We start from the raw sequence: 115343 nt of genomic DNA, 5'->3' as shown, positions 1-115343 counted from the left end.
GATGTGCGCGGTACCGTTGTGAAAGACTATAGTGGTAAAAATAACAACGGCGAACTGGTAGGTAGCGCAAGTGAGCGTCATCCTTATTATCCCATTGGTCTGACCGATGTTGCGGCCAATATTTTGAGCCACATGGGACTGCGCGTAGATGGTTCATGGGGCCTGGAGGGGACTGTATTGAAGTCTAACGTACCCTACCGTTTATTTAAATTTTCCAATTAATGCAACCGTTATGAAGAGAATAATTAACCTGAAAAATTTATTTGTGTTGGCCGCAGCATTGGTTTTGCTGAATTCATGTAAAAAAGATGAATTGCCTGCCAACAGCAACCTGAGCGGAGACAGGCTTACGGCAGGACGTTTAAATGGTACCTGGGCATCGCCGAGAGACATTGTCACCCCTGAAACCGTTCCTGCCGAGGTATTTGGCGGTATGCGTTTGGTATTCACTACTGACGACACCGGCAATCCCTCAAAATTTATCGCGAAAAACTGCCCTATAATTTTCACTGAGGCCACACCTGCTGACTGGAGTGTTACCGGCGCTGCAGATAGTGCAAAAGTCAAGCTTACAGGTATAAGCCCGGTGGATGACTTTGATGTAAAAGTATCGTCCAATACGCTCACCTTGTCTTTTTTTATGGGCTGGGAAAATACGGATACCAAAGAAACAGGTAAAGGCAGCTTTAAGGTAACGCTGGTACGACAATAAATTACACCGAACCTCAAGTAAAGAATTTATAAAAATGAAGAAAATGTACGATAAACCATTTGCGCAATTGTGTGGAATGGTCATGCTTGGCCTGACTTTGCTTGGGTCCTGCAAAAAGGAATCTGATTACGCTGTGGATACGGGTAACCCTATAGTGGTGAGTTATAACCCTGCACAATCCGTTGAAGGCGTAGCCGTCACCAGTAATCTGATGATCACTTTTGATGAAATTATTAAAAAAGGTGCTGGTTTTATCACCATTTCAAGTAAGGACGACACCCAGCGCATTAACGTTGTCTCTGACGCGGTTACGCTCAGTACGGATCGTCGTATCCTGATTATCAACCCGCCTGACGATCTAAAGGCGGATATGCAATATACCGTGACCATGGATCAGGGCATCGTTGTTGATCTTCTGGATAATAAGTATATGGGTTTCCCTGACAAAGCCAGCTGGACGTTTAAAACGGTTGGTGCAAGCGGCCTGGCCTTGACCGGCTTAAATCCGTTGCCCGGTAGCAAAAGTGCATCTACCATCAAACTGGAGCTTAATTTTGCTGCTGACATTAAGAAAGGCACCGGAAACTTTTCAGTTTATGAAACAGCAGGTAATGTAAAGGTCGCCGACATCGGCGTTGGCAGTCAGTCGGTTACCGTAACAGATAAAAAGGTAACGATAAAATTGGGCACACCGTTAAAATTCGGAACTGCTTATTACGTGCTGGCCGATGCAGGTACGATCGTTGATAAGGAAGGTAAAGCTTTTGAAGGGTTTTTGCAGCCAGCATCCTGGGCATTTACAACCACTACAGGCAGTAACACGGCCCTGCTGGCCTGGTTGCCTATGGACAATGACCTGAGCGACGCGAGCGGCAATGCGCTTGATGCCTCCCTGGGCGATCTGGCAACGGCCAATGTGACCTTTGTTACTGATCCTCAACGCGGGAAGGTAGCATCATTCCCTGCAGGCGCTTATGCGGTGTTCCCTAAACATGCATTGTTAAGACCATCCCTTTCACAAAGCTTTAGCTTCAGTTTCTGGATCAAGACCAAAGGCATAGGCTCGGATCCGGCTATTTTCTCCAATTCTGATTGGGACAGCGGCGGCAACCCAGGCTTCGTTTTAGCTACTGATGGCGGCGATACCTACACAGGTCCGGGTTCGCCGGGCAGGGGCTGGTTGGTCAAGATTACCGGCGATGCGAATGGTGTCAGCAACCGCATGGACTGGAGAGCTAATGAAACCACACCGCAGGCAGCCGCTCTGGCGGATGACAAGTGGCACATGGTTACTGTGGTTCTGGATCAGACCGCCAAGTTGCTGCACGTATACATAGATGCGAAAGAAACCGTGCAAGCCACCAAGCCGGCCAGTTTCGATCTGAATACGCTTAAAGGCGCTCCGTGGGACAGTAAAAATGATTATCCGTTTACCCTGTTTGAAGATGGTACCGGTAAATATAATTCAGGTGACGATACGCGCAAGAATCTTAGTGGTTTGATGGACAACGTAAGGATTTACAACAAGGCACTAAGTGCTGCTGAGGTTGCCGCGCTGTACGCTATTGATTAATATGTTCACCGATCAAAAACTATCCGGATGACCGAAAAAACGGGATATTTACACACCGAAGGCGACCTTAATCTGAGTGAGAACCGCCGGGAATGGAATGAGCGCATTCATCATGCAGCTACAAAGGAGGCGCTTAAGGCGGATGCAGACTTCTTTTTGCATCAGGCCTTATCTACGCCCTGCTTAGATGTTCTGGCATCAACGCAGGGGGTCAGGCTAAACAACTTATCCGGCGAAACCTACATTGACTTCCATGGGAACAATGTGCATCAGCTGGGCTATCATAATCAATTCATCATTGATCAGGTAAAGGCCCAGCTGGATGAAATGGCCTTTTGTCCCAGACGGTATACCAACTTGCCTGCAATTTATCTGGCGGAAAAATTAGCTGCCTTAACCGGTTACACTTTGACACGCTGCCTGTTTTCGCCGGGAGGTACATCTGCCATCGCAATAGCGCTGAAGCTCGCACGCATCTATACCGGTAAGTACAAGACCATAGCCATGTTCGATTCCTTTCATGGAGCATCTTTGGACAGCATTTCGCTTGGCGGTGAGTTTGTTTTTCAGCAAGGGCTCGGGCCGCTGATGGCTGGCAGCATACATGTACCGCCGGTGGATACCTACCGCGGCATGTGGTTTAATCCCAAAAATAAAAACGGCGACCTGGCTTATGCCGACTATCTGGAGTATGTCATTGAGAAAGAGGGAGACGTTGGCGTACTGGTGGCTGAAACCATCCGGAGCACAACTGTTCATGTGCCTACAAAGGCCTACTGGCAGCGTGTGCGCGAGATTTGCGATAAACATGGTGTGTTGCTGGTATTTGATGAAATACCGATTGGCATGGGGCGTACCGGGACGATGTTCGCCTATCAGCATTATGGCGTTGTACCGGACATACTGGTGCTGGGCAAAGGTCTTGGTGCCGGCATTATTCCGATGGCTGCTGTCATTTGTAAAGAGGAATTAAACGTAGCTGCAAAAGTATCGTTGGGGCATTTTACCCACGAGAAGAGTCCGGTCGGATCTGCTGCGGCACTGGCAGCTATTGAATTTATGGAAGCCAATAGCATTCTTGATCACGTCAGGGAACTGGCTGTCCACATGCAGAATCGATTAAACGATTTAAAAGTACGCCACCAATGCATTGGTGATGTGCGTGGCGAAGGTTTGCTGTGGGGTATTGAGCTGGTAACAGACCGCGCGACCAGGGAAAAGCATAGCCTGCTTGCCGATAAGACCTTGTACAAGTGCCTTGAAATGGGGCTGAGCTTAAAGGTGTCAGACGGCAATGTGTTGTGCCTGTATCCGCCACTGGTCATTACCATGGCTGAACTTGATGAAGCATTGGACATTCTTGAAAGTGCCCTGATCGCCGCCAGCCAACAAGTAGAAGTTAAATGAAAAACACAATAAAACTCAAAAATTATGAAGCATTTTTTAGGCGCATTAGCGATCCTGGTCGCAGGTACTATGCAATCACAGGCACAAAAGAAAACTAAGGACATTGCGGAACACGTAATCATCATAGGTATAGATGGCTTGAGCAGTGAGGGCTTATTAAAGGCCGATGCGCCGGTATTGCATAAAATGATCACAGAAGGCGCATTTAAAGAGAAGGCAAGAACGGTGCTGCCGTCATCAAGTTCTTCCAACTGGTCGGCTCAGATATTGGGCGGCGGGCCGGAGCTCACAGGCGTAACCTCGAATGACTGGAAACCCAACGACAAGCACATGACGCCCGTTGCGGTAAACAGTGTCGGACGTTCGCCGAGTATTTATGACATCATCCGTCAGCAACGCCCGCAGGCCGAGCAGGGCGTTGTGTTTCATTGGGATGACTACGGCAGGCTGCTGCAAAAGGAAATGGTTAATCACTATGAACATGCCGCTACAGAATCATTGGCTGCCCAGAAGTTTTCGGAATATATTTTGGCAAAAAAGCCAATGTTTGCATTATTGCACCTTGACCATGTTGATCATGCCGGTCATGAACAGGGGCACATGACGCAGGATTACTTAAATTCAATCGCCAAAGCGGATAGCCTGATCGGTAATGTATTGGCTGCCATTGAGAAGGCTGGCATTAAAGAAAGTACCATGGTCATGATCGTTTCTGATCATGGGGGTATCAATAAGGGCCATGGCGGTACTACAGATAACGAGATTAACATTCCGGTGATTTACTATGGAAAAGGCGTAAAAAAGGGTTACAAAATACAGCAGCCGGTTTATCAGTATGATGTGGCAGCTACTATAGCATTCATATTCAATCTGGAGGTTCCATATTCATGGACGTCCCGCCCGGTAAAGGCCGCTTTTCAGGGCTTTTCTGAACCTTCCAACCTCAATGTGGGTTTGAAGTAGAACGCTGACTGGTTTCATCTTATCAGTACACAACCTTAAATAATATAAAGCTTTTAAACCAACAGGTTGAAAGCTTTTTGTATTTTCGACCCTACACCTGCTAACATAGTCTATGCAAGACGATATTTTAATACAAATAGGTAACCGCATCAAAGAACGCCGCCGCGAAAGAAACATCACTGTGCAGGAGTTGGCTACCAATGCCAATGTGAGCAAAGGTTTGATCTCGCAAATTGAGAACAGCCGCACCATACCATCACTGATTGTACTCATAGACATTATCAAAGCACTGGATATCGACCTGAATGTTTTTTTTAAAGATATTCGCCACAAGGACCAGGATATCGAGCCGATCATCAAACGCAAAGCAGATTATCACCACTTTGAAAAGGAAGACGCGGAAGGGTTTCATTACCAGCGGATCTTTACCAAATCTATAAAGGACTCAACCGTGGATGTAGTGATTCTGGAACTCGCGCCGGATGCCCGTCGCGAATTAGTGCAGACAGAGGCCTGGGAGTACAAGTATATTTTAACAGGAGAAGTGGAGTACATTTTTAATGATAAAAGTTATCATGTCAGTGCAGGCGACTCGATGTTATTTGACGGGCGAATACCCCATACGCCAAAAAATAATACTACCCAACCCGCAGTTATGCTTGTAGTTTATTTTTTCGAAGAACGTCCGGTTTAATTTGTTAACAATTTGATAGTTTAACCTTAATAAACATAGTTTATAATTGCTAAACATTAGACGTTTAGCAATGGTTCAAGCTGTAAATTCCGATCGGGGCTCTCATTGGGTCAAATCTTTAAAAAAGCATGTCGCTAAACTACCATATAGTGTGCTGACTATTCTAGCTGCTATATCGGCATTTGGTGCGTACACGTCGATGTATGCTTTCCGGAAGGCCTTCGCAGCAGCGAGTTTTTCGGGTTTGGAATTCTTGAATATTGATTATAAAGCCTGGCTGGTCATTGCGCAGGTTTTAGGGTATACTTTAAGCAAGTTTTACGGTATTAAATTTATTGCGGAAGTAAAGGCACTGAGCCGGGGTAAAAGCATTTTGTTGTTGATTGGTATATCCTGGATAGCCCTGCTTGCCTTCGCATTAGTTCCTGCTCCCTATAATATTCCATTTCTTTTTATTAATGGTTTCCCATTGGGAATGATATGGGGTCTGGTTTTCAGCTACCTCGAAGGTCGGCGGTCTACTGAATTTATGGCTGCAGTCTTATCAACAAGTCTCATTTTTGCTTCTGGTTTTGTGAAGACCATTGGCAGAGTCCTCATTACCAGTTTCCATGTCAGCGAATACAATATGCCCTTCTTGACAGGTGCAATCTTTGTCATTCCGCTACTGTTGTTTGTGTTGGTACTGGAGATTATTCCTCCGCCTTCTGTGGAGGATAAAAAACTACGCACAGAACGGGTAGCGATGAGCGGGCGGGAACGCAGGGCTTTTTTAGCCAGTTTTTTACCGGGTATTATTTTAACTGTAGTTGTTTATGTGATGCTTACGGTTATGCGGGACGTCCGGGACAATTTTGAGGTGGAAATATGGGCTGGTCTGGGCGTGAACAGCAACAGCATTTATGCCAACATAGATAGTATCATATCCATTGCCGTACTGACCGCTATGAGTTTGCTGATCATGGTGAAAAGCAATCTGCAGGCTTTCAGCATCATTCATCTTTTTATTATTTTCGGATGTCTGCTAGCCGGTGGATCTACGCTCTTGTTTGAAAAAGGAGCCATTAACGCAGTAACCTGGATGACATTGGCAGGACTTGGCCTGTATGCAGGCTACGTTCCCTACAACACCATTTTTTTTGAACGAATGATCGCGTCATTTAACTATAAAAGTAACGTCGGCTTTATCATGTACATCGCAGACGCAATTGGGTATCTGGGTAGTATCAGTGTTTTGCTGATTAAGGAATTTGGAAACACTGAGATCAGTTGGGCGCATTTTTTTAAGAACGGGCTGCTGCTGATGTCGGTTGTCGGGGCCATCGCAGCCTCCATATCATTGGTTTACTTTTTACAAACCGGACGCAAGGCACAAACCGAAAATAAAGCAATCAAATTATCAGCGATATGAGTAATAAAACAGCCATTGTTATAGGCGCAGGAATTGTTGGGCTGGCAACAGCCAGGGCTTTGTCATTACGTGGCATTAAGGTTACGGTATTTGAACGTAACGAACGTGCGGTAGGCGCATCTATACGTAATTTCGGGATGGTCTGGCCGATCGGTCAACCTAATGGTGAGTTATTTGACCGCGCCATGTTGTCGCGGAAGATATGGAAGGAAATTGCTGGTGAAGCCGGTATATGGCATGATGAGGTGGGTTCGTTGCACATGGCTTATCATGACGATGAACTGCGTGTCATGGAGGAATACGTAGACATTAATAAAGATATCAGGGGCGTTGCCTTACTAACGCCTGAAGAAACACTGGCCAAATCGCCTGCGGTAAATCCTGATGGCCTGAAAGGTGCTGTTTGGAGCGGAACAGAAATGATCGTTGAATCGCGTGTGGCGGTTGGGCAGATTGCAGGTTATCTCGCCGAAAAATACGGTGTCGTCTTTCACTGGAACACCGCAATAGCAGAAATAAAAGACAACACGGTGCGCAGTGGCAGCCGTACCTGGACAGCCGATGAAATTTATGTATGCAGTGGGGTAGAGTTTGAAACACTTTATCCGGAGTTGTTTGCTGAAGCACCGATCACGAAATGCAAGCTGCAAATGATGCGGATTGCCGCGCAGCCTGGCGGCTGGCGAATCGGCCCTTCCTTATGCGGTAGTTTATCGATGGTACACTATCCTGGTTTTCAGGTGGCGCCATCCCTGCCGTTGCTGCGCGAAAGGTACAACGATGAATACGCCGAATATTTGAAGTGGGGGATACACGTTATGGCTTCGCAAAACCACACAGGCGAATTAACCGTTGGTGACTCGCATGAATACGGGCTCGTTCATGATCCGTTTGACAAAGATTTCATCAACAAAATGATCCTGGATTACCTGTGCACCTTTACCCGTTTAAAAGATATGCATGTGGTGCAGAGCTGGCACGGCATATTGCCCAAGTTAACCAATGGAAAAACCGAACTGGTACTTCAGCCAACTGAAAATGTGACGATCATTAACGGTTTAGGTGGTAACGGGATGACCTTGTCCTTCGGCCTTTGCGAACAACTAATCGCCGTACGACACGATGATCGGCAGTAGTTCCATCAGGTTGCCGATAATGTAATCTGGCCTGGCGGACTGTAATTGTTCGGCGGTATGCGCTCCTGTGGTAATGCCTATGCTTAATGCGCAATTGGCATTTTTGCCTTCTTCAATATCAATAATGGAATCGCCTACTTTGATTGCTTCTGTAGTGCTGATGCCAAAATGATCGGCTGCATGCTGAATCATATCAGGTGCAGGGCGACTGCCTGCAACATCAGTAGCGGTGATCAGCAGATCGTAGTCCACGCCTTCAACCCATCCCAGTTTGTTAATGATGGTTTGAGCAACAGGGCGACTGTAGCCGGTATTCAAAACCGTGTAGATATCGCGTTGCTTCAACAGCGTAAACAGTTCTTTTGTATTGGGTTGTTGCGACAGGGTGGAAGTTGAATAAGCCTTGTCAAGTTTTCTGGAAAAATTGCGATAGATACGATCAGCTAATTCCGCGTTTGTGATATTTGCATAAGCCTTTAAGATATCTGTGATGGCTTGCAGCTTCTCTTTGCCCGCGCCTTCGGCTAAAACCTGTTCAAGGGTTAAATTGAACCCTGCATCATTAATGGTTTTCTGTACGGTCTTGTAAACAATATTGTTTTCGTTAACGGTAGTACCCGCCATGTCAAAAACAACCATCTTAATTTTCATGCTCATAAATTCGGTATGTTTAGCAAAACTAAACATATTTTATTGCAGATAAACAAATGCGTTGTTAAATTTCAGTTAAGATTGATCAAATGCATGGGATTTCTGACTGCAAAAAAACAAAGCCTGTCCAGGTTTTGAACAGGCCTCTGGCACTTTATCGATGTCGTTTCGAGTCTTATTTCGAGATGTCTCTCAGGGCCTTGATCTTGTCGTGGGCCGACCTGATCTCCTGGGCCTGACGGGTCACCAATGACAAAGCTTCTCCGTTAAGGTTGCCATCGGTAACCGCGGTCTCATAAGCTTTTTTGATGGCATCTTCACCGCGTTCTGCTTCGTTCAGGATGCTTTCCCTGTCCGAACCGCCAAACAGCGCCTTTACATCGATCCATGCACGGTGCAAGGTTCCGGCAACGCTGTTTCCGGTTTCAGCCTCACCTCCGCGTACTGCGGTAACTGCGGTCAGCTCCTGGCTGAACTTGCGGCTTTGGGTGGCATATTCCTGGAACAGTGTCTTCAGGTCTATGTTTTCATCATTAATGTCGGCCAGTACTTTTTCAAATCCGGCAACCCTGTCGTTGTTGATCTCGATCAGGTCTTGCAATACGTCGATTGTTTTTTCTGTAGTTTCCATAGGTAATTGTATTTGAGCATGAAGAACAGGCGAACTGCCGGTAATGTTTGGATAACTTCGACAATACCCCGGTCAAACAATTTAAACAGGATTTCGGTTTCTACCGGAAAGTATCAAAGTGGAAAAACAAATCGAAAAACTCGATGTCGCCATTCTTGGTGGTGGTCCGAGCGGGCTTTTTATGTTCAAACGGCTGATTGAGGCTGGCGCAACGCACGCGGTCATCACGATATTCGAAAAGGAAGCTTGTCTCGGTTGCGGGATGCCTTATAGTCATATTGGGGCTGCGGATGAACACATCACCAATGTATCCGGCAATGAAATACCTGAGCTGGTTACGCCCATATCTGAATGGATCCAGACGGTATCGGCCGATACCCTGAATAAATATCATATCGATCCCTCCAGGTTCAACGAATACAAAGTCCTTCCGCGCCTGCTTTTCGGGCAATACCTTACCGCTCAGTTCAAGCTGCTGCAGAAAATGGCGCGGGAAAAGGGAATACAGACAGAAATTCTTTACAACAGCCCGGTCGAAGATGTGGTTGACCAGCCCCGGGAGGGAAAGGTGCAGGTCATTTCCTGCGGAAAGGCGCATACCTTTGACCGTGTGGTTATTTGTACCGGCCACTTATGGCCGAAAAACCAAGAAGGCCTGGTGCCCGGATGGTTTGATTCGCCTTATCCGCCGGCGAAGATCGCTTTCAAAGCGAACCACGCCATCGCAGTACGCGGTTCATCGCTGACTGCGATCGATGCGATCCGTACCCTGGCACGACACAACGGAAGTTTCGGACGCAACGCAAAAGGTGAATTGGAATTTATCGCCAATACAGACAGTCCTGACTTCCGTGTCGTGATGCATTCGAGAAACGGATTGCTCCCTGCCGTACGCTTTCATCTGGAAGATACTCACCTTGGAAAAGATACCTTGCTCAGCGCAGAACAAATCAGGGTCAACCGCGAACAGAATGACGGTTTTCTGGAGCTTGACTATGTATTTGAACAGAACTTCAAAGAAGCCATCCGGAAGCAGGACCCAGATTTTTATGAAAGGATCAGAGACCTCAGCATGGAAGCGTTTGTTGCCCTGGTCATGGAATTGCGGGAAAAGATTGACCCGTTCGAGCTGCTGAAAGCGGAATACCGTGAAGCGGAAAAGTCCATGAAAAGGCGAGAGTCTGTGTACTGGAAGGAAATGCTGGCCGTACTGAGTTTTACGATGAACTATCCCGCTAAGTATTTTTCTGCAGAGGACATGATCAGACTCCGTCAAGTGCTGATGCCGCTCATTTCGGTAGTCATTGCTTTCGTTCCTCAAAGCTCGGCCGAAACCCTCATGGCCCTATACACTGCCGGTCGGTTAAGCATGGTCGCTGTAGGTGACGAAAGTGAAGTGATACCTGGCGAGAACGGCGGCGCTGTCTACCGGTATACCGACGAATCGGGCACTTTACAGGAAAAACATTACCAGACATTTATCGACTGCATCGGCCAGCCTCATCTGGCTTATGAAGACATTCCCTATAAAAGCCTTATTGAGAATCGTACCTTCAGTAAGGCAAGGTTACGGTTCCGCGACCAGCAGCAGGCAAAGGCAATGATGGATGCAGGCCAGGCACAGGTTGCCTTACAGCCAGACAGGAAATACTATCTGGAGGTGCCAGGAATCGCGATAAATGATTTTTTCCAGGCGCTGGATGCGTACAATGCCGTTAACGAACGGATCTATGTAATGGCAGTTCCTTTTATCGGCGGTTTTAATCCGGACTACTCCGGCCTGGATTTTTGCGAGGCGGCTTCCGCAAGGATCGTCGGGCGCCTGCTAAATACGGATGCAGGGGTAGAAGCCCCTGAAGTTCAGGGTGCGGAAACAAAGGGCCTTAAACTATATATGGTCCTGCTCGGCTCCAAGGCGCCCGGTCGCGTCATTGAGCAACATGATTTCTTTTTTGGGATTGCAACCAGCCTGGAAGCACTTGTGCCCGAGATGAAGGCTTTTTGGCCGGAAGCAGGGAATTCACTGCATATTGATGGCTGGCGGGAAGTGACGAACGTAGAGGGGTTCGGCGTTGAAATTGATGCCAGGGAAAGCGGGGCACCCGAACAGTCGGCTCCGCGGCTGTTTTTCATTAACCTTGGCGGTTACCAGTCAGGTAAACTGGAAGAGCAGCATTACACGCTGCTTACCGTTCAGACAGACCGCAGAAATGCACTCAATGCGTCCAAGTCTACGACATTTTTTAAGCAGCAGACCATTGCGAAGGTAAAAGGTGCCAATGCCCATATTGATGAGAAATACGGTATCGATGTCGATGATGTCTACCGTATCGAAGAGGTACTGTCTGCAAGGCAGAAACAACTTTACCAAATTAGGTTAACCGGTGATTACAAGGGCCCGGAAGATGAAATTCATCTAGGATATCGAAAATTATGATTTTGCCGGGTATTCTAGCATATTTGTTCATGTTTCACACGAAGTACTAGATGCCCAAAAGTCTTTTTTACTTATCGATTCTGCTCATTTCCTTAGGCATTTCGTGTCGAAATCAGGAAACCTGGGAAAAAGACCTGAAAGGCGAACAGTCATTTTACCATGGAATTGGGTTACTCAGTAAAAATCCCGACAGTGCAAGATCAGTTTTTCTGGCGGGGTTCAGCAAGCTCAATCAGCAGAATCTTTACAACAGGTATCTTGGATATGAGTTTAACCGTCAGTATTTCTATGTAAAAAAAGAGGTGCTGAAGACGTTGTTCTATGCGGACAGCACAATTTTAATGCTCCGATTTGCCAGAGGTTCAGGGTGGCGGCCAAAGCTGGCGCAGGCCTATCTCAACAAGGGTGAGGCCTTATTATCGCTGAAAAGGTATGACGAAGCTTATCAGTCTTACTACGAAGCAAAATCAATTGCCAAATCGCTGTCTGCTGAACGCGACCAGATGGCTGTAGAATATGATGTTTATGCTCAGATCGCCAACATCAATTATGGGCAGGCAAGGTTCAGGGAGGCCATATCCTGGTATAACAGGGCAATAGAAGTGGTTCCCGCCGAGGCTGCTTCATTTCAGCTCAGTTATAAGGTTCAGGGCGCTTTAGACAATATCGGACTATGTTACCAGTTCATGGGTATTCCGGATACTGCTTTGTTTTACTATAATCGGGCAGAAGAGGCCGTGAACCGGATCCCCGGCACCGATGCGCAGCAGAAGAAGGACCTGATGATTGCCCGTGCAGTGATTATGGGCAATAAAGGCTATGCGCTTCAGCAATTGGGCCGCCTGGAAGCGGCCGTTGAAGCTTATCAGTACAATATCCGGATCAATGGTCAGCCAGGTTACGCGCCTCAGGACGCATTGTTAACCCGTATAAAACTGGCAGACCTTTTCCTTAAAATGCAAAGGACGGCGGATGCGGAGCACCTGGTTCGGGAAATCAGCAGTTCTATGGATGCTTTGCCGGATGAGCTTGGAAAACTGGAGTTTATCTTGCTGAAAGCAAGGATAGCTAAAGTAAGAGGACAATTTGCAACTTCCGGTGAGCTTTTTGAAAGATTCGTTGACGGATATCTGGCCATGCGCAGGAAAAATACAGCGATAAAGAATTCTGATCTGAAAAGTGAATTTGAGCTGTTGGACAAGAACCTGGATCTTGCGCTGCTCACTGAGGCCAATCGTAATAAGAAGTATTACGTTGCTGCATTGTTATTGATCTGTGTGCTGATTACCGGCATCGCCATCACAATTTACAAGAGTAAGGCAAGGTTAAGACGGCTGAACAGACAGGTAAAAATGCATAACCAGCAGCTTGAGGTGGTTGTCGGTGCTTATGAAAAAAGCAGCCTGGAAAATGACCGGTTGAAGCGGATGATGGCACATGACCTTAGAAGTCCCGTGGGTGCCATGCGGGTGTTTACCTCCATGATGCTGGATAAGCCGGATAGAGATGACGAAGACGTGGAGTTGCTGAAAATGATGGGCAGATCTGCGGAGCAAATGGAGTCGCTTATCAAAGAACTGCTCTTCAGCAAGATTGAACCAGGATCAGACCAGGAATCATGTAAAGCCGTCAGCATCTACTCGCTGCTGAAAGAAAACATCAGATTAATGCAATATAAGGCAGATGCAAAAAAGTTGTCCCTTAAACTGAGTTGTGCCGGTGATGCAAAAGTAATGGTGAATGAGGAACGAATCTGGAGGGTCGTCAACAACCTGCTGACGAATGCGATTAAATACAGCTACAGGGGGTCGGAAATTCTTGTTTCATGTTCAAATACAGATCATGAGGTGGTCGTAGCTATCCGGGACAGCGGTATCGGTATAGCGCAAGAACGCCTAGATTCTATATTCGATCTGAACCCTGATAAAGGACGCATAGGAACAGAAGGCGAGGGGAGCCTCGGTCTCGGATTGTATATTACCAGGGAGATCGTCGAAAGCCATGGCGGGCGGATCTGGGTAGAGAGCCAGGAAAACAGGGGAACCTCTTTTTTCTTCTCGCTGCCTGCCTTTAACCCGCCTTCTGCAGGTTTTTCGGATGAATTGAAATAAGCAAAAGGCCATGGAGATGATTATCCCCACAGCCACTGCCCCCCTAAATATTACTTAAATTTCAGATTCAGGCTCACGATGTTCGATGCCAGGCCATTTGATCTCAGGTAATGTCCGTACCTGAGCTCCAGTGCATTCAGCCGCTGCCAGCCCAATACGCCCTTTGGCGGTACGATCCTGATGCCTGCGCCGAAAAAACTGCTGTTCAGGCCAGACAGATCATAGTCGCTGGTGAAATACCTTTCGCCATTCTGGTGCTGACCATAAGGAGCGAAATAACGGGCGCCGGACTGCTGGCTGTACCGGTAGAACGGGCTTACCGAAAAAAACGGGCTGAGTTTGACAGGGGTTTCCAGTTCGGCAGTGTGTGCCCTGATGCCCCAGCTGTCCATATAATACCGGTAAAAAGTTCTCAGGATAAAGCGGTCTGCCAGGAAATAGTTTAGTCGTAACGCGACAGGGAGCTTATACCTGTCGGAAGGGAGGGTTTCCGCCTGCACAGAACCGTCCGTGAAATAATTGCGCTGATACCTGGTGGCAAGAAGGCCATGCTGGTAAGCAGGTTCCAGGACCAGTTCTCCCTGCAAACGCTGGCTGATCACCTGCGAAAGCGAAATTGAACTGCTGAACGAGTTTCTTGGACTGGAACCTTCATGTTCCCGGTTGCCCGCCCGGAGTTCAACAGGAAGAATTACCGTCCACGTATCTAAGAATGCCTGTACACGCCAGTCAAACTGCGTGTTCTTGTCTTTCGATAGTCTGCTGAGGTGAAATGCACCGCCGATCGACTGATAGTCGTATTCCCCGGAATAGGACGCAGTAAAGCCAAAGGAATTTCCGGTTTTTTCATTGGTGCGGGTCCAGTCCAGTGAGGGATAAATGCGGGTATCGGCACTGGAGGCGGAAGACAGGGTAGCGGGATCAATTTTATCCGAAGAGGCAGAGCTGTAGTGGTCTATCCCCAGTTCGAAAGTATAGTTGTTTTTCCTGCCGTTGCGGGAATACCTTGATAGCTGGAGGTCGAAGGTGTTGGCAAAGTCCGTCAGCTTCTCGGTCCCTATGCCACCGGTAACGGCAGAATGGTTACCGTCCTGACTGTAATAGGCAGACACAAAATTTACTTCTTCCAGCTTCAGTTTCCTTGATCTGTATGATGAGGTGTCCTGCATGGTGTTTTGGCCATGTGCGGCGGCGATACTCAGGAGCATCGCGGCAACGTGGAGATAGATTTTCTTCATGGTCGCAATTAATTACAGCCGCAGCCCCCGCCGCTTTTACCGCCGTTTGCACCTGAAGCGCCTTCTCTGTACAGCTGGAAGTTCTGTTCAAACTTCATTGTCTTTCTTGCAGAAAGTGACATTTCCGAATCATTGATCCGGGATTTCTGATAGGGTCTGACGGTAGTGCAGGACGCGCCCAGGCCGGCGAGACCGGTAAGAGAAAGTATCAGGGTTTTATAGACGATCGTTTTCATGTTAGTTTGCTGCTGCTTTTGCCACTTGTTTTACAAAGTCCTCAGGTGTTACTTTCGGATACCCGTCCCAGGTTTTTAATACCTTGCCGTTCTCATCAATCAGCAGGGTATAAGGGAACTTGCCGTCAGGATTGAACTTTTCTGCCAGGGCTTCGTTCATTTTTACCTGGTCAGGCGAAAGTTTATTCTTTTTTTGTCTTGGGAAATCGGCCCGCAACAGGATCAGGCTTTCTGATGCATATCGCTCGAATACTTCAGATTCCAGGATTTCCTTTCTCAGGTTTATGCAGGGTACACACCAGTCAGAACCGGAAAAACTGACCAATACAGGCTTATGCGCTGCCTTCGCCTTTTGCATGGCCTCGTCATAACTTCCCAGCCAGCTCAATGCAGAGGTCAGTAAAGCAGATACGATGATCAGTAATGTCTTCATGACGACAAGTATTAGGTGATGCCAAACTAGGGTAAAATTCTGTAGACAATCTGGAGTTAAAGTGGCCTGATATTACGTGATGTAAAAATACGGTCATGTTCGTCTATGATCACACAACCGATACCTTTCATCTGGTCAATCAGGTCTAGCCCTACGCGCGTACCCATCACCATTACCGGTGTGGCCATGGCATCCGCCAGTTCGGCGCTTGGACAAATGATGGTGACACTTTTAATACCGCTTACGGGCAGTCCGGTGCGGGGGTCTATGGTATGTGCATACCGCTTTCCATCGATGATCACGAATTTCTCATAGTCTCCCGATGTGGCCACTGCCTGGTTGCTGATGACGAGCGAAGAGAATATGCCCTTTTCCCTCTCCGGATCGGCCAGGCCGATGGTCCAGGGCTGGCCATCAGCCTGGCTGCCCCAGGTCAGCAGATCGCCCGCGGCATTGACCACTCCTGAAACAATTCCAACTTCAGACAAAACCATTTTTGCCCTGTCCGCAGCATATCCCTTACCAATACCGCCAAAGCCTATCCTCATCCCTGTTTCCTTCAGGAAAACGGTGCTGTTTGCCAGATCGACAGCTACATTCCGGAAATTGACCAGGTGTACCATTTTTTTTGCAGTTGCGGGATCCGGTAATGCCTTCATGTCTCTGTCAAAATTCCAGAGCCTTTTATCCACAGATCCGTAAGTGATGTCAAAGGCGCCCTGAGTGAGCGCAGATATCTTAAGGCTGCGGTAAACCAGCTGACAGACTTCCATATCTACCCTTACCGGCGCCAGCCCGGCGGACCTGTTGATGGCGGCAGTCTGACTATTGTCATCGAAAGTGGTCAGTAGTCTTTCTATGCGCTGGATCTCCCGGATTGCTGCGTCGATTGCCGCCTCTCCCTGATCATGCGAGTCAGCGATAACCGTGAACTCAAACCGATTACCCATTAGTCTGTCCCCTCTTCTGCAGGTTATCTTTTTCATACTTATGACTGACCCGTGTGCGTCGGCGTACTTTCCTCGGAAAATTCCAGCTCAAAACAGTGTAAGTGGTCCCTCCAGAAATAACTGATCTTATAACCCAGCTTTTCACAGATTTCCTTCAGGATAGCCAGGCCAAGACCGGTTCCTTCAGAGGTGCTGTCTTTATAAAACCGGTCGAATATTTTACTGCTGTCGAGTGGCCCGCTATGGCTGGTATTGTATACCTGGAGTTGTTTGCCGGAAAGGCTGATGCGCAATGCTCCGCCTTCTGTGTTGTGCCTGATCGCATTGCTGATCAGGTTATTCAGCAATATCTCGACCAGTGAATAACTGCCGTAGATGCTTGCCGGGGCTGTTTGCAGAGATACATTCAGCTTTCTCCGCTGAATCAGTTCCTGGAAATAATTGAGCTTTTCAGTCAGTAATTGTTCCAGGTCAATCATTTCCAGGTCAGTCAGCGGCTGGCTTCCGATTTTGACCAGTAGCAACAGGGACTGATTGAGCCGGGTCAGCCTTGAGGTTGCCTTATACAGATCGGTGATCAGTATACTCCCCTCTATGCCCAGATTTTCAGACTGTAACATGGTGTCCAGCTTGGAATTGATCACTGCGAGGGGAGTCATCATTTCGTGTGAGGCATTTTCGGTAAACAGCTTGACTTCGCGGTAGTCAGACCGGATCTTCTTTTCCACTTCTGCAAGTGCATCATTGAGCACGCGGAATTCTTCAATCCTGGTTTCAACTGGCGTGTAAGCTTGTTCCTGCCCAAGACTGAATTGCCTGATGTTTTCTACAAGCCGCATAAAGGGAGCCCACATTTTTTTCATTAAAAACCGGTTGACCAGCCAGAGCAGAAAAAATAAAATGCCAAGCGGGATCAAGATGATCAGGACGATGGATTTTACCTGTTCTTCACTTTCTACTTTAGAAGCGATGATGGTAACCTGGTAAGGAATATCAGCCAGTTTCACATCCGTCTGCAGATACCTGCCGGATTCTGTGCGCTTTTTCCTGGGATTGTAAAATACCGTGTCATGAAAGCGATACTTTGCGTTACGCAGCCTGGCGACTCGTTTGTATTCCACAACTACATCTGTAAAGCCTTCCGGTGCAGGAACAATATTCCGGACATGTGCAAAGTCCCGTACTTCAAGGAGTTCCTCATAAAGGTAATCGTCAATTTGCCGGTTGAGGTAACGGGATAAGGTCTGGTAAAAAAGAATACCGATGACGACCATTCCCGAGCAGGCGACGATGGCCAGCATCCGGTTGTAACTACTGAGCAGCTTCATCCGTCTGTAAACTTATAGCCTACACCATAAACGGAGTGAAAATAATCCCTGCTCCCCGCATCTGACAGTTTTTTCCGCAGGTTCTTGATGTGGGTGTAAATAAAGTCAAAGCTGTCGGCCATATCTGCCTCATCTCCCCAGATGTGGGTAATCGCAGCGGATTTCGGGACGACTTTGTTTTTATTGACTATGAAGTAAAGCAAGAGATCAAACTCCTTGCGCGTAAGGTAGAGCTCCCGCCCGCTGACGTGTACGGTTTTTGCCACGGTATCAACCTCGATTTCCCCGAACCGGACGGTATCATTGCCCTGAAAGCTCTTTCTCCTGATGATGGCCTGCGCCCTGGCATAAAGCTCGGAAAGATGAAAAGGCTTGGTCAGGTAGTCATCGGCGCCAAGCCTTAAGCCTTCGAGCTTCTGGTCCAGCGCATTCCGTGCCGACACGATGAGCACACCATCGGTTTTGTTCGATTTGCGCAACTGCTGCAGCAATTTCAGCCCCTCGCCGTCCGGTAAGCCCAGATCGAGAATGATGCAGTCATAGTCATAAAGCATCATCTTCTCATCCGCTTCCCGGAACGAAGACGACCAGTCGCAGACATTGCCTTCGTCCGTGAGGTATTTGATCACGCTGCGCCGTAAGCTTTCTTCGTCTTCTATCACCAGGAACTTCATAACGCAATATCATCAATAAATTTGAAGAGAATTTGAAGACCCCTTACAATTGCCAGAATAATTACAGTATTCCCCGAAAGGTATTAATTGTTACATTCGCCGGATATTTTGTGCCCAACTGATGAGCTTGTCCTTCTCGTCCGGTGAAAGTCTGGCCGACCTGTGGATGATCGTATAAGATCCTAAAGGCATTTCTCCGTTATCAACCACTTCGATCAGTTCCTGCAATTTGTGTTTCTGCTTTTTCTGGTCGTAATTACCGAATTCATCGAAATTTAATTCCTGCTTTCCTTCTATGATATGGTTTTGCAGCCACCAGCCAAGGGGCTGAATATTGCTGTACCAGGGGTAAGTGGTGTTGTTCGAATGACAATCGTAACAGCTTTGTTTTAGTATCCCCTGAACTTCTTCTGATACCGGATAGACTTTTTCAATTGCAGCAGAAGATGAGGTCGTGGTCCTGTTTGCGTCAGGCCTGAAGAATTGAATGACCAGCAGCAATATGGCAAGGGCCAGGATTAGACGGAGTACCGTTTGTTTTTTCATGTGAGCTTTTCTTACGTCAAATTAACAAATTTCATGTTGAAACGGAAACATCAATGCGGTAACCGTTCCCTGAGCAGTCCGTAAACCCAGGTGCCGGCAATGGCACTGAGCAGCGTAACCACAATTACTGTTGCTCCGGTGCCGATCTGGGCAAAGAGTGGTCCGGGACAAGCACCTGTAATGGCCCATCCAAAGCCAAAGATCAGACTGCCGTAGATCTGGCCCTTGTTGAAGGTCTTTGGGTGCAGTTCAATTTTTTCACCGTAGATGGTTTTAATATTGAACTTTTTGATGAGCCAGACAGAAATCATCCCGACTATAACTGCACTCCCGATAATGCCGTACATATGAAAGGATTGCAAACGGAACATCTCCTGAATACGGAACCAGCTGATGACTTCAGACTTGACGAAGACAACGCCGAACAATACTCCGACTACGAGGTATTTAAAGTTATTCATGATCGTTTTCATCATTTACAAGGATAGAATTTGAGGTAAGATCAGGTTGGCCATCAGGAAGCCACCGATCATGAAACAAATCGTTGCTACCAAAGACGGCCATTGCAGGTTGGAAAGGCCCATGATCGCATGACCACTGGTACAGCCCCCGGCATAGCGCGTTCCGAAACCGACTAAAAAGCCACCTAGGACCATCACCAGTAAGCCTTTTACTGTCAGCAGTGCGGACCAGTTCATAATGTCTTCCGGTACCAGGTTGTTGAAATTGGTTATGCCATATCCTGCAAGTTCTGACACCAGTTTTGGGTTTACGACTACGGGTTCAGGATTTGATAAAAAGTGCATTGTTATCGTGCCGCCCAGCAAGATGCCCAGGACGAAAAACAGGTTCCATGCTTCTTTTTTCCAGTCGTATTTAAAGAATGGAATGTTTGCGGGCAGGCATGCTGCACAGATATGTCTCAACGATGAACTGATCCCGAAAGATTTGTTGCCCAGGATCAGCAGGGCTGGTACGGTAAGCCCGATCAGCGGGCCTGCTATGTACCAGGGCCAGGGTTGCTTTAAGATTTCCAGCATAATGTATGTTAATTATTTGGTGGAGCTGGCCAGCCATTCTTTCATGCCGCCCGCATAGTTTTTTATATTGTTAAATCCGTTTCTTCTTAATATGGAGTAAGCAATGGTTGCCCTGTCTCCGGCCTGGCAATGGATGACCACTTGTTTGTTTCGGCTGATTTTATCCAGGTTGTCTTGCAGCGTGCCGACAAAGACATGGTCAGCCCCCTCAATGTGGCCTGCATCATATTCTGTTTTACCGCGAACGTCTACGATTTGAACCCCATCCCTGCCCAGGTAAGTTTTAAAGGTTTCCAGATCAATGACATCAGCAGTTTGGAGTTCGATGCCTAACTGGTCCACACCACCAACAAAGCCGTAGATATTATCTAAGCCGATACGCATCAGTTTTCTCGTGATTTCTTCCATTTCAGCTGCATTCGCAACCAAAATGAATTGTTCCTGGTAATTTAAAGTCCATCCGGCCCAGGTAGCCAGACTGTTGTTGTGCTGTATGTTGATGCTTCCGGGCAGGAACCCTTTTGCAAAATCAGCTTTGTTACGCGTATCTATAACTTTAATACCGTCGTTATAAGCTTTTGTAAAAACTTCAGGGCTCAGGCTGACGTGTTGCGGAACTTCAACCAGCAATGGTCTGTCTACCTTGTTCAGGTGCTTCATCATCGCGAAATATTTAGGGGGCTCTGGTTGATCGGCCAGCAGATAGTCTACAAAACCTTGTTCATCATTATCATAGCGGAAGGCCCAGTTCCTGATTTTTTCATAACCCACGGTTGAGCTGGGCACGGCGCCCAGAGCCTTGCCGCAAGCCGAGCCCGCACCATGTCCGGGCCAGACCTGGATAAAGGGCGCAAGTTCCGCGAAGCGTTTGACTGACTCAAATTGTTGCTTTGCCCCTTTTTCCTGTGTGCCGATCAGTCCTGCTGCTTTTTCCAGCAGGTCAGGTCGCCCGATGTCACCGACAAAGACAAAATCACCGGTAAAGATCATCACCGGCTCATCTGTTGCCGGGTGGTCGGTCAATACAAAGCTGATGCTTTCCGGTGTATGACCCGGGGTGTGCAATACCTCCAGACTCAGATTGCCAACTTTAATTACATGTCCGTGCTTCAATCCGACATGGTCAAACTGGTATTGCCAGTCGGCGCCACCTTCGTCTGAAAGGTAAAGCTGAGCACCGGTCAGGGCTGCCAGCTCCCTGGATCCTGCCAGGAAGTCCGCATGGATGTGCGTTTCTGCGATGTGTGTAATCGTTAAATTGTTTTCAGCGGCGATCTTGAGATACACATCAACGTCGCGGCGGGCATCAATAACTATGGCCACACCTTTAGCCTGGCAACCGATCAGGTAGCTTGCCTGAGCTAAACTCTTGTCGTATACATGTTGAAAAAACATAGTAGTATAATTTAGTGAATTGTTTCTTTAATTAAAATATAGATACCCATCGCCAGCACAAACCAGCCAAATGCGGGCTTCAGTTTTTTTCCATTGATTTTTGTCGAAAGGTAGGTGCCGAAAAAGACGCCAATGATCGCGATTGCCGTCACCGTTAAGAGGAAATTCCATTCAATCTTACCCTCACCCAATGAAAAGCCAAAGCCAGCAAGGGAATTGACTGCGATAATGAGGAGTGAGGTTCCGATCGCAGCTTTCACCGGAAGTTTTAAAAAATTGACCAGGGCTGGAATGATCAGGAAGCCTCCTCCCGCACCGATCAGTCCGGTGACCAGCCCGACAGCTGTTCCCTGCAGGACGACCAGCGTAAGGTTACCTGACCTTTCGCTGGGTTCTGTCTTGCTTTCTCCTTTGATCATGCTGTAAGCGGCAGTTAACATCAGAACAGCGAAAAGTACCATGAGCAGCGCCGGTTTAGATACCGGTGATCCACCAAAGGCAGAAACTCGTTCAGGTATAGCGGGAAGGAGATAGTGCCGGGTTAAAAATACCGCTGCGATGGACGGCAGTCCAAAAAAAACGGCAACTTGGACGTCGATAAGACCTTTTCTGAAGTAGGAAACAGCGCCTGCAAGGCTGGTCGCGCCCACGATAAAGAGCGAATAAGTGGTGGCCAGTACGGTGTCGACCGTAAAGAGATAAACCAAAACCGGCAGTGTGAGTATGCTGCCCCCACCCCCGATTAGTCCCAGGGAGACCCCGATGAGTATTGAAGCTGAATATCCTGTAATTTCCATTGCCTTTACTTGATGGGTCAAAGCTAGTGCAAGGAAAAGAATGGTACAGCTACTTTAGTTACATAAGGATAATTTTGTTCCTGCCCAGCTTGACATTGCCCTGTTCTTCCAGTTGTTTCAAAAGTCTGGAAACCACTACCCGGGCAGTTCCGAGTTCGCCCGCCAATTGCTCGTGAGTAGTTGTGATCACCTTATTACCCATCAGTTCAGATTTCTTATAGAGCAGATTCAGCAGACGCTCATCTACCTTCTTAAAGGCAATGGCATTTACCACCTCAAGAAGTTCTTCAAAGCGTTTGTGATAGAGACGGAATATATAATCCAGCCACTGCGGATATTCCCTGATAAAAAGGGAGACCTTATCTACCGGCAGGAACATAATGACGGCATCTTCCTCCACTTCGGCCTTGAGCTTGCTCATTTCATTGTGCATGCCGCCCAAAAAGGACATGATGCAGCTTTCCCCGGCTTTGATGTAATACAGCAGGATCTCCCGGCCATCCTCTTCAGTTCGGATTACCCGCATACTTCCGCTGGTGACGATGGGAATAGACCTGATATGCGCATTTTCATCCAGGATCACGCTCCCCGCCGGGTATTTTTTGGTGATGCTGTTCTGTTGAAGTTTTGCGATCAGTTCGGGCGATGACCTGAATTCCTCGATCTGGCTAAGATTTTCCATGACATAAATATAACGATAATGTCATTCAACCTTGATTTTCCGCAACGTAAGCGATCCGATAATCCCTGCTAAAAGTGAAGCGATCAGGATACCGTATTTCGCCTGTTCGATGAACACCGGGTTTTCAAAGGCCAGGCCGCTGATAAACAGCGACATGGTAAATCCAATGCCTGCCAGCATCGAAACACCGGCCAGGTGTTTCCAGTTCGCTCCTTCAGGCAGTTGCGCCAGCCGGAACTTAATCATTACCCAGCAGAAAATCATGATGCCGGCAAATTTCCCGAAGATGAGTCCTGCGGCAACTCCGATGGAGACCGGGTTCATTGCGGACGTCAGAAAATCCGGACCGATAATGATGCCCGCGTTCGCCAGGGCAAACAGGGGCATAATTCCGAAGGCAACCCATGGGTGCAGTGTATGTTCGATGGTCTGAAGCGGAGTTTCTGCAGCCATACTCAACTGTTTGACGTTCTGGATGGTCTTGTTCTGCTTAGGGGTTATGAGTTTACCGCGCTCAGGAATATCGGTCTCAAAGTCATAGGAAAGTTTTCTTAGCTTATCGGAATAGACCCGCTCATCAATCCGCGTCACTGCCGGAATGGTAAAAGCGACCAACACCCCTGCGATCGTGGCATGTACACCGGATAGCAGAAATCCGATCCAGACACAAATCCCAAAAATCAGATAAAACAGCGTGGAACGTATTCCCATGATGTTTCCTGCAAGAAGCACTACCAGCCCGGCTCCGCCTATGGCAAGCGCAGTAAAATTGATTTCTGCAGTATAAAAGAAGGCGATCACAAGCACGGCGCCCAGGTCATCTGCCACGGCGAGCGCTGATAAGAAAACTTTTAATGACGGCGGAACATTTTTGCCCGCCATGGAAAGTAACGCCAGTGCGAAAGCGATATCTGTCGCCATCGGGATGCCCCAGCCATGTGAAGCATCGGTTCCCTTGTTCAGAACAAAATAGATCAGCGCAGGAACAAGCATGCCACCAAGCGCCGCTGTCATCGGAAGTGTAGCTTTGCTCAGGGTAGAGAGCTCTCCTTCCATAAACTCCCGTTTGAGCTCAAGCCCGATGACAAAAAAGAATATTGCCATCAGGCCATCGTTGATCCAGACGTGAAGCGGCTTTTTCAGGATGAAATCATCAAAGCCCACTGAGAAATTGATGTGCCACAGGTGCTCATAAAAGTCGTGGTATACGGAATTGGCCCAGAAGATCGCCGCAACAACGCTGGCCAGCAGTACGAGGCCGCTGGTGTATTCCAGGTGAATGAAGCGGCTAACAGGTGCCATAATCTTTTCTATAACTGTTTTTTCCATGTACCTGATGATTTTGATTTATGCAAATATATTTTTTTTCCCGGGTAAGGGGCCGCTGGTCCGGCTTATTATCTATCTTAACGCAATGAACGAGATATCGCAAGCCATCAGGCGGTTTATTAACTACCGCTTCAGCCTACATGAGGACAGCGCGACGGAGTCCGACACGATTGAATCGATCAGGAAGACCGTAGAGTTCAGGGGAGCAAATCTCTGGACCCTGATCTTTGCTATTTTCATTGCTTCCATCGGGCTCAATGTGAATTCGACCGCGGTTATCATTGGCGCCATGCTTATTTCTCCACTTATGGGCCCGATTATGGGTGTTGGACTGGGCATTGGAATTAATGATTTTGAGCTGGTAAAAAAAGGTGCACGTAACCTGGGTATCGCCACGCTTTTCAGCGTAGCTACTTCGACGCTGTATTTTTGGGTTACGCCTCTGCATGATGCATCTTCGGAAATTCTCGCGAGAACCTCGCCGTCGATATGGGATGTGTTTATCGCGGGGTTCGGCGGACTCGCCGGGGTTATCGCGGCGACGAGAAAGGAAAAGGGCAATGTGGTCCCAGGCGTTGCTATCGCTACGGCGTTAATGCCACCATTGTGCACTGCGGGATTCGGCCTTGCATCAGGCAATATTTATTTTTTTCTGGGTGCGATGTACCTTTACTTTATCAACAGTGTATTTATCTGTGTTGCCACTTACCTGATCGTTCGATACCTGCATTTCCATAAGACAGAGTTTGCTAACCGGGCTGACGAAAGACGCGTGAGCAGGTATATTCTGATTGGCGTACTGATCACGGCTGCGCCCAGTGTTTATCTTGCTTACCGGATTGTGGACAAGAGCATATTCGAAAACAATGCGCGCATGTTTGTCCTAAAAGAGTTCAACTACAAGGATACGCAAGTGATCACCCATAATTACAAATACAGTCGTAAAGGTAATGAGATTGACCTGTTACTGCTAGGGGCTGAGCTCAGTAAAAATCAGCTGGATTCAGCAAAGAGGAAGATGCCTGATTACAAACTGGCGAATACGAGGCTAATTGTCAGGCAAGGGCTTAATGCCAAAAACGAGCTGGACCTCTCGCAGATCAAGGCAAGTATCCTTGAAGCGGTTTACCAGAACGATTCGACAGCAAACATAGGAACAGATAATAAGCTGAATAAACCAGTGCCTGACCTCCGCTCGGAACTGGCTTCACTTTATCCTGTACTGGAAAGTTACAGCCTTGACAACATTAAGGTGAAAAGGCTCGATACAAACAGGACGGATACGATTACTGTGGGAGCATTCAAACTGAAAACGGCATTCCCGCAAGCTGAACGTTTGCGACTGCAACGCTGGTTAAAGTCCAGGCTCAAGGCTGATTCTTTGCAACTTTTGTTTTACTGACCGAGTTGTTAACAGAATCACCGGCAGTTCAACTGGACGGTGCGAATAATAAAACCGGTTATGCAGGCCCGAATGAAAGATAAAATGTTGTTCCTATGCCGGGCTTACTCTCTGCACGTATGGATCCACCCGACTTTTGGAGCTGACGTCTGACCAGGTAAAGACCAATGCCTTTACCTTCGGTGTGCTCATGGAAGCGCTGACCGAATTCAAATATCTTTTCGCCCAGCGCTTGCTGGTCAAAGCCCAGTCCATTATCCCTTATCGTCAGCTCTATTTTGTCGCCATTGATTTTGCTGGCCAGCTCTATCAGAGGAGGAACATCCGGGCGACGGTATTTGACGCTGTTGGAGATCAGGTTGAGCAAAATGCTTTCCAGATCTTCAGGATGGAAAGAAATAGTTTCGGCCCCTGAAAAATCTGTTTTGATGACCGCACCCGTTTCATTTATGATCGCATAAAGCATAGTCCTCACGCGTGTCAGGACTTCTGCAAATTCTATAGTTGGGACCCCCGGGGTCTTCTGATCATTGTGGATCAGCCGCTCCAGGTAAGCATCCATTTTTATTTTTAGGTCATGAATGCTTGATTTCAGCATGCTGACAGGTTCCAGGTCATCTGGAAACGCCAGAGTACCGGGCCTGATGCATAAATCAAGCAGGGAAATCATATTGGCGACGGGCGACCTCAGGTCGTGCATGGCCGTGTAGACAGTTTCCTTCAATTGCTGCTCGCTGTCATTTCTGGCCAGTTCCTCAAGCTTTTTCGATGTGATGTTTTTTGCTACTGCAAAGACCAGTTGCAGGTCGGGGTTTGGCACCGAAGTCCAGGACAGCCATACCACTTCACCGGTTTTCGTCAGATAACGGTTTTCAAAATTGTTCAGGATGCTTCCTTCCCGTAACCGCTGTCTCCAGTCTTCGGTGACGGCCTGGTCCTCAGGATATATAAAGGAGTTGACGGGTCTGGACATCAGTTCCTCTGTTGTAAAACCTAAAGTTTCAGAAACTATGGGATTTACTTTTTTAAAGTATCCGTCGAATCCGGCAATGCAGAAAAGGACCTTCGCAGAATTAAAAAAAAGATCGAGATCAGGATGCGCGTCTGACTTGGGTACAGAGGATTCTATATTCGTCATAAGTACAGTAACTCGTCCGGCAATATATGAATTATAACTGTATTAGCCTCGGCTGCTACCAGTCCGATGTTGATTCTTTGGACTCATTTTTTTGCTGATTTAGGTCCGATGGTAATGAACATCCGCTTCCCTTCGAGTTTTGGCAGCAGTTCTACCTTCCCAAGTTCTTCCAGTGCCTGGGCAAAGTTAAGCAGCAGCAATTCGCCACGTTCTTTGTACATGATAGACCTGCCTCGGAAGTGGACAAAAGCACGGACCTTTTCTCCCGCCTCCAGGAAGGCTGTGGCATGTCTGAGTTTGAACTGGAAATCATGATCATCGGTATTAGGACCAAAACGGATGTCCTTAATGACCGTCTGTTTTGTCTTTGCTTTGATTTCCTTTTCCTTTTTCCGCTTTTCAAAAAGGAATTTGTTATAATCGGTAATCCTGCATACCGGCGGTATGGCATTCGGTGAGATCTCTACCAGGTCAAGCTCTTTTTCCGTCGCCATTTCAAGTGCGGTGGAGAGGGGGTAGATCGCAGATTCAATGTCTTCACCTACAACCCGCACCTGTGGTGCAGTAATAAACTGGTTGATCTTATGTTCTGCTTCTCTTTTCTTAAATGGGACGCGTAGTCCTCTGTTCGATGTTCTTTTTTTAAAAGCCAAATTATAAATGATTTAGTGATCGGATGAATATTTAAAAACTTCTGTATGCGTGCCGGACAGCATTTCCAGTAATGAAGAGACCAGGAATGGTGTATAAAGATTGTACTGTGCAAATGATGCCTGATGCCCAACCTTGATCGTGTAAGCTCCTGGTACACCGGCCAGGACTTTGAACATGTCTTCGTCAGTCTTATCGTCGCCGATACAAAGGATAAAATCATAAGATGCTGCATCGAGAACTTTCCGGGCGGCAAAGCCTTTGTTCACACCCTCGCTTCTCACCTCGATCACCTTATGCCCATTGAGCACGTCTAAAGGCATTTGTAACGTATATTCCACAAGCTCTTCATAAAGGTCTTGCGCACGTCTGTTCGCCAGGAAAGGGTCTGCATTCCGGTAATGCCAGGCCAGTGAGAAATCCTTTTTCTCTATGAAGGAATTTGGGCTTCTGAAAACGTAGTGGTCCATGATCTTTTCAATTTTATCCTTCCAGCCTGTGGAAACTGCAAGTGCTTCATGTGACCATTTCTCTCCAGGTTTCCTGTGCTTTGCGCCATGCTCGGCAATCAGGCCTATATTTAAGTGTCCGAGCCAGCGATCGAGGGTCTGGCTGTCTCTTCCGCTAATGATGTATACATCATTTCGGGAATCTTCACACAGCCCGGAAAGCAGGGCGAGTAATTCCTCTTCCGGGGCCGCTCCGGACGGGATACTGGAAAAGTTTACGAGAGTACCGTCGTAATCAAGCAGGAGCAACCGGTTTTTTCCGGCTTCGTATCTATTCCGTAACTCAGCTTTCGAAAAATTGTCCAGAAACTTTACCTCAAATTTAAGCTGTTGTGATTTGATATGCTCTAGTTCATTGAAAAAGTCTGCTGCCCAGGTATTGACATCATACTTCATAAGCACTTGCTGCATCGATTCCAAGCGCTCTTTCTGTTCTTCTGGTGACATCTGCAGGGCAGTTGCGATGGTATCTGCAATTTCCTCGGTATCATTCGGGTTGATGAGCAATGCATCTGAAAGTTCGGCGGCTGCCCCGGCCATTTCACTCAGGATGAGCACTCCCTGCCCGTCTTTTCTACTGGCCACAAATTCCTTTGCGACCAGGTTCATTCCATCGCGCAGGGGAGTGATCAGGGCGACATCACAGGTGCCGTATAATGCCGTAAGATCAGCAAATTCCAGGTGATCATACTGGTAGATCACAGGCTGCCAGGCTATAGTTCCCATGGAACTGTTAAAATTGCCGATGTACTCATCGATCATTTTTTTTCTTTCATTGTATTTGGCTATCGAATCTCGCGATGGAACAATAACCAGTACAAAGACCACTTTCCCTACAAACTCGGGATAACGATGCAGGAATCTTTCATAGGCTATAAGCCGGTTTTGTATACCCTTGGTATAATCCAGCCTGTCTACGGAGAACAGCATTTTCATCCCTTCCTTTATCGAGGAGTACTTGTTGCGCAGGTCGCGGATATCCTGCCGGTCATATGCATCGTGAAACAAATTATAGTCGATGCTGACCGGAAAGGCATCTACCTGTACCTGCCGGTTGCGCCATTGAATATATTGATTGTCATGCGAAATCTTAAGCGACATATCTATTGTCTTCAGAAAATGCGCAACGTACTCAGCGGTATGAAAGCCGATCAGGTCGGCGCCCAGCATACCTTCAAGAAGTGCCTTCTGCCACTTCCTTGGAATGACACGGAACAATTCATACGACGGAAAGGGTATGTGAAGGAAGAGGCCGATAGTGAGTCCGGGATGTTTTTCCCTGAGCATTCCCGCGAGTGGCAACAGGTGATAATCGTGTATCCAGACGACATCTGTTTCCCGCAGCTGCGCCAATATTGCATCGCAGAATGCTTGGTTTACAGCGATATAAGCCTGAAAAGTGGCGGGATCATATTCCGCATAGGATGGAAAATAGTGGAACAGTGGCCAGAGCAGAGAATTTGAAAATCCATTGTAATATTGTTCATATTGTTCTTCATCGGTAAACACCGGCAGATAGGCATAATGCGAATCGCCGGATTCGGCCTTTTCCCAGGTCTCCCTGTCGATTCCGGGCATGCCCGCCCACAGTTGTTCAGTGAACACTTCTTTTCCGGCGCCACCGATATATGCCTCGACTGCCGAAATGAGTCCGCCAGATGACTGGCGCTGGACATATATGTTGTCTTTCTTTTCAATAGTGAGCGGTAAACGGTTGGAAACTATGAGTAATCTCTTCTGCATAATTTATTGGTGTTAAGAAATGAAAATCCCGGGGAAACACTGCAAGTGTAGGTGACAAGATGACCGGGAGTGCCCTTGAATTTCCGAAGGAACGGGCGGGATATTCTGCTGAATTGGCGCAGAATGATGCAAATATACGATTATTTCACGTAAATCCTAATAGACCACCTCGGTTTTAAGACCTTTTATGATTCCGGGATGGATCTACTCTAAACCCAGGCGGCTGGTAATCTCCTGGCAGATAATTTGCAGGCAAAGTGACCGTGTTGCCGTCACGTACTGCCCTGTAATGTGGAGACATAATTTCAACTCCGGCCTTATTGAACCTGTCCTGGATATTAGCATGAAGACTGGAATAGATGAATGCCTGTTTATCTGGCCTCCTTGTATACGCATTGATGTTGTAGCTGACGTAATAATCGTCAAGGCTGGTCTGCAAAACAAATGGAGGCGACTCCCTTTCTATGAAATCTGTATCTGTCGCAGCTGCAATCAACAGTTCGTGGACCTGGCGCCAGGGAACATCATAGCCGATGGTAACCGTGGTGTTAATGATCAGGCCGCTGCTGAGTGCCTCGCTGCTGTAATTTGTGGTATGGCTGCTCATAACCGTGGAGTTCGGAATGGAAATGAGTTCATTTTTAATAGTTCGGATACGCGTCACCAAAACCGTCTTCTCAATCACATCCCCGTTTACCTCACCGATCTTTACCCGGTCACCCACTTTGAAAGCACGCATGTAAGTAAGTACAAGGCCAGCCACGACATTACTCAGTGCACCCGCTGAGCCGAAGGTGAACAGGACACCCATAAACACCGAAACGCCTTTAAAGATCGGAGATTCAGATCCCGGCAGGTATGGGAAGACCACAATCAGCATAAAAGCAAGCATCAGCACTCTGATAATCTGATATGTTGGATTTGCCCAATCAGAATAAAAACCTGGAATTGTCAGCCTGCCGCGTTCAACCTCTGTTTTCAGGTAGCGGAAAAATTTGATCACGTAGCGGAAGACGATAATCAGTACGGTGATGGTGATCAGGTTGGGTATATAGTTCCAGATTGCAAAAAATATCCGTTTTAAAGGGCTTACAATATAGTCCAGAAGTGTAACAGAGAGGTCACGGGTATAGGGAAATATCCCGAAAAGGACGGGCAATGCAAGGTAAAGGACAAATAAGATTACCAACCAGCGCAGCACAATAAATATAAAGTTCAGCACAGTTAACTGCTGGTCTATAGTGAGCAGTTCCAGTCCTTTAAGTTTAAAGCCTTGAATCCGGCCTCCTTTCTGGTTCAGCACTTTCTGACGCAGCCAGTTGAAAAACCGGTTGACGCCGTAAATAATCAGACAGACAACGACGATAACCAGCAGCGCCAGCAGGCTTTCTTTAAACAGTACCTGCCAGCTGGTTTCCAGATTATAGTCAGAAAGTGCCTTAACAATGATACTCCTCCATTGGGTAGCGAGGAGTTCGCGGGAGGTATTCTGCCAAAGGGCGTCCTGATCGGAAACTGAAACCAGCAGCAGATTGCCATAGATGATGTCTGCACTCAGATCGGTCGCGTTCACAACTACGGAGTCCTTTCTGAAGTTGTAACGGCCAGCGACCTCCTTTAGCCGTCCGGCTATAGCCAGCGCACGGTCCTGTGCGGTAAAGCTGCCTTGTCTCACAAAGACCTGAAAGAGCGTGTCATTTAGCAAGATAACCGGGAAACCCTGCACTACTTTCCGAAGGGAATCTATTTGCTTTTTCTGTACAGTCAGTCTCAAAGCGTCCCGTTGCCGCAACCGGGCAAGCTCATCCATCAGTTCAGCTTTCTGAAGATTATCTGTACTACTCAGACGCGCTACCTGTGTTTCCAGATCCGTACGTTTCAGCGAATCAGCTTCACGGTCCTGGGCAAGCTTCCTCACTTTGAGCAATTGCTTGTCAAGCTGAGCATTTTGAAATGAATCCAATTGCTGACGAATCGTATCCTGTTGTGCTATGGCTGTTGATTGCCAGCAAATCATTACTAAAAGAGTGTAAATGGCATATTTCATAGATAAATCCAATATAGCCTTTTTTGAATTAATGTTTGCCTGACTTGCAATTGGCAATGCCGTCAGGTAACTTTACGTATCCCATATTATAAAATTCCCTGATGGATGTTAACAAAACTCCAGTCCACAAATTAAATGAATTGCAGTCAACGGCTATCTGCGGCAACGACATCAGCTCTTCCTGTCTTTACGTATCTGCACTTACCATTGGATATGCAGGTCAATATGCATGGATATCACTCCTGCTGGTCGCTCTTGTCCTGTTTCTGTTCAGGAAGATTTACGGCGAGGTGGTAGGTGCGCTGCCGCTGAACGGTGGTGCCTATAATGTGCTGCTTAACACGTCTTCAAAGCGTACTGCTTCCTTTGCGGCATGCCTTACAATCCTTTCCTATATGGCCACTGCAGTGATATCAGCCTATGAAGCTATGCATTATCTGCATGACATCTATCCTGGATTGCCATTATTTCCGGCTACAGTTGTGCTTCTTGGCATATTTATGCTCCTGAGCATTATTGGGATCGGTGAATCAGCAGGCGTGGCAGTTCTGATCTTTGTCACGCATGTTGCCTCGCTCACTTTGCTGGTATTGCTATCAGTCTGGTCAATTAGTCATATCGGAACGGCTACGTTTATGCTGAACTGGCAGATGCCGGTAAGTACCGGGGGAGTTGCCACTGCATTGTTTCTTGGATTTTCTGCAGCGATGCTAGGTATATCAGGCTTTGAGAGTTCGGCGAACTTTGTCGAGGAACAGCAACGTGGTGTGTTCCCTAAGACCTTGAGAAACATGTGGCGGTTGGTCAGCGTTTTTAATCCTTTGATCGGGCTGCTTGCACTCACGATGCTGCCGATCGCATCTATTAATGAACACCGGGAGTCCCTTTTATCTTTCATGGGGCTGAAGGCCGGCGGCGCTTGGCTCAGTATACTGATCTCTGTCGATGCTGTGCTGGTGCTCAGCGGGGCTGTGCTGACCTCCTATGTGGGCGTTACGGGGCTTGCGGAAAGGATCGCTCTTGACAGAATCCTGCCTAATTTCTTCCTGGCGAAGAACCGCAAGGGGGTCAACTACCGGATCGTGATTGTCTTTTTCCTGCTTTGCGTTTCGATCCTGCTGATTACGGAAGGCGATCTGGCCAGTCTGGCCGGGGTATATACATTTTCATTTCTGGCTGTTATGGCCCTTTTCGGTGTAGGTAACCTGCTATTAAAGGCAAAGCGAGAAAAATTACCAAGAACTGAGCGTGCGCCGGTTCTTTCTGTAATCGTTGCAGTAGGATTCATCGTGGCAGCTTTCTTTGGAAATATGCGGCTCAATCTCACTTCTTTTTACGTATTTCTTCAGTACATGGGGCCCTCAATGCTCTTTATCCTGATCATGCTGAGCAGGGCAAAGATCGTAAAATGGCTTATTTATGGAATGGGGCATTCGAGCCGGCCGGTCCGGAGATTTTTCAAAAACACATTCCGTCCTTACCGGGCGCTGGTAAAGATCAATTCTCAGGAGTTTGTTTTTTTTACCCGCGGCGATAATGTCGCCGTGCTGAACAGGGTGATGATGTATGTAGAGGAGAATGAGGCGACCAAACGATTGAAAATCGTGCATGTAGCGAACGAAGACAGCAATAATGAGCATTTAAAGAAGGATATTGAGGTATTGGACAGGGCGTATCCAGATATTGATATTGACTTTGTTGAAATTGAAGGCCGCTTCGGTCCGGAACTGATTGACCGCCTTTCAATGGAGTGGAATATTCCTAAGAATTTTATGTTCATCGGCGCTCCGGGAGATCGATTTCCATATCACGTGTCCGAATTGGGCGGGGTCCGACTGATCATCTGAATCCCGGATAGGATTTTTTCTTACCTTTGTACCTCCGGACGCCATCCTGGCGTCATTTTGTTAACTTCAATCAGCCGGCTTCAGGAACCGGTTTCACTGCGCCTTCTGAAGGGATGCCCGTAGTGTTAAATTTACATCATGGAGAATATTTTGGATCAGCTCATCTGGGGAAACCGCCTTTCCAATTGGCTCACCGCATTTGCTATAATCGCCTTTATATGTCTTTTAATCAGACTGCTGAAGGTTGTGGTCATCAGACGTATTGAAAGGTGGGCAGCACGTACCACGAATGTTTGGGATGATTTCGGAATTGCGGTCGCTGACGGGGCGGTCATTCCACTGCTTTACCTCAGTGCGTTCTACTACGGATTGAAAACTCTGGTATTCACAGAAAAGACTTTTCAGGTCATTAATGTCGCCTATCTTATTGCCGCGACCTTTTTCGTTCTGAAAATGGTGAGTATGGTGTTTCGTAAGTTCATTGTTTCCTATATCCACAGGAACGACGATGGGGACGAAAAGGAAAAGCAGGCTTCAGGCCTGATCGCAATTGCCAATATCGTGATCTGGGTGGTCGGTTTCATCTTTCTGCTTGACAATCTTGGCTATAATGTTACCACACTTATTGCGGGCCTGGGTGTCGGCGGTATTGCCATTGCACTCGCTGCACAGACGGTGCTTGGAGACTTGTTCAGCTATTTCGTAATCTTCTTTGACCGCCCTTTCCAGATTGGCGACTTTATTGTCATTGGTGACAAGAATGGAACTGTAGAATATATTGGTATCAAAACCACACGCATACGGACACTGAGTGGTGAGCAGCTGATCTGTTCAAATACCGACCTTACCAACTCCAGGTTGCATAACTTCAAGCGGATGCAACGTAGAAGGATCGTTTTTTCTTTGGGTGTAACCTACGATACTGCCAGCGGCCAGCTTGCAGAGATTCCCGCAATCATTAAGAATATCATCAGTCAGGATCCGTTGCTTCAGTTTGACAGGGGACATTTTTCTGGGTATGGCGACTTCAGTTTAAATTTTGAATTTGTATATTTCGTGCTGAGTCCGGATTATAACGTCTACATGGATTGCCAGCAGCAGTTGTATCTGAAAATCTTTTGTGAGTTTGAAGCCAGGGGAATACAGTTCGCCTATCCTACGCAGACCGTCCTGATCAACCACGCGGCGGCTGATTGAATTGTTTGAAACCTTATTTCTTGTTATGTTGTTAATTAATGGCCAATTGCATTGCGTATGTTGTTTAATATTTCAAAATTAATGGGGTGGAGATTAAGTGCAAAGGACGGAGAGATCGGTAAGATCACAGATATTTATTTCGATGACAGGTCCTGGCAGATCCGGTATTTTATCGTTGAAACCGGAAACTGGCTGTTCGGAAGAAAGGTCCTGATTGCTCCTTATGCAGTTACCGGTGTCGTCGCAGCAGATAAGTTGCTTGCTGTCGGAATGAATAAGGAACAGATCAGGAACAGCCCGGACATTGATACAGACAGGCCTGTATCAAGGCAAATGGAAGCAGCTTTATTTGATCATTATTCCTGGCCGTATTACGGAGGCGCAGGTATGGGATATCCGACTACGGGTATGGTTGAGGGCGCATCAAAATTTGCCAATTCCCAATCGTCGGACGGTGACGCTGATATTCATTTGAGAAGTTACAGCCACGTGTCTGATTATATGGTCCATAATGAGGACGGGTTTATAGGTAATGTATTCGATTTCGTTACTTCGGATGAGGATTGGCGTATCCCCTTTCTTATTATAGATACACATAACTGGGCGTCAGGAGACATGACCTATGCACCAACTTACAGGATATCGTCTATCGACTGGCACACTCATGAGGTTAGGGTCGGCCTTTCAACGCAGGTCCTCAGGAATAGCCCGAAATATGGTCATCAGGATGCGCTTTCAGAAGCATTTTCTCATGATCTTTATAAATACTATCCCATGCTTTGATCTCCGTGTAGCGATGCCATTTTTGCCCCTTTAATAGTGAGGAGTTAACTTTACCATAAATCTTGTGCCCTTACCGGGCGCGCTATCGGCGGTTATATTTCCGCCTGCTCTTTCAATCTGATGACGGATCAGAAACAGGCCTATACCCCGGCTGTCGAAGCCACGGTGAAAGGTTTTCCGGAATTGAAACAGCTGACTGCCGTAGCGGTCCATATCGATACCTATACCATTATCGGAAACCGTAAGCAGGATGTCGGCGCCCAGGGATTCCGTTTTCAATTTGATTTCAGGGGCTGTTTCAGGCGCGGAGTACTTTATCGCATTACTCAACAGGTTATAGATAATGCTTTCCAGATATATTCTTGGGTAATGAACGGCTTCCGCGCTAAAATTCTGTTTGATCACAATGCTTTTGGCTGCAATATCTGCGGTAAACTGTTTCAGTACTTTAGCCGTCACCTCCTGGAAATTACATCGCTCATAAGTCAGCGGCATGTTGCTGCTGGCTTCAAGGACATCTGCCAGTTCCCTGAAGGTTTCTGTGAGGCCATCGCTGCTTCGCCTCAGCATGTCCAGGTATTCCGTCCTTTCGCTGTCGCTTTCTGCATTGGTGATCAGGCTGATCAGGGACCGGATATTACTGGCCGGACCGCGCAGGTTATGGGCAACGATGTAGTTGAATTCTTCCAGTTTTTCCAGCTTCATACTTAGCTCCGAAGTGGTGGCCTCCAGTGCTTCCTTTTGCCTTGCCAGTTGCTCCAGCTGACTTTTCTGTACCGAAGTATCCTGAATCTGGGAAATATAGAACGCTGGACTTTCATCTGTGCTATAGACCACCGTTACCGTCAGCAGGCACCAAACAAAATTACCGTTCTTATGCAGGTATCGTTTTTCCATGGAATAACTATCAATCTCTCGTCTGTTAAGCTGTTCCAGTTTCATCAGGTCACTGGAAAGATCTTCAGGATGTGTGCAATCGTGGAACCGCATGCGTTTAAACTCCCGGGCCGTATATCCCAATATCTGGCTCAGCGTTTTGTTGACATCAAGAAACTGCCCCTGAAGATCTACCAGGGCCATTCCAATGCCTGAATAGCGAAACGCCTGATTGAATTTCTGTTCATCGATCTTAATCTTCTCCTGAGCAAATTTCCACTGCATGTCCAATTCTTCCATTTGCTCGCGAATTTTATGCTGCTGGGTCACTTCCGAAATAATAGCAATTACCCTTTCCTTCATTCCGGTAACCGGCTTCACCTGTAGTTGATACCAATTGCCTTTATGAGATTCAAACGGCGATTCGTACTCCATCCTGCAGGTCGTCTTGTCCACATATGATTTCCAGATGATGTCTGTAAAACGTGCTGAAAGTTCCCGGTTAAAAAGCGCGCTCAAATGCTTGCCTCTCATTTCCTCAGGCGGAAAAAACAAGCGTTCAGGGCTGCTTGTCCAGAGATTGATGATCACCCCATCAGGTGTCAGTTCAAAAACGAAATCGCTGACTGAGGAAAGCAGCAGTTCGAGATTGTGTGCGGGAATCTCCATCTTAAAGTATTTGCGTTAGAGAATTGAAACGTTCGTCAAATATAATCATTCCTGAAACCTCTATCAGAGATGGTTATGTATAAAATAATTGATGTGCAGAACTTTTTGGTAGTAAATCCGGTTTATGCCATACAAATACTAACCATCTGATCGTGAACGTAAGCACGCCGGCCGGACCAAGGCTGTTACTGATTTTAGGCCTTTGCATCCTTTTAGGAATAGCATCTTATTCTGCTTATCAGCTGTATTCGTTCTCACGGGAGCAGCACCAGATCAAGACAGACTATTCCAATATCAATAACATAACGTTCGGGCTGTTTTCTGTAACCCAGTGGCGAGATGAAGTCAGCAGTATCGTAAGGCGCCAGGTACAGCATCTTGAACTGACCCCACAGCAGAAAAAACAGCTCCGCAGAGAGGTGGAGGAGGTGATGTATACACTGATCGATAAGGCAGAATCCCTGCTTAATAAAAAAAAGAAAACGATCGGGGGTAAAATTAAAAAGTTCGTCATTAAGACTTTTGTCAACACGGACAATATCCGCAGTAAAGTTCCGGGTTTCACAGAGCGGATCTTAAGAAAGATTGACGGTCCGTCGGGCAAGAGAAAGCTGAGTAACCTGGCGATGTCCAAATTCGACGACCTCAGACAAAGTGATTATATAGACAGCACTGCAGCCGCAAACCAGGCAGAAACCCGAAAGGTCTTCAACAGATATCATGCGGGTTCCGTAGCGCAGCTGAATCAGTTACTGGCCAAAAGGTTGTCCGTGATCAAGTCTGCAATGTACATGTATTCTTTTGTGATGATCGGAACCGTTGTCGCCGTGCTGCTGCTCTGGTGGATGCTCAGAAAGCACAAGGAACTGCATAGGACACTTTTTATCATGTCATTGCTATTCGCTTTTGTCTTCCTGGTCGTAGGGCTCACTGCCTCCATGATTGAGGTCGATGCGAGGATTAAGTCCTTTGATTTTGTTTTGCTTGGAGAACATGTCGTGTTTGAAAACCAGGTCCTTTTTTTTCAGAGCAAGAGCATCTTAGATGTGGTCAGGGTATTGCTTAAGCAGCCTGCGGCCGATTCTATAGCAGTAGGTGCCCTCATCTTTTTATTCAGTGTGCTGTTCCCGGTTATGAAGCTGGCGTCTGCAGGCATCCATCTTCTTGGGCGTAAAAGCGTAGCCGAAAACAGGTTCATCCAATTTTTCGCCTTTCAATCGGGCAAATGGAGCATGGCAGACGTCATCGTCATCGCCATCCTGATGGTGTACATCGGGCTGAACGGGCTTCTGGAAAGGCAACTGGCGGGATTGAACATCAAGAGTGATCTCCTGACCGTGATCACCACGCACAATACAGACCTGCAGCCGGGGTATATTATCTTTATCTGTTTCGTTCTTTTCGGACTCATCCTTTCCACCATCTTAAAATACATTACTCCTCACGATGCACACTGAACCGTCTAAATACCACTACCGGCTTTCTGGTGTGATCGCCATCGCAGTGATGGTGCTGGCGCTGGCCGGCGGCGCCTGGTCTGCCCTTAAAATTTACAAACTGTCGGGGGCGCGTGAACAGATCAAAACCGATTACAGCGTAGCGAACAACATTACCTTTGGTGTATTCTCTATCGATGCCTGGTCGGAAATGATCGGCGGTATTGTGGAACGCAAGATTGACGGCTTCCAGGTATCTTCACAGCAAAAAAAAGAACTGCGGGCTGAAGTAGAGGAGCAATTGAACGGCCTGATCAGCAAAACGGTCAGGGAATTTAACAAGCCGCAGAAGACCCTCGGCGGAAAATTGAAGAAGCTTGCCTTTAACATCCTGGTCGATGAGGATGAGCTGCGGGAATTCGTTCCGACCTTTGCCAGTACGATCGTCAGCAAGTTAACGGGCAGGTCCAGTATGAAAAGGCTGAAGTATATCGCCTCCACCAAGCTGGATTCTTTACAGGATGATACTTATGACAACAGTGAGCCTGCGCGTGTAACCGTCAACCGGAGCATTTATAAGAAATACCAGGTCAGTAATGCTGCACAGTTCGACCACGTGATCAATAGTCAGCTCCGGCAACTGATTGCTCTGGGCGACCGGTATTTGCTGTTCATGGCTGCGGCCTTTGTTACTTTGCTGGCGATGTGGTGGCCGGTCAGAAAACAGCCCCAGCTATTTACACCAGCGTTCATTTTGTCGGCGCTTTTCGGGCTGGTCCTTTTGCTGGCGGGTATCGGCTGTACCGTTATCGAGGTAGATGCACGTATTGACAGTCTTAAGTTTACGCTTCTGGAAGAGCAGCTTGCCTTCAACAATCAGGTCTTATTTTTTCAGAGTAAAAGTATCTTTGCGATTGTCAGGGATCTGTTCACCGATCCTAAGCCTGATGCGGTCCTGGTGGGTATCCTCCTGTTGCTTTTTGTAATCCTGCTGCCGCTCGTCCGCCTGGTGGGAAAAGGATTATATGTCTGTTACCGGGATTGCAAGCCTGAGCATAAACTGTCCAGGTTCCTGGCTTTCGACCTCGCCAAATGGGATATGGCAGACGTAATGGTCGTAGGGGTCGGGATGACATACATCGGGCTGAACGGCATTTTGAAGAGCCAGCTGTCAAACATTGACATACGGGACGAACTGCTGGTGGTGACAACGTCCAATGCGACTTCTCTCCAGACCGGATATTTTCTTTACATCGCCTTCGTTATTTTCACAGCGATATTATCTGCGATTTGCAGGCGTATCAAATCTTCAGTGGTGCCTGCTGACAGATAATTGTAAATCATTGGCTAACTTTGTGGCAATTTGAAAAAAATGATGAGCAATAAGAATATTGACGCGATGATGAGGCGCCTTGAACCGTTCAGAGACCGGTTGATCATGCATCCCCTCTATGAAAGTATTGTTACGCTTGAAAATCTGCAGCGCTTTATGGAGCATCATGTGTTTGCCGTATGGGATTTTATGTCACTGCTCAAGGCGCTCCAGCAGCAGCTGACCTGTACTACAATACCCTGGCTACCGGTTGGTAACGCAGAAGTACGTTACCTCATCAACGAAATTGTAACAGGAGAGGAAAGTGATGTTGACGAGGCTGGAAGGCGTACCAGCCATTTTGAATTGTACCTCCGGGCAATGCAGCAGTCTGGAGCAGTTACAACCCCGGTCGGGCAGTTTATCGAAACACTTTCGACAGGCGGCATGCTTCAGCAGGCATTAACAGTCACAGGTATTCCCGAAGCGGCGCGAAGATTTGTGCAACATACTTTCAATGTGATCGGTTCCGGGAAACCTCATTTGATCGCTGCTGTCTTTACCTTTGGCAGGGAAGATCTGATCCCTTCTATTTTCATAGAAATGGTTCGACGTGTTGCGGGTCAGTTTCCCGGGAAGGTAGATGTCTTGCTATATTATCTTGAACGCCATATTGAAGTAGACGGAGATCATCATGCGCATCTTGCACATCAGATGACTGCAGAACTTTGCGGCGATGATCAGGCAAAGTGGGAGGAAGCAATACAGGCTGCTGAGGAAGCATTACAGGCCCGGCTCGAATTGTGGGATGGTATTCTGGGCAGACCAGGCGAAGCTACCAGAACCTCCAGCCGTTGTCATTACTGATCTGCTGCCAGGCTTCTCTTTCGGTTAACTTTAACTGGCTTTTGCCGCAACTGCTGCAGTCCCGTTTCTTGGAATGGCCGTAAATCCAGCGATGTATCCCTAAAGCACACAATATTTGGTTCAGGATCTTCATATTTTGTTGGTCAATCAAATTTAGCCAGTAAAGACAACGTGTGTATATGAAGGAAGTCAATGAAAAAGATGATAAATATCAGTTATATTTGATGATATGAGTTTAGCCGGCATCTTTCCAATCGAGCAATGGAGCTTCAACACAGACTCCGTGCTCAGCGCGCTCAGCGAAGAAGAATACGAACTGCTCATCACCAGCCAGGGTATGCAGCATTACCGCAAGGGCGAAATCATATTCAAAGAAGGGATTGTCCCTTCCGGCATTTATTTTATCCACAAAGGCAAGGTGAAGAAGTACAAAACCGGAAATACGGGTAAGGAGCAGATCATCTATATTGCCAATAAAAACGAATTGATCGGCTATCATGCCCTGCTCTCGGAAGACCGCTATCCGGATTCTGCCGCTGCAATTGAAGACTGCCAGATCACCTTTATACCAAAAGATGATTTTATGCTGGTCTTAGGTAAGTCACCTGTTTTCGCGGCCCGGCTGCTTAAATCGCTTAGCCATGAATACAGCGTGCTGGCCAATAATATTGCTGTTTTTGCCCAAGGGACTGCAGCGGAAAAGCTGGCCATTGCCCTGATCCTGATCCGGGAAAAGTTCAAAACAGATACACCTGCAGGCCAGCAGACTTATATCGATATATCCAGGGCAGACCTGGCCAACATGGCGGGAATCGCCAAGGAGAATGTGATCCGTTTGCTTAAGGAACTAAAATCTGAAGAGATCATCGGAACTGAAGGCCGTAAGATCTGGGTTAAAGATATCGCCAGGTTAGTCCGCAGGTCAAATTTCAGATAATTATTCTCAGTTCATTTTCCGGCTTTCGTTAATTACGGCCTGGTTTACTTCCCTGACCCGCTCAGGATCCATTTTTTCAAAGGCCCTGTCGTAGGTAAGCAATCCATTGATCTCGTGTTCTACATCGGTGGTCTGCGTATAAACGGCGACGCTGAGGCCCTTGTACTTCATCAATTGTTCCACCTGGTCCATCAGCAGCACATATTTATCGGTCAGAGCCGACTTCGAGGGCTCATAACCATAAGCATTGTTTTCAACAGGCCACATGTGGCCCCTTACGTAAAGACCTACACCGCCATATTCCCCAAGCGAAGCCGCCCTTTTGGTGTCGGGTTGAGACGCGTCATAGGGACCGATATAGATATGGGTATCGACAAAGTCGCCGTTGCCCGGGTCGCCGGCTGCTTTCTGATAACCGGGATTGTTGTTGAAACCGGAGTTCCCGTTGACCAGCCTGGAGGGATCGTATTTTTTTACCCAGTCGGTAATTTCACGCACGTCAAACGCGCCCCAGTTTTCATTGAAAGGTACCCAGGTAATGATAGACGGAGAATTGTAGAGGTCATCCATGACCGCTTTCAGCTCTTTGCGGAAAGTACTCCTGGTCCTGGCTGTGTCCTCATGCTGGTACCACATGGCCGGCATGTCCTGCCAGACCAGCAGCCCCAGTTTGTCGGCCCAGTAATAAAAGCGTTTGGGCTCTGTTTTCATATGCTTCCTGATCAGGTTAAAGCCGGCCTTTTTGGTAAATTCGACGTCAAACTTCAGGGCCTCATCCGTTGGTGCGGTCAGGATGCCGTCTGGCCAGTAACCCTGGTCTAGCAGACCTACCTGCATCACAAACTGATCATTCAGCAGTGGCCTGACTACGCCGTTGACCTTACCCAGTCGGATGTCGCGCATGCCAAAGTAACTGGTGACCTCGTCAGCGGGCTTTCCGTTTTTGTCGAGCAGGGTCAGCTTCAGGTCGTACAGAAACGGGTTTTCCGGCGACCAGGTTTTTGGATTGCTGAGCGGAATGTCAAATTCCTTTCCGGCCTGGCCTTTCGTTTCGGCAACGATCTTTTTGCCTTCCATCGCTACCGCCATTATGGTGCCGGCTCCAGCCTCAACAGATACCCTTAATTTCTTGTTAGGTAGGTCTGGCGTCAGGCGGATATTTTTGATGTAATTGACGGAAACAGGTTCCAGCCATACACTTTGCCATATGCCTGATGTATAGGTATAATCTCCTCTCGGCCCGTTTTTCCCTGAGGGCGTTCTGCCGTCGTTTGGATCGTGTGCAGCTACGATGAGCTCATTGCTGCCGTTTTTTAGAAACGGCGTGATGTCAAAGCTGAAGGAGTCATAACCTCCTGCATGGGTACCTGCCTTCTTACCGTTGACAAAAACAGTGGCGTTATGGTCAACCGCGTCGAAATGAAGGATCACTTGTTTACCTTTCCATGCCGCTGGGACTTCGAAGCTTTTTTTGTACCACATATTGGTTTCCTGGCTGCGTTCGATACCTGAAAGCACAGATTCAGGGCAGTAAGGCACCAGGATTTTTTCTTTCACCGTTGCAAAACTGGCAGGCTTTGCCGGATTCAGTGCGTCCGGAGCCTGTTTGCCACCGGTATAGTCCCATTTTCCATTCATGGACAGCCAGTCTTTACGCTGCAGTTGCGGGCGTGGATATTCCGGAAAAGGACTGGCAGAGGTCATGGCTTCCTGTGTCCACCTGGTGGGAAGTTTTGGCTTTTGTGCAGATGTGTGCTGAAATGCAATGACCGCAGTCATGAAGAGCGTGGCGAGCAGGCGCTTTTTAGCTGTAAACATAAATTCAGTTTCTTGAATAATGGATTTTGTCTTCGCCTAATATATAAAAAATTAAAACTGCTACCTATTACTTCGTCATCACATACCTGTTCGTCACGCATTTCGGGCAGAAATAGATACGTAAAGGAAGAAAGCCTAACACATATTTGAGTACAAAGCCCCTTGGTACCTGGTAATGGAACTGGGTGCCGCATTTCCTGCAGTTGTAATCCTTATAGGCCATCGCGTAATTTTAGTTTTCAGATAAACTGCAAATTTTCGTGGTTTTTTTTATTCAGGAAATACCTATAACTAGGGATTTTTTCACCGCTGGCTAAAGGAGACTCTTGCTTTCCAGGAAATGGATAACGTCCTGCCGGTAATTCTTACCAATAACGATACTTGGTTTGTGTCCGCGGATCCTGAGGGCGCCATTATCCGTTCCTTCAATGTGAAGCTTACTGACAATATATGACCGGTGGGCCCTCATGAATTTGTCTTTCGGTGCCAGCTGCTTCTCTATGTTCCTCAACAGTACCTTGGTCCTTATACAGGTTCCGCCGATAGTATATACCTTTGAGTAATTCCCCGCAGCCTCTACAACGCATATCTCTAAAAAGTGGACCTTTACCAGGTTGTTCCCTTTATCGGTGTCTTTGAGAAAAATGAAGTCTTCAAGCTGGGCAATCTCTTTTTGTATCCTGGAAATGGACTTCATACATTTATTTACGGACTGATCAAACCTTTCCTGGTAAAGTGGCTTTAACAGGAAATCATCAGCCTCCATGTCAAAAGCCTTTACGGCAGCGTTTTCGGTCTTTCCGGTGAAGACGATAAACCTTGAATTCAGTTTCAGCACCTTATAATAATCTGAATATTTGATTAGTACATTTTCAATATTGATGATTACGAGATCTACATAAAAATCTTCAACTGAATCGTGCGGAGGGTAATTGACTTTAATCAGCTTTAATATCGGATTATTTTTGATAAGCCCTGATATCGGCTCGGCATCCTCTTTACTATTCTCAAAAATTACACATGTTATTTCCATTCGCTCGTCAGTTTTTTTTTATGGCAGGTCTCAATGTTGATAAATGCTTTCACGTACAAAGAACATAATTCTGCGTACAGATTTTGCCTTTTCATCAATACTACTTGCTGCCTGGTTAAATTATGCTAAAATTCGCATTGCCGTCAAGGGAAAGTGCGGACGGCGATTTAAAGTTATTTAATCTATTAACGGACTCTTATCGTGAACAAAAGTCTTTACAATCAAATTAGCCGCATTTTCCGGTGCGAAGCCAGGGTCAGGGCCTATACCCTTACCGAAATCCTTGTTGTCCTGGTTATTATTGGCATTTTGGTACTGCTTGCATTGCCCAACTTGATGCCTTTGATCACTAAGGCCAAATCGACCGAAGCGAAGATGCAGCTGGAGCATGCGCATCAATTAGAGAAGGCTTATTTCTATGAGCATTCCAAGTATTCGTCAAGCTTGCCCGAGATCGGTTTTACGCAGGAAAAGTTAAGTACCGACGGAGCAGACGGCAAGGCGAATTACCGGCTGGAAGTGGCGAGTGCCACGACTACCAATTTCATTGTCAGGGCTACCGCCGTAGTGGATTTTGACGGGGACGGGACGTTCAATGTGTGGGAGATCGACCAGGATAAGAACCTGCGGGAAGTGACCGCAGATTAGTAATACAGGGACAGAAACGCTATCTAATGCTTAATCATCTCACTTATCTTGGCATTCTGCTGGTATTGGCTTTTATGGTATTCCAGGATTTTCGTTACCGCGGAATTACCTGGTACCTGTTTCCATTGCTGGCTATCCTGCTGGTGTTTTCGGCCAGAGGCGACTTCAGTTTATTTGATGCCGGCCTCAACCTGGGTTTTGTAATACTGCTCGTATTGCTGCTGACATGCTATTTCAGCCTGAGAAACGGCCGGCTGTTGAATATATTAGCAGGCTTCCTGGGTTTGGGCGATATACTGCTGCTGGTATGTATTGGCGTTTATCTCCCTGTTCTGGTTTTCGTTCTTTTTTATGCGGGCAGCCTGCTCCTGATCCTGGTGGGAACGGGAACCTATCTGAAATTCAGGTCTGCCGCAGGGTATACGGTACCATTGGCCGGCCTGCAGGCCTTATTGCTGATACCGGTTATCGGCATAATCTGGGCCGGACATATCCAGCTGGCCCGGCTTAATGATCAACTTTTATTATTACTGATATGATACAGCCGGAGCTATTGCATGAGCTGAGCGGGGAGATGGCCTGGCATTATCAGGTGTTTCCATTTGAGCTGGAAAGCGAAGTGCTTCATTTGTATTGCGGCCAGGGAACAGATGTTGCGGAGTTGAAGGATGAGCTGGAAATTGTGCTGGGGAGAGAGGTGTGTTTTGAAGTACTGGAAGGCCCGGAGATCTCCAGGCTGCTTAACCAGTACTACCTCCGACCGGAGCAGCCCCAGTCGATTGGGGATATGCCCCGTTTACATCAAAACCCCGGATCAGATGATTTCCTTCAGGGCCTGATCTCCGAGACCAGAAAGCTGAAGAGCAGCGACATCCACATTGAGGCTTACGAGGACAAATGTCGGGTCCGTATCCGTATAGACGGTATGCTGATCGAGCGGTACCGGCTGGAGGCCGCGGAATATCCCTCGATCATTAACCGGATCAAGATCCTGGCGAACCTGGATATTGCCGAAAAGCGGCTGCCTCAGGACGGACGGATCAGCTTCCGTTCACCTACAGAAGCTTTTGACATCCGGGTATCGGTATTGCCTACGCTGCATGGAGAAAAGATCGTGATGCGCCTTTTGAGCAACGATGCCACCAATATTGACCTGTATAAGCTGGGACTTTCAGAGACCGATCTGCAAAACTACCTGCAGGGCGTGCAGCGTCCGAACGGGATCGTTCTGATCAGCGGCCCGACCGGCTCCGGCAAAACAACTACACTGTACGCGACACTGAAGCTGCTCAATAAGACTACGCGAAATATCGTGACCATCGAAGACCCGATCGAGTATACACTCGAGGGGATCAACCAGGTACAACTGAAAGAAAATATCGGTCTGGGCTTCGCCTCGGCACTGCGGACCTTCTTAAGGCAGGACCCTGATGTGATTATGGTAGGGGAGATCCGTGATCCGGAAACTGCCGGAATGGCGATCCGCGCTGCCCTGACCGGACACCTGGTCTTGTCCACGATCCATACCAATTCGGCATGGGGCACCGTATCCAGGTTACTGGATATGGGCATTCCGGCCTTTCTTGCGGCAAACACGCTCAATACATCGGTAGCGCAGCGGCTGGTGCGGCTGCTGTGCCCCGCATGTAAACGCAAGGCGACTTTTAACGCAGACGCTTATCCCAAAAGCTTCCGGCCCTTCTATGAAGTGGATGAGCATTACCTACCCGGCGGCTGCCCCAAATGCTACAATACGGGTTTCAGCGGCCGTAAAGCCGTGTACGAAGTCGTGCCGATGGACCGGGAGCTGGCCGCGCTGGTGAAAGCCGGGGAGCTCAATGCAGAGGAAGTTTTGAAGAATAAAGGCATCCGTTCGCTGGCCGAGAATGCCTTTGCACTTTTTGCCGCGGGAGAGACTTCGCTGGAAGAGATCTACCCGCTTTTAATCAATTAAGAAACGAGTTTTTTTATTAGTGATATGTTTAAAAAAGGAAATAAAGTTGTTATGCTTTCGCACTTTACGTCATTCCGACGCAGGGGGAATTTCTTGAATGGCATGAACAAGAGATCTCTCGGTGCCCTCGAGATGATGGGTTGGTGCACGGTTGATGTTATGCTTTCGCACCTTACGTCATTCCGACGCAGGAGGAATCTCTTGAATGGCATCTTCCGGGCCCTACTTCTGGCCCTATTCCTGCTGCCGCAACTGCTTTTTGCGCAGCAGGACAAACAGGAGCGGATGGCGGAACTGGAAAAGAAGCTGGTGGGGCTTTCGGCCTTTGTGCCCGGGCTGAAGCAAAAAGTGCAGGTGGGCATATCCGGTGTATCGCTGCAGGAATTTCTGCGCGCGGTGGCCCAGAGCAACCAGCTGAACATCAACGTCGACCCAATGCTGAACGTCAAGGTGAGCAGCAGCTTCAATAACGAGAATGCGCTGAACATCCTGCTGTTCCTGGCCAGGCAGTATGACCTGGATATCAATGTGATCGGCTCGATCATTACCGTGGCCCCGTATAACCCACCGGTAGTCAAACCCCGGTACGTCCCTAAGGAAATCCCGATAAATTATGATGCGAGTGCAAATACACTTTCTCTGGAGCTCAGTAACGATACCCTGGATATTGTGGCCCGCAAGATCAGCCGGTTGTCCGGAAAGAATATCGTAGTGCCGGCAAGCCTGCAGGGCAAGACGGTGACCGGCTTTTACAACCAGGCGCCTTTGGAAACCGCTTTGGAAAAGCTGGCCTTTGCCAATGGCATTAAGCTGGTCAAGACCAGCGACCAGGTCTTTCTGTTCCAGCCATTGGCAGAAGGAGAGGAACTGTATGTAAACGGGGAAGGCAATACCGATGTGCGCAAAGGTTTCCGTCCATCCGCCCAGGCGGGGGGAATGAATGGGAGTCCGGGCGGAGCGCCGGGTGGCTTCAGCATCGATAAAAAAGGAAAGCTGCTCAGTATCAGTTCTGTGAATACACCGATTATGGACCTGGTGAAATCTACTGCGGCGGAGACCGGAGCCAGTTATTTCCTTTATTCCGAACTGAAGGGCAGTATCAGCACTAAAGTAAGCGATATCGGGTTTGATGACTTCCTGACCGCGCTGTTTAACGGGACAGAATATACCTATAAGATCGACAATGGGGTATACCTGATCGGCGAGCGAAGACTGGAAGGGCTGAGAAAGAACAAGGTATTGCAGTTGCAGTACCGCTCGGTAGATACGGTGATGATGATGATCCCGATGGAGCTTAAAAAGGGACTCGAGATCAAGGAATTCAGAGAACAGAATACCCTGCTGCTTTCCGGGGCTTCACCGCAGATCGCAGAAGTAGAAGCCTATGTGAAAGAGCTGGACAAGCTGGTGCCGATGGTACTCATGGAGATCACGCTGCTGGACGTCAGGAAGGGACATACCGTCAAGACGGGCATCACCGCCGGCATTGCCGATTCGACGGTAGCGACAAGGGGGCTGGTCCTTTCCGGCCTGGACATGACGCTGGGTTCGGGTTCCATCAATGACTTCCTGGGCAGGATCGGGACCAACCAGACCTTCAATATCGGCAAGGTAACGCCGAACTTTTATATGAAACTGAGTGCGCTGGAAGCCAATAACAATGCCGAGATCAGGCAGGTGCCTAAACTGAGCACCCTGAACGGGCACCCGGCCACCCTGAGTATCGGTACCACACGGTATTATGTGACCAAGACACAGAATGTATTTTCCTCGGTGAATACGCAGACGGTGTTTACCGAACAGTTCAACAAGGTAGACGCCAACCTGGCCGTTACGGTAAACCCTGTCGTTTCGGGTGATGACCAGGTGACCATGAAGATCAAGGTGGAGATATCTGACTTTATCGGCACACCGCCAGCGAACGCGCCGCCGCCGACTTCAACCAGTAAGTTCGAAAGCATCATCCGGGCACATAATGAAGACATGATCGTACTGGGTGGTATGGAGCGGACAGAGAAAAGCGAGGCCGGAAGTGGCGTGCCGCTGCTGTCACGCATCCCGGTACTGAAATGGCTGTTCAGCTCACGGGAACGTACACGCAGCAAAGTGGTGACGCTGGTATTCATCAAACCGACCATTATTTATCAATAGGGAGCCTTATGCATTTGAGGTAAGCACAGATGAAAGCAGGAGCAAAAATAAGCGTATGGTTTAAAGGGCTGTTCCGGGTGAAGCAACTGGCGGTGCTCAGGGTCACGCTGGACAGGGAGGGGCAGCATCAGTATTCGGCGTATTTGCTGGAATTAGAGGCGGAGCAGGTAAAGGTAGCTGCTGAACAGGGCGCGCTGAAAAATGTCGCCCATTTTAGTAAAAACTTTCCGAAAATGCCGGTGCTGTTGTGCCTGAATGGTAAGGGCGTATTGGGTAAAACCATCCTGGCTGCGGACTTAACGGGAGAAGCGGCGTTAGCGCAAGCCCTGCCGGGAGCAGATCCGGGCGACTTCTATGTCCAGGTCTTAAAGGTGTACAACGGAGCACAGCCCGAAACGCGACTGGAAGTGGTCAGAAAACCGCTGGCAGATGAACTGTCTGCCGAGCTTGAAGCAGCGGGACACCCTGTGGTCGGATTGTGCCTGGGGGAAGCGGCTGGTTTACAGGACAACGCGGTGAAGGTATTGCTCGGTGCAGGCGGGGTGACCGCTGCTGCTCCGGCAATGCAGGAACGGTTGGTACAGTTGCGGGCAAAGGCCCGTTTGTCGGGCGTGTTTGCTCTGACCGGCGTAGGCCTGTTGTTGCTGCTGCTGCTGAATTTCATGCTGCTCAGCCATTATACGGCTGAAGTGGAACAGCTGGCCCTGCAGCAGAACTTAAAAGGAAGCGAGGTAAAGAAGTATGCGCTTTTGGAAACTGAGCTGGGCAGCCGCGCCGCGTTTCTCCGGACTTCGGGCTTTAGCGGTTATCCCTTTGCCTGGCTGACGGGAGCGGTGATGGCCTCCAGGCCGACCGGCGTCGTCGTGACGGAGTTCAGTATCAATCCTTTAAGACAGCAGGCCTTCGCTTCCGGCGGCCGGAAGGTCTATGAGGCGGGAAAGATGATCATCCGCGGACAAAGCGATGGGGCGGCAGAGGTGAATGGCTGGCTTTACGGGCTCCGCGCCATGGATTGGGTGAAACACTGCGAATTATCGGGATATGTAGTGAGCAGGGACACCGGTAAGGGAGAGTTTACGGTCTCGATAGATATGGCGCCATATCGCAGTAAGGAAATAAAAGAATAGCAGGAAATGAAAGTAAAGACAATCAATTACAGGCTGATCCTGAAAATGGCCCCGGTGCTGATCCTGCTGATGGGGCTCGTCTGCTGGCAGCTTGCATTTAAAAAGACCTGGGCCGCTTACGGACTTTACAGGCAGTTGACGGCGGCGGCTGCGCCATCGGCAGAACTGGGGATCAGTCCTGGCTATACAGCGCGCAGGACGCAGGCGATGGAACAGTTGTACAACCGTTTTGAGATCGATTCGGCATTCTGGAAAGGACAGCTCTGGAATGCCTGTGCTACGCTGGGGCCCGTGCAGGGATTGCAGGTAAAGGCTTTTCCCGGGTGGGAAAGGGACAGCCTGGCCGGGCGGCCGGTACTGCGGCAGCACATCGAACTGAGCGGCGCCTATTTTAAGCTGCTGGCCATGCAAAGGCAGCTGGATACGGCGGCTCGTATCGGGCGGATCACCACCTTAATTTACCGCAGGGCCCCAAGAGACCTGCAAACTACCATGGAACTCATTTTTACGGGTATCCCCGTGATCAAATCAAATAAAGAATCGCGATATGAAGAACAATAGAAAAGGAATGTACAGCAGCAAGATCGCCCTGGCGGTTGTGGCCCTGCTACTGGTTTCGTGTAAGGATTTTATTGAGCCTTCGCTGGAAAAGCGGGAGGTCCGGTTGCTGGCACCTATGGACGGATCGGAAAGCAACCGTTACCAGGTCGGGTTCAACTGGGAGTCGGTAGCAGACGCGCTGCGGTACCGGCTGCAGATTGCTGCGCCGGATTTTGAGCACACGGTATCCATGGTGCAGGATACCATTATCGAGGGCAGAACACGATTTGAAATGACCATGGAGCCTGGAAAATACCAGTGGCGGCTGAGGGCGGAAAATGGCAGCAGCCAAAGCGGCTATGCTACGGCTGGTTTTACGATCCACGAATCTTCGCTGACCGAGCAAAAGGTAACCCTGAACACCCCAGGTACAAATTACCTCAGCAGTGAGGCGAATGTAGGCCTGGGCTGGAACAAATTGTTTGGTGCCACCGGCTACCAGCTGCAGATCGATAAAGACAATTTCGCTGACGAGGATGACCTCGTGTACGATGCGGTACTCAGTGGTAACGTGTACCAGTTCACTTTCCCGGAAGATGGCAGCTATCAGTGGCGCGTACGGGCCCAGAATGAGAAGGAAAACAGCAAATGGTCTGAGGTACGGACGCTGGGCTATGACAAGACCGCGCCGGCTGTTCCCGCACCGGTAAGCCCGGTGAAGGGGGCACAGGTTAGTTTGCCGGTCAGTATTTCCTGGACGGCGGTGAACACGGCAAAGAAATACCGGCTTTACCTCTATAAAAGTGATGGGGTAAGTAATTACAGTACAGGTTTTCCTTTGCTGGTCAACACGAACAGCTATTCGTTCAGCACCGGCCAGCAGGGAGAACTGGTGTACTGGAAGGTGACCGCACTGGACCAGGCCGGGAACGAAAGCCCGGCCAGTGAACTGATGAACTTCAGCATACAATAAGATGGCTACGCAAAAATCCAAGGGAATGCTGTACGGGCTGGGTTTCCTGGTACTGGGTATCTGGGGGCTGATCGTTTACAGGTTATTTTCGGCGGTACAGGGAACGGATGATGTAGCGGTCAAAGTGGCCCCGGTACCATTTACGGCCAGGCAGGACTTGCCTGCGGCAATGCCGGATACGTTCCGGCTGCTGACGGACTATCCTGATCCTTTTACGGGTGAGGCGGCTATTAAGCCAGATACGTTAAAGCGCAGACCGGTGGCCGCAGGTAGTGCGATCAGCGCTGCCCCGCCTGCTGTGGTGATGCCGAATCCGCTGGAGCAGATGAAGTACCTGGGCTTTGTATCGGGTGGTAAGGATGTCCGGCAAAGGGTAGCGATCATCAGCTATAACGGGCAGGAGAAAATGATGCGGATAGGGGATACGCTAGCGGGCGTAAGGCTGCTGGATATCGGGCTGAATGCCGTGAGACTGAAATACAGGAAAGAGACCAGAACATTAAAGACAGAATGAAAGCGATGAAAAATAATTATTCGTCAATGGCGGTGCTGGCATCGGGCCTGGCGCTCGCCGGGATCATGGCTTCCTGCAAGCCGCAGGAGCTCCAGTATATGGACCGGCTGGGCCGGGATGTGGTGCTGCACCAGGGTGACATTACCGTACAGCTGCAGCTGCAAAAAAAAGGGATGCTGGTGCTGCCTGAGATGGCGCACACGTATTACTGGTATGACAAAGGAAAGGTGAACAGCTCGCAGGCGGCTTATTCCGGGAAGGTGCTGCACGGCTTGTACCGCGAGTATGACCGCGCGCACAAAATGTTGCTGGTGTCGGGGAGGTTTCACAAGGGGCTGAAACAGGGGCGCTGGCTGAGCTGGAATGCGGCTGGCAGGTTGCGGCAGGCGGAAATTTACAGGGACGGCGAGCTGAACGGTGCGCTGGTGAAATACGACAGCCTGGGCAGGCCTGCTGATACTTTGAACTACAGGAATGGTGTACTGAGGGAGCGGCGCCCGGTGGATTCGCATCCTGCCGACACGACGGCCCGCAAGGGATTGTTCAACAGGCTGAAAGCCATCTTTAAAGGAAAGGGAAAACATAAATAAACTGTCTGATGGTACGCGCCTCCGCTCTTTATATCTCTCTGATCATCTCGCTGCTCATTGTGCTGGTTTGCGGTGCGATGCTGATGACGACTTACATCTACCGCATGCAGGACCGCAAAGCAGTACGCATGCAGTTACTGAAACGTAACCTGTCCTCCGCAAGGGAACTGTTGCTGCTGGACAGCTTTCCTTCAGATACCCTGGAAAAGCTGAGCCTGTTTGGGGAACAGCAGGACAGCGTATTGCTGGAAAAGCGTACCTGGGGAGTTTACCAGACCGGCATCATCAGGGCCTGGGTGGGCGCAGACTCCGTAGCACAGGCCATCATGATGGGAACCGTGCCTGCAGATACACTGCAGGTGTTTTACCTGGCCGATGAAGACCGGCCGGTGTCGATCTCGGGTAAAAGCAAGATTACCGGTACGGCTTACTTGCCCAAATCGGGGATCAAGGCCGCTTATGTGGAAGGCAGGGGATACGAAGACCGGACGCTGGTCTATGGCAGCATTAAAGATAGTGGCAGGGAACTGGAATTGCCGGCAGGCAGGGATTTTTCTGACCTGGCGGACTGGATGCAGGAGATGCTGCGCAGGGCCAGGCAGGAAGGCAAGCCGGGTATCAATCCGGATGTCTCTTGTAGTTTTCTGGAACCTGTAAAATGGGTATACCAGGGAGCTGTAGCGCGGGTCGGAGAGGGACAGCAGCTCAGCGGACAGGTCATTCTGGCCGCTGATAGCGCGATCACGGTCCAGGCGGGGGCCAGGCTGGAGCACGCTATCCTGATCGCACCGTATATCCGCATAGAAGAAGGCTTTACCGGGCGTTTGCAGGCCCTTGCCACCGATAGTATTGTCACCGGAGCTCAGGTGCAGCTGAAATATCCCTCGGCTCTTGTCGTGCTGAAGCCGGATACAGCCGGTTTCCAGGCCAGGCTGAGTATGGGTAAAGACTGTCTGGTAGAGGGGCCGCTGATCGCCTGGGAGAAGCAGCGCAGTGAGCTGATGCCATTGCTCCAGATAGGCGAGGGTACTTTGGTAAAAGGAGAGCTGTGGAGCAAGGGTTATGTGACCTTGGCTAAAAATGCGGCTGTAAATGGTTCCGTAACAGCCATCCGGCTGATGGCCAGGGTTTCGGGTGCCATTTATGAAAACTACCTGATCGATGTGAAACTGGACCGTACCCGGCTGAGCAGGTATTACCTGAGCACGGGCTTTCTGAATGGTGGGGCTTTAAAACAAAAAATATTATGCAGGTTGAACTAAGTAAACGGCTGAAGGCGGCTACGGTGACCGAGACCGTAATTGCCATGCTGATCCTGATGATCAGCGTAACTGCGGGCCTGGTGATCTATGGCAGGCTGGCCGGTACGGGAGTGAACGACCAGGCGCTCAGGGCCGGATTGTATACCGACCTGGTGACCGATAGCCTGGCTGCGGCAGATTCATTTCAGGACCAGGTGATACAGCAGAACGGATTTACGGTGGCGGTAAAGTTCAGTGAAGTGGTCAGGTTTAAGGGCGCCTGGGTGCTGGCTGCAGTGTGCCGGGACAGCGAGGGCAAAATACTGGCAGAGGTCAGCAAAATCGTTACGGGAGATGGGAAACAAGATTAAGGCATTTACGCTGATGGAGGTAGTGCTGGCCATGATGCTCGCAGCAATCGTTGTGGGTATGGCCTATACTGCCTTCAGCCTGTTCGGAAAGCTGCAGGGCAGTTACCGGCAGAAGAACCTGAGGCATGCAGACCTGCAAATGGTGCGGGAGGTGCTGCAAAGGGATGTGGAAAGGGCCGGATCGGTGCGGCTTGAGGGAGACCGGCTGCTGATGGATAGCCTGATCTACCAGGCAGGGGGAGATTTTCTGCTGAGGCAGGTTGCCGGGGGTACAGATACGCTGAAACTCCGGACGCTCCGCATCCAGGGATCCTTTGAAGAACATCCTGTAGCTGACGGCCTGGCCGACCGGTTGGTCCTGAGCTTTATGCAGGATAGTGTGGCGGTTCAGCTGCGCATTGATAAGCAATATACCTCAGAGGAACTATTCAGATTAAAAGAGGAATTATGGAAAAGATAGACATCGCCGGACTGCTTTCCAAGGACATCAGCTTTGGCGGAACCGGGCTGAACGATCAAAAGAAGACCAGTTTCTTCTTTGAACTGGGTACCCTGCTAAGATCGGGAATCGACCTGAAGAACAGTCTGGACCTGGTGACCTTGGAAAGCCTGAAGGACAAGCAGGTTGCGGTTTACCGGGACATCAAAGCGAAGGTGATTTCCGGGGCATCACTGTCCCGGGCGGTAAAAGAGACCGGAAAGTTTTCGGACTATGACGAATTCAGCATACAGATCGGGGAGGAGACCGGCAACCTGGCCGAGGTACTGGATGACCTGGCCCTGTTCTATAAACGCAAGGTAGAGCAGCGGCGCAAGATCATGGCTGCATTGACCTATCCTGCCATTGTGCTGTGTACCTCTGCCGGGGCGGTGTTCTTTATGCTGAGGTTTGTGGTGCCGATGTTCAGCGATGTGTTCAAGCGCTTTGGGGGTAAGCTGCCCTGGATGACCGAAATGGTGATCTCAGCCTCGGCGCTGATGGGCAAATTGTTTTTTCCGGGTTTGCTGGTTTCCGGGCTCTGCGGGTATTTGGTGTATGCGTACCGTAAAGAGGAGCGTTTCCGTGAGTTTTCCAGCCAACTGGTTCTGAAGGTGCCGGTTTTAAATGAACTGGTCAGGAAGATCTACCTGGCCAGGTTCTGCAATACGATGCGGCTCTTGATCAGCACCAGGATTCCCCTGCTCAGGGCCATCCATATGGCCCGGCAAACGATCGGGTTTTACCCGATGGAGGTCTCGCTGAAACAGGTGGAACAGGACATTATGAAGGGAGTGTCGCTGCATGCCAGCCTTGCCAAGTTTGAAGTTTACCCGGCCAGGATGGTCCAGCTGGTAAAGGTAGGTGAAGAGATCAACAGGCTGGACCATTTCTTCGGCAATATTGCCGAGCAGTATGTGCAGGAGGTGGAATACCAGACCGGGACGATCAGCAAGCTGATTGAGCCGCTGATCATTATTTTTTTAGGCCTGGTGGTCGGGTTTATCCTGGTGAGCATGTACCTGCCGATGTTCCAGATGAGTAATAGTTTTTAAATTTTTTTATAGCGATATGGAAGAGAAATTTTACAAGGAAGTCAGTGATATGATTCGTAAAGCACGAAAACACAAAGAGTACACCCAGCTTTACATGGCGGTCAAATTAGGTATTACGCAAACAGGGTATTCCAAGATTGAATCCGGTAAAAGTAAATGCTCGGGACCAAGGCTGCTGGAGATTTTTGAACTGCTCGGATTTGACCCGCCGAAGGGAATGGATTTTAAAGGAAAGTGAGCGCTGAATACGGCTTTTACATGCCTTCCTAAAGAATATGACTGTCAGTCATATTTTATGACTCGTAGTCATACTTTATGACTGACAGTCATGCTTTTTTGCTGGCAAGCTGAAAGTCTGGTGGTTAAGTTTGACTAAAAATCTAAATGCATGAAAAGGCTCTTACTACGTTCACAACTTTTGTCTCTCAAAGGAATCTTTATTTTTATTCTGCTAGGATTTTGCAAGATAACCTCTGCCCAGATTACGGGCTCTTTTACGGTTGGTGGAGATGCTAGCCGGTATTATCCAGTTACTTTTTCAGATGGTGGTTGGGCCAACAATGTTGCTTCCGAGCTGGAGATCGGCAGATCCAGTGTATACGTAAGTAGCACCTGGGTTGGATCAGTAATTGCCCGATTTGATTATCACACAACAAGATGGGGAAATGCAAATGCGTTTATAGATGCCAAAGTCTTTCAGCGCGTTAATGGGTCTGCTGGTCAGGATGTACCATTTATCGGGGGATGGCGTGATGCAACTGCGGCAAACGCTGATGATAAGATTGTTATCTGGTTAAAAGGTGGTAATATCAATTATTATTACCGGTCCAAGTTTGCGATTACTGTGACAGTATATGACGGTACGGCAAATGCGCTTCCTTACCAGGAATCGGGAGGCCCTTCACATACATACAAAACGGTGGTTGACGGTTATGTAAACTCAAATGGTATTAGTCAGACTGGTTCAGCTTATTTCCAGGGTACAACCAATAACTACTTTAATGGAAACGTTGGTATAGGCGCGTTGGACACGAAAGGTTACAAACTTGCGGTGGCGGGTAGTATGATTGCGGAGTCGGTTAAGGTGAAGTTACAGGGGGCATGGCCGGACTATGTTTTTACAAAAGGCTATAAGCTTCCAACGCTCACAGAAACCGAAACTCATATCAAAGAGAATGGCCATTTGCCAGGCATTCCTTCTGCTTCGGAGGTGAAAGAAAATGGTGTGGAACTGGGTGAAATGAATAAGAAGCTGTTGCAAAAGATTGAGGAGCTGACGCTGCATTTGATTGAGATGGAGAAGGAAGTCAAGAGCCAGCGAAAGGAAATAAATAGTTTAAAACAAAAATAGTTAATGACTCAATAACTGCTGATATGAAAAAATATTTAATGCTGATTTTATTCACAGGATTTTTCAAAACAGGCTTTTCCCAGACATTGCAGACTGTAACAGATAATGGGAATATCACTACAAACGGTATTACTATAGGAACAGGTCATACGGGTGCCAAGTTTAATGTGAATGCCTACGGTATGGATGCCAACGGTTCGAATGATGTTTCCATGATTGTGGCAAATCAAAGGTATAACTCTACAAATTCAGCAGGCGAAAACAGAATTGTATTGGGATGGGCAAATCACTGGGCAGCAGCAATAGGCGCATATAAAGAGTCGACAAATATCTCAGGCCTACGATTTTATACAGAATATGGATTCAATACTCCGCAGGAAAAGATGCGGATAACGGGGGCAGGAAATGTAGGGATTGGGACTACCAATCCTACTGAAAGACTTTCAGTAAAAGGTAAAATCAGGGCACAGGAGGTTAAAGTTGAACTTGCCAACTGGCCGGATTATGTTTTTGCAAAGGACTATGCTTTGCCGACGCTGGCTGAAACGGAACGGCATATTAAAGAGAAGGGCCATTTACCAGGCATTCCTTCTGCTGCGGAGGTGAAAGAGAATGGAGTAGAACTCGGCGACATGAATAAGAAGCTGTTGCAGAAGATCGAGGAGCTGACGCTGCATTTGATTGAGATGAAGAAGGAGAATGCAAAGCTTGGTAGTCTTCTGACTGAACAGCAGACGGCAATAAAAGAACTACAACTTAAAATAAAGTAAATGCGTAATTACATCTTTAGCCTATTACTGGTCGTATTCTCTGCGACTGGTTTTGCCCAGGTCACAACATTAGCTCCCGGTCAATATAAGAGTATTGTTGTCCCGTTTTACTCAGCTAACTTGGATTATACCAGGGTGTTGATCTTATTACATGAGTCGTATGGCACGACATTACTTAGCGCTAATTATGCGATTGGAACAATTACGGCCCTGAGAGGATCGGCGGGAGCTTATAATCGCGTAAATATCGCTGAAGTCAATACCGCCTCTGCTTACAACATCAATTCAGGGAGTGTATCCTCAGTTTATAACAGTGGACCGCATTGGAAATTAAAGACTTGTACGTTTAATGGCAAAAAATATTTAGCTCTGGAGGTTCCATATGCGGATGCCTATCATGACCAAGGTTACAAGTTTACAGGGTGGACAACATCGACTGCAGAAAATATGTTGGCAGTACCATACCAGATAAATGGTAATCCTCTTAACCAAAGTGTATTGAGTAATATTCAGGATTTTGTTCCTACGCACACAGAAACACATGATGTTCCAAATTTTAATGTAACGGGTAGTGTTGCAATAGGTACGACAGATCCGAAAGGCTATAAACTAGCTGTGGCGGGTAATATGATTGCAGAGTCTGTGAAAGTAAAACTGCAAGGTACCTGGCCGGATTTTGTCTTTGCAAAGGACTATGCTTTGCCGTCACTATCGGAAACAGAAACTCATATCAAAGAGAAAGGCCATTTGCCGGGTATTCCTTCTGCCGCGGAAGTAAAGGAAAATGGCATCGAACTGGGCGAGATGAATAAGAAGCTGCTCGAGAAGATCGAGGAGCTAACATTGCATTTGATCAGAATTGATAAGGAGAATGCGAAGCTTGGAGCCCTTGTGGAAAAACAACAGAAGGACATAAATGAACTAAAAACGAAAAATCAATGATTCAGTATACAAGGAAAATATTGCTAGCATTGGCAATGGTGCTACAAGTTTACTATGTAGCCGCACAGACAAACACGTTTCCTGCAAGTGGGGATGTTGGAATCGCTACGACCAGTCCAAGAGGTGCACTTGATGTTGCGAAGTATATACCATCGGGCGCTCTAGGGACAATTTTTGGCAGGCTTCTCGAAGGCGATAATGAGGGAAACGGGACATTTTTAGGTGTTCGGGGCTACGCGACAAATGTTCTGAATAGCAGAAGTTTTGCAATCATTCATAACTTTTATGGTCAGACGAATAGTTCAATTAATTTCCTGAGGGGTTCGGCGATGACTGGAGGCGCGATTAGTTTTAGCACGAATTCTGATATAGAGCGTATGCGGATAGACCATCTGGGCAATGTAGGGATCGGAACGACTAACCCGCTATCTAAATTCCAAATTGCAACGAGCGATAAAACTGGAGAAATAAGAATTGGAGGAGCAAATGGCGTAAATAGTGGTCGAGTCTTTATTGCGGCTGATATGGTTAATGATCGAAGTTATATTGATGTATATGGAGATAATACATTTAAAAAGCTTTTTATTGACGCCTCAGTTTTAGCGCTTAATAATGTAAGTAGTGGTAATGTTGGTATAGGTACGGCCAACACGCAAGGCTATAAACTGGCTGTGAATGGTAGCATTAGGGCTAAAGAAATTAAAGTAGAATCAGCTAACTGGCCGGACTATGTTTTTACAGAAGATTATAAGCTTCCAACGCTGGCTGAGACTGAAACTCATATCAAAGAGAAAGGTCATTTGCCGGGCATTCCTTCTGCTACGGAAGTAAAGAAAAATGGCGTTGAATTAGGTGAAATGAACAAGAAGCTGCTGGAAAAGATTGAAGAGCTGACCCTGCATCTGATTGAGACGAAAAAGCGGGATGATACCCAGCAGGCCGAGATAGAGGCATTGAAAAAGACATTAGTGGCACTGGTAACGGACAAAAAGTAAACGGATCATAAGACTTTATCTGAATTAATTATGCATATCAAATTCAAACTCTTACTGGTGATTGCCGTACTTGGCAATAGTCAATTGATGGCGCAGGTTACTTATAATAAAAGGGCCGGAGGTCCGATAGGCGAAGCGCCAAAAGTGGGTAAAATAAGTGGGGCCTATAGTCTGGACAATGTGGACAGGAGTACGGGCACTGTAGATATCAATATTCCGCTATATGAGATTAAAGCACATGATATCAGCGTGCCCATTTCGATCAGTTATAAGACGCTGGGGATTAAAGTTGGGCAAGAGGCCGGCTGTGTCGGCATGGGCTGGGAGTTGAATGCCGGAGGAAAAATGATCAAACAGGTAAACGGCCTGGACGACGATGGGGGTGCAGCATCTATTAAGTCGACTTCAAATTTCTCTCTGGATCCGGACAATAATCAAAATCACCGTACTACATTGATGAGCGTAATGAGCGGAAGTACAGATTATGCTTATGATGTCTTTAGCTACACTGTACCCAGCGGGGGCGGGAGATTTACGAAGGGTGGGCTGACTTTCCCGTATGATCCGACATTTAAATATTCAGATAATAACAAAAGCATCACTACCGGAAATGGGCTTGTCCACTATTTTACAACCGGTGACCGGATCATTGTCAAGAAAAAAAGATTTTATCAGCCAAATGGCGATAACCTGGTTGCTATTCCTGGCGGAGACTGGTATGGGTCTCCACAGGAGTATGACTCGGATTATAACCTGTATAGGATCACTTCACCAAAGTCAAGAGATACGGTCAGTTTTCTATATGAGGATACTGCCTCTGTCAATCCGGGCACAGGCCTGCTTTCCAGGATACGTACCACCACGACCGAGATACTTCCCTTAAGCAGGGATATGATGTACAAGTCTTCGTCTAGCTCTTGGGATGATGCCAATGGACAATTTTTGTTTCATGGCGAACCGATTATCGGTCAGAGTAAAATAGAGACAAAGGTACACCGCAGACTGAAGGAAATTGTGTTCCCTAATGGGAAGGTCACTTTTGAGTACAGCCCTAATGAGGTGCTGGGAAGGGAAGTATTGCTAAAGGTTACCATTAAGCATAAAATTAATGGCGAATACAAATGGTATAAGCATTATCAATTCAATTACGATCCTGATGTGCAATACGGGCATTACCTGGAATCGGTTGATGTCTACGATGCAGTTGGAACGAAAGCCGGTAAGTGGAAATTTAGTTATTACGGGAGTCAGACTGCTGGTGTGCTTGGAAAACTGCCTGTACCTCCGAACATTGAAAGCAAAGCTAAAGATAGATGGGGTTTTTATAACGGCCAGACCGGGAATAAGACCCTGATCGAAGATCCGGACAGTACGATCAGTCTGAGAGATATTCCACACCTGATGGCATGCTTCAAGGGGCATCCTGGTACCGCGCCCAGTTCATTTGATTATCACAGGCAGGAGGCAAAGGAGGTTTATAATGCGCCTGGCGATACTCAGAGCCAGAATGTAAGCTTCGGTAAGAGAAATACCAACTTCAATGAGATGATCAAGGGTACGCTTCAAAGTGTTTCTACGCCTACAGGTGAAAAATTCCTTTATGAATACGAACCTCATAAATACCGGATTGACGGAGCTACTTCCAATTATACCCCATATACTAAAATTTATCAGGGTGGGGGGATCAGGATCAAGACGATTACCCAGGCGGATGGGATCATGTTTTCCGGAGCGACGCATTCCAAGCGTGGGTTTACTTATGGTGTTGGTGCAGTTAATAGCACGAGTTCGACGGAATCAGGTTATGGTATCGTTCAGATACCTGGTCTAATTACCAGTGTGACTTGCAACTACGTTTTTAATACAAATACGACTTATATTGAAAATTTACAAATCTTTTCCCACCCGTTAAATGATCTGGTATTACATAACGGTAGTTACGCTTATTACCCTTCAGTTGTAGAAAGCATCTACGACGGGCCTGTAATTTCCCACCAAACGGCTTATTATTTTAATCAAAGTGTTCCGACGGCTGCCTGGAATTATCCCAGCCCATCTAACCGTGCACAGCAAAATTTCCCTGAATTTTATACGAACCAAGGCATCCAGAGAAATGTGCCTGTGGGGTTGCCTATAAAGATTATTGAATACAATGGTTTACGCACAGATGGTACCAGGGCCCGGGTCACTGTCAACGATTATAAAAACTATGATGCGCCATCTACATCGCCAAAGCAATATTCTTATTTCGGGGGTGTGAAGGGGATGAAGATAGGCGAGTATAATACCTCGTTTACAGTATGCGGTATGGCGAACAATAACGGTAACTATACTTATCAATGTAGTCAGATAGCGACCATTCCAAATATGGACCCCTTGGGTTATAAAGATGTAGGCCCGGAAACCAGTACGAACTATTATCCTGGTAAATATTATGGAAGTACAGTAGACTTATCGACGCTGTCCAATGTCTACAAGCTTTCTGAAACTCGGGTTTCGACCTGGGACAGGGTATATATAGATTCTACGACAAACTTGACAAAGTATCAATACAATAATATTGCACACCTTCAGCCTACCCGCATTGTCAGCTATAATTCAAACGGAGATTCTACGGCAACCAGGCTCAAATACGCTAAGGATTTTTTACAGAATACCGTTCCGGGGGTCAATCTGCTGCGCGATGCAAATATGGTCGCTGAGCCTGTCGAAAACCTGGCCCTGGTCATGAAAGGCGGCGCTTACCAGGTACTTGCAGGAACCAAAAGTACCTTTTCGGATTTCTCTGGCAAGACTTTGCCAAGTAGTGTGTACCGTCTGAATACCGGAGGCATCCCATTCTCTGAATTGACTTATAGCGAATCGGATAACAGCTATTCGCTGGAAAGCAATTACGATGCTTACGATGACAAAGGCAATCCTATCCTGTATTCGAATTTGTCCGGTCCAAAAACCGCACTCATCTGGGGCTATAGTAAAGAGTTTCCGATTGCCGAGGTGGTCAATGTGCAGGGTTCGAGCGAGGTCGCGTTTACAAATTTTGAGGAAGGAGATAAGAGTAACTGGCAGTATGCGGGAACCCCGGTGCTGGATACCCTGTCGCCGTCAAGGGATTACGTTTACAACCTGGCAAGCGGGAATATCACAAAAAGCACCAACGTATCGGGGAGAAAATATATCGTGGGCTACTGGTATAAAAGTGGTTCTACAGTAAACGTAACAGGGGGAACCATCGGACCTGAAGTGGTAAAGAATACCAAGGGCAACTGGGTATTTGCAGAACGGGAGCTGACCGCTGGGGCATTAACTGACGTAACAATTTCAGGTACAGGTTTCATCGATGAACTGCGCTTTCACCCAAGTGATGCCGCGATGCGGAGCTTTACCTATAAACGTGGGGTCGGAGTAACCAGTTCAATGGATGTGAGAGGCTTAACCTCCACTTACGAATATGACAATGAGCATAGGCTCAGGAATATCAAAGACCATGACGGTAATATTGTCAAGGCTTACGACTACAATATTGGCAAAAGATATAAGCAATAACCGCTACTAAATTGACGTATATGAAAAAGTTCATCATCACCATAACTTGCCTGGTACTTTTCTGGATCCCTGACTTAGCTCTTGCGCAGCAACAGGTTTCCGTGATTGCTTACGGCAATCAAAAGGAAATTACCGCTTCTGAAAGCATTATTTTAAAGCCAGGATTTACGGTTCCTGCTGGGGCGAACTTTAAGGCTTATATCAGTCCGGCTAACGGGGGCGTACAGAACCAGCAATGGTTTAACAAGGACTATAATTTTATCGTTACTTACGATGTAAGGCAAGCCGGAATCTTGAAGCCATCTGATTCTACAAATCTGAATACACATGTAAATACTTCTGTGGAATACCTGGACGGGATAGGCAGGTCTGCGGGAACGATCGGTATCAAAGCCAGCCCTTCGCTGAAAGCCGTACTTCAAAACCGTTCGTACAACTATATGGGTGTTGAATCTGCCAAGTATCCGCCTTACACGAAGGCTGGAGAAAATGGCTATACGCCGCCATATGCATGGGATCAATCTAATTTCTATGCCAGCCCTCCTGCTGGTATTGGAGCATCATTATATCCTTATTCCGAAGCAAGGTATGAAACCAGTGCGCTAAACCGGGTAGTGGAGCAGGGGGCACCTGGAGACGACTGGCAGTTGACCACGGGAAGCAGCCCTAATAGGGGGCATACGGTTAAGTACTATAATTCCTTTCATAGAAAAGAGGCCTTGTATAAGGTTTCCATCAATGCTACGACGGGAGCCCGGACACTGGTAAGACAAAACAACAATGAACTGTATGCAAACAATTCGGTATCCAGGGAGTCTTCCTGGGATGAAAACAGCAATTCATTTAACAACTTGCCATTATCGAACTCGGTACTGGAAGTAAAGGACAGGGACGGGCGGGTGATCTTAAAGCGCGCATATACTCAAACCATAGATGCATTAGATACGCTATCTACCTATTATGTGTATGATGATTTTGGTAATTTATCCTTTGTGTTGCCGCCTGCCGCTAATCCTGATGCCAATGCGGCAATCACCCAGACGACGCTCGATGCTTATTGCTATCAGTATAAATATGATGGCAGGCAGCGTATGACTGCTAAAAAGCTGCCAGGAAAGGGCTGGGAGTATATGGTATACAATAAACTGGACCAGTTGATCATGACCCAGGACAGTGTGCAGCGGGGCCGCAGTCCGCAGGAATGGACGGTTACGAAATACGATGCCCAGGGTAGAGTTGTCTTAACGGGAATACATACACGTGCAGGTACAGCCAACGTGAACTACCTCAGTACTGTACAAACAGAAGCGAATGGTATAGCTACGCAATGGGAAAGCAGAACGACAACAGGCACAGGGTACACCAGCGCCACTTACCCGACGACGGTGAATACCGTATTGACCGTAAATTATTACGATGACTACGCCATTCCGGGAATACCTTCCGAGGCGGCTTACAATCAATCCGCAAGTTTTACAACGATGACGCGCGGACTAACTACAGCCAGTAAGTCGAATGTACTGGGTACATCAAATTACTTGTGGACGGTTAATTATTATGATGACAAGGCGCGTGTAGTTAAGGTCATCCGGCAACATTACAAGGGTAAGGCGACAGTAGCGACCAATTATGATGAGATCACCAACGAATATGATTTCTCGGGTGCAGTAATGGCGAGTACGAGGAAGCATTATGTTGCAGGAACTGAAAGCCTGTATATCAAAAATGAATATACCTATGACGCGCAGGGACGGAAGGTAGATACTTACCAGTTAACCGCCAACACTTCTGGAACTTCAGCCAACCAAAAGATCTTGCTTTCTCGTAATGAGTACAATGAACTGGGCAATATATACCGTAAACGGTTGCACAGTACAGACGGCGGTGCGACGTTTAAACAGGATGTAACCTACAATTACAATATAAGAGGCTGGCTGACTTCGATATCTTCAGCCCTGTTTGGAGAGGCGTTGTACTATCAGGATGCACCAAATGGAGTAACGCCGCAATACAATGGCAACATCAGCACGCAGACCTGGGGTACGAATAAGTATTACAACTACAGCTATGATAACCTGAACCGGCTTAAGTCTGCAGTAGCCGGTAACGGCAATAATGAATCGATCGGCTATGACCTGATGGGTAACATTACCCGCCTTCAGCGAAAGCTGGGCGGTTCACTGATAGATCAACTAAGATATACCTATGGCGGTAACCGCCTGACCAGCGTACTGGACAGCAATGCAAACGTCGCAGATACGAGGTTTCAACTGGCGGGTACCACCAGTTATACTTATGACGGGAACGGCAACCTGACCGGAAGGACGAACTCAACGAATACCGGCAATAACCTGGGCAGCATTACCTATAACCTGCTGAACCTGCCCAAGGCCATGACCTATTCAGGCAATACGATCAATTACATTTATGATGCGGGGGGCGTAAAGCTGAGAAAAGAAGTAGGGACTACAGTTGCAAATGATTACATTAGTGGTATCCATTACGAAGGCGGAGCTTTCGCATTTGCCCAGACAGAGGCAGGAAGGGTCGTCAAGAACGGTACAGGAACGGACCCTGTTTACGCCTATGAATATACGTTGAGCGACCACCTTGGTAATGGAAGGGTGTACTTTGATATTTATAATGGCACAGCAAGGTCAATTCAGGAGACCGACTACTATGCATTTGGATTGGGCTTACAGACCGGCTCAGTAATTGGTAACGAGAACAAATACCAGTACAACGGTAAGGAGAAGCAGGACCAGGAGAAGATGTTCGATTATGGGGCGAGGTTTTATGATCCGGTGATTGGTAGGTGGAATGTGATTGATCCGTTGGCGGAATTGGCAAGGAAATGGTCTCCATATAACTATGCGATGAATAATCCGATTAGGTTTATTGATCCCGATGGGATGGCTGTTGAAGAAACTAATTTAGGAACTAAATACACAGGTGAAGACGCCCAAATTATATTCAACCAGTTAAAGAGTCAATATTCACCTAAGAATAAACGTAGTGGTAATGACGATTGGTTTACAAGGCTTCTTGCAGCATTAGGTATTGGTCCTATGAATTCCCCTAAAGATTTAGATCAGGCTAAACAAATCGCAGAAAATTGGGAATCATTCAATCAACTTAGTGCAACTGCAGAAGAAGCTGACGAGAAAATAACAGACATACCTGTGTTAGGGGGGGTGTATCAGGTCATGAAATATGGAACTGGTACTTTTTCAACTGGACCAAATTATTTTGCTGCAGGTATGGGATTGCTTTCAGCGGGATCTGATGCGATTGGAGGTTTTGAGATTGCAGGAGCATATAAATCATTGGCTAAACTTGGATTAAGAGATGGAGCCAAGAGATCTGCTAGTGAAGTTTTAGAACTGGCACAGAAATTCCTAGGTAAAGGATATAAAGAGGCTATTCCTGGGAGCGGCAGATTCATATCTTCAGATGGAAAAAGAGTCTTTAGAATGGGGACAAGTGATATAACAGGAGCACATGGAGGAGGGCCCCACGTTAATTTTGAGACATTTGTTCCTAACCCTGCTAAACCTGGAAAAATGATGCGAAAGGATAATTATCATATATTTTTAACTGATTAAAATGGAAATAAAACTGACAATACCAGAATATGTGGATCAAGGTTTAACATCTGAATGGCAGTATGGCTTTGAGATTAAGGTTGGGGTTAATGATGGAGAGGTTATAATTTCTGCTAACAAAGCAGGGTTAATTTCTCTAGCAAAGCAGATGCTCTCCTTAGCACAGGATGCCGTTCCAGTAGGTTATCACATGCACTACGACGAATATAACTCATTAGAAGAGGGTTCTGTAGAACTTATAATTGAGAAAAAATGAAAATTTCAAGGTACAATTGAATATGAAAATAGATTCAGGAACATTTGAATAGAGTTAGTGGCCCCGTCAAGCCAGCATAAAAAATTGGAGAAAACGGCAATACAATTATACTTTAACAAAACCGGCAACTGACCGAAAAACAGGGCAGTTGCCGTAAATCGTTTCCTATAATAAGAACTCATGTACGTTATCCAGGTTTATCACCTGTGTAACGGCTTCCTGGTAAGCTTCTAAGAAAGTTTTCGAAAATTTTGCATGGATTACATTCCAATGCGCTATGCCTTATCGATCACTGGCGAACGTGTTTTCCTATCGCAAATTAATAATGAAAATTGCGAATTCATTCGCAGTTTTTTGTTTTCGGCAGGGCAATTAACTTTTGATCTTTTAGAATCGTATTTGGAAAGGCTATATAACCATTTGGAGAATGAGCCCTAGAGAAAATTGAATACAGTAATAGAGTTTTTAACGTGTTTTTAGCAGAATATGACTGTCAGTCATATTTTATAACTGGTAGTCATACTTTATGACTGTCAGTCATGCTTTTTCGCTGGATTAATCGACATATGGTGATTAGGTTTGAAAAGGAAAAATCCGGTGATCTAAATTATGAAAAGGCTCTTGTTACTTTTTTTGTTATTTGTATTCAGTGAGGCTAAAACTCAGACGAATACTTTTCCCGCATCTGGGAATGTTGGAATCGGGACTACTTCCCCGGGTGAAAAGCTGGTGGTAAATGGTAATGTTTCCCTTATCGATGGAGGTAGTTTTCAGATAGGCTCGTCAAACAGTGTGGTATGGGCCAATAGTAAAATCCTAACAAGAGGATATTCCAATCAGGATTTCACAGAACTACTAGTTCCGGGGCACATTGCGAATACTGCTAGCATCAGGTTGCTTGCAAATGGGAACGTTGGGATTGGTGCTGCTACTCCTCAATATAAACTGGATGTGAGCGGTGAAGCCAGATTACTCACTACAATAGTATCAAGCTCAAATTCGCCGTTTCAAACCTCGTCGATCTTATACTCCCAGCCTGGGTATAACAACATATTTGGTGTCGACGGCACCTGGACTTCGAAGTACTTTGGCATGAAGACAAACGGATCTTTTGTGGTTATGGGAGGTAATGTTGGAATTGGAGTGACTGATCCGCTGGATAAGCTTTCGGTTAAAGGAAGAATCCGCGCTCAGGAAGTTAAAGTAGAAGCTACCAATTGGCCGGACTATGTTTTTACAAAAGACTATAAGCTTCCAACACTTGCAGAGACCGAGGCTCATATCAAAGAGAAAGGCCATTTGCAAGGCATTCCTACTGCTGCTGAGGCAGAGAAAAATGGTGTGGAGCTGGGGGATATGAACAAGAAACTGCTTCAAAAGATAGAAGAACTGACGCTCCATTTGATAGCACAGAGTAAGCTTATTCAGCGCCAAAACGAAAGGCTGAATGTCCAGGAGGAAGAAATAAATAAGCTTAATAAACTTTTAAAAACAGATGAAAAATGAGAATCGTACTAATCTTCAGTGCTTTGATAATGTCTGGTCTGGTACTGTCTGCTCAAACACTTCAGACTGTGGTCAATAACGGCAATACAGTGACCACTGCAGTTAGGTTGCATGGTAGGGTTGATCTTGGTGAGAAATATGATGCCGGTGCTTACGGAAGTGTACAAATAGCCCGGGCGGCAAACCAGGGTAACAAATTTCATTTGTCTTTTATCAGTGAGGGGCAAATGGTCTACGGGATGGGATATCTGAATAACTCAACCGTATTTGGTATACAACCGGGGAGTGATAACAGCACTGCAAATGGGATTTTCATAGCCCCAGCCGGAAATGTTGGATTGGGAAATCAATCTCCTCAATACAAACTGGATGTGTCAGGTGATTTTAGAGTACAATCGGGGAGTAACCTTTTTGCTTACAACGGACTTGCAGATGTTCTGTTAAAATTTGCGGGGCGGGGTTCGGGTGGCCGGGCAATGGTGCATGACACGAATAACCGGCTTACATTGAATTGTGAGGGGGATTTCACAGGTGGCACCTCTATAGGTACAAATGTTTATTTTTCTGAAGTGCCTTCCGGCACGTCTTATATTCAATTTGGAAATGTTGGTATCGGTACCACAAATACTCAAGGTTATAAGCTTGCAGTGGCGGGTAATATGATTGCGGAATCGGTTAAGGTGAAGCTGAAGGGGGCGTGGCCGGACTATGTTTTCACAAAAGATTATAAACTTCCAACACTGGCAGAGACCGAAACCCATATCAAAGAGAAAGGTTATTTGCCAGGTATTCCTTCTGCCGCAGAAGTAACGGAAAATGGGGTTGAACTGGGTGAAATGAATAAGAAGCTGTTGCAAAAAATAGAAGAACTGACGCTGCATTTGATTAGTAAGGAAAAGGAAATTAATGAGCTAAAAAAGAGTGTACGGCGCCAGGAATCGGCGATCAACATGATCATGTCTAAATACAAATTTAAGCAGTAATGAAAAAGATACTGGTATTAATGGGTTGCTTTCTTTGGCTGAACGGAAAGTCCCAAACAAATTATGTGGTTGTACAGGATACACGAGCGGTTAACAATCCGCCAACTTACTTTAAAACGAAGTTAAGTGTTGATTTCAAAGAAACGACCACGATAGGAGCACCAGGCTCTGCTTTTTTTACAACATTACTAACGGTGGCCCCATGGCACGACGATAGTGGCGGGAAAAACCATCAACTCGGATTTAATAACGACGGACTTTTTTACCGGATTGGAAGTCATTCCTCCACGACATGGGAACCGTGGCGACGGATGGTAATTGAAGATCCGAACGGTAATGTTGGCATTGGCACAAATACAACTATTGCAAAGCTAGATGTCCGCGGCGGTTTCGCTGAATCAAGTTATGGAATTCAGACACCGACTGTAAATATATTCGGTACCGAGCCAGCTGGAGTAAATAAAGGATCTTGTATTGCACTTGGGGGGAAAACGGGTAATGGAACTCCCGACTATCCATTTGCTTATGTTTTCGCGGGAAAGGAGTCTAATGCATTTGATAGCTATGCAGGATATTTTGCTATTCGAACGGTATCCGGTAATTCATCTGGTGAAGTGAATAGCGCTAATTATGAAAGACTCAGAATCACATCACTTGGAAATGTTGGCATTGGAACAACCAACCCTACCGAAAAGCTCTCTGTAAAAGGTAAAATCAGGGCACAGGAAATTAAAGTAGAGCTGACGGGGTGGGCAGACTTTGTATTTGCAAAAGACTATAAGTTGCCAACGCTTGCAGAAACCGAAACTCATATCAAAGAGAAAGGCCACTTGCCAGGTATTCCTTCTGCTGCAGAGGTAAAGGAGAATGGGGTTGAGCTGGGCGAGATGAATAAGAAGCTGTTGCAGAAGATCGAGGAGCTAACGCTGCATTTGATTGAGATGGACAAAGAACTCAAAGCTCAGCGAAAGCTAATGAAGGATCGGAACAACAATGAAGAGTAACTCATCGAATCGAAAATGAAAAAGCAAATTTTTACGTTGCTGTTAGCCTTGGTTGGATCATTGCATACACTATCAGCGCAGTGGGTTACAAGTGGAAATAATGTCTACAACACAAATACCGGATATGTGGGCATAGGGACAAGTTCTCCAACATCATTTTTAAATGTGGCTGGAAACTCTTCAACAAATCCCGAAATACAGGCAGATCATTACTTTAGCAATTTCGGAGGGGCCACTGTACAAGTCCGCAAAGCGAGGGGAACGCGGACTGTACCCTTAGTAGTTGCCAACGGCGATTATCTGGGAAGCTTCGAATCCTGGGGATATGCGGGATCCTCATTCGTGCGTGGAAGTTATGTTGGTACCGTGGTTAATGGTACCCCTAACGCTACCGCTATTCCCACAGATCTCGTCTTTGCTACGAACAATGGTTCCTGGCCCGATGCCATAGAATGGATGCGGCTTGATAAGAATGGAAACCTCGGTATTGGTACTACCGTTCCTACCGAGAAGCTTTCAGTAAAAGGCAAAATCAGGGCACAGGAGGTTAAGGTTGAACTTGCAAACTGGCCGGACTATGTTTTTACAAAAGCATATAAGCTCCCATCGCTGGCCGAGACAGAAACTCATATCAAAGAGAAAGGCCATTTACCAGGTATTCCTTCTGCTGCAGAGGTAAAGGAAAATGGCGTTGAACTGGGTGAAATGAACAAGAAACTGCTGCAGAAAATTGAGGAACTCACACTGCATTTGATTGAGCAAAAAAAAAGAGTAGACCTTTTAGTCAGGGAAAATGAACAGCAAAAGGAAGATATCGAAAAATTGAAATCTAAATAATAACGTTATGCGCAAATTAATTAAACTGTCATTAATGATCATAGCCTGTGTGTCTTTCTCTGTTAAAAAGGTGTCGGCAGCAAATCTTGTGGCAAGCGAATATATTACTTCAGTGACCTTTCCCGCCAACTTCCAGGTGGGGAGGTATACAGAGTTCTTAGCGGTTGGCCTATATGATGCGGGCTCGTCCGGTAATTACGAAATATCGATTTCCTACACGCGCAGCAATGTTGCAGCGGCAGCAACTTACCTGGCTAGTATAAGTCATGCAAACCCCGCGCTTTGGCGGGAAGTAGGTCGTGTAAACAGTAATGGATATGGCACCAATGGATCATCTGGGCACAATTTTACGATAGATTGTAATACGGAATATGCCGCTCCTAGATTTCGCATCAGGGCAATTAATACACTTGGCATAACAAGCGAAGCCATTACTGTAAATATTAAGGTAAGAGCAATTAATAACAATGGGGCCTGGACGCCATTAAATGTTTCAGGAACGGATCTGACAGTAACTAAGTTTCTGCCAATGACGAATGATTGGAGTTTATATGTAGGGAATGATATCTCAAACGATGGAGCTCAGCTGGCGATAAAGGCAATCGAAAATGGAAATGTGGGAATTGGCACTGCAACGCCTGCAGAAAAGCTCTCTGTCAATGGCAAAATTCGGTCAAAAGAGGTTAAGATAGAGATTACAAACTGGCCGGATTATGTCTTTGCAAAAGACTATAAGCTCCCAACGCTCACGGAGACCGAAACTCATATCAAAGAGAAAGGCCATTTGCCGGGTATTCCTTCTGCTGCGGAAGTGAAGGAAAATGGCGTTGAACTGGGTGAAATGAACAAGAAACTGTTGGAGAAGATCGAAGAGCTGACGCTGCACCTGATCGAGATGAAGAAGGAAAACGAAGACCAGAAAACATCGATCAATGGTCTTATCAACAGAATACAATCGCTGGAAAACAAACAAAAAAATAATCTGAATTAGCATATGAATCTTAAGTGTTTTTTAATTGCACTACTCCTTTTCGCAGGGGTAGTGAAGCGGAGCTCTTGCCAGATTTCTTATAACAAGAAGGCAATCGGAGCCATCGGAACGGCACCAAAGACAGGGACTTTTGAAATAAATGCAAGCCTGGACAACGTTGATGTCACCTCGGGTACGCTGAAGATCAGTATCCCGCTTTATGAGATCAAGGTGAACGACATCTCAGTGCCGATTGCCCTGAGTTACTCGGCCTTGGGGATAAAGGTCGGGCAGGATGCCGGGCCTTGCGGAATGGGCTGGGAACTTTCCGCTGGTGGCAAAATTGTATCGAATATTCAAGGCAGGAAAGACGATGCATCTGGCGTCGGCATAGAAAATACCCCTTTACCTGAGGGCATTGAAAATTCGGGCGGGTATGATCCCTTTAATAATGGGGTACATAAAACTTTCACCCAGCATGTTGTCGATGGGAAGCGTGATGCTGCCTGGGATACTTATTCTTATTTTTTGCCTAACGGTAGTGGAGGGACTTATACCAAAAGCGGACTTACATTTCCCTATGATCCGTTGATTAAGATTGAGCATCCCACGACGATTAAGACCACAGACGGTCTGGTCTATAATTTTCTTCCAGGTGATCGTAAGCAATGGAGAAAGCGAACCTACTTTGACCCGAATTCTCCTAGTACACCTCAATATATAGGAGACTCAGATTTTACGAAGGATCCGCAGACTTTCGAATGGAAAGATTATGTATTGTCCAGTATAGAGTCTGTAAAGTTTAAGAGCATGGTGTCTTTTAATTATGAGTCAATCTCTGACACTTCGAGGTTAAACAAAATGGCCAGAGTTTCCACCTCTGAGTCTATTCCATTTTATCGAAACGTGAAAGCCCCCGGAGCCAGTGGAGGTGCTCTTGAAGACCCCAACAGACTTTACAAGATTGGTGAGCCAGTAATTTCACAATCAAAAACCGAATATTTAACACACTCGCGTATAAAATCCATCGATTATCCAAATGGACGTGTATCCTTTGAGTATGGCAGCGATATATTAGGGCGGGACGTGTTAATTACCATACGTATTTACCAGAAGGAAGGAGCGGTGTACACCACATTGAAGCGGTATGAATTCTATTACGATGAAAACGAGGTATCTTACGGACATTACCTGACAAAGATTGATGTTCATGATGCGAACGATGTAAAAGGCAGCCCCTGGGAGTTTGATTATTTCCAGAAAATGCCGGTAGCGCCCAACAAGCACTCTCTGGCGATGAACTCCCAGGATAGGTGGGGCTTTTACAACGGAGTGGTCAACAGAACCTTACTTGAACATCCTGATAGTGTACTGGCACTAAGTCTGATGAATCGTTATCGTATTGCTGAATCAGAGTATGCGATCAATAACAAATTTATTTACTATACACGTCCGGAGGCTACAGATAGGTATGGTTTTTTAAACATGGCTTATTATTTGGGTATACCCAGGTACAAGATCGATTTCGCCAACCGGGGCTTTAACTTCAGCAATGCCCTAAAAGGAACATTAGCTAGTGTAAAAACTCCTGCAGGTGCGAAGTTTGTTTATGAGTACGAACCTCATAAATTCCGTAAGAACGTATATTTGGATGGAGTTCTTACTTCGAAGACTTTTTTCGGTGGTGGCTTTCGCGTAAAGTCCGTCACGAGGAAACTAGAGCATGACAGCTTATACGTTTATACATTATCGGGTAAAGATGTCAAGACCAGATATGAATATGGTGAGGCGAGTCTGGCCCAGGCAGAAACGCCAAGTGTTAAAAACGGATATGGTCAGGTTACTATTCCAGGCAATGTTGTAGGCCATATCTCCAGATATTTCAATGATGCGAACAGTATTTTGTCCAGCTACAGTAATATCATGCTGCTCTCACACCCTGTAAACAATATGTCCCAGTCGGGCGGAAGCTATGCGATGTATGGTTCAGTTACGAAGTATATAACGAACTCGGCAAGCCAGGGAAGATACGGCAAAACTGCATATTTTAATTATTTGCCTGTTTACGATGCTCCTGATTATATATGGACGGCTGCTGCTTTGAGTTCTGCGATAGACAATATAAACCTGCCTTTGATTGTGCCCAATCCTGGCGTGCAAAAGGAGATCCAGAATAAAACCTATGCCGAGCTGGAATATGCCTTCAAGAATAACGTGTATAATGTGGTGAGGCAAAAGGAAAGCAGTTTCAAATTTTTCAATGCTCCTTTGACACCGCAAAATAAAACCCTGTCTTTCTTTGTGACGATGTCTTCACAGCTATCCGGCCCGCTTCCGGCCAATACACCGGGAGGTGCGATCACTGACAATCCAATTTCTGAAGAATCTTTATTTCTTTATAACCAATGGTCAAGTTGTGGTTTAGGGATGGCAGATTATTATTCTAAGTGCCAGCTGGCAGACGAATCGCGAACACCTCATTTTCAAGGTAAATACACGCATGAATTTGTAAACCTGGCCGGATTGTCAAACTGCATCCGAAAAGACAGTGAAAAGATAACCGTGTTTGACGACAATTACCTGACCCAGAGCATCACTGAGGTGAAATATAATTACGACAATCCGGCACATTTGCTGCCTACCAGGGTAGGGGTTAAAAATTCACTTGGGGATTCAGTGATCACGACCACCAAGTATGCTCAGGACTATACGGGCGGTAGCTCAATAATTGAAACCATTAAGAGCAAAAATCAACGTCTGGCCGATCCGATCGAAGAATATACCACCTTTAAAAAAGCTGGGGCAGGTACAGCGTACATAAAAAACTGGATCATCAACACCTATAAATTGGAGGAAGATGCTATTTATAACGACAAGGTTTTCCAGCGTAAGCTAAGCAGCGCACAAGTACCATTTGCAACATCCGGTTTTAGTGGAGATGAGGGCAGTATCAATCTCGCCGATTTCAGACAACAGGTCAGTTATGATCTGTATAAGAAGGGAAATGTCCATAAATATACAGAGCTGAATGGAAGTTCCAATGTAATCCTCTGGGGTTATGATAACCAATTACCGGTGGCCAAAGTGAGCAATGCGAACAACACCTCCAGTGTGAATGATCCGAATGGCAGGTATACAAGCGCAGATGTGGCCTATACCAGTTTTGAAACCAGTGACGCAGGCAACTGGACTTTTACAGGTACACCGGTATCCGATGTCTCCGGACCATCGGGTAAAAAGGTATACTCACTGGCTACAGGAAATATCACCAAGACGAACGGAACTCCTTCTACTACCAAATACATTCTTTCCTACTGGTACAAATACGCAGCTTCGGTTACTGTAACCGGCGGCACAGTCAGTGCAGCGGTTGTAAAGAACACTTATGGAGAATGGAGCTATGCAGAACGTGAAGTAAGTGCGGTCAGTGGTACGGTTACCGTATCCGGCACAGGCTATATCGACGAGCTAAGGTTCCATCCTTATGAGAGCCAGATGACCACCTATACCTATGAACCCCAGATCGGGATTTCCGCAGTAATCGACCCCAAGGGAAAGCTGCAGTTTTATGAATATGATCCGAAGCAGCGGCTGAAGAATATTAAGGACCAGGACGGAAACATTGTAAATAGCTACAAGTATCAGGAGGCCAGCGGGCTATAGTACCAGTAACCATCAAAAACAGCGATTATGAAAACGATATTAAAAGTGATGACCTCACTTGGCCTGCTCTGTATGATACCGGGACTAGTGCCTGCCCAGCAAAACAAGGTGATTTCCAAATACGAGAAGCAAAAGGAAATTACTGCAAATACGAGCATTACCTTGAGTGAAGGTTTTGAGGTAAAGGCAGGGGCAGAATTCAGGGCTTATATCAGCTCAAACCCCGGCGGAGAGCTCAATTATGCCCTGAACCCCTCAATGAATACTATTGTCAGCTATACGACCAGAGTGCCGGGGATCATTGAACCTTCGGATCCAAAGAATGGCATCAACCAGGTGATAGTGGATGTACAGACTCTAAACCATTATGGGCAACTGGTAGAAACCCAGAACGTGAAGAGTACCCCTGATTTTAAAGATGTGATCACGATTACTGAATACGACGATGCAGACCGGCAGGCAAATAAGTACTTGTCCTTCGCCTATACCTCGGGAAAGAAAAACTTCTTTACAAAGGGCTTTAGCTTCAATGTCGAGAGCTACTATTCATCTGCCAACATTCCGCTGTCTATGGAGGCCAATGCTGAGCCAGTGCACCGGACGGTATTTGATGGTTCACGACTGAACCGGATTCGGGAACAGAGCTATGGTGCCGGTTATGAGATCGGCTCTGATAAGACAACAAAGTATGCTACGTTGATGGGGACTAATGATGTGGCCAGATATGATGTGCTGGTCAATTCCTCCACCGGGGCCCGAAAACTGACCAGGACCGGCAATGCCAAATACAGTGGCAGTGAAATTTTGATCAACAGCTTCAAAAATGAGAACGTTGCCCTGGCGTACTTGGCGGGAACGGTGCACGAGTACAAGGACAAAGACGACCGGGTGATCCTGCGGCGGCATTTCAATATAGTAGGATCGATCCAGGAGACGCTTTCAACCTATTACGTATATGACGACCTGGGCAACCTGAGCTTCGTGCTTCCACCAAAGGTTGAGGCGGACGCAGATGGTATTCCCAGCCAGAGCACGCTGGACAACCTGTGCTACCAGTACCGTTACGATGACCAGAACCGGATGATCGCCAAAAAAGTACCCGGCAAGGGCTGGGAGTTTATGGTGTACAACAAGCTGAACCAGGTGATCATGACGCAGGACTCAGTGCAGCGGATGAAGGCGCCGCAGGAATGGAGTATCAGCAAATATGACGGGCAGGGACGTTCAGTCGTAACCGGCATCTATACCCACACGGGCAGTACAGCAGGCACCAGTTACTTAGGTGCTATTCAGAGCAGTGCCGATGCAGTAGCCAGCCAGTATGAGACCCGTACCGCCACTGGTACCGGCTATACCAGCGTTACTTACCCGACTACCCTGGCGGTAACCCTTTCCATTAATTATTACGACGACTACAATTTTCCAGGGGGCAATCCATACCCTTACAGCGGCAGCGATGCCTCTGCGATGACCAGGGGCCTGCTTACCGGCAGCAAGGTGAACGTACTGGGTACTACCAATATGCTGTGGACGGTGAACTACTATGACCGGGACGGCAAGGTCAGCCATGCCTTTAAGCAGCACTACAAGGGAAGCACAGTAGTAGCGGGCAATTACGACGAGATCAGCACTACGTACGACTTTACCGGGGCGGTACTTTCTGCCACAAGAAGCCACAAGGTAGCCGGAACCGAACAGTTAAAGACACTGGACGAATACACCTACGACCATCGGGGCAGGAAGGTAGACAGCTGGCAGACGATCGGCAGTGGTACCCGGACATTGTTGTCCAGGCTGGAATACGATGACCTGGGGCATGTGTACAAGAAGAACCTGCACAGCTCTAACAGTGGCAGCTCGTTCCTCCAGACGATTACCTATGCGTATAACACCCGTGACTGGGCGAAGAGCATGACTGCCCCGCTATTGGCTATAAATACCACCTTTCAGCCGAATGGCAATATCTCTACGTTCAGCTATACTGGGCAATACGGCGGCAGCCGCAGTTTTACTTACGGCTACGATAAGCTGGACCGGCTGATCAGTTCAACCTATGCTACCTCAGGCTCAGGGGGGACGGTAACGGCAAACAAGCTGAATGAGGAGATTAGTTACGACAAGATGGGCAACATCCTGAGCTTAAAGCGGGGACTGTCTACCAACACCCCGATCAGCTATACTTACGCGAACGGTGGGATGAGCAACCTTTTGAGCAGTACCTCCGGCGCGGTTGCAGGCAGCTATACGTATGACGGCAATGGCAATGCGCTTACGGATGGTAAGCGTGGGGTCACCTCGATCAGCTACAACCGGCTGAACCTTCCTCAAAGCGTGACCAGGAGTAGTGGTGGCAATGCTGCTTACACTTACGATGCGACGGGTACGAAGCTGAAATCGGTACAGGGTACGGTGACCAGGGAGTATATCGATGGCATCCAGTACACCGGAGGCAACCTGGAGTTCTTTGCTACCGAAGAAGGGCGTGCGCTGAAGAACGGAAGCACGTACAGTTACGAGTACAATCTGACAGACCATCTTGGCAACGTAAGGGTATCGTTTGATAAGCACCCGACGACGGGGGCAGCCCGGGTGATCCAGGAGAATGAGTATTATGCTTTTGGATTAGATACGATCAATTACATATCGGGAACGAAAAATAATTATCTTTATAACGGTAAAGAGGAGCAGGACGTTCTTTCAAATATGTATGACTACGGGGCGAGGTTCTACGACCCGGTGATTGGGAGGTGGCAGAGTGTGGATCCGTTGGCTGAGCAAGGTAGAAGATGGTCTCCTTATGCTTATGCGTTTGATAATCCAATCTACTTCATTGATCCCGATGGTATGTGGCCAGGTCCAAATTTCCTGAGTGATACCTGGGCTTCTGCTAAAAATTCTTTTAAAGGCTATTTCAAATCTATAGCTCATGCAGTTCAGAATCCGGGAGCTACTGCTAGAGCTGTTGTAAATAATGTTAAAAGTATGTCCGTAGGAGAACTGTTGGTGTCACCAGTTACAAAATCTCCCGGAGCACATGTGTTAAAGACTGAGTTTGCGGCAGCCAAAGCAATTATTCAAGGTGATGGTAAAGCTTTTGGGAATATCATTGGTCGCGAAACAGCTAATACTGCCACTGTTCTTGCTACGGCAGCAGCAGGCGAGGCTATTGGAGGTACGAAAGCGTTAATTCCGAAAGCTAACAATCCGGTGCCAAACGAGTTAGCGAGAGTTGTTCCTACTGCGGATGGTATTACTACATTGGGAAAGCCTGGTACTCCTGATGTATTTGTAACTGCTGCTAGCGATATCAAGGGTTTAAATTCTAGTCAGATAGCGACTAAGCTTGCAATTCCTGAAAGTCAAACTGGATTTACTATTTTTACCTTTCCTACTCCAACTGGAGGGATTGCGACTCCAATATATAGATCTGATCCCGGATTTGTAGGTTTTGGTAGAACGATGGGAGGTGCGAGAGAGTTTACGATCCCGAATCAACCAATACCTGCTAATGCAACAAAAAATGTAATACCATGATGATAAATTCAAGCGAAAAAAAAATTACAGGTAATTGGACTTTTAATGGTCAAAAAATGGTAGAGGATGAACAATGTAAGAGAATATATTGGCTACGTGATAACCACTTAACGCGTATAACCTCGGATCAAAGTGGCTGGGACGTTTTATACCAAGACCCAGAAGATATGAGATATTGGGAGCTAATTTATGAACATAGTGAATTGCAAGGGGGCGGCCCTCCTTCATTAATACAATTATCAAAAGAAGATGCTGGATCAAAATACGCTATATAGGCAATTCTAACCTTATGATGATAGTTGAATGAAATAAAAATTGCTTGATCTTAGACGGTGCAAAAGTTGTTTTAAGGAGGCCCTAAGCGAATAATGGATAGCAAAAATGAATATTCAGGAATGACAGTTAATGAACGCTTATATGTTAGCGGATTATCTGACGGGTATTACGAAGCCGTGAAGGAAAAGGATATTGAGTCAGCTATTTCAATACTTAAAGCAGTTGATTTGGGCGAAGAGAATATTAAGGCCATTTTGAAGTTTAGTGGATTAATTGGCGATGACTATAAATAACCTCCAGGCTGATGCGAGCTTGTCGCTTGTGACCATAGTCTGTTTATTGAAGCAAGCTTTGATGTTTATCTGATAGTCAAGTTTGCTAATTAGCTAACAGGCTGCATAAACACTTATGCAGCCTGTTGTTGTTTTTATACCTGCTTGCCTTCGCTCGGGGCGAAGGAAGAAAACCCTGCGAAATTTAGGTTTAACGAAGCGACCGGCATGACCTCTGTGATTAAGCCTTTATCAATAATTATATGATCGGGATGCCCGATAAGGTAATCAGTAATGCTGAAGGCATTTACGATCTTGGTGTAAGTCACCAAAAACTCCAGCAGTTTAAAATTATGAATCTAACTGTCACCGGGAAAGGCCAGTATTTTATGGCATACACCAAGATAAACGTACTGGACACGGCTAACATGCTGTGGGTGGTGAACTACTATGACCGGGACGGCAAGGTCAGCCATGCCTTTAAGCAGCACTACAAGGGAAGCACAGTAGTAGCAGGCAATTACGACGAGATCAGCACTACCTACGATTTTACCGGGGCAGTGCCTACCGCCACAAGAAGCCATAAGGTAGGCGGAACCGAGCAGTTAAAGACACTGGACGAGTACACCTACGACCATCGGGGCAGGAAGGTAGACAGCTGGCAGACGATTGGCAGCGGTACCCGCACATTGTTGTCCAGGTTGGAATACGATGATCTGGGGCATGTGTATAAGAAGAACCTGCACAGTACTAACAGTGGCAGTTCGTTCCTTCAGACCATTAGCTATGTCTACACAAACCGTGACTGGCTGAAGTCGTCTACTGCCCCTCTTTTCACACAGAAGCTCACCTATGAGCCCAACGGCAACATCCTTCGTTACAACTACATCGGTCAATACAGCGGCGACAAGTATTTCAATTATACGTACGATGCACTGAACCGGCTGACCAAAACCTCTTATAACTTCGGCCCCATCGATGACAGCGGCGCAGTATCGCGCGTAGCTGGCGGAAGTGCCAAATCATCGGGGGTGATGTCCCTGTCCCTGCCTTACTCTACCCTGAACGAGGAACTGGTGTACGACAAGATGGGCAACATCCTGAGCTTAAAGCGCGGGGTTTCAACCAATACCCCGACCAGCTATACCTATGCGAACGGCGGGATGAGCAACCTGTTGAGCAGTACCTCGGGGGCGATAACCGGCAGCTATACCTATGACGGTAACGGCAATGCGCTTACAGATACCAAACGTGGCGTGACGATCAGCTACAACCGGCTGAACCTTCCTCAAAGCGTGACCAGGAGCAGCGGCAACGCTGCCTATACCTACGATGCGACGGGCACGAAGTTGAAATCGGTACAGGGTACGGTTACCCGGGAATACATCAGCGGTATCCAGTACACCGGGGGCAACCTGGACTTCTTTGCGACCGAGGAAGGGCGCGCCTTGAAGAACGGCAGTACCTACAGCTATGAATACAACCTTAAGGATCATCTGGGCAACGCGAGGGTATCGTTTGACAACAATGGCGGCACCGCCAGGGTGATCCAGGAGAATGAGTATTATGCCTTCGGCCTGGATACGATCACTTACATATCGGGAACAAAAAATAATTATCTTTATAACGGCAAAGAGGAGCAGGACGTTCTTTCAAATATGTATGACTATGGGGCCAGGTTCTATGACCCGGTGATTGCCAGGTGGCAGAGTGTAGATCCGTTGGCGGAGAAGATGCGCAGGCACAGCACTTACAACTATGCCTTTGACAACCCGATCAAGTTTATTGATCCGGATGGGATGAGGCCAACGGGGCCTGGAGATCCATCAAGTTGGGCGACAAAAGCTCGGGATGCTGTATTTAGACTATTGGGTTATAACAGCAATTCAAATCAAGTTGATCAGGAAGAAAGGAGTGATAGATACGCAAAACTTAAAAAGGTTACGGAGACAAAAGAGGATATGAAAACTGTAGCAAAAGCTACAAAGCCGGCATCTAAACTTATGGCACGGAAAACTGCACCAATATTAGAGCAAACTGGTGCTGCTGTAACTGGCGTAGCATATGCAGCAGCACCAGTTACAGGTGGCAGTAGCTTAGTTGTCGTCCCTTATGCACAAGCTGTTGAAAAAGCAGGAACTGCAATTCAATTTGCTCTTGATGTAAATGATGGGAAGTACAAGGATGCTGGTTTTACAATAATTTCTGAAGGAGTTACAGGAGCTTTAGGGAAAACTATTGATAAAGCAGCGGATGCGGAAGATTACAAAAGGAGATAAGGGCGTTTTAAGTTTTATTTCAGAAGCATGGGGTAAAGTAGCAGACTTCGTTTATGATAAATCAAAGGATGAAAAATAAAAATGAATTTTAATGAATTAAAGATTTTTGTAGGCGGAATTGGATTTTTAACTATTGGTATTTGGCTATTCTTTAATATGCTAAAGGATACTAGGTCGGGTTTCAGAAGTAGTTTTGGGCATGATATTCAAATCTACGTTGCATCTGTGATGAGTATAGTATTAGGATGTATATTAATTTTTAAGTGGTTATTTTGAGGAAATGTCAGGTAAATATGAATAGATTTACGCATTAAGATGATGATCGTAGTTATGTTAACCATTAAATTTTCGACATTATGAAAGCCAAACTCAAGAGTAAGTGTAGATACCCCACTTTCCCAACAGCACTAAAATAAACAATTATGCACTTCTTCTTTCTTTGAATTCAATTGGTGTGCAGTCTCCCAAACTGGAATGTGGATGGTTGTTGTTGTAATCCTGTTTCCATGCATCAGCAAGCACCTGAACTTGAGCTAAATCCTCGAAAATATAGGCATCAAGGATGTCTTCCCGAAATGCCTTATTAAAACGCTCGCAATAGCCATTCTGCATCGGCTTACCTTTCTGAATCCGTTGGTGCTGAATCGAGAAGTCCGAACAAAAGCCTGCAAAAGCCTTTGCTACGAACTCAGTCCCATTATCGGTTCTGATAGCACCTGGTTTCCCATACCACTCAATTGTTCGCTTGAACAGCTCGACAACTTTCTGGGAAGGAAAGCTAAAGGATGCATGGCATAGCAGGGCTTCACGGTTATAATCATCAATGATGTTCAATATCCGCACCTTACGACCATTCTCCAAACGATCTTCCATGAAGTCAGCGCTCCAGGTAATGTTTGGAGCCAGCGGTTGCAGCAAAGGAAGTTTTTCCGGGTTGGGCAATCTACGCCTGATTTTCCGTCTTCGTTTGTTCATGCCCAGTTTAACATAGATCCGTTCAATTCGTTTGTGGTTCCACTCAAAACCCTCCCTGCGAATCCGCTTGGTATATTCCGGGCAGCCACGCGTGGGAAGTTTGGTTGCATATTCACGTAATTTATCTTCTACGGCACTGTCGTCACGCACCGATTTATAGTAATAACCCGATCTCTCCAGTTCGACAAGTTTACATGCCCTGGCAATGCTGATTTGCGCTTCACACCTAATCTCATCCACTAAATCACGCTTTTGACAAGGCCTTAAAGCTTTTTTTCAATCACGTCCTTTAGGATCCGGTGGTCAAGGCTTAGTTCCGCATACATCTGCTTTAACTTAGCATTTTCACGCTCCATCTCCTTGTACTTGCGCAACATCTCCGCGTCCATGCCATCATATTTGCGTTTCCAAAGGTAAAACGTATTCTGACTGATGCCCAACTCACGACAGATATCTGCCGCCTTCTTGCCCCCTGCGTGTTCTTTCAGAACCCCGCTGATCTGGCTCTCGGTAAAATTTGATTTCTTGATTTCTCAGTTTAAATTTAATAACTTTCAAACTGTTGGAGTTTTGGGGGGACTTACAGAGGTCATAACCTTTTTGAAGGGCAAAGGCTTGGACTACTATAAAGAGCCGATCCCTGATTACATATTAAAAGAAATCAAAAAGAAATACCCAAAGAACTGGGAGGAATACGCCCAGAAGTATTAATAAAGTACCAACAAGCCCCGGTTGATTCAACTGGGGCTTGTTGTTTAATGCGAATATGCTTTATCTGTTTTATGAAAGCAATTAGATTTTTGGATGGAGAAAAGGCATGAATAAAATTAAATTTACTCATCTTTTAAATGAACAGACAGATTACAGACAAAGATTCTTTGCCAAATTACAGGGTTTTTGGAAACTTGGTAAAAAATAAAATATGAAAAGTATTATTGCAATGATTGTCCTCTCAATAATTAGTTCATGCATCTCTAAAGAGCGAGGCAATCAAGAGGCAGAAGCGTATCCCACTTTGGATACAATTAAATTTATCGATGTTAAAACTAAAAATATTAGTTCTCAATGTTCATCTGTTATTGGGGGATATTATTCTAAACTTGGAATTTTAATCTCAGATTATTATATTTTAATGGACAGCTTGTCTGTTGACTTAAATGGGGATAGATATGCTGATGCCGTTGCCATATTGTCTCCTAGATCATTGGAGCCTGTCGAAAGCAAATGTGATTTTTCTTTTGATCCAAAACCAAAAAGATTATTAGTGGAGATTATAAGAAATAGTAACGGGAAATCAAAAATTAGAGGAGTCTATCCTAATGTTATTTCAGATATTGGGGGTGTTCTTTCTCATTATAGTGGGATTTTTATAACTAAAGATGGATTCAAAGTGATTCATGAAGCTGGGTCAAATTACTCCTGGAATTATTCGACTGAATTCACAATTACAAACAACCGTCTCACAATCAAAAGTATATCTAAGACGTGTTCACATGGAGATAAAGTAGATAGTTCAATATGTCGGTATAGGGGTCTAAGTTTAAACAAAGTAAATATACCCGATACTTTGAATAATCAATGTAACTGTGATTTACTATGGTCTAAATTGGACAGATAGCTAACGAGTTGTACCGGCACGTTGTTGTCGAGACTGGGATATAACAACCCTGAGTATTTATCTATAAGAGAAACCTGACAGCACCAACTGCAGCTTGATGGTAACGGCAATGCGCTTACGGAACGCGAGCGAAGAGTGACCAGGAGTAATGGTGGCAACGCTGCTTATACTTACGATTCGACGGGTACGAAGCTGAAATCGGTACAGGGTACGGTGACCAGGGAGTATATCGATGGCATCCAATACACCGGAGGCAACCTGGAGTTCTTTACCGAAGAAGGGCGTGCGCTGAAGAACGGAAGCACGTACAGTTACGAGTACAACCTGAAGGACCATCTGGGCAACGTAAGGGTATCGTTTGATAAGCACCCGACGACGGGGGTAGCTTGTGTGATCCATGAGAACGCTGTTGGTTGGAAAGGCCAAGCAACCGTCGAAGGAGTTAAATCTTTTACTTTGCAACTTTCAGAGTATGTTGGAAAAGAAATTAAAGGATTCTCATATTCATCTAACGGTTCTGTAAATGCTACAGATGTGCTGTTAGGAGCTTATCAAAATAACTATACGACATCTTATGGTTCAGTTGGTGGGCTCATAAAAAAATATGGAGATAATTTTTCTTTTAATAATGTGTTATAAGATTTTCACACTCATCTTGGGGGCAAATTGGGAGCAACTGAATCTGCACCCGAAATTTCACAGGACGTTAGGAGTATGCGAAGTGATAAGCCACAAATCCCAAATGCAAGATTTATTATATTGTACAGAATTCCAGGCCAGACAGTACCAGCAGAATACGATTATATCCATAATTAAATACATAAAGGTAAAGAGATGAAGAGATTATTAATTATTTGTACTTTGCTTTGTATTTCAACAAATATTCTTTGCGCCCAGAATAAAACAATTAAAGGAAGGGTAGTTGATAAAAATTTGGAAACTTTGCCATACGTATCAATTGTCATTAATGACACAGTTAAAGTTGGTAAAACAGATTTAAATGGTTTTTTTCAAATAGATATCCCTATCTCAGTAAAAAAATATCATTTGAATCTGTTGGATTAGATGTTGCAACTATAAGGCTTGTAGATCAATGTAATGAAGTGGAGGTTGTAATGATGTTAAGGGGTACTTATGATTTTACAACAATGAAGAGAGTAGATAAACTTCGAATGAAAACATTCAGGAAACTACCCCAATTACATAAGGAAGCATTTGAGAAAGGTATATTCAAAACAGATAAAGCTTGCTATGCACAAGAGTTTATTCCTTACTACGAGAAAATACGATAAGGGCGTTTAGGGCATTGATAAGCAATCATTAAGTCTAATAGCGATAAATAGAACCTGTGAAGATTTTTGTGTAAATGGTCAAATCCTATAATAGGAATTCATGTACGTTATCCGGGTTTATCACCTTCGTATCCGTTCCCTGGTAAGCTTCTAAGAAAGTTTTCGAGAATTTTGCATGGGTATTTACATTCCACTTCATTTCATAAGCCTTCATAACGCCGTTCCGTTCCTCGATATAATCTATTTCCTGCTGCGCGTGCGTGCGCCAAAAATACCGGTTGCAATTAACCAGATGGTAAGCAAGGTATTTCATGCGCTCGCTGATGACGAAATTTTCCCACAGCGCGCCAATATCCTGCCTTAAGTTAGCCGGGCTGAATTGATTGATAACGGCATTTCGTAAGCCGTTATCATAGAAATAAAACTTCCGGCTTTTCTTCAATTCATTACGAAGATTGCGGCTTAAAGCGCCTAATCTGAATACGATGAAGGATTTTTCCAGTAAATCGATGTATTTCTCTGTGGTCTGATTGTCCAGGCCGGTCAGTTGTCCAAGTTCATGATAGGACACTTCACTGCCTACCTGGAAAGCCAGTGCCTGGACGAGCTTTTCCATTTTATCTGGTTTCTGAATGCGCTCCCAGGTAAGAATGTCCTTATAGAGATAACTGCCGGATAACTGTTTTAACCTGGTTTCTTCTTCTCCGGGATTGTTAACGATTTCCGGATAATATCCGTAAACCAAACGATGGTTGAGCTGACGCCTTTCCTCCAGAAGACCATGATGGTTCGCCATTTCCTCAAATGAAAAGGGATACAGTTGATATTCCCATTTACGCCCGGTCAAGGGCTCGTTGATGCTATTTGCAAGCTCGAAAGCTGATGAGCCGGTAGCGACGACTTTCACTCCGGGAATCTGATCGACAATCAGCTTAATACACAAGCCAATATTTTCAATGCGCTGTGCCTCATCGATCACGAGTGTTCCTGCTTTTCCGATCATTGATCTTAATAAACTGGCTGTTGGACTGGCCAGTAGTGACCGGATGTCGGCCTCATCACCATTCCACCAAAGTATGTTGCCTTTGAACTCTGGTGAGAGCTGACGCATCAGCGTACTTTTTCCCACCTGGCGTGGACCGAGCAAGATTATGGCCTTTTCATCGGAAAGGTGCTTTTTGATCACATCTGTTAGCGCACGTATAATCATAAAATTGCGATTTCATTCGCAAAAATAATATAAAAATTGCGATTGCATTCGCAATTTTTGCAATTTGGCGTTGAGGCGATAAATTGCCTGTTTAAATTTATTCATATTTCCTATTGGCAATATCTATCCGTCTCTAATGATTGCGGGGCATGCTCGCGGGCAATCAATAGATTTTGTTATTTTTGATCATCTAAAATGCTCCATGATGCGAAACCCAGTACTCTTATTCTTTTTCTTGTTGTTTGGTTTGCCAGCAAAATCTCAAGTATTTGAACGCGGATTTTATGTTGACAATAGCGGGACAAAGTTTGACGGAGAAATCAAATACGATTTCAGAAATTCACATAAACCTGTATCAAAAGAATTGCAATACTTTACTTTTAAGTCTTCTGCCACAAAAGCTGTCAGATTGAATGCAGATGAAGTTCAGTATTTTGTCATTTCCGGTGAGAAGTATTTACCGAAAGGCGGGTCTTCAACTGTATTTGTCCACGAGGTGTTTAGCGGGCCGGTAAAAGTCTATGCCCAATACAAAATGTCCCGAACAGCTGGCGGTTTTTATAATTCGAATGGTATTTTTATCAATTCTTCATCCGGCAAGGTTACTGCAGATTATACCTATGGCGATAATCCCGATGATGCCGCTGAGGTTAACAAAGCAAATTTTGTAGAAGTAATGACAAAAGCCACTACCGATGTTCCGCAAATTGGACAGCTACTTAAAGACGGCATTTATACAATCAAGAATGTTGACGAAATGATTGCAATGTATTGGACAATCAAAAGACGTAAGGTTTAATAGAGGGTAGTTTGCGCAGAGCACTATTCATACCCAATTGCGATCAACCGGCACCTACCCCAACTACGCACTGAGTCCGCCATGAGTACGGGGTGAGTACGCCTTTTCCCTGTAAAAAGGCGTACTCACCCCGTTAATATTGTCTTTTTGATACGTATTTGGCTTACTGGCATGTCTGCTTCAGATCATCGGCAGGATATAACTTATTATTAAAGAAAATGGGGTAAGATTGACGGAAAGAACATTATCGCCTGGTTGGCCCTTTGATACAACGGATTTACAACTTTAACGATTGAATGAGCCTTTATTTCCCGCTTTGGTACGTAGATTGGGAAAGGATGTGATATATTTACCAGATACATTTAACCCTAACTGATGAAGCCGGATAAAAACTACGATTCCGAGTTCTGTGGCTCTTTACCCATTCACCAGATCAACCTGGTACAGGACTATGGCTACCTGCTGCTGCTTGAAAAGACTGACCTGAAAGTAATACAGGCCAGTGAAAATACAGAAGCTGTTTTTGGCCGGCCGGTCAGGGAGTTGATCGGGACTACTGCGGATGAGCTTTTCACCGGTACCGATATTGAAAAGATCAGGAAAGTCCTCGGGGATGAGCTGGGGGGCCGTATCCCCTTTAACTTCGCTTTGAAGGAAAATAGCCCTGGAACAGACGGCGCAGGGGCGCGCAGCAAAGACTATCATGTCCTTATGCATATCAAGCCGGAATACCTGGTCCTGGAGCTCGAAGCAGTTCCGGTCAGTGAAAAGAGGGACTTTACTGATGTGTTCCAGGAAGTGAGGTACATCATCTCTTCTATTGACAAGGCAAGTACGGTTGAAGAGGTCTGCCGCACAGCCATTCACGAGCTGCGCAGGATATCCGGTTTTGACGGCATCCTGATGTACCGTTTCGATGAACATTGGAACGGAACTGTAATTGCCGAGGAAAAAGATGAACGCCTGGAAACCTATATGGGGCAGACTTTTCCGGCATCGGATGTGCCCAGGCAGGCACGTGAACTTTATCTGAAAAACCCTTACCGTCTGATACCTAACCGCGAATTTGAGCCTGTCAAGCTCTATCCGGTGATCAACCCGCTGACGCATGCCTTCACCGACCTTTCGGACTGCAACCTGCGCAGTGTGGCTGCGGTGCACCTGGAATATATGAAGAATATGGGCATTAAGGCCTCGATGTCGGTCCGTGTAATCCACGAAGGCAGGCTCTGGGGGCTGATCTCCTGCCACCATATCACGGCCAAATACCTGGATTATGAGACTTGTTCCCTATTTGAATGGTTGTCGGGGGTGATATCAGACAAGATATCGCTGATCCTGAACAAGGCCGGGTTTGAGCTTGCCGGAGAATTGCAGGCCAGGCGTACAGCGCTGACCGACCATATTTACGCCACGGGAAATGTCGCGGAGGCACTGGCCGGTCTGGATATGGAGGGACTGCCCGACTTGTTTAAGGCTGCTGGTGCTGCCGTTGTGGTCAATGGCAGGACAAGCGTGATCGGTAATGTCCCTGAAAGGGACGCGCTGGACAATCTGTTGCTCTGGCTCGAAGGCAGGGAGGTAGAGCAGGTATACCATACCGATAACTTGCCGGGTATTTACGAGGAGGCGGCGCAATATGCCGGGGTCGGCAGTGGCCTGCTGGTGATACCCATAGATATGCGACGGGGAGAGATGCTGATCTGCTTCCGGCCTGAGGTGGTACAGGACATCCATTGGGGCGGCGACCCCAACAATGCCATCCAGTTTGATCGGGACGGCAAAAACTATCACCCGAGAAATTCGTTTAAACTGTGGAAGCAAACGGTGCGGCAGCATTCGCTGCCCTGGACGCACCAGGAGCTGGATGTTGCAGCTTCACTGCGTAATTTCCTGTTTGAGTTCCGGATGAAACAATTATACAATTAGTGGGAAAGACAACAAGATACGACCGTTATATCGTGGCCATTGGTGCGTCTGCCGGTGGGCTGGAGGCTATCCACGAGTTTTTCGACCATATGCCCCAGCACCCCAGCTTTTCCTTTATCGTGATCCAGCATCTTTCTTCCGATTACAAAAGCCTGCTGGTAGAGCTCGTCGCCAAGCATACGCACATGAAGGTGTTCGAGGCCACCCATGACATGAGCATACAGGTGGACTGCGTGTACATTATCCCGAACAACAAGCTGATGACCGTGAAAAACGGTAAGCTGAAGCTGGCGGATAAAAAACTCATTAAAGCACCAAATACAGCGATAGATACCTTCCTGCATACGCTGGCTGCGGACAGGAAGGAGAAGGCAATTGCGGTAATCTTGTCCGGGACCGGGTCGGACGGGACCAAGGGAATCCGGAGCATTAAGGAGCAGGGTGGAATGGTAATGGTACAGGACCCCCTGACGGCAAAGTTTGACGGGATGCCCAATAGTGCCATCGCTTCGGGAGACGCGGATTTCGTACTGCCGCCTAAGAAAATGCCGGAAGAACTGTTCAACTATATCCAGGAGGAGCCCGTCAACGTGCTGGAAAACGGCAAGGTCGATGAGAAACTGCTGGATAAGGTATTTGAAATGGTGCACGAGCAGAGCGGCAACGACTTTAACCTGTATAAGACACCGACCATCATCCGGCGTATCGGGCGCAGAATGTCGCAGCATGGCCTGAAGTCTCTGAAGGAGTTTGTAGGCTTTCTGGAAGGAAACCAGGAAGAGGTAAAAGCGCTGGGACAGGATTTCCTGATCGGGGTGACCAAGTTCTTCCGGGACGCGGAGGCTTTCCGTTTCCTGCAGGAGGAGATATTGCCCGGGCTGATCTCGGGCAAGGTTCCGGGCGAGCCGCTAAAGATCTGGGTATGTGCCTGCAGTACCGGACAAGAGGCCTATACGGTGGCAATCATCGTCAATGAGTGTCTGAAAAAAATGGGCAGGCGCCTGGACGTGAAGATCTTTGCAACAGATATTGACGAAAAAAGTATAGAGATTGCGGCAAAGAACCGCTATCCTGAGCACATCCGAAAGGAGGTGCCTGCTGAGTTGCTGAAGACGTATTTTATCCGCGAGGGAAAGCACTACAGCCTGGTGCCGGAGATCAGGAAGCAGGTGGTATTTGCCCGGCATGATGTGATTAAATCGCCACCCTTTATCAAAAACGACCTGATCACCTGCCGTAATATGCTCATCTATATGAACGCTGTATTACAGAAGAAGCTGTTGTCTATCTTTCATTTTTCGCTGAACAAGCGGGGCTTCCTGATGCTGGGTTCAAGCGAGACGGCGCAGGGAATGAAGGAAGGCTATTCGGAGTTCTCCGGTAAATGGAAGATATACCAGAAGGACGGCGTGGTGAACTATGCGGCCTTCAATACCTACAGTACCTCGGGAAGAATGCTTTCGCAGGCTGACAAAGGGAAACACAAGGCATCGGAGCCCGAGGAGCATCCGGCGCAGGGGCGCTTTAACAAGTTCCTGACGGCGCACCTGGGATATGCCGGGATATTGATCGATAAAGGCTATATCATCAGGGAATCGGTCGGGGACTATGGCAGGTACCTGTCTTTGCCGTCTCAAAAAGTGGAGTTGAACCTGCTGCTGATGGTGCCGAAGACGGTTTCTGTATTGCTCAACACAGCCTTGCGGAAGGCATGGAAGGAACAGTTACCTGTACACCTGGGCCGGATCAGGCTGCAGCGCGGTGGGGAGGAGCGGTTGGTAAACTTGTCCGTGCAACCTCCTGAAAACGGCGACGGGCTGACTATGGTGGTATTCAGCGAGGCGCCTGGCGAGGTGCTGAACACCCGCGAGGAACAGGACCTGGTGCCCTTGTCGGAAGAACATCAGACCGAATATGTATTTGAGCTGGAGGCCGAGCTCAACGAGACCAGGAGTAACCTGCAGCTTGCGGTGGAGGAAATGGAGACCACGAACGAGGAGCTGCAGTCTGCCAATGAGGAGCTGCTTTCTGCGAATGAGGAACTGCAATCGAACAACGAAGAATTACAGTCGCTGAACGAGGAACTACATACCCTGAATACCGAACACCAGCTGAAGATCAGGGAACTTCAGGAACTGAACGATGATCTGGACAATTATTTCAGAAGCACGGATATCGGGCAGGTTTTCCTGGACGCCACGCTCGTCATCCGTAAGTTTAACCCTGCAGCGGTCAGTATGGTAAACCTGATCGAAGCGGACATAGGACGTTCGATAGAGCAGATCTCCAACAATATTGTTTCTGAGAACCTCACGACGGACGTAAAGGCTGTGCTGCTGACGGGACGGGTGGTAGAAAAAGAGGTGCAGCTGGTGAATGGTAAACGGAGCCTGATGCGGATCATGCCTTATGTACGTAAGGATATGCGGAAGGATGGGGTGGTGGTCACTTTTGTGGACATTACCAGCATCACTGCGTTGAACAACATGATCACCGGGGTGTTCAACGCCAGCCTGAGCGGGATACTTGCCTTCTCTGCGGTGCGCAACCATGATCACTTTATCGTGGACTTTAAGTGTCTGGCCCATAATGAGACTGCGTTGACGCTGCTGCACAGGACCGAAGGTGAACTTTCGGGCGCTTCACTCGTGAAGCAGCTGCCTGAGCTGGTAGAGGGTAACCTGTTCAACCGGTACATTAGCCTGGTGGAAAAGGGGGTGCCTGTAGAGACAGAATTTGTAATAGGTGATGCGCGCTGGTTCCACCTGGTGGCGGTAAAGATGGCAGATGGTTTTGCTGCGACCATAACGGATATTACCGATCAGAAGGCAGCCGACCGTAAGCTGAGGAAGAACTATAACGAACTGATCTCTGCCCGGGAGAGTCTCCGGAAGTTAAATGCGGAACTGGAACTGAAGGTAATGGAGCGTACCCGGAAGCTGTCTGAAAGTGAGGAGCGTTTCATGCAGGTGTCCAGGGCGACAAACGATACGGTATGGGACTGGACGCTGGCAGACAACAAAATGTGGCGCAGCGAGAACCTGGAAAAGATGTTTGGATACGGGCATTCGAAAGAAACCGGTTCCATCGGTTTCTGGTTTTCACACATTCATCCTGATGACAGAAGTGGCGTAGAGGAGAGCATTTTTCATGCGATCAATTCCGGTGCCGCGCAATGGTCGGAGCAGTACCGTTTCTGCAAGGCGGACGGCAACTACGCAACGATCCTGGACAGGGGCACGATTATGAAGGATGATTTTGGCGTGCCCTTCAGGGTGATCGGCTCTATGATCGACATCACCAGCCTGGTCAACGCACAGAAACAGGTCAAGCAGCAGCAGGATGAGTTTAACCGCATCTTTAAAAGTGCGCCCGCACTGATCAGCATCCGCAGGGGTGCCGGCCTGGTCTATGAATTCGTGAACAATGCCTTTGCGGAGTTTTACGGGAACCGCGACTATATCGGCAAATCCTCGCTGGAAGCCGGCTGGGAGATGCATCCTGGCCTGGCCGAACTGGAACAGAAAGTGCTGAAAACAGGAGAACCGGAAGTATGGCGGGCTTTTCCGCTGCACCGTCCCGGCAGTGAGGAGGAGCGCTGGTTTGATTTTACGTTTACGCCGGTCTACACGGCTGACGAAGAGATCGACGGTATCGCGTTCTTTGGTTTTGACGTGACGGATATGGTAAAGGCGCAGCAGAAGAAGGACGAGTTCCTGAGCATTGCCAGTCATGAGCTGAAAACCCCGGTAACCAGTATCAAGGGCTTCCTGCAGCTCGCACTGCGGCTTTGCAGCGCAGAGCCGAATGCCTCGGGGCTGAGGACTTATATCGACAAGGCGAACCGGCAGGTAGACAACCTGACTTCCCTGGTGGCCGACTTGCTGGATGTGACCCGGATACAGGCCGGCAAAATGGCGTTTGATTACGTGCATTTCAGCATGAAGAAAATGATTGAGGAATGTGTGGAGGACATGCGGAATACGTCGGGATACGATATTGTACTTGTACACCTGGATGATGTACTGGTGGAAGCAGACCAGCGCAGGATTGAACAGGTACTGAACAATTTCTTGTCGAACGCGATCAAGTACTCGCCGAATGTGCAGCGGGTAGAGGTATTTACCCGAGTTCAGGGGGATGTGGTACGGGTTTCCGTGCGTGATTTCGGGATTGGTATCCCCAGGGATAAGGTAGACCATGTCTTTGACCGGTTCTTCCGTGTGCACGATACTACCTTTAAGTTTGGCGGACTCGGGCTCGGGTTGTACATCTCGGCAGAGATCATGGCCCGTCACGAAGGAAACATTGGCGTAGAGAGTAAGGAGGATGAAGGCTCTGAGTTCTGGTTCGAGCTGAAGGTGGCGGGTAATATTTAGTTTTTAGTATCTTCGGCCTGATGGATAACGCTAACGAAAATTCACAGATCTTTACCCGGATCTATGACCAGAACCTCTGGGGTGGCAGTAAGGGAAAATATTATTCCGGTTCCGGCTCTCACAATGCACATGTCCGGGGTTATGCGAAGACGATCGCCGGTTTTATTACCTCGAATGATATCCAAAGTGTAGTTGAGATCGGCTGTGGTGATTTCAATGTCAGCAGTCAGATACTGGCGCTTGCGGCCCGGGCCGGGCATGCAGTGGATTATACCGGTTATGATGTGGTGGAAGGGCTGATTGAGCGCAACCAGCAGGAATTTTCGGGGCCTTCAGTAAGATTTTTCTGTGCGGATGCCTGTACCGCAGCGATTGCGCCGGGAGACCTGCTGATCATCAGGCAGGTTTTGCAGCACCTGAGCAATGCGTCCATTTTACAGATCGTCAGGAAGTTTGGTAACTACCGTTATGTGATCGTTTCGGAGCACCAGCCCGCCTCATTTTACGGTACGCAGATAGTACCTAACCTGGATAAGGAAACGGGGGCGTCGATCCGCGGCGAGAAGATGTCGGGGGTTTACCTGGACCAGCCACCGTTCAACTGCCGGGTTACGGAGACGATTTATTCGATGCGTGAATACATTGCCGGACTTCATGCGGCGATCAATACCTTTGTTGTTGTGCCCGCGGGTGCTTAACATTGCACCTTTTCATCTTCAGACCCGTTTGAAACGGTCCTTGAGTCTGAGTATAGGTTTTTCTACCAGGTAATGTGAGGCCAGGCCGATACCGATGGCGACGAAGAGGTTCTGGGGAAATCTGTTGACCCAGAGATCGTTCTTGTCGGTCAGGAACAATTGCTGCCATACATACAGGGAATAAGAGGCGATCCCCAGGCGGGATATTACAGGAGTGTTGAAAAAGTCTGCGGGCCCGGAAGGGACATACATCGCCCAGTACAGCAGGAACATGATGCTAAAGTTGTTGAGGGTAATGCCTATGGTGAGGTTGTAAGCCGCCTGCCCGTACCAGGTGAGCAGGGGAGAAACGATAAACAGAAAGCAGGCGACGGCGGCAATAAGCCTTTTGTCTTCTACATACCGGAGATATTTTTCGCGGAAACCGGGCAGTTGTTCCAGTAATGCGGCCAGACAACCGGTAAGAATGGCGTCGCCACCTGTGTGCAGCATCTCGCTGACATGGGGCCTGCTGCCCGGAAGGAACAGGAAGGTAGCGACCCTCAGCAGGGGCATGACGGAAATCAGGATCAGGACTGCCCTGATGAGCGTCCTGGTGCTGAGCTTAACAAAGGTAACCGGCCAGAGCAGGTAGAATTGCTCTTCCATGGACAGCGACCAGAAGTGTCCCATGAACCAGGTGCCTTTATCGATACCGTCCAGGTTGCCGATGAAAAGGTGCTTGTAGTTCCAGAGGTAGAAGGACGCGAAAAGGATGAGTGAGTAATTGCTGAAAATATCAGGAATAAGGGTCCATTTCAGTACAAGGATTACAAAAATATAAAGGAAAAAGGTGGGGAAGATGCGGAACATCCTGCGGATGTAGAAGTCTTTCAGGCTCACTTTTCCGGTTTTTTCCTGCTCCCTGATGAGCAGACGGGTGATGAGGTAGCCGCTCATGACAAAGAATATCCTGACGCCCATATGCCCGAATCCGGAGATGTAGTAGACCAGTTCCCGGTAACTGGCCTTGAATACCGGGGTGGTCTCAAAAACATGGGCGATGAGCACCATGATGATAAAGGTGCCGCGGATGCCGTCGAGGCTCCTGATCCTATCTTGCCCTGACATATTTTACTTTTTTTGAAAGTTTGGCGGAGGGTTTCTCGATGTATCTCCAGAAGAGCAGCGCGCAGCAGAAGCTAAGTAAACTGGCACCGATGAACAGCAGCCAGTTGAGCCCCGGCGCGGTGTAACGCTGCAGCAGGTTAATGAACTTGATGCCTATGGGAAAGTGGATGAGGTACAGGGAATAGGAGATCTCGCCAAGGAAGGTAAGCGCGGAGTGGACAGGTTGTCTGTACCCGAGCATCAGCAACAGGGTCGCTGCTGCGGTAAGTGCTTCGCCGGTCCCGTAAAACAGGAAAGAAAAGACGATCAGGAGACCGAGGAGAAAATACTCCAGGTGGCTGTCTGTGTTTTGTATGTATATCCTGAAGCCGATAATGCCAGTCAGAAAGAAGGGCATCCACGTGAGCATATCCAGGCATGCGGGGCCAAGGTACCGGGACAGGAACAGAAAAAGCGGAAGGCTGACCAGAAGCGTCGCTTTTGGAAATTTGTTGAGCAATGGAAAAAAAAGCCCGATGAACAGGTAGAACTGTGCCTCGATCTTCAGTGTCCAGAATACGGGGTTTGCGCTTGGGGCATGAAGAAAGAAAAGGCTCTTAACTATGGAAAGTGGTGTTTCGGGATTGGGCAGGTGGCGGTAGTGGTAAGAAATTGCAGCAATAATGAGGCTGATGGCCAGTGCGGCAAGGTAAGGGGGGTGTAGCCTGAGGAAACGTTTGGAAATAAAGGTGAAATAATCGTTCAGCTCATATTTCCCCATGTGCATGCTATAGGTGATCACAAATCCGGAGATCAGGAAGAATATATGGACGGCAAAGCGAAAGTAAACTTCCATAGCGGCAAACATTTCAGGGAATGTTCCCCCGGTACCTGCCGGCTTTCCGAAATGGGCGAAGCAGACGGCGGTGACGGCCAGGCCCCGGAGGGCTTCTACTACGGTTATTTTTGACGGTCTTGACATATACGAGCGCTACTGATATCTATTTCAGGAACGAGGCGAAAATACTGGATGCTTTGGGGTCTTCATTTGTTCATTCCGTTCATTTTGGGCGTGTTCAGGGGCGCTTTGTGCCTTGGGACGGACGATATTATAACTTTGGGTTGATGTGCTTGAAAGGCCTTCTGAGACACTGTTAACGCTACGGTGCCTCATACATACTTAACGTGAGAAAAGGAGTATGATTAAAAACCTTGTCTTACGACTTGGAATATGATACGGTTTTAAATAAACATATGAATAAACAACTACTCAGGTACTGTGCCTCTCTTTTTGTAACGCTGTACACGCTCTCTTTTTGTTCCTGTGCAACTGGTAAGAAGACTGCATACTTTGCGGATGTAAGCAAGGCGGATGTGAGCCATAAGGCGTCTGCGGAATATTATGAACCGCTGATCCAGACGGATGATATCCTGTCGGTGAACATCCAGACGATAGACCCAAGATCGACCACTGCACTGAACCAGGGCGGCCTGCCAGCCGCCATACCTTCGGGAAACGGCCCGGATGCGGCGATGAACGGCTTCCTGGTTGACCGTGATGGCTTCATCGAGATGCCGATGCTGGGCATGGTTAAGGTTGCGGGCCTGACGACGGCCGATGCCAAGGAGGTGATCCGCAAGAAGGCCGCTACTTATTATAAGAACCCGACGATCCAGGTGCGCTTTGCGAATTTTAAGATCACGGTATTGGGTGAGGTGGCCAAGCCTGCTTCCTATACCATTCCAAACGAACGCATCACGGTACTGGATGCCATATCGCTGGCCGGGGACCTGACCATTTACGGAAAGCGGGATGATGTGATGCTCATCCGGAACAATGGTTCCTATAAGGAAATTGCCAGGCTTAACCTGAACTCTTCTGAACTGATGGCATCGCCCTACTTCTACCTGAAACAAAATGATGTGCTGTATGTGGAGCCGAACAAGGCTAAGGTGGCCACCAATAATGCCCCTAAGTTCCAGTATATATCCATTGCGCTTGGAGTGGCTACGCTGATCGTTACCGCCATAGCGAGATTATAGACACCACTCAAAAACTGACAAAATGAGCAATAGAGGAGCATCCCAGGATGAGTTTTTTGCAGAAAAGAGCCAGGTTAGTCTGAAACAAATGCTGTCCAGGCTGATCGCCAACTGGTACTGGTTTATCATCTCACTGGTTATCTGTCTGCTGATCGGGTTTTTATACATCAGGTATACATCACCTACTTATGCGACGGGCTCAAAGATACTGATCACCGAAGATAAGGCTCCGACTCCCGGAGATGATGCCCTGTCCAAAGCATTGGGTGGCAGGTTTGGTATTGCGAACAGCGCCGAGGCCGAGGCGGAAGTGTTCAGGACTAGGGTACTGATGCAGCGTGTGGTCAGGGAACTGAAGACCTACATCAGCTATTTCCATAACGGGAATGTGAGGCTTGTAGAGCTATACGATACTTCTCCGTTTAAACTCACGGTGCTCAGTTCGCCTGACAGCATCATCGCCCAGACGATGGAAGTGACCCTTAACGGCAATAAGGTGAGTATTTCCGGTGAAGTTGAACTTACCGGTGAGGATTATGACCGGGAGGTGAACCTCTATCAGCAGTTTACCATTCCCGGCGGGTCTAAAGTGATCGTGGAAAGGGGATATGGAAGGGCCGCGCCTGGCCAGGTATATACGGTGGAGGTTAAAACCCTGAGGGAAACTGTTGACGACTTCATGGAGAACCTGGGGGTAGAGATCCCGATACCAATGGTAAAGATCCTGTCCATGAATTTCATGGGTGAAGTCCCCAAAAAATCGGAAGATATCCTGAACAAACTGATCGAAGCTTACCAGGAGAGTGCATTGTCTGACAAGAACAGGATAGCGGACAGTACCATTGCATTTATAGAGAACAGGCTGATCTATGTGGGTGAGGAGCTGGGTAATATTGAGGGAAATGTACAGAGTTTCAAGCAGCGGAACCAGATCGCAGATATATCGGCGCAGGCCAGCCAGCTGATTTCTTCTACCAAGGAGTCTGTCGATGACCTCGGCAAGACGGAGACTCAGTTGAGTGTGCTGAATTCGCTGGAGCAATATCTTTCGGGGGCTAATCCGGCAGAACGTATCGTGCCGAGCGGGGCCCTGCTGGACGATCCCGGCTTTTCGGCCCTGATTGACAGGTATAACACGATTGTCCTGGAAAAGGAACGCAATAGTCTTACGCAGACGGATGCCAACCCTTATATGCAAAACCTGAACGCGCAGATTCAAAGTGCAAGGGCAGATATGCTGTCCAGCCTTAAGGGAATGAAACGCTCGCTGGAAATTACCAGGAGCAGGGTGTTGTCTAAGTCAAATACCATTGCCGGCCAGGTAAGAAGGGTGCCTGCCGTGGAGCGGACTTACCTGGATTTGTCGAGACAGCAGCAGATCAAGCAGGACCTGTACGTGTTTTTGCTGCAGAAGCGCGAGGAAACCGCAATTTCCAAAACCTCCAATATTTCCAATTGCCGTGTCATTGAGCCGCCGGTTTCCAGGGGGCCGGTAAGCCCGCTGAAGAGAAATATCTATGGGTATGCGGTGATCATGGGGTTGCTGATACCGGTTGGCGTGATCCTGACCCGGGACAAGCTGAACAACCGGATCATGTCGAGGACGCAGATACAGAACCATACAAAGGTACCGATCATTGCAGAGATCGGACATAGTGCGGAGTACAACAGTACGATCATTGTCACCCAGGATTCCAGGACACCGATCGCCGAGCAGTTCAGGGCCTTAAGAACCAACCTGTCGTTTTTCCTCAAAGGGGAGGAGCAGAACATCCTGATGACTTCCAGTATGTCGGGCGAAGGCAAGTCTTTTATTTCGCTGAACCTGGCTACGGTACTGGCCATTTCGGGGAAAAAGGTGGTCGTGATGGAGATGGACCTGAGGCGGCCCAATTTATCGAATAAGCTGAACATGAAAAATGATTTCGGCTTTACGAACTATGTGGTCAACAAGCAGCTTTCACCGGAAAAAATTGTAAAGCCATCGGGTATCCATCATAACCTTTTTGTGATCAGTTCGGGTAACCTTCCGCCAAATCCGGCTGAGATCATCGTAGGTGAGCGTACGGATGAACTGATGCAGTACCTCAACGCGCATTTCGACCATATCATCATGGATGCGCCTCCTGTCGGGATGGTTACTGACGCCCAGCTGCTGAGCAAACATGCAGACCTTACTTTATATGTGGTCAGGCAGGGGTATACCTACCGGGAACAGATGGTGATCCCGCAGGATATTTATGCGAACCAGAAGATGAAACGCATCGCGATCCTGGTCAATGACGTGAAGGATTCATCGAGTTACGGTTATGGTTACGGATTTGGCTATGGCTATGGTTATGAGGCGCAGCCGGTAAAGAAGGGCTTTTTTGAACGAATATTTAAGAAGAAATGATAGAGGGGCTGGCGCGTTGGAGTAGTATGGTTTCGGTGACCGGATTTGCCCAGGTGCTGGTGCAATTGCTGGGGCTTGCCGGAGGTATCCTTATCGTGAGGTGGTTACCAGCTCCTGAATTTGCGCTGTATACACTGGCCAATTCCATGCTGGCTACAGTGGTTGTGCTTGCCGACAGCGGGATAGGGGCAGGAATACTGGCGGCAGGGGGAAAGGTATCCCGGGATCGACTGTTGCTCGGGCGGGTAATTGTAACCGGCGTCGGTCTCAGGCGCAGATTCGCCTGGCTGACGCTGATGATTGCATTACCTGTATTGCTGTATTTACTGATCCGGCACCATGCAGAACCACTGAAGGCAGGGCTCATTGTATTGTCTGTGGTGCCGGCATTTTATGCAGCGCTGACGGATACGCTCTACGAAATACCGCTGAAGCTGAACCAGGATGTAGTGGCCTTGCAGCGAAACCAGTTGGAGGCAAATGTGAGCAGATTTTTAGCGCTGGTGGTTATGCTTTATTTTATCCCTTATACGCTCGTGGCCATGCTTTGCGGTGGTTTGAGCAGGCTGCTGGCGAATGTCAGGTTGCGAAAAAGGGCTGGCAGGTTTGCGGATCTGGACCAGGAGGGAGACGGGAAAGTAAGATCGGAAGTGGTCATGATGCTGAAAAGGACCTTGCCAAGCACGGTCTATTATTGTCTGTCTGGTCAGATTACGGTCTGGCTGATCTCTGTTTTCGGAAATACGGAGTCGATCGCCCAGGTAGGGGCCCTCGAACGTGTGGCGAGCGTGCTCGGACTGGTCAGCTCGGTATTCTATTTCCTGATTGTCCCCAGGTTTGCACAATTGTTTGACCGGTCTTATCTATTAATGCTGCGGTTTGCCCAGGTTCTGGGGCTACTGACGTTGATCTGTGCAGGAGTTTGCGGCCTGTCTTATTTTTTTGCCGGTCAGGTACTGTTCATTCTCGGGCATCAGTACCGCCATCTGGATATGGCCTTGCTGCTGGTTATGGTTTCAGGCTGCCTTAAGCTGACAGCCGGTATCGCCAACTACCTTTCTGTATCGAGAGGCTGGGCCATTGAACCGGTGTTATACATTACGGTCAGTGTTGTGGTACAGGTTGTGGCCATTTGCATGCTGGACCTTTCGGTATTGCATGATGTATTGCTGCTATCCATTGTAAATGGTGCGATCGCTTTGCTGTTGTATTGCGGATATTTTTTTTACCGGAGTTTTAAGCTGAGGGTTGCGGGGATATGAGAAAGGACGGAAAGCGGCCGGTATGGAGAAGGGTGGTCTCGGAACTGAGGCTTTATCTGTGCAATGAATGGATATCCTGTCTTCCGGGTTACTGGCTAAGGCATTGCTATTACCGTGTCTTTATGAAATTCGAGCTTGGTGCCGGGTGTTCGGTAATGATGCATACGAGGTTTGACCAGGCGGGCAACCTGGTCATCGGGCAGAATTCCGTGATTAACCAGCGCTGCAGGCTGGACAGCAGGGGAGGCCTGTTCATTGGTTGTAATGTCTCTGTATCTGAAGAAGTAACGATCCTTACCGCTGACCATGATGCGGGATCAGCCAGGTTTGAAGGCAGGGTCAGACCGGTCAAGATCGGTGATCGTGTCTGGATCGGGACAAGGGCGCTGATCTTGCCGGGGGTGACGGTTGGCGAAGGTGCGCTGATCGCTGCTGCTGCAGTGGTTACCAGGGATGTAGATCCATATACGGTTGTTGCCGGGGTACCTGCAAGGCAAATCGGGACAAGAAGAAGCGACCTGGTATATGAAACAAAGTATCGGAGGTTATTTCACTGAGGCAAATGGAACGGCTGGTACATCAAATAATGTTTAATCTCAGGGTACGCTATCCGAACCGTACTGCTTCGGCACTACGCAAGCTGGTCTACCGGCTGGCTGGTATGCAGATCGGCAGAGGTACCATTCTTGGCAGAATTTTCGTGAACTGGCCTCACCAGGTACTTATCGGGTCGGATTGCCTGCTGCAAAGGGACGTGGTATTACAGTTTGCCGGAATATGGGCTCCCGGACGCAGGATAAAGATAGGGGACAGGGTGTTTATCGGCAGGGGTGCGGAGGTCAATATTACGCATGGACTGGTGATCGGTAATGACAGTCTGATTGCTGCCGGTTGCCGGTTAATTGACCACGACCATGGAACTATAGCAGGAGAACTGATCCGGACACAGGAATGCCCGGGAGAACATATAGCAATTGGGAACGATGTATGGCTGGGAAGTAACGTAGTGTTGTTGAAAGGAGTTTCTGTTGGGGACGGAGCGGTGGTTGCAGCAGGAGCAGTGGTGACCAGGCCGGTTCCTCCAATGGAAATATGGGGAGGTGTGCCTGCGCGGAAACTGGGAGAAAGGAGAACGATATGCGCCTGATGTTCGTTTGCGGTTGCCTGGAGCCCGGATGCGACGGGGTCGGAGATTATGTTGTTCGTCTTGGGACTGCCCTGGTCTCACCGCACATGGAAGTTTATATCCTGGCCTTAAATGATACTTATATAGAAAATGTTGCAGCGGAAAAAAGGAATACGGCGCAGGGCAGTATCCAGGTAAGGCGTTTCCCGTCTGTAATGGCCTGGCACAAAAAATCGGAACAGGCCTTACACTTTGTCCGTGAGGTTAGCCCGGAAGTGCTCAGCCTGCAATATGTCCCTTATTCTTTTCATAAAAAGGGCCTGCCTTTTTCTTTAAATAACTGGCTGGGCGCTTTGTCGGGAGAATTCAGGTCCCATGTCATGTTGCATGAGATCTGGCTGGACTCGCCGGCAGGCTGGAAGCAGGGGGTAGCGGCTTTCCTGCAGCGCCGGCTGATCAGGAAGATGATCGGGATGATGAAGCCCGTGGTGGTAAACGTATCTGTCTCCTATGACCGGGATGCGCTGGCTAAAATTGGGATTTGTGCGGATGTCTTGCCGCTTTTCGGCAATGTCTGTCCGGATACGGCAATCCAGCCGGGCCGGAAATCTATGTTGCCGGAAAGGGATGTACCTACTGTGCTCTATTTTGGCGCTGCCCCCAAAGGTGCTTTCCGTCAGATTTTTACAAATGAAGTCCTTGGTTTTTGCAAAAAAGACTTCAGGGGAATAAGACTGGTCTTTACCGGAGGTGAGGCACAGGCAAAGGCAGCTTTCTTTGAGGTACTGAAAGCAAGCCTTAGGGGATACCCCTGTGAAATACTGGATCTTGGATTTTTACCGGGAGGGGAAATCAGCAGGCTGATGCGGCAATGTGATGCGGGTATCTCGAAATCAAAGCCCAGGTACCTCGGAAAAAGCGGAGCAGCTGCAGCGATGCTGGAGCACGGGCTCCCGGTATGGTTGCCCAGGTGGAACGGGAAAGAGGAATTGGGAGTGTCGTTCAGGTCCGAGCTGGTCTTCAGTACTTTGCAGGCGGCGTTGTATTCGTCCAGACAGCCTTACCGGTCGTTACTGGCCGAGGTAGCCGAAAGATTTATCGGACAGTTTCAGGTAGAACCATCGGTTAAAATGGAGGTGGGGATATGAAAATATTGTTTCTGACGCATTTTTTCAATCCGAGTATCGGTGGTATTGAGGTCAACTCGGAGATCCTTGCAGGTAATTTTGCAGCGGCCGGCCATGAGGTCCGTTTGCTGACCTGGACCAGAGAGGCGGCAAACCGTTCCTTCCCGTATGAGATCGTACGTAATCCGGGCTTGACAGATCTTGTTCGGGGCCATGCCTGGGCTGATGTCGTGTTTGAAAACAATCCATGCCTGAGGCTCGCATGGCCTGCATTCCTGTTGCATAAGAAGCGTGTAGTTGCCCTGCGGTCATGGATCCGCAGAGACGATGGTACGATAGGCTGGCAGGACAAACTAAAGCTTGCCGGGCTGACCAGGGCTGGAAAGGTGATTGCCGTGAGCGGGGTTTTGGCGCGGGCTTGCTGGCCCGATGCGAGCGTGATCGGGAACCCTTACCGGGCGGCGTTGTTCAGGACAATACCAGGGACTGAGCGCACTTCCAGGTTTGTGTTTTTAGGGAGGCTCGTCCCGGACAAGGGAGCGGACATGGCGATCCGGGCATTGAAGGCTTTAATGGATAAGGGTGTGTTCGATGATCAGCCTGGTCCGATGCTGAGCATCATCGGGGAGGGTCCGGAAATGACTTCGTTACGAGACCTGGCGCGGCAGCTGGATATGAAGGATCATGTACAGTTTCCGGGTACGCTGACAGGTACGGCGCTTGTCCATGCCTTGAATAATCACGGATACCTGCTGGTTCCTTCCCGGCTGATCGAACCATTTGGGAATGTGGCGATCGAAGGGATGGCCTGTGGCTGCATACCGGTAGTGGCAGATGAGGGCGGTTTGCCTGAGGCGGTCGGAAACGCCGGGCTTAGTTTTAAAAGGAATGACCTGGACGATCTGGTCGGTGTCCTGACAGACCTGATCGGTGATGTTTCCAGGCAAAGTAAGCTCCGGGGGAATGCCTTGAGGCATCTTGAAAAGCATCGCCCTGAAGTGGTTTCCAGGAGGTATCTGGACATCATTGAAGCGGTTGCAGGAAAGGAGGGCATATGAAGATAATCGTTGCACATCCTACCGGAAACCAGTTCGTGCGGGCCCTGTTGAGTACGCTTCAGCAGCGGGAAATGCTTTCGCGTTTTTATACAACTATGGCGGTCAGCCCGAACAGCTGGTGGCTGAAACTATTGCCGCCGGGGTTCCGTTCGGAGCTGACACGAAGATCTTTTCCGGTATCCGGACAATTGCTCGATACGAGACCAGGGCTGGAACTGGCAAGATGCGTATTGCCTAAACTGGGATATAAGCGTGCAGTGAAGCATGAAACCGGCTTTGCCTCACTGGACCATGTCTATATGGACCTTGACCGTTTTGTGGCGTCCAGGCTGGAACAGGAAAAAGATGAAAGCGGGGCTGCTGCGGTCTATGCGTATGAAGATGGTGCCCTGGAAACTTTTCGCAAAGCGAAACGGCTCGGCCTGCTTTGTATTTATGACCTGCCGATTGCGTATTGGGAAGTTGGAAAGCGACTGATGCGTGAGGAAGCCGCCCGGCTGCCCGAATGGGCGGTTACATTGGGTGGCGGCGTAACGGATTCTGCAGATAAACTGAAACGGAAGACAGCGGAGCTGGAACTGGCAGACATCGTGGTCGTGCCGAGCGGGTTTGTAAGGGAGTCTCTGCCTGCCTGGGCGTTCGGAAAGCAGGTCATCGTCTCGCCCTTCGGTTCTCCGCAGGAACGTATTGCACATGCCGGTAACGATGTGCTGAAAGCGGACAATCGCCTCAAGGTGTTGTTTGCGGGTTCAATGGGACAGCGTAAAGGGCTGGGCGATTTGTTCCAGGCCGTGAAAATGCTGGATAGCAGAAAGATTGTGCTTGTCGTCATGGGAGGTCTTCAGGCACCGATACAGTTTTACCGGGACAGGTATGATGGATTTGTCTATGCGCCTGAGCGCCCGCACGGGCAGGTACTGGAATTGATGGCGGGCTGCGATGTTTTCTGCCTGCCGTCGATACTGGAGGGACGGGCATTGGTGATGCAGGAGGCAATGAGCCAGGGGCTGCCGCTGATCATTACACCGAATACGGGAGGATCGGATCTGGTGATCGAGGGGGAAACAGGCTTCCTGGTGCCGGTCCGGTCTCCGGAACAGATCGCAATGAAACTGCAGTGGTGTATCGATAACCGGGAAAGGGTAAGGCAAATGGGTGAAATGGCCAGGCTTCACGCTGCGAATTATACCTGGAAGACTTATGGCGACAGAATCGTTAACCAATTAAATACGGTCTATGCTGGCAGATAATTATTCAATTGGCAAAGACGGGAAGGAACTGCTGCTGATGAAAAAGGCAGTGTGGCTGTATCTTTTGCTGCTGATCTTTGAGGGTGCACTGCGAAAATGGGTCTTACCTTTTCTTTCTGCACCACTGCTGGTTGTCCGCGACCCGCTGGCGATCTATTTAATGTATAAATTATGGGTGCAGGGTATGGTGCCCTATTCCAGGCTGCTGACCGGAATGCTGCTAATCGGCTTTGCCGGGATCATTACTGCTGTAGTACTGGGGCATGGTAATTTGTTTGTTGCCCTTTTCGGGGCCCGGATAATGCTGATCCACTTTCCGATGATCTTTGTGGTTGCACAGGTACTCGACCGGGAGGATGTCATTGCAATGGGCCGCTGGATTGCCTGGATTGCCCTGCCGATGACGATGTTGATCGTATTTCAGTTTTACAGCCCTCAGTCTGCACTGGTGAACCGGGGTGTAGGCGGTGTGGAGGGAGCGGGCTTCAGCGGTGCGATGGGGTATTTCCGGCCTTCCGGAACATTTTCCTTTACCAACGGGATCCATATGTTTTACGGATTGCTGGCAAGCTATCTTTTGTTTTTCTGGTTTTCTCCGGGACAGATCAACAGGTTTTTACTGTATGGGGCAACGGGAGCGCTGTTGATCGCCGTCCCATTTTCGATCAGCAGGAGCCTGGCTTTTCAGGTCATGATCACTTTTGTCTTTGCACTTTTTGCGGTAGCCAGAAGACCGGAGAATCTGCTTCGTGTTATTCTTGGTCTTATTGTGATCATGGCTGTTGGCGGGGCGCTTTTCAGCCTGGATTTCTTCCAGACCTCTGTGGATGTATTTATGGTCAGGTTCAAAACCGCCTCGGCGATTGAAGGCGGGGTTAGCGGGACGGTAAGCGACCGTTATTTTGGCAAGATGTTCAGTGCACTGGCCACTGCTTCCGACCAGCCCTTTTTCGGATATGGGCTGGGTATGGGGACCAATGCAGGAAGCGCCCTGCTGACAGGATCCAGGAAGTTCCTGATCGCAGAGGAAGAATGGGGGCGGATGATTGGGGAACTGGGCGCCTTCCTGGGGATAACGGCGATTTCGATCAGGCTTGCCATCAGTGCCAAGATGGCGGTGTTTTCTTACCGCGGGCTCAGGTTTGGAAATTATCTGCCCTGGATGCTGCTCGGCCTGGCACTGACCAGTGTGACTAAGGGTCAGTGGGCCCAGCCGACTTCCTTAGGTTTCAGCGTCATGATTGGCGGCATGCTCATCGCTGCACTGAAGGATTCGCAGAATATGGAAGATAAACAACTAATGAAGGAGGGCTAATGGAAATCGTTCTTTTTGCACATCCCGAATTCCTTGGACTGCACAGTTTACAACGCTTTACGCATATGCTGGCTGATGGCCTCAGGCTCCGGGGCCATCATGTTGAGGTCTGGAAACCCGTTCCATGGACATACAGGTTGAAGCTTCCTTTTGGCCTGAGAAAATGGCTGGGATACATAGACCAGTATATCTTGTTCCCGGTAAAAGTGCAAAGGGACATGCGGAGATTGCCGGCTACCGCCCTGCTGGTCTTTACGGACCATGCCCTCGGGCCATGGGTGCGTCTGGCAGGAAAAAGGCCGGTTGTGGTGCATTGCCACGATTTCCTTGCCCAACAGTCGGCTCTGGGCCTGATCAGGGAAAACAGGACATCGTTTACGGGGAAGATCTATCAGGCTTATATCCGGAATGGGTATAAAAAAGCAGGCCATTTCATTTGTGTCTCGGAAAAGACCAGGGCTGACCTGATGGCTTTCATGGAGCGGCCCTGCAGGTCGGAGGTGGTTTACAATGGATTGCCTGATGTGTTTTCGCCTGGCGATGCCTTCAGCGCAAAAGCGCTGCTCGGCCAGTTTTTAGATATGGATCTATCCGCAGGTTATCTGCTCCATGTGGGCGGTAACCAATGGTACAAAAACCGTAAAGGCGTGATCATGCTGTATGATGCCTGGCGGTCGGTGAGCAGGTATACTGTCCCTTTATTGATGGTCGGTGATGCGCCGGACCCCGGGCTGAAGCGGCTTGCAACAGATTCTCCTTACAAAAAGGATATCCTCTGGCTTTCGGGACTGGATGACTATACCGTGAGGCTCGCCTATTGCGGGGCATCTGTTTTCCTGTTTCCCTCAATTGCGGAAGGTTTCGGCTGGCCTGTTGCCGAGGCAATGGCCTGCGGTACCCTGGTACTGACTACGGCGGCTCAGCCGATGATCGAGGTAGCGGGCGATGCGGGATTTTTCATGGAAAGTTATCCGCAGAGTTCCATGGAACAGGGTTACTGGGCAAAGAAAGGGGCCAGATTACTTGAGAAACTGGTGGACATGAAGCCGGAAGAACGACGGCAATACATAAAAAGAGGATTGCTGAACGTACAGCGGTTTGGCTGCGGAGAAATGTTGAACAAGATTGAAAGATTTTATAAAAGCACTTTGGATGATTACTACGCTACATATTCTGCCGACATTAAATCCTGAAGCCGGGGGGCTGAGCCAGGCGGTTTCAGGCATGGTGAGGTATGCTTCGGGGACAGATCTTGCCCATGAAGTACTCAGCCTTGACCGGGAGGATGCACCATATCTCAGGCAGTTTGCCCCGGATGTCCATGCGATAGGCAGGGGCTTTACCGCCTGGAACTACCATCCGAAATTGCTTTCATGGCTGGGTGAAAACCTGAAGCGGTACGACAATGTCATTGTTCATGGACTTTGGCAATACCAGAGTCTTGCCGTTTTCCAGGCTTTTAAAAAGTCGAGGAATTTCCACGGTAAGCTCCTGGTGATGCCGCATGGTATGCTTGATCCCTATTTTCAGCGCGCGGCCGACCGTAAGCTTAAGGCTGCCAGGAACCTTGCATTCTGGAAATATGTGGAAGCAAAACTCGTAAATGCGGCCAACGCATTGTTGTTCACCTGCAGTACAGAGCAGGAACTGGCCAGGCAGCCTTTTGCGCCTTATCATCCGCGTAACGAGCAGGTAGTAGGGCTGGGTGTAGCGAGTCCGCCTGAAGATCGTCCTGACTTAAGGGCTGCCTTCCTGAACATTTGTCCGCAGATCGGCGACCGGCCTTATTTACTATATATGGGCAGACTGGACAGGAAGAAAGGTGCGGACTTACTGATCAGGGCCTTCTTAAAGCTCAAAGCGGAGTGCTTGCCGGATCATGTTCTGGTGATCGCTGGTCCGGGGCTGGATACGGCTTATGGCAGGGAACTGCGGCAGATGGCAGGCGAAGCCGCGGACATCAGGTTTACGGGAATGCTCACGGGGGATGCCAAATGGGGTGCATTATATGGTTCAGAAGCCTTCGTGTTGCCTAGCCACCAGGAGAATTTTGGCATTGCCGTAGTGGAGGCGATGGCCTGTAAAAGGCCAGTGCTGATCTCGGATCAGGTCAACATTTATCGTGAGATCGAACGGCATAAGGGTGGCATGATCGCCAGGGACAGGCCCGATGACATTTACCTCATGCTGAAGGAGTGGCTGTCGCTCAGCGAGGGGCAAAAAAGTGAATTTGCCCGGAACGCAAACAGGTGCTATCAAAAACATTATTCCGAAACAACGGCCGGTCGGCTGATGCGGAATGTGCTTAAACAAGAAAGATTATGATTGACATTGCATATAAATCAGCAACCTACAGGTCCCGGGTCGAGCTGAAGGATTTCGACGCAAAGGTAGGGCTTGACAGGGGTGCCTCCCGCCTTAAAGAATCTTTGTGGTATATCGTTAAGATGTTCTTCTTCCTGTCTGCATTTCCTTTTCCGAGCAGTTTCAAGGCGATGCTGCTGAGGCGTTTTGGAGCGAAGGTAGGTAAAGGGGTGGTCATAAAGCCGCGTGTCAATATCCACATGCCCTGGAAACTGGTCGTCGGCCATCATTCATGGCTGGGCGAAGAGGTATTCCTGCTCAACTTTGAGCCGTTGACGATCGGGGATAACGTATGTGTTTCCCAGCGGGTTTTCCTGTGCTGCGGTAACCATAATTTCAGGGACCCTGCAATGAGCTACAGGAACGGGCCGATCGTATTGGGGGATGGCAGCTGGATTGGGGTAGGCTGTTTTATCGGGCCGGGTGTCAGGATCGGTATGGATACGGTGGTATGTGCAGCCTCGGTGGTAACCCGGAGCCTGGAGAGCAATGGGGTCTATAAGGGAAATCCTGCAGTATTTGTGAAACCAAGATGGCAATGAAGCGGAAGAGGATTTTAGTGATCGGGATCAATAGCGTCCCTGAGCTGACGGGCATCGGTAAATATACCGGTGATATGCTATACTGGCTGGTTGATCAGGGACATGACGTAACGATGGTTACCGCACCTCCTTATTATCCGCAATGGAAAGTTGCTGAGGAATATTCAACGCTGAAATTTAAAAAGGAACGGATAATGCCCGGCCTGACGATATACCGTTGTCCATTGTATGTACCTGCAAGACCTAACGGGAAAAAGAGGATATTACATGAGGCAAGTTTTTTCATCACTGCATTTCTGGTGGTTGCCAGGCTGCTTTTCAAAAAGCGGTATGACAATGTGATCGTTGCTGCACCTCCCTTTCATTTGGGTTTGCTGGGGCTTTTTTACCGGTTTTTCAGGAAGACCAGGCTACACTATCACTTGCAGGACCTGCAGGTAGATGCGGCAAGGGAACTCGGGATGCTGAAATCGGGATGGTTGCTGACCGCGGTATCTGGCCTTGAAAAATATATTCTCAGGAATGCCGATATCGTATCCACAATATCTGCGGGGATGAAACGTAAGGTGAAAGCCAAGGTGGCCCGGCATGTTGCGCTGTTCCCGAACTGGGTGGATACCAAGGTTTATTTCCCTGTTTCGGGCGGTTCTGCCCTGAAACGGGAGTTTGGCTTTTTACCCGAAGATAAGATCGTTCTGTATTCGGGAAGTATAGGCGAGAAACAGGGACTTGAAATGATACTCGATGTAGCCCTGATGCTGAAGGAGCAGTCAGCACTCAAACTGGTCATATGTGCTGAAGGCCCGTTTAAAGAAGATCTTAAACGTCGCGCGGCCGAGCGCAATGCAGGTAATATTTTCTTTATTCCGCTGCAACCGAAAGATAACTTCAATAAGTTCCTGAATATGGCGGATGTGCACCTGGTGATCCAGAAATCCGGAGCCGGTGACCTGGTTATGCCGTCTAAGCTGGCTTCAATATTTGCAGTGGGTGGTCTGGTTATTGTTACAGCCGCGACGGGAACTTCTCTCTTCGAACAGCTGAACCGGTACGATATCGGACTGGTGATCCCGCCGGATGACCCCGAAGGGCTTGCCCGGGCGATTGTGAACAGTCTGGATACCTGCCATTGCCAGCAACGGGTAAATGCACGTGTCTATGCGGAACAATATTTATGTAAATCTGTGATACTCGGCGAGCTGCCGTCTCTTTTGGACGGTGTTTAGTTCCGGAAAATAAGCAGGTCCTGATGAAATGCCAGGTAATATGGTTATGTTTACGGACAGATAAAACCAGATATTACCATGAATAAGTGTGCTGTCGCATTAACGGTTTGTTGTGTGCTTTCTGTTACTGTTTTTGCCCAGGTAAAAAAGGAACCTGCTGATTATGTAAACCCATTTATCGGTGCAAGTACGAGCGAAAAGGCTGCCGGTACGTATCACGGTCTGGGTAAGACTTTTCCGGGAGCAGCAACGCCTTACGGTATGGTACAGGTAAGCCCGAATACAATTACCGGAGGTGATAACGGACCAGGCTACAGCGATGAACATACCAGTATCGAAGGTTTTGCCTTCACCCAGATGAGCGGTATCGGCTGGTATGGCGATCTGGGAAATTTTCTGGTCATGCCTACGGTCGGCAGGTTGTATACCCACGCCGGAAAATCAGAAAAACCGGAGGAAGGCTATCGTTCTGATTATGATAAGCAGTCTGAGCAGGCGTCTGCCGGATATTATGCGGTGACGCTGAAGGAGGGAAATATCCGGGCGGAGGCTACTGCTGCACCCAGAAGTGGCATGCTGCGTTTTACATTTCCCGGGAACAAACAGTCGAGGATCCAGATTGACCTGGCCAGAAGGGTTGGTGGCACCTCTGTATTGCAGTATGTCAGGGTTTCAGGCGCCAATGCCATCGAAGGCTGGATGAAATGCAGTCCCGATGGCGGGGGCTGGGGAAACGGTGACGGCAAAGGTGATTATACGGTTTATTTTTATGCAGAATTCAGTAAGCCACTGAAGCGTTTTGGTACATGGTCTGCCGATATCCCGGATAACTGGAGCCGGAAACTGGAAGATGTAACCAGTGACAGGTACCAGCAACAGGTCGCTAAGGCGGTAGTGACTGAAGGAACCCGGGAAGCGCAGGGAAAGCACCTTGGATTTTACACAGAATTTGAAACGGAAAACAATGCGCAGGTATTGCTGAAGACCGGAATATCTTTTGTCAGCATTGCGGGGGCAAAACGTAACCTGCAGACGGATATCAAAGGCTGGGACTTTGATGCAGTGAAAAGAAACGCCAGGGCCTTGTGGAACCGCTCCCTATCGAAGATCAGTGTAAAAGGAGGTACGGAAGCGGAAAAAACGGTATTCTATACGGCAATGTATCATACGCAGATCGATCCGCGGACGTTCTCCGACAGTGACGGCAGTTATACCGGGGGCGATGGAAAAGTACATCAGGCCAGCGGCTTCACTAAACGGACAATCTTCAGCGGGTGGGACGTATTCAGAAGCCAGATGCCATTGCAAACGGTCATTAATCCTTCGTTAGTGAACGATATGCTGAATTCGCTCATTACGCTGGCAGATGAGAAAAAGATGGGATACCTGGAAAGATGGGAATTTCTGAACGCCTACAGTGGTTGCATGATCGGCAACCCGGCGGTATCGGTAATGGCCGACGCCTACGCAAAGGGCATCCGCAGGTTTGACATCAACAGGGGCTATGCACTTGCGGTAGGCAGTGTGGAGAAGTTTGGCAATGGAGACAAGGGATATTCCTGGCAGCAGGTGGGCATATCGACGACACTGGAATATGCTTACTTTGAATGGTGTGTGGCGCAACTGGCAAAAGCCTTGGGAAAAGAAGCGGATGCAGAAAAATACCAGGCCCGTTCGGCGGCCTACAAAAATATCTGGGATGCAGAAAAAGGTTGGTTCCGGCCAAAGAAGGAGGACGGAAGCTGGGAACCCTGGCCTGCGGAGGGGCGTTTGAAGCAATGGTACGGATCTATGGAATCTAATCCCTATCAGCAGGGCTGGTTTGTGCCGCAGGATATTGACGGGATGGTTAAACTGATGGGTGGACAGCAGAAGACACTTGCAGACCTGACCCATTTCTTCGATCAGGTTCCTGAAGATATGATGTGGAATGATTATTATAACCATGCCAATGAACCGGTACATCATGTCCCGTTCCTGTTCAACAGATTGGGTGCGCCCTGGCTTACCCAGAAATGGACGAGAACAATATGCAGTAAAGCTTACCGTAATTCGGTAACCGGTCTGGTAGGAAATGAGGATGTAGGGCAAATGTCGGCCTGGTATGTGCTCGCAGCGAGTGGCTTTCATCCGATAACCCCGGGAAGTACGAGGTATGAACTGACCAGTCCGGTATTTAACGGTATCAGTATCCGGCTTGATCCTGCTTATTATCCCGGCAGGCAGTTTGACATTATCGCCAGCAACAACAGTCCGGCTAATATCTACATCCAATCTGCCCGGTTGAACGGCAGGCCTTATAACAAGGCCTATATCGACCACAAGGATATCGTCGCAGGCGGTAGACTGGAACTGGTAATGGGTAGCGAGCCTAATAAAAACTGGGGAACCAACTAAACACAAATGATAAATATGAAAAGAAGATTCTGTTTGCTGGCTTTGTTCCTGTTTGTACAGGTGCAGGTCTTTTCTCAGCAACCTATCGCCAAACTTCCGGACTGGGCGCTTGGCCCGTTTGTACGCCCCGAAGGTGTCAACCCGGTGATCTCGCCTGACTCCACAACAAGGTTTTATGA

99 protein-coding genes (2 of these 99 only partly in view) are annotated in these 115343 nt (G+C 47.8%); 72 read left to right on the top strand and 27 right to left on the bottom strand.

Annotation, left to right across the window (positions count from 1 at the left end; all coding sequences use genetic code 11):
• The 8 genes from P2W84_RS15305 to P2W84_RS15270 all read left to right on the top strand — a co-directional run.
• Positions 1–222: the 3' end of a LamG-like jellyroll fold domain-containing protein gene (locus tag P2W84_RS15305; protein ID WP_276091029.1), read on the top strand. Its footprint begins 1413 nt before the window's first position; 222 of the gene's 1635 nt are visible here — the last part of the coding sequence; its start codon lies beyond the left edge, outside the window; the stop codon is at positions 220–222.
• A 10-nt stretch (positions 223–232) separates the two neighbouring features.
• Positions 233–712, top strand: coding sequence for a hypothetical protein (locus tag P2W84_RS15300; protein ID WP_276091028.1), 480 nt, complete (start codon positions 233–235; stop codon positions 710–712).
• 43 nt (positions 713–755) lie between these two features.
• Positions 756–2285, top strand: a complete 1530-nt coding sequence (locus P2W84_RS15295) for an Ig-like domain-containing protein (protein WP_276091027.1) — start codon at positions 756–758, stop codon at positions 2283–2285.
• Positions 2286–2312: 27 nt separating this feature from the next.
• A complete protein-coding gene (locus P2W84_RS15290; RefSeq protein ID WP_276091026.1) occupies positions 2313–3692 on the top strand; it encodes an aspartate aminotransferase family protein in 1380 nt (459 codons plus the stop codon).
• Positions 3693–3716: 24 nt separating this feature from the next.
• Complete coding sequence (locus tag P2W84_RS15285) at positions 3717–4655, top strand: alkaline phosphatase (RefSeq protein ID WP_276091025.1); 939 nt, start codon at positions 3717–3719, stop codon at positions 4653–4655.
• Positions 4656–4767: 112 nt separating this feature from the next.
• Entirely contained in the window at positions 4768–5349 is a 582-nt protein-coding gene (locus tag P2W84_RS15280; protein WP_276091024.1) for an XRE family transcriptional regulator, read from the top strand.
• Positions 5350–5500: 151 nt separating this feature from the next.
• Entirely contained in the window at positions 5501–6760 is a 1260-nt protein-coding gene (locus P2W84_RS15275; protein ID WP_276091023.1) for a DUF5690 family protein, read from the top strand.
• Positions 6757–7896, top strand: coding sequence for a TIGR03364 family FAD-dependent oxidoreductase (locus P2W84_RS15270; RefSeq protein ID WP_276091022.1), 1140 nt, complete (start codon positions 6757–6759; stop codon positions 7894–7896). The genes P2W84_RS15275 and P2W84_RS15270 overlap by 4 nt, the downstream gene beginning before the upstream one ends.
• On the opposite strand, the gene P2W84_RS15265 is transcribed toward P2W84_RS15270, so the two are convergent.
• Both P2W84_RS15265 and P2W84_RS15260 read right to left on the bottom strand, forming a co-directional pair.
• Entirely contained in the window at positions 7864–8583 is a 720-nt protein-coding gene (locus tag P2W84_RS15265) for an HAD-IA family hydrolase (protein ID WP_276091021.1), read from the bottom strand. The two genes, P2W84_RS15270 and P2W84_RS15265, sit on opposite strands and share 33 nt — an antisense overlap.
• Positions 8584–8722: 139 nt before the next feature.
• The gene (locus P2W84_RS15260; protein ID WP_276091020.1) at positions 8723–9178 is read right to left on the bottom strand and encodes a PA2169 family four-helix-bundle protein; all 456 of its coding nucleotides are present in this window, start codon (positions 9176–9178) and stop codon (positions 8723–8725) included.
• A gap of 118 nt (positions 9179–9296) precedes the next feature.
• On the opposite strand from P2W84_RS15260, the gene P2W84_RS15255 reads away from it, so the two are divergent.
• Both P2W84_RS15255 and P2W84_RS15250 read left to right on the top strand, forming a co-directional pair.
• The gene (locus P2W84_RS15255) at positions 9297–11615 is read left to right on the top strand and encodes a DUF1543 domain-containing protein (protein ID WP_276091019.1); all 2319 of its coding nucleotides are present in this window, start codon (positions 9297–9299) and stop codon (positions 11613–11615) included.
• 50 nt (positions 11616–11665) lie between these two features.
• The gene (locus tag P2W84_RS15250) at positions 11666–13726 is read left to right on the top strand and encodes a tetratricopeptide repeat-containing sensor histidine kinase (RefSeq protein ID WP_276091018.1); all 2061 of its coding nucleotides are present in this window, start codon (positions 11666–11668) and stop codon (positions 13724–13726) included.
• 50 nt (positions 13727–13776) lie between these two features.
• Here the strand turns inward: P2W84_RS15250 and P2W84_RS15245 are convergent, their stop codons facing one another.
• The 13 genes from P2W84_RS15245 to nhaA all read right to left on the bottom strand — a co-directional run bounded on the left by P2W84_RS15245 (position 13777) and on the right by nhaA (position 24374).
• Positions 13777–14964 carry a DUF3570 domain-containing protein gene (locus P2W84_RS15245; protein WP_276091017.1) on the bottom strand — a complete coding sequence of 396 codons (1188 nt, stop codon included), beginning with the start codon at positions 14962–14964 and terminating at the stop codon, positions 13777–13779.
• Between the two features lie 8 nt (positions 14965–14972).
• On the bottom strand, positions 14973–15200 hold the full coding sequence (locus P2W84_RS15240) for a DUF4266 domain-containing protein (protein WP_276091016.1): 228 nt from the start codon (positions 15198–15200) through the stop codon (positions 14973–14975).
• 1 nt (position 15201) lies between these two features.
• Entirely contained in the window at positions 15202–15633 is a 432-nt protein-coding gene (locus P2W84_RS15235; RefSeq protein ID WP_276091015.1) for a thioredoxin family protein, read from the bottom strand.
• Between the two features lie 56 nt (positions 15634–15689).
• Positions 15690–16619 carry an FAD:protein FMN transferase gene (locus P2W84_RS15230; RefSeq protein ID WP_276091014.1) on the bottom strand — a complete coding sequence of 310 codons (930 nt, stop codon included), beginning with the start codon at positions 16617–16619 and terminating at the stop codon, positions 15690–15692.
• Positions 16620–16621: 2 nt separating this feature from the next.
• Positions 16622–17911 (bottom strand): HAMP domain-containing sensor histidine kinase, encoded by a 1290-nt coding sequence (locus P2W84_RS15225; protein WP_276091013.1) that lies wholly within the window; start codon positions 17909–17911, stop codon positions 16622–16624.
• On the bottom strand, positions 17908–18585 hold the full coding sequence (locus tag P2W84_RS15220) for a response regulator transcription factor (RefSeq protein ID WP_276091012.1): 678 nt from the start codon (positions 18583–18585) through the stop codon (positions 17908–17910). Before P2W84_RS15220 ends, P2W84_RS15225 begins: the two co-directional genes overlap by 4 nt.
• A 90-nt stretch (positions 18586–18675) precedes the next feature.
• A complete protein-coding gene (locus P2W84_RS15215) occupies positions 18676–19131 on the bottom strand; it encodes a heme-binding domain-containing protein (RefSeq protein WP_276091011.1) in 456 nt (151 codons plus the stop codon).
• 50 nt (positions 19132–19181) lie between these two features.
• On the bottom strand, positions 19182–19607 hold the full coding sequence (locus tag P2W84_RS15210) for a DUF6691 family protein (RefSeq protein WP_276091010.1): 426 nt from the start codon (positions 19605–19607) through the stop codon (positions 19182–19184).
• Positions 19608–20171: a YeeE/YedE thiosulfate transporter family protein gene (locus tag P2W84_RS15205; protein WP_276091009.1), complete on the bottom strand. Its 564-nt coding sequence runs from the start codon at positions 20169–20171 to the stop codon at positions 19608–19610.
• 12 nt (positions 20172–20183) lie between these two features.
• Entirely contained in the window at positions 20184–21566 is a 1383-nt protein-coding gene (locus P2W84_RS15200) for an MBL fold metallo-hydrolase (RefSeq protein ID WP_276091008.1), read from the bottom strand.
• An 11-nt stretch (positions 21567–21577) separates the two neighbouring features.
• On the bottom strand, positions 21578–22363 hold the full coding sequence (locus P2W84_RS15195) for a sulfite exporter TauE/SafE family protein (protein WP_276091007.1): 786 nt from the start codon (positions 22361–22363) through the stop codon (positions 21578–21580).
• A 58-nt stretch (positions 22364–22421) separates the two neighbouring features.
• Positions 22422–23045 (bottom strand): Crp/Fnr family transcriptional regulator, encoded by a 624-nt coding sequence (locus P2W84_RS15190; protein WP_276091006.1) that lies wholly within the window; start codon positions 23043–23045, stop codon positions 22422–22424.
• 21 nt (positions 23046–23066) lie between these two features.
• Entirely contained in the window at positions 23067–24374 is a 1308-nt protein-coding gene (gene nhaA / locus P2W84_RS15185; protein ID WP_276091005.1) for a Na+/H+ antiporter NhaA, read from the bottom strand.
• An 85-nt stretch (positions 24375–24459) separates the two neighbouring features.
• Here nhaA and P2W84_RS15180 point away from each other — a divergent pair, with 85 nt between their 5' ends.
• Entirely contained in the window at positions 24460–25776 is a 1317-nt protein-coding gene (locus P2W84_RS15180) for a TIGR00341 family protein (RefSeq protein ID WP_276091004.1), read from the top strand.
• A 58-nt stretch (positions 25777–25834) separates the two neighbouring features.
• On the opposite strand, the gene P2W84_RS15175 is transcribed toward P2W84_RS15180, so the two are convergent.
• From P2W84_RS15175 to P2W84_RS15160, 4 genes are all read right to left on the bottom strand, one after another.
• Positions 25835–26914, bottom strand: a complete 1080-nt coding sequence (locus tag P2W84_RS15175; protein ID WP_276091003.1) for a PAS domain-containing sensor histidine kinase — start codon at positions 26912–26914, stop codon at positions 25835–25837.
• An 83-nt stretch (positions 26915–26997) separates the two neighbouring features.
• Entirely contained in the window at positions 26998–27567 is a 570-nt protein-coding gene (infC, locus tag P2W84_RS15170; protein ID WP_276091002.1) for a translation initiation factor IF-3, read from the bottom strand.
• 12 nt (positions 27568–27579) lie between these two features.
• Positions 27580–29817, bottom strand: a complete 2238-nt coding sequence (locus P2W84_RS15165; protein ID WP_276091001.1) for a bifunctional alpha,alpha-trehalose-phosphate synthase (UDP-forming)/trehalose-phosphatase — start codon at positions 29815–29817, stop codon at positions 27580–27582.
• 175 nt (positions 29818–29992) lie between these two features.
• Positions 29993–31834 (bottom strand): mechanosensitive ion channel domain-containing protein, encoded by a 1842-nt coding sequence (locus P2W84_RS15160; protein WP_276091000.1) that lies wholly within the window; start codon positions 31832–31834, stop codon positions 29993–29995.
• 131 nt (positions 31835–31965) lie between these two features.
• Between P2W84_RS15160 and P2W84_RS15155 the strand changes: the two genes are divergently transcribed.
• From P2W84_RS15155 to P2W84_RS15145, 3 genes are all read left to right on the top strand, one after another.
• Positions 31966–33711 carry an APC family permease gene (locus tag P2W84_RS15155; RefSeq protein WP_276090999.1) on the top strand — a complete coding sequence of 582 codons (1746 nt, stop codon included), beginning with the start codon at positions 31966–31968 and terminating at the stop codon, positions 33709–33711.
• A 138-nt stretch (positions 33712–33849) separates the two neighbouring features.
• Positions 33850–34908, top strand: coding sequence for a mechanosensitive ion channel family protein (locus tag P2W84_RS15150; protein WP_276090998.1), 1059 nt, complete (start codon positions 33850–33852; stop codon positions 34906–34908).
• An 81-nt stretch (positions 34909–34989) separates the two neighbouring features.
• Entirely contained in the window at positions 34990–35691 is a 702-nt protein-coding gene (locus P2W84_RS15145) for a PRC-barrel domain-containing protein (RefSeq protein ID WP_276090997.1), read from the top strand.
• A gap of 30 nt (positions 35692–35721) precedes the next feature.
• Here the strand turns inward: P2W84_RS15145 and P2W84_RS15140 are convergent, their stop codons facing one another.
• Positions 35722–37236: a PAS domain S-box protein gene (locus P2W84_RS15140; protein ID WP_276090996.1), complete on the bottom strand. Its 1515-nt coding sequence runs from the start codon at positions 37234–37236 to the stop codon at positions 35722–35724.
• Positions 37237–37388: 152 nt separating this feature from the next.
• Between P2W84_RS15140 and P2W84_RS15135 the strand changes: the two genes are divergently transcribed.
• The 4 genes from P2W84_RS15135 to P2W84_RS15120 all read left to right on the top strand — a co-directional run bounded on the left by P2W84_RS15135 (position 37389) and on the right by P2W84_RS15120 (position 41788).
• On the top strand, positions 37389–38693 hold the full coding sequence (locus P2W84_RS15135; protein ID WP_276090995.1) for a paraquat-inducible protein A: 1305 nt from the start codon (positions 37389–37391) through the stop codon (positions 38691–38693).
• Positions 38683–40005, top strand: coding sequence for a paraquat-inducible protein A (locus tag P2W84_RS15130; RefSeq protein WP_276090994.1), 1323 nt, complete (start codon positions 38683–38685; stop codon positions 40003–40005). The genes P2W84_RS15135 and P2W84_RS15130 overlap by 11 nt, the downstream gene beginning before the upstream one ends.
• 39 nt (positions 40006–40044) lie before the next feature.
• A complete protein-coding gene (locus P2W84_RS15125) occupies positions 40045–40851 on the top strand; it encodes a DUF3050 domain-containing protein (protein ID WP_276090993.1) in 807 nt (268 codons plus the stop codon).
• Between the two features lie 229 nt (positions 40852–41080).
• On the top strand, positions 41081–41788 hold the full coding sequence (locus P2W84_RS15120; RefSeq protein WP_276090992.1) for a Crp/Fnr family transcriptional regulator: 708 nt from the start codon (positions 41081–41083) through the stop codon (positions 41786–41788).
• Between the two features lie 6 nt (positions 41789–41794).
• On the opposite strand, the gene P2W84_RS15115 is transcribed toward P2W84_RS15120, so the two are convergent.
• Both P2W84_RS15115 and P2W84_RS15110 read right to left on the bottom strand, forming a co-directional pair.
• Positions 41795–43606: a sugar-binding domain-containing protein gene (locus P2W84_RS15115; protein WP_276090991.1), complete on the bottom strand. Its 1812-nt coding sequence runs from the start codon at positions 43604–43606 to the stop codon at positions 41795–41797.
• 313 nt (positions 43607–43919) lie between these two features.
• Complete coding sequence (locus tag P2W84_RS15110; RefSeq protein WP_276090990.1) at positions 43920–44639, bottom strand: LytTR family DNA-binding domain-containing protein; 720 nt, start codon at positions 44637–44639, stop codon at positions 43920–43922.
• 201 nt (positions 44640–44840) lie between these two features.
• Between P2W84_RS15110 and P2W84_RS15105 the strand changes: the two genes are divergently transcribed.
• The 31 genes from P2W84_RS15105 to P2W84_RS14955 all read left to right on the top strand — a co-directional run bounded on the left by P2W84_RS15105 (position 44841) and on the right by P2W84_RS14955 (position 83070).
• Complete coding sequence (locus P2W84_RS15105) at positions 44841–45287, top strand: type II secretion system protein (RefSeq protein WP_276090989.1); 447 nt, start codon at positions 44841–44843, stop codon at positions 45285–45287.
• A gap of 26 nt (positions 45288–45313) precedes the next feature.
• Entirely contained in the window at positions 45314–45826 is a 513-nt protein-coding gene (locus tag P2W84_RS15100; RefSeq protein ID WP_276090988.1) for a hypothetical protein, read from the top strand.
• The gene (locus P2W84_RS15095) at positions 45823–47241 is read left to right on the top strand and encodes a GspE/PulE family protein (RefSeq protein WP_276090987.1); all 1419 of its coding nucleotides are present in this window, start codon (positions 45823–45825) and stop codon (positions 47239–47241) included. The genes P2W84_RS15100 and P2W84_RS15095 overlap by 4 nt, the downstream gene beginning before the upstream one ends.
• Positions 47242–47343: 102 nt before the next feature.
• Entirely contained in the window at positions 47344–49392 is a 2049-nt protein-coding gene (locus tag P2W84_RS15090; RefSeq protein ID WP_276090986.1) for a type II and III secretion system protein, read from the top strand.
• Between the two features lie 29 nt (positions 49393–49421).
• On the top strand, positions 49422–50519 hold the full coding sequence (locus tag P2W84_RS15085) for a hypothetical protein (RefSeq protein ID WP_276090985.1): 1098 nt from the start codon (positions 49422–49424) through the stop codon (positions 50517–50519).
• A 6-nt stretch (positions 50520–50525) separates the two neighbouring features.
• Entirely contained in the window at positions 50526–51080 is a 555-nt protein-coding gene (locus P2W84_RS15080; protein WP_276090984.1) for a hypothetical protein, read from the top strand.
• Positions 51067–52032 carry a hypothetical protein gene (locus P2W84_RS15075; RefSeq protein WP_276090983.1) on the top strand — a complete coding sequence of 322 codons (966 nt, stop codon included), beginning with the start codon at positions 51067–51069 and terminating at the stop codon, positions 52030–52032. The genes P2W84_RS15080 and P2W84_RS15075 overlap by 14 nt, the downstream gene beginning before the upstream one ends.
• A gap of 1 nt (position 52033) precedes the next feature.
• Positions 52034–52546 (top strand): hypothetical protein, encoded by a 513-nt coding sequence (locus P2W84_RS15070; protein ID WP_276090982.1) that lies wholly within the window; start codon positions 52034–52036, stop codon positions 52544–52546.
• Positions 52543–53136 carry a hypothetical protein gene (locus P2W84_RS15065; protein WP_276090981.1) on the top strand — a complete coding sequence of 198 codons (594 nt, stop codon included), beginning with the start codon at positions 52543–52545 and terminating at the stop codon, positions 53134–53136. Before P2W84_RS15070 ends, P2W84_RS15065 begins: the two co-directional genes overlap by 4 nt.
• An 8-nt stretch (positions 53137–53144) precedes the next feature.
• A complete protein-coding gene (locus P2W84_RS15060; RefSeq protein WP_276090980.1) occupies positions 53145–54398 on the top strand; it encodes a hypothetical protein in 1254 nt (417 codons plus the stop codon).
• The gene (locus P2W84_RS15055) at positions 54383–54748 is read left to right on the top strand and encodes a hypothetical protein (RefSeq protein WP_276090979.1); all 366 of its coding nucleotides are present in this window, start codon (positions 54383–54385) and stop codon (positions 54746–54748) included. Before P2W84_RS15060 ends, P2W84_RS15055 begins: the two co-directional genes overlap by 16 nt.
• Positions 54732–55208, top strand: a complete 477-nt coding sequence (locus tag P2W84_RS15050; RefSeq protein ID WP_276090978.1) for a prepilin-type N-terminal cleavage/methylation domain-containing protein — start codon at positions 54732–54734, stop codon at positions 55206–55208. Before P2W84_RS15055 ends, P2W84_RS15050 begins: the two co-directional genes overlap by 17 nt.
• Positions 55196–56281 (top strand): type II secretion system F family protein, encoded by a 1086-nt coding sequence (locus P2W84_RS15045; RefSeq protein ID WP_276090977.1) that lies wholly within the window; start codon positions 55196–55198, stop codon positions 56279–56281. The genes P2W84_RS15050 and P2W84_RS15045 overlap by 13 nt, the downstream gene beginning before the upstream one ends.
• A 16-nt stretch (positions 56282–56297) precedes the next feature.
• Entirely contained in the window at positions 56298–56519 is a 222-nt protein-coding gene (locus P2W84_RS15040; protein WP_276090976.1) for a helix-turn-helix transcriptional regulator, read from the top strand.
• Positions 56520–56669: 150 nt separating this feature from the next.
• Positions 56670–57632, top strand: coding sequence for a hypothetical protein (locus P2W84_RS15035; RefSeq protein ID WP_276090975.1), 963 nt, complete (start codon positions 56670–56672; stop codon positions 57630–57632).
• A gap of 23 nt (positions 57633–57655) precedes the next feature.
• Positions 57656–58402, top strand: a complete 747-nt coding sequence (locus P2W84_RS15030) for a hypothetical protein (protein ID WP_276090974.1) — start codon at positions 57656–57658, stop codon at positions 58400–58402.
• Entirely contained in the window at positions 58403–59344 is a 942-nt protein-coding gene (locus P2W84_RS15025) for a hypothetical protein (RefSeq protein ID WP_276090973.1), read from the top strand.
• The gene (locus P2W84_RS15020) at positions 59341–60339 is read left to right on the top strand and encodes a hypothetical protein (RefSeq protein WP_276090972.1); all 999 of its coding nucleotides are present in this window, start codon (positions 59341–59343) and stop codon (positions 60337–60339) included. The genes P2W84_RS15025 and P2W84_RS15020 overlap by 4 nt, the downstream gene beginning before the upstream one ends.
• Before the next feature lie 30 nt (positions 60340–60369).
• A complete protein-coding gene (locus P2W84_RS15015) occupies positions 60370–63885 on the top strand; it encodes a hypothetical protein (RefSeq protein WP_276090971.1) in 3516 nt (1171 codons plus the stop codon).
• A gap of 20 nt (positions 63886–63905) precedes the next feature.
• Positions 63906–67490, top strand: coding sequence for an RHS repeat-associated core domain-containing protein (locus P2W84_RS15010; RefSeq protein ID WP_276090970.1), 3585 nt, complete (start codon positions 63906–63908; stop codon positions 67488–67490).
• 1 nt (position 67491) lies between these two features.
• Positions 67492–67746: a hypothetical protein gene (locus tag P2W84_RS15005; protein WP_276090969.1), complete on the top strand. Its 255-nt coding sequence runs from the start codon at positions 67492–67494 to the stop codon at positions 67744–67746.
• A 609-nt stretch (positions 67747–68355) separates the two neighbouring features.
• Positions 68356–69252, top strand: coding sequence for a hypothetical protein (locus P2W84_RS15000; RefSeq protein ID WP_276090968.1), 897 nt, complete (start codon positions 68356–68358; stop codon positions 69250–69252).
• Positions 69249–70235: a hypothetical protein gene (locus P2W84_RS14995; RefSeq protein WP_276090967.1), complete on the top strand. Its 987-nt coding sequence runs from the start codon at positions 69249–69251 to the stop codon at positions 70233–70235. Before P2W84_RS15000 ends, P2W84_RS14995 begins: the two co-directional genes overlap by 4 nt.
• A complete protein-coding gene (locus P2W84_RS14990) occupies positions 70235–71239 on the top strand; it encodes a hypothetical protein (protein WP_276090966.1) in 1005 nt (334 codons plus the stop codon). Before P2W84_RS14995 ends, P2W84_RS14990 begins: the two co-directional genes overlap by 1 nt.
• A 15-nt stretch (positions 71240–71254) precedes the next feature.
• A complete protein-coding gene (locus tag P2W84_RS14985) occupies positions 71255–72076 on the top strand; it encodes a hypothetical protein (protein WP_276090965.1) in 822 nt (273 codons plus the stop codon).
• 34 nt (positions 72077–72110) lie between these two features.
• Positions 72111–73067: a hypothetical protein gene (locus P2W84_RS14980; RefSeq protein WP_276090964.1), complete on the top strand. Its 957-nt coding sequence runs from the start codon at positions 72111–72113 to the stop codon at positions 73065–73067.
• A 3-nt stretch (positions 73068–73070) separates the two neighbouring features.
• Positions 73071–76709: a hypothetical protein gene (locus P2W84_RS14975; protein ID WP_276090963.1), complete on the top strand. Its 3639-nt coding sequence runs from the start codon at positions 73071–73073 to the stop codon at positions 76707–76709.
• 27 nt (positions 76710–76736) lie between these two features.
• A complete protein-coding gene (locus P2W84_RS14970) occupies positions 76737–80243 on the top strand; it encodes a polymorphic toxin type 10 domain-containing protein (protein WP_276090962.1) in 3507 nt (1168 codons plus the stop codon).
• Complete coding sequence (locus P2W84_RS14965) at positions 80240–80518, top strand: Imm27 family immunity protein (protein WP_276090961.1); 279 nt, start codon at positions 80240–80242, stop codon at positions 80516–80518. The genes P2W84_RS14970 and P2W84_RS14965 overlap by 4 nt, the downstream gene beginning before the upstream one ends.
• Positions 80519–80611: 93 nt before the next feature.
• On the top strand, positions 80612–80812 hold the full coding sequence (locus tag P2W84_RS14960) for a hypothetical protein (RefSeq protein WP_276090960.1): 201 nt from the start codon (positions 80612–80614) through the stop codon (positions 80810–80812).
• 332 nt (positions 80813–81144) lie between these two features.
• A complete protein-coding gene (locus P2W84_RS14955) occupies positions 81145–83070 on the top strand; it encodes an RHS repeat-associated core domain-containing protein (RefSeq protein WP_276090959.1) in 1926 nt (641 codons plus the stop codon).
• Between the two features lie 420 nt (positions 83071–83490).
• On the opposite strand, the gene P2W84_RS14950 is transcribed toward P2W84_RS14955, so the two are convergent.
• Together P2W84_RS14950 and P2W84_RS14945 are read right to left on the bottom strand one after the other, a co-directional pair.
• Positions 83491–84285, bottom strand: coding sequence for an IS3 family transposase (locus tag P2W84_RS14950; protein ID WP_276090958.1), 795 nt, complete (start codon positions 84283–84285; stop codon positions 83491–83493).
• Between the two features lie 23 nt (positions 84286–84308).
• Positions 84309–84533: a transposase gene (locus P2W84_RS14945; protein WP_276091374.1), complete on the bottom strand. Its 225-nt coding sequence runs from the start codon at positions 84531–84533 to the stop codon at positions 84309–84311.
• On the opposite strand from P2W84_RS14945, the gene P2W84_RS14940 reads away from it, so the two are divergent.
• From P2W84_RS14940 to P2W84_RS14925, 4 genes are all read left to right on the top strand, one after another.
• The gene (locus P2W84_RS14940; protein ID WP_276090957.1) at positions 84478–84756 is read left to right on the top strand and encodes a hypothetical protein; all 279 of its coding nucleotides are present in this window, start codon (positions 84478–84480) and stop codon (positions 84754–84756) included. The genes P2W84_RS14945 and P2W84_RS14940 overlap by 56 nt on opposite strands.
• A 211-nt stretch (positions 84757–84967) precedes the next feature.
• Positions 84968–85663, top strand: a complete 696-nt coding sequence (locus P2W84_RS14935) for a hypothetical protein (RefSeq protein WP_276090956.1) — start codon at positions 84968–84970, stop codon at positions 85661–85663.
• Positions 85664–85798: 135 nt separating this feature from the next.
• Positions 85799–86302, top strand: coding sequence for a hypothetical protein (locus tag P2W84_RS14930; protein ID WP_276090955.1), 504 nt, complete (start codon positions 85799–85801; stop codon positions 86300–86302).
• A gap of 195 nt (positions 86303–86497) precedes the next feature.
• Complete coding sequence (locus P2W84_RS14925; protein WP_276090954.1) at positions 86498–86728, top strand: hypothetical protein; 231 nt, start codon at positions 86498–86500, stop codon at positions 86726–86728.
• 312 nt (positions 86729–87040) lie between these two features.
• On the opposite strand, the gene P2W84_RS14920 is transcribed toward P2W84_RS14925, so the two are convergent.
• Positions 87041–88165, bottom strand: coding sequence for an ATP-binding protein (locus tag P2W84_RS14920; protein ID WP_276090953.1), 1125 nt, complete (start codon positions 88163–88165; stop codon positions 87041–87043).
• A gap of 136 nt (positions 88166–88301) precedes the next feature.
• Between P2W84_RS14920 and P2W84_RS14915 the strand changes: the two genes are divergently transcribed.
• The 4 genes from P2W84_RS14915 (at position 88302) to P2W84_RS14900 (ending at position 95970) form a co-directional block, all read left to right on the top strand.
• Entirely contained in the window at positions 88302–88964 is a 663-nt protein-coding gene (locus P2W84_RS14915; protein ID WP_276090952.1) for a hypothetical protein, read from the top strand.
• 375 nt (positions 88965–89339) lie between these two features.
• Positions 89340–90893, top strand: a complete 1554-nt coding sequence (locus tag P2W84_RS14910; protein WP_276090951.1) for a GAF domain-containing protein — start codon at positions 89340–89342, stop codon at positions 90891–90893.
• On the top strand, positions 90893–95272 hold the full coding sequence (locus P2W84_RS14905; protein ID WP_276090950.1) for a chemotaxis protein CheB: 4380 nt from the start codon (positions 90893–90895) through the stop codon (positions 95270–95272). The genes P2W84_RS14910 and P2W84_RS14905 overlap by 1 nt, the downstream gene beginning before the upstream one ends.
• 20 nt (positions 95273–95292) lie before the next feature.
• A complete protein-coding gene (locus tag P2W84_RS14900) occupies positions 95293–95970 on the top strand; it encodes a class I SAM-dependent methyltransferase (protein WP_276090949.1) in 678 nt (225 codons plus the stop codon).
• An 18-nt stretch (positions 95971–95988) separates the two neighbouring features.
• Here P2W84_RS14900 and P2W84_RS14895 read toward each other — a convergent pair whose 3' ends face one another.
• Together P2W84_RS14895 and P2W84_RS14890 are read right to left on the bottom strand one after the other, a co-directional pair.
• Positions 95989–97080, bottom strand: coding sequence for an acyltransferase (locus P2W84_RS14895; RefSeq protein ID WP_276090948.1), 1092 nt, complete (start codon positions 97078–97080; stop codon positions 95989–95991).
• On the bottom strand, positions 97064–98041 hold the full coding sequence (locus P2W84_RS14890) for an acyltransferase (protein ID WP_276090947.1): 978 nt from the start codon (positions 98039–98041) through the stop codon (positions 97064–97066). The genes P2W84_RS14895 and P2W84_RS14890 overlap by 17 nt, the downstream gene beginning before the upstream one ends.
• Before the next feature lie 272 nt (positions 98042–98313).
• Between P2W84_RS14890 and P2W84_RS14885 the strand changes: the two genes are divergently transcribed.
• The 15 genes from P2W84_RS14885 to P2W84_RS14815 all read left to right on the top strand — a co-directional run.
• Complete coding sequence (locus tag P2W84_RS14885) at positions 98314–99102, top strand: polysaccharide biosynthesis/export family protein (RefSeq protein WP_276090946.1); 789 nt, start codon at positions 98314–98316, stop codon at positions 99100–99102.
• A gap of 22 nt (positions 99103–99124) precedes the next feature.
• A complete protein-coding gene (locus P2W84_RS14880) occupies positions 99125–101497 on the top strand; it encodes a polysaccharide biosynthesis tyrosine autokinase (protein ID WP_276090945.1) in 2373 nt (790 codons plus the stop codon).
• The gene (locus P2W84_RS14875; RefSeq protein ID WP_276090944.1) at positions 101494–102759 is read left to right on the top strand and encodes a polysaccharide biosynthesis protein; all 1266 of its coding nucleotides are present in this window, start codon (positions 101494–101496) and stop codon (positions 102757–102759) included. Before P2W84_RS14880 ends, P2W84_RS14875 begins: the two co-directional genes overlap by 4 nt.
• Complete coding sequence (locus P2W84_RS14870) at positions 102756–103316, top strand: acyltransferase (RefSeq protein ID WP_276090943.1); 561 nt, start codon at positions 102756–102758, stop codon at positions 103314–103316. Before P2W84_RS14875 ends, P2W84_RS14870 begins: the two co-directional genes overlap by 4 nt.
• A 29-nt stretch (positions 103317–103345) precedes the next feature.
• Complete coding sequence (locus tag P2W84_RS14865) at positions 103346–103906, top strand: acyltransferase (RefSeq protein WP_276090942.1); 561 nt, start codon at positions 103346–103348, stop codon at positions 103904–103906.
• Positions 103897–105033 (top strand): hypothetical protein, encoded by a 1137-nt coding sequence (locus P2W84_RS14860; protein WP_276090941.1) that lies wholly within the window; start codon positions 103897–103899, stop codon positions 105031–105033. The genes P2W84_RS14865 and P2W84_RS14860 overlap by 10 nt, the downstream gene beginning before the upstream one ends.
• Entirely contained in the window at positions 105030–106070 is a 1041-nt protein-coding gene (locus P2W84_RS14855; RefSeq protein WP_276090940.1) for a glycosyltransferase family 4 protein, read from the top strand. The genes P2W84_RS14860 and P2W84_RS14855 overlap by 4 nt, the downstream gene beginning before the upstream one ends.
• Positions 106067–107320, top strand: coding sequence for a glycosyltransferase (locus P2W84_RS14850; protein WP_276090939.1), 1254 nt, complete (start codon positions 106067–106069; stop codon positions 107318–107320). Before P2W84_RS14855 ends, P2W84_RS14850 begins: the two co-directional genes overlap by 4 nt.
• Positions 107307–108635 (top strand): hypothetical protein, encoded by a 1329-nt coding sequence (locus P2W84_RS14845; RefSeq protein ID WP_276090938.1) that lies wholly within the window; start codon positions 107307–107309, stop codon positions 108633–108635. Before P2W84_RS14850 ends, P2W84_RS14845 begins: the two co-directional genes overlap by 14 nt.
• Complete coding sequence (locus tag P2W84_RS14840) at positions 108635–109828, top strand: glycosyltransferase (RefSeq protein WP_276090937.1); 1194 nt, start codon at positions 108635–108637, stop codon at positions 109826–109828. Before P2W84_RS14845 ends, P2W84_RS14840 begins: the two co-directional genes overlap by 1 nt.
• Positions 109788–110960, top strand: a complete 1173-nt coding sequence (locus P2W84_RS14835; RefSeq protein WP_276090936.1) for a glycosyltransferase — start codon at positions 109788–109790, stop codon at positions 110958–110960. Before P2W84_RS14840 ends, P2W84_RS14835 begins: the two co-directional genes overlap by 41 nt.
• A complete protein-coding gene (locus P2W84_RS14830) occupies positions 110957–111541 on the top strand; it encodes a WcaF family extracellular polysaccharide biosynthesis acetyltransferase (RefSeq protein WP_276090935.1) in 585 nt (194 codons plus the stop codon). The genes P2W84_RS14835 and P2W84_RS14830 overlap by 4 nt, the downstream gene beginning before the upstream one ends.
• Positions 111538–112767: a WcaI family glycosyltransferase gene (locus tag P2W84_RS14825; protein ID WP_276090934.1), complete on the top strand. Its 1230-nt coding sequence runs from the start codon at positions 111538–111540 to the stop codon at positions 112765–112767. Before P2W84_RS14830 ends, P2W84_RS14825 begins: the two co-directional genes overlap by 4 nt.
• Before the next feature lie 78 nt (positions 112768–112845).
• Positions 112846–115164 carry a GH92 family glycosyl hydrolase gene (locus P2W84_RS14820; RefSeq protein ID WP_276090933.1) on the top strand — a complete coding sequence of 773 codons (2319 nt, stop codon included), beginning with the start codon at positions 112846–112848 and terminating at the stop codon, positions 115162–115164.
• Between the two features lie 15 nt (positions 115165–115179).
• On the top strand, positions 115180–115343 hold the 5' portion of the coding sequence (locus P2W84_RS14815) for a glycoside hydrolase family 130 protein (RefSeq protein WP_276090932.1). It continues 964 nt past the right edge of the window; 164 of the gene's 1128 nt are visible here — the first part of the coding sequence; the start codon lies at positions 115180–115182; its stop codon lies off the right edge, out of view.

The sequence above is a fragment of the Pedobacter sp. JY14-1 genome, from assembly GCF_029269825.1.
GTDB lineage: Bacteria > Bacteroidota > Bacteroidia > Sphingobacteriales > Sphingobacteriaceae > Pedobacter.
Note: the sequence above shows the minus strand (reverse complement) of the source record. Positions and strands in the feature narration are given on the sequence as shown.

Excerpts from the sequence above, each read along its gene's own strand:
- P2W84_RS15270 (WP_276091022.1), top strand. The coding sequence starts at position 6,757 with ATGAGTAATAAAACAGCCATTGTTATAGGCGCAGGAATTGTTGGGCTG.
- P2W84_RS14895 (WP_276090948.1), bottom strand. The coding sequence starts at position 97,080 with ATGTCAGGGCAAGATAGGATCAGGAGCCTCGACGGCATCCGCGGCACC.
- P2W84_RS15020 (WP_276090972.1), top strand. The coding sequence starts at position 59,341 with ATGATTCAGTATACAAGGAAAATATTGCTAGCATTGGCAATGGTGCTA.
- P2W84_RS15155 (WP_276090999.1), top strand. The coding sequence starts at position 31,966 with ATGGATGTTAACAAAACTCCAGTCCACAAATTAAATGAATTGCAGTCA.
- P2W84_RS14845 (WP_276090938.1), top strand. The coding sequence starts at position 107,307 with ATGCTGGCAGATAATTATTCAATTGGCAAAGACGGGAAGGAACTGCTG.
- P2W84_RS15110 (WP_276090990.1), bottom strand. The coding sequence starts at position 44,639 with ATGGAAATAACATGTGTAATTTTTGAGAATAGTAAAGAGGATGCCGAG.
- P2W84_RS15055 (WP_276090979.1), top strand. The coding sequence starts at position 54,383 with ATGCAGGTTGAACTAAGTAAACGGCTGAAGGCGGCTACGGTGACCGAG.
- P2W84_RS15025 (WP_276090973.1), top strand. The coding sequence starts at position 58,403 with ATGCGTAATTACATCTTTAGCCTATTACTGGTCGTATTCTCTGCGACT.
- P2W84_RS15090 (WP_276090986.1), top strand. The coding sequence starts at position 47,344 with ATGAACAAGAGATCTCTCGGTGCCCTCGAGATGATGGGTTGGTGCACG.
- P2W84_RS14850 (WP_276090939.1), top strand. The coding sequence starts at position 106,067 with ATGAAGATAATCGTTGCACATCCTACCGGAAACCAGTTCGTGCGGGCC.
- P2W84_RS15100 (WP_276090988.1), top strand. The coding sequence starts at position 45,314 with ATGCTTAATCATCTCACTTATCTTGGCATTCTGCTGGTATTGGCTTTT.
- P2W84_RS14915 (WP_276090952.1), top strand. The coding sequence starts at position 88,302 with ATGATTGCGGGGCATGCTCGCGGGCAATCAATAGATTTTGTTATTTTT.
- P2W84_RS15210 (WP_276091010.1), bottom strand. The coding sequence starts at position 19,607 with ATGATGAAAACGATCATGAATAACTTTAAATACCTCGTAGTCGGAGTA.
- P2W84_RS14955 (WP_276090959.1), top strand. The coding sequence starts at position 81,145 with ATGAATCTAACTGTCACCGGGAAAGGCCAGTATTTTATGGCATACACC.
- P2W84_RS15240 (WP_276091016.1), bottom strand. The coding sequence starts at position 15,200 with ATGAAAACGATCGTCTATAAAACCCTGATACTTTCTCTTACCGGTCTC.
- P2W84_RS15150 (WP_276090998.1), top strand. The coding sequence starts at position 33,850 with ATGGAGAATATTTTGGATCAGCTCATCTGGGGAAACCGCCTTTCCAAT.
- P2W84_RS14830 (WP_276090935.1), top strand. The coding sequence starts at position 110,957 with ATGATTGACATTGCATATAAATCAGCAACCTACAGGTCCCGGGTCGAG.
- P2W84_RS15175 (WP_276091003.1), bottom strand. The coding sequence starts at position 26,914 with ATGACGAATATAGAATCCTCTGTACCCAAGTCAGACGCGCATCCTGAT.
- P2W84_RS15075 (WP_276090983.1), top strand. The coding sequence starts at position 51,067 with ATGAAGAACAATAGAAAAGGAATGTACAGCAGCAAGATCGCCCTGGCG.
- P2W84_RS14900 (WP_276090949.1), top strand. The coding sequence starts at position 95,293 with ATGGATAACGCTAACGAAAATTCACAGATCTTTACCCGGATCTATGAC.
- P2W84_RS15250 (WP_276091018.1), top strand. The coding sequence starts at position 11,666 with ATGCCCAAAAGTCTTTTTTACTTATCGATTCTGCTCATTTCCTTAGGC.
- P2W84_RS14965 (WP_276090961.1), top strand. The coding sequence starts at position 80,240 with ATGATGATAAATTCAAGCGAAAAAAAAATTACAGGTAATTGGACTTTT.
- P2W84_RS14985 (WP_276090965.1), top strand. The coding sequence starts at position 71,255 with ATGAAAAAGCAAATTTTTACGTTGCTGTTAGCCTTGGTTGGATCATTG.
- P2W84_RS14890 (WP_276090947.1), bottom strand. The coding sequence starts at position 98,041 with ATGTCAAGACCGTCAAAAATAACCGTAGTAGAAGCCCTCCGGGGCCTG.
- P2W84_RS14835 (WP_276090936.1), top strand. The coding sequence starts at position 109,788 with ATGATTACTACGCTACATATTCTGCCGACATTAAATCCTGAAGCCGGG.
- P2W84_RS15145 (WP_276090997.1), top strand. The coding sequence starts at position 34,990 with ATGGGGTGGAGATTAAGTGCAAAGGACGGAGAGATCGGTAAGATCACA.
- P2W84_RS14855 (WP_276090940.1), top strand. The coding sequence starts at position 105,030 with ATGAAAATATTGTTTCTGACGCATTTTTTCAATCCGAGTATCGGTGGT.
- P2W84_RS14940 (WP_276090957.1), top strand. The coding sequence starts at position 84,478 with ATGCCCAACTCACGACAGATATCTGCCGCCTTCTTGCCCCCTGCGTGT.
- P2W84_RS15235 (WP_276091015.1), bottom strand. The coding sequence starts at position 15,633 with ATGAAGACATTACTGATCATCGTATCTGCTTTACTGACCTCTGCATTG.
- P2W84_RS15060 (WP_276090980.1), top strand. The coding sequence starts at position 53,145 with ATGGTACGCGCCTCCGCTCTTTATATCTCTCTGATCATCTCGCTGCTC.
- P2W84_RS14885 (WP_276090946.1), top strand. The coding sequence starts at position 98,314 with ATGAATAAACAACTACTCAGGTACTGTGCCTCTCTTTTTGTAACGCTG.
- P2W84_RS15005 (WP_276090969.1), top strand. The coding sequence starts at position 67,492 with ATGGAAATAAAACTGACAATACCAGAATATGTGGATCAAGGTTTAACA.
- P2W84_RS15130 (WP_276090994.1), top strand. The coding sequence starts at position 38,683 with ATGCACACTGAACCGTCTAAATACCACTACCGGCTTTCTGGTGTGATC.
- P2W84_RS15120 (WP_276090992.1), top strand. The coding sequence starts at position 41,081 with ATGAGTTTAGCCGGCATCTTTCCAATCGAGCAATGGAGCTTCAACACA.
- P2W84_RS15265 (WP_276091021.1), bottom strand. The coding sequence starts at position 8,583 with ATGTTTAGTTTTGCTAAACATACCGAATTTATGAGCATGAAAATTAAG.
- P2W84_RS14990 (WP_276090966.1), top strand. The coding sequence starts at position 70,235 with ATGAAAAAGATACTGGTATTAATGGGTTGCTTTCTTTGGCTGAACGGA.
- P2W84_RS15205 (WP_276091009.1), bottom strand. The coding sequence starts at position 20,171 with ATGCTGGAAATCTTAAAGCAACCCTGGCCCTGGTACATAGCAGGCCCG.
- P2W84_RS15125 (WP_276090993.1), top strand. The coding sequence starts at position 40,045 with ATGATGAGCAATAAGAATATTGACGCGATGATGAGGCGCCTTGAACCG.
- P2W84_RS15230 (WP_276091014.1), bottom strand. The coding sequence starts at position 16,619 with ATGAAAAAGATAACCTGCAGAAGAGGGGACAGACTAATGGGTAATCGG.
- P2W84_RS15015 (WP_276090971.1), top strand. The coding sequence starts at position 60,370 with ATGCATATCAAATTCAAACTCTTACTGGTGATTGCCGTACTTGGCAAT.
- P2W84_RS15035 (WP_276090975.1), top strand. The coding sequence starts at position 56,670 with ATGAAAAGGCTCTTACTACGTTCACAACTTTTGTCTCTCAAAGGAATC.
- P2W84_RS15300 (WP_276091028.1), top strand. The coding sequence starts at position 233 with ATGAAGAGAATAATTAACCTGAAAAATTTATTTGTGTTGGCCGCAGCA.
- P2W84_RS15190 (WP_276091006.1), bottom strand. The coding sequence starts at position 23,045 with ATGGAAAATCTTAGCCAGATCGAGGAATTCAGGTCATCGCCCGAACTG.
- P2W84_RS15000 (WP_276090968.1), top strand. The coding sequence starts at position 68,356 with ATGAAAAGGCTCTTGTTACTTTTTTTGTTATTTGTATTCAGTGAGGCT.
- P2W84_RS15195 (WP_276091007.1), bottom strand. The coding sequence starts at position 22,363 with ATGGAAATTACAGGATATTCAGCTTCAATACTCATCGGGGTCTCCCTG.
- P2W84_RS15220 (WP_276091012.1), bottom strand. The coding sequence starts at position 18,585 with ATGAAGTTCCTGGTGATAGAAGACGAAGAAAGCTTACGGCGCAGCGTG.
- P2W84_RS15095 (WP_276090987.1), top strand. The coding sequence starts at position 45,823 with ATGATACAGCCGGAGCTATTGCATGAGCTGAGCGGGGAGATGGCCTGG.
- nhaA (WP_276091005.1), bottom strand. The coding sequence starts at position 24,374 with ATGGAAAAAACAGTTATAGAAAAGATTATGGCACCTGTTAGCCGCTTC.
- P2W84_RS14910 (WP_276090951.1), top strand. The coding sequence starts at position 89,340 with ATGAAGCCGGATAAAAACTACGATTCCGAGTTCTGTGGCTCTTTACCC.
- P2W84_RS14935 (WP_276090956.1), top strand. The coding sequence starts at position 84,968 with ATGAAAAGTATTATTGCAATGATTGTCCTCTCAATAATTAGTTCATGC.
- P2W84_RS14840 (WP_276090937.1), top strand. The coding sequence starts at position 108,635 with ATGGAAATCGTTCTTTTTGCACATCCCGAATTCCTTGGACTGCACAGT.
- P2W84_RS14975 (WP_276090963.1), top strand. The coding sequence starts at position 73,071 with ATGAATCTTAAGTGTTTTTTAATTGCACTACTCCTTTTCGCAGGGGTA.
- P2W84_RS15200 (WP_276091008.1), bottom strand. The coding sequence starts at position 21,566 with ATGTTTTTTCAACATGTATACGACAAGAGTTTAGCTCAGGCAAGCTAC.
- P2W84_RS15115 (WP_276090991.1), bottom strand. The coding sequence starts at position 43,606 with ATGTTTACAGCTAAAAAGCGCCTGCTCGCCACGCTCTTCATGACTGCG.
- P2W84_RS15045 (WP_276090977.1), top strand. The coding sequence starts at position 55,196 with ATGGAAAAGATAGACATCGCCGGACTGCTTTCCAAGGACATCAGCTTT.
- P2W84_RS15040 (WP_276090976.1), top strand. The coding sequence starts at position 56,298 with ATGGAAGAGAAATTTTACAAGGAAGTCAGTGATATGATTCGTAAAGCA.
- P2W84_RS14925 (WP_276090954.1), top strand. The coding sequence starts at position 86,498 with ATGAAGAGATTATTAATTATTTGTACTTTGCTTTGTATTTCAACAAAT.
- P2W84_RS14825 (WP_276090934.1), top strand. The coding sequence starts at position 111,538 with ATGAAGCGGAAGAGGATTTTAGTGATCGGGATCAATAGCGTCCCTGAG.
- P2W84_RS15160 (WP_276091000.1), bottom strand. The coding sequence starts at position 31,834 with ATGATTTGCTGGCAATCAACAGCCATAGCACAACAGGATACGATTCGT.
- P2W84_RS15280 (WP_276091024.1), top strand. The coding sequence starts at position 4,768 with ATGCAAGACGATATTTTAATACAAATAGGTAACCGCATCAAAGAACGC.
- P2W84_RS14980 (WP_276090964.1), top strand. The coding sequence starts at position 72,111 with ATGATCATAGCCTGTGTGTCTTTCTCTGTTAAAAAGGTGTCGGCAGCA.
- P2W84_RS15080 (WP_276090984.1), top strand. The coding sequence starts at position 50,526 with ATGAAAGTAAAGACAATCAATTACAGGCTGATCCTGAAAATGGCCCCG.
- P2W84_RS14995 (WP_276090967.1), top strand. The coding sequence starts at position 69,249 with ATGAGAATCGTACTAATCTTCAGTGCTTTGATAATGTCTGGTCTGGTA.
- P2W84_RS14870 (WP_276090943.1), top strand. The coding sequence starts at position 102,756 with ATGAGAAAGGACGGAAAGCGGCCGGTATGGAGAAGGGTGGTCTCGGAA.
- P2W84_RS15260 (WP_276091020.1), bottom strand. The coding sequence starts at position 9,178 with ATGGAAACTACAGAAAAAACAATCGACGTATTGCAAGACCTGATCGAG.
- P2W84_RS14820 (WP_276090933.1), top strand. The coding sequence starts at position 112,846 with ATGAATAAGTGTGCTGTCGCATTAACGGTTTGTTGTGTGCTTTCTGTT.
- P2W84_RS15215 (WP_276091011.1), bottom strand. The coding sequence starts at position 19,131 with ATGAAAAAACAAACGGTACTCCGTCTAATCCTGGCCCTTGCCATATTG.
- P2W84_RS15290 (WP_276091026.1), top strand. The coding sequence starts at position 2,313 with ATGACCGAAAAAACGGGATATTTACACACCGAAGGCGACCTTAATCTG.
- P2W84_RS15285 (WP_276091025.1), top strand. The coding sequence starts at position 3,717 with ATGAAGCATTTTTTAGGCGCATTAGCGATCCTGGTCGCAGGTACTATG.
- P2W84_RS14865 (WP_276090942.1), top strand. The coding sequence starts at position 103,346 with ATGTTTAATCTCAGGGTACGCTATCCGAACCGTACTGCTTCGGCACTA.
- P2W84_RS15010 (WP_276090970.1), top strand. The coding sequence starts at position 63,906 with ATGAAAAAGTTCATCATCACCATAACTTGCCTGGTACTTTTCTGGATC.
- P2W84_RS14920 (WP_276090953.1), bottom strand. The coding sequence starts at position 88,165 with ATGATTATACGTGCGCTAACAGATGTGATCAAAAAGCACCTTTCCGAT.
- P2W84_RS15165 (WP_276091001.1), bottom strand. The coding sequence starts at position 29,817 with ATGCAGAAGAGATTACTCATAGTTTCCAACCGTTTACCGCTCACTATT.
- P2W84_RS15140 (WP_276090996.1), bottom strand. The coding sequence starts at position 37,236 with ATGGAGATTCCCGCACACAATCTCGAACTGCTGCTTTCCTCAGTCAGC.
- P2W84_RS14875 (WP_276090944.1), top strand. The coding sequence starts at position 101,494 with ATGATAGAGGGGCTGGCGCGTTGGAGTAGTATGGTTTCGGTGACCGGA.
- P2W84_RS15245 (WP_276091017.1), bottom strand. The coding sequence starts at position 14,964 with ATGAAGAAAATCTATCTCCACGTTGCCGCGATGCTCCTGAGTATCGCC.
- P2W84_RS14970 (WP_276090962.1), top strand. The coding sequence starts at position 76,737 with ATGAAAACGATATTAAAAGTGATGACCTCACTTGGCCTGCTCTGTATG.
- P2W84_RS14860 (WP_276090941.1), top strand. The coding sequence starts at position 103,897 with ATGCGCCTGATGTTCGTTTGCGGTTGCCTGGAGCCCGGATGCGACGGG.
- P2W84_RS15070 (WP_276090982.1), top strand. The coding sequence starts at position 52,034 with ATGGCTACGCAAAAATCCAAGGGAATGCTGTACGGGCTGGGTTTCCTG.
- P2W84_RS14960 (WP_276090960.1), top strand. The coding sequence starts at position 80,612 with ATGGATAGCAAAAATGAATATTCAGGAATGACAGTTAATGAACGCTTA.
- P2W84_RS15225 (WP_276091013.1), bottom strand. The coding sequence starts at position 17,911 with ATGAAGCTGCTCAGTAGTTACAACCGGATGCTGGCCATCGTCGCCTGC.
- P2W84_RS15180 (WP_276091004.1), top strand. The coding sequence starts at position 24,460 with ATGAACGAGATATCGCAAGCCATCAGGCGGTTTATTAACTACCGCTTC.
- P2W84_RS15030 (WP_276090974.1), top strand. The coding sequence starts at position 57,656 with ATGAAAAAATATTTAATGCTGATTTTATTCACAGGATTTTTCAAAACA.
- P2W84_RS15085 (WP_276090985.1), top strand. The coding sequence starts at position 49,422 with ATGAAAGCAGGAGCAAAAATAAGCGTATGGTTTAAAGGGCTGTTCCGG.
- P2W84_RS14880 (WP_276090945.1), top strand. The coding sequence starts at position 99,125 with ATGAGCAATAGAGGAGCATCCCAGGATGAGTTTTTTGCAGAAAAGAGC.
- P2W84_RS15295 (WP_276091027.1), top strand. The coding sequence starts at position 756 with ATGTACGATAAACCATTTGCGCAATTGTGTGGAATGGTCATGCTTGGC.
- P2W84_RS15065 (WP_276090981.1), top strand. The coding sequence starts at position 52,543 with ATGAAAGCGATGAAAAATAATTATTCGTCAATGGCGGTGCTGGCATCG.
- P2W84_RS15050 (WP_276090978.1), top strand. The coding sequence starts at position 54,732 with ATGGGAAACAAGATTAAGGCATTTACGCTGATGGAGGTAGTGCTGGCC.